Source organism: Limnohabitans sp. 2KL-1 (assembly GCF_003063435.1).
GTDB lineage: Bacteria > Pseudomonadota > Gammaproteobacteria > Burkholderiales > Burkholderiaceae_C > Limnohabitans_A.
This window is the reverse complement of record NZ_NESL01000005.1, coordinates 1-111,240: the sequence shown is the minus strand read 5'-3', so window position 1 is coordinate 111,240 and position 111,240 is coordinate 1. Positions and strand designations below refer to the sequence as shown.

107 protein-coding genes, 3 tRNA genes, 2 pseudogenes and 2 riboswitches (1 of these 114 only partly in view) are annotated in these 111,240 nt (G+C 57.9%); of the genes and pseudogenes, 68 read left to right on the top strand and 44 right to left on the bottom strand.

The genetic code is table 11. The features are described 5' to 3' along the window. The 5 genes from gcvT to B9Z47_RS12415 form a co-directional block, all read right to left on the bottom strand. On the bottom strand, positions 1–308 hold the beginning of the coding sequence (gene gcvT / locus B9Z47_RS12435) for a glycine cleavage system aminomethyltransferase GcvT (RefSeq protein WP_199226396.1). 877 nt of this gene lie to the left of the window's left edge; the window shows 308 of its 1,185 coding nt (coding positions 1–308); the start codon lies at positions 306–308; the stop codon falls past the left edge of the window. Positions 309–317: 9 nt separating this feature from the next. Further along, positions 318–450, bottom strand: a riboswitch (glycine riboswitch). Positions 451–461: 11 nt separating this feature from the next. After that, a riboswitch (glycine riboswitch) is annotated at positions 462–579 on the bottom strand. A 9-nt stretch (positions 580–588) separates the two neighbouring features. Beyond that, the gene (locus B9Z47_RS12430; RefSeq protein ID WP_108331559.1) at positions 589–1,866 is read right to left on the bottom strand and encodes a TRAP transporter large permease; all 1,278 of its coding nucleotides are present in this window, start codon (positions 1,864–1,866) and stop codon (positions 589–591) included. After that, on the bottom strand, positions 1,863–2,357 hold the full coding sequence (locus B9Z47_RS12425; RefSeq protein ID WP_108331558.1) for a TRAP transporter small permease: 495 nt from the start codon (positions 2,355–2,357) through the stop codon (positions 1,863–1,865). Before B9Z47_RS12425 ends, B9Z47_RS12430 begins: the two co-directional genes overlap by 4 nt. A 74-nt stretch (positions 2,358–2,431) precedes the next feature. Beyond that, a complete protein-coding gene (locus tag B9Z47_RS12420; protein ID WP_108331557.1) occupies positions 2,432–3,403 on the bottom strand; it encodes a TRAP transporter substrate-binding protein in 972 nt (323 codons plus the stop codon). Positions 3,404–3,642: 239 nt separating this feature from the next. Further along, positions 3,643–5,334 (bottom strand): electron transfer flavoprotein-ubiquinone oxidoreductase, encoded by a 1,692-nt coding sequence (locus tag B9Z47_RS12415; protein ID WP_108331556.1) that lies wholly within the window; start codon positions 5,332–5,334, stop codon positions 3,643–3,645. 168 nt (positions 5,335–5,502) lie between these two features. On the opposite strand from B9Z47_RS12415, the gene B9Z47_RS12410 reads away from it, so the two are divergent. After that, a complete protein-coding gene (locus tag B9Z47_RS12410) occupies positions 5,503–6,285 on the top strand; it encodes an SDR family oxidoreductase (protein WP_108331555.1) in 783 nt (260 codons plus the stop codon). A 10-nt stretch (positions 6,286–6,295) separates the two neighbouring features. Further along, positions 6,296–6,718, top strand: a complete 423-nt coding sequence (locus tag B9Z47_RS12405; protein ID WP_108331554.1) for a thioesterase family protein — start codon at positions 6,296–6,298, stop codon at positions 6,716–6,718. 6 nt (positions 6,719–6,724) lie between these two features. Here B9Z47_RS12405 and B9Z47_RS12400 read toward each other — a convergent pair whose 3' ends face one another. Then, complete coding sequence (locus B9Z47_RS12400) at positions 6,725–7,621, bottom strand: metal-dependent hydrolase (RefSeq protein WP_108331553.1); 897 nt, start codon at positions 7,619–7,621, stop codon at positions 6,725–6,727. 100 nt (positions 7,622–7,721) lie between these two features. Here B9Z47_RS12400 and B9Z47_RS12395 point away from each other — a divergent pair, with 100 nt between their 5' ends. Then, positions 7,722–8,408, top strand: coding sequence for a TetR/AcrR family transcriptional regulator (locus B9Z47_RS12395; protein WP_233253788.1), 687 nt, complete (start codon positions 7,722–7,724; stop codon positions 8,406–8,408). Between the two features lie 10 nt (positions 8,409–8,418). Here B9Z47_RS12395 and B9Z47_RS12390 read toward each other — a convergent pair whose 3' ends face one another. Beyond that, positions 8,419–9,015: a peroxidase-related enzyme gene (locus B9Z47_RS12390; RefSeq protein WP_108331552.1), complete on the bottom strand. Its 597-nt coding sequence runs from the start codon at positions 9,013–9,015 to the stop codon at positions 8,419–8,421. Between the two features lie 91 nt (positions 9,016–9,106). Between B9Z47_RS12390 and B9Z47_RS12385 the strand changes: the two genes are divergently transcribed. Further along, the gene (locus B9Z47_RS12385) at positions 9,107–9,538 is read left to right on the top strand and encodes a carboxymuconolactone decarboxylase family protein (protein ID WP_108331551.1); all 432 of its coding nucleotides are present in this window, start codon (positions 9,107–9,109) and stop codon (positions 9,536–9,538) included. Between the two features lie 134 nt (positions 9,539–9,672). Here B9Z47_RS12385 and dinD read toward each other — a convergent pair whose 3' ends face one another. Both dinD and B9Z47_RS12375 read right to left on the bottom strand, forming a co-directional pair. Then, entirely contained in the window at positions 9,673–10,515 is an 843-nt protein-coding gene (dinD, locus tag B9Z47_RS12380) for a DNA damage-inducible protein D (RefSeq protein ID WP_108331550.1), read from the bottom strand. Between the two features lie 95 nt (positions 10,516–10,610). Continuing rightward, entirely contained in the window at positions 10,611–11,171 is a 561-nt protein-coding gene (locus B9Z47_RS12375) for a PAS and helix-turn-helix domain-containing protein (protein ID WP_108331549.1), read from the bottom strand. A gap of 86 nt (positions 11,172–11,257) precedes the next feature. Here B9Z47_RS12375 and B9Z47_RS12370 point away from each other — a divergent pair, with 86 nt between their 5' ends. Together B9Z47_RS12370 and B9Z47_RS12365 are read left to right on the top strand one after the other, a co-directional pair. Further along, entirely contained in the window at positions 11,258–11,965 is a 708-nt protein-coding gene (locus B9Z47_RS12370) for a CoA transferase subunit A (protein WP_108331548.1), read from the top strand. 1 nt (position 11,966) lies between these two features. Beyond that, positions 11,967–12,608 carry a CoA transferase subunit B gene (locus tag B9Z47_RS12365; RefSeq protein ID WP_108331547.1) on the top strand — a complete coding sequence of 214 codons (642 nt, stop codon included), beginning with the start codon at positions 11,967–11,969 and terminating at the stop codon, positions 12,606–12,608. A gap of 314 nt (positions 12,609–12,922) precedes the next feature. Here B9Z47_RS12365 and B9Z47_RS12360 read toward each other — a convergent pair whose 3' ends face one another. From B9Z47_RS12360 to B9Z47_RS12350, 3 genes are all read right to left on the bottom strand, one after another. Further along, a complete protein-coding gene (locus B9Z47_RS12360; RefSeq protein WP_108331546.1) occupies positions 12,923–13,744 on the bottom strand; it encodes a plasmid replication/partition related protein in 822 nt (273 codons plus the stop codon). A gap of 65 nt (positions 13,745–13,809) precedes the next feature. Then, a tRNA-Gly gene (locus B9Z47_RS12355) sits at positions 13,810–13,883 on the bottom strand. Between the two features lie 13 nt (positions 13,884–13,896). Continuing rightward, positions 13,897–15,387 (bottom strand): NAD-dependent succinate-semialdehyde dehydrogenase, encoded by a 1,491-nt coding sequence (locus B9Z47_RS12350; RefSeq protein ID WP_108331545.1) that lies wholly within the window; start codon positions 15,385–15,387, stop codon positions 13,897–13,899. Between the two features lie 192 nt (positions 15,388–15,579). Here B9Z47_RS12350 and alaS point away from each other — a divergent pair, with 192 nt between their 5' ends. Beyond that, positions 15,580–18,297, top strand: a complete 2,718-nt coding sequence (alaS, locus tag B9Z47_RS12345) for an alanine--tRNA ligase (protein WP_108331544.1) — start codon at positions 15,580–15,582, stop codon at positions 18,295–18,297. Between the two features lie 216 nt (positions 18,298–18,513). On the opposite strand, the gene B9Z47_RS12340 is transcribed toward alaS, so the two are convergent. The 7 genes and pseudogenes from B9Z47_RS12340 to B9Z47_RS12310 form a co-directional block, all read right to left on the bottom strand. Beyond that, the gene (locus B9Z47_RS12340) at positions 18,514–19,428 is read right to left on the bottom strand and encodes a pseudouridine synthase (RefSeq protein ID WP_108331543.1); all 915 of its coding nucleotides are present in this window, start codon (positions 19,426–19,428) and stop codon (positions 18,514–18,516) included. Position 19,429: 1 nt separating this feature from the next. Continuing rightward, a complete protein-coding gene (gene trmB, locus B9Z47_RS12335) occupies positions 19,430–20,170 on the bottom strand; it encodes a tRNA (guanosine(46)-N7)-methyltransferase TrmB (protein WP_108331542.1) in 741 nt (246 codons plus the stop codon). 65 nt (positions 20,171–20,235) lie between these two features. Next, positions 20,236–20,703 carry a PIN domain-containing protein gene (locus B9Z47_RS12330; protein WP_108331541.1) on the bottom strand — a complete coding sequence of 156 codons (468 nt, stop codon included), beginning with the start codon at positions 20,701–20,703 and terminating at the stop codon, positions 20,236–20,238. Further along, the gene (locus tag B9Z47_RS12325; protein WP_108331540.1) at positions 20,690–20,917 is read right to left on the bottom strand and encodes a DUF6364 family protein; all 228 of its coding nucleotides are present in this window, start codon (positions 20,915–20,917) and stop codon (positions 20,690–20,692) included. Before B9Z47_RS12325 ends, B9Z47_RS12330 begins: the two co-directional genes overlap by 14 nt. A 98-nt stretch (positions 20,918–21,015) precedes the next feature. Beyond that, complete coding sequence (gluQRS, locus tag B9Z47_RS12320) at positions 21,016–21,927, bottom strand: tRNA glutamyl-Q(34) synthetase GluQRS (RefSeq protein ID WP_199226386.1); 912 nt, start codon at positions 21,925–21,927, stop codon at positions 21,016–21,018. 6 nt (positions 21,928–21,933) lie between these two features. Then, positions 21,934–22,980: an NAD(P)/FAD-dependent oxidoreductase gene (locus B9Z47_RS12315; protein ID WP_108331539.1), complete on the bottom strand. Its 1,047-nt coding sequence runs from the start codon at positions 22,978–22,980 to the stop codon at positions 21,934–21,936. 77 nt (positions 22,981–23,057) lie between these two features. Further along, positions 23,058–23,998, bottom strand: a pseudogene (locus B9Z47_RS12310) (LysR family transcriptional regulator). Positions 23,999–24,129: 131 nt separating this feature from the next. Here B9Z47_RS12310 and B9Z47_RS12305 point away from each other — a divergent pair. The 4 genes from B9Z47_RS12305 to dnaE all read left to right on the top strand — a co-directional run bounded on the left by B9Z47_RS12305 (position 24,130) and on the right by dnaE (position 29,959). Then, on the top strand, positions 24,130–24,843 hold the full coding sequence (locus tag B9Z47_RS12305; protein ID WP_108331623.1) for a pirin family protein: 714 nt from the start codon (positions 24,130–24,132) through the stop codon (positions 24,841–24,843). Positions 24,844–24,941: 98 nt separating this feature from the next. Then, on the top strand, positions 24,942–25,475 hold the full coding sequence (locus tag B9Z47_RS12300) for a flavodoxin family protein (protein ID WP_108331538.1): 534 nt from the start codon (positions 24,942–24,944) through the stop codon (positions 25,473–25,475). A gap of 122 nt (positions 25,476–25,597) precedes the next feature. Then, on the top strand, positions 25,598–26,293 hold the full coding sequence (locus B9Z47_RS12295; protein WP_108331537.1) for a DUF599 domain-containing protein: 696 nt from the start codon (positions 25,598–25,600) through the stop codon (positions 26,291–26,293). 138 nt (positions 26,294–26,431) lie between these two features. After that, positions 26,432–29,959, top strand: a complete 3,528-nt coding sequence (gene dnaE / locus B9Z47_RS12290; protein ID WP_108331536.1) for a DNA polymerase III subunit alpha — start codon at positions 26,432–26,434, stop codon at positions 29,957–29,959. A gap of 90 nt (positions 29,960–30,049) precedes the next feature. Here the strand turns inward: dnaE and tolA are convergent, their stop codons facing one another. From tolA to B9Z47_RS12245, 9 genes are read right to left on the bottom strand one after another with little or no spacing between them, the layout of a single operon-like run. Then, entirely contained in the window at positions 30,050–31,018 is a 969-nt protein-coding gene (gene tolA / locus B9Z47_RS12285; RefSeq protein ID WP_108331535.1) for a cell envelope integrity protein TolA, read from the bottom strand. Positions 31,019–31,028: 10 nt separating this feature from the next. Next, a complete protein-coding gene (locus B9Z47_RS12280; RefSeq protein ID WP_108331534.1) occupies positions 31,029–31,448 on the bottom strand; it encodes a biopolymer transporter ExbD in 420 nt (139 codons plus the stop codon). Between the two features lie 11 nt (positions 31,449–31,459). After that, on the bottom strand, positions 31,460–32,167 hold the full coding sequence (tolQ, locus tag B9Z47_RS12275; RefSeq protein ID WP_108331533.1) for a protein TolQ: 708 nt from the start codon (positions 32,165–32,167) through the stop codon (positions 31,460–31,462). Further along, positions 32,164–32,604, bottom strand: coding sequence for a YbgC/FadM family acyl-CoA thioesterase (locus B9Z47_RS12270; RefSeq protein WP_108331532.1), 441 nt, complete (start codon positions 32,602–32,604; stop codon positions 32,164–32,166). The genes tolQ and B9Z47_RS12270 overlap by 4 nt, the downstream gene beginning before the upstream one ends. After that, positions 32,601–33,788, bottom strand: coding sequence for a pyridoxal phosphate-dependent aminotransferase (locus tag B9Z47_RS12265; RefSeq protein WP_108331531.1), 1,188 nt, complete (start codon positions 33,786–33,788; stop codon positions 32,601–32,603). Before B9Z47_RS12265 ends, B9Z47_RS12270 begins: the two co-directional genes overlap by 4 nt. 16 nt (positions 33,789–33,804) lie before the next feature. Further along, a complete protein-coding gene (gene nusB, locus B9Z47_RS12260; RefSeq protein ID WP_108331530.1) occupies positions 33,805–34,329 on the bottom strand; it encodes a transcription antitermination factor NusB in 525 nt (174 codons plus the stop codon). Continuing rightward, the gene (gene ribH / locus B9Z47_RS12255) at positions 34,329–34,835 is read right to left on the bottom strand and encodes a 6,7-dimethyl-8-ribityllumazine synthase (RefSeq protein WP_108331529.1); all 507 of its coding nucleotides are present in this window, start codon (positions 34,833–34,835) and stop codon (positions 34,329–34,331) included. Before ribH ends, nusB begins: the two co-directional genes overlap by 1 nt. A gap of 2 nt (positions 34,836–34,837) precedes the next feature. Continuing rightward, the gene (gene ribBA / locus B9Z47_RS12250; protein WP_108331528.1) at positions 34,838–35,965 is read right to left on the bottom strand and encodes a bifunctional 3,4-dihydroxy-2-butanone-4-phosphate synthase/GTP cyclohydrolase II; all 1,128 of its coding nucleotides are present in this window, start codon (positions 35,963–35,965) and stop codon (positions 34,838–34,840) included. Beyond that, positions 35,962–36,600, bottom strand: a complete 639-nt coding sequence (locus B9Z47_RS12245) for a riboflavin synthase (RefSeq protein WP_108331527.1) — start codon at positions 36,598–36,600, stop codon at positions 35,962–35,964. The genes ribBA and B9Z47_RS12245 overlap by 4 nt, the downstream gene beginning before the upstream one ends. 211 nt (positions 36,601–36,811) lie before the next feature. Here B9Z47_RS12245 and phaR point away from each other — a divergent pair, with 211 nt between their 5' ends. Continuing rightward, positions 36,812–37,363 carry a polyhydroxyalkanoate synthesis repressor PhaR gene (phaR, locus tag B9Z47_RS12240; protein WP_108331622.1) on the top strand — a complete coding sequence of 184 codons (552 nt, stop codon included), beginning with the start codon at positions 36,812–36,814 and terminating at the stop codon, positions 37,361–37,363. Between the two features lie 57 nt (positions 37,364–37,420). Beyond that, entirely contained in the window at positions 37,421–38,818 is a 1,398-nt protein-coding gene (gene rimO / locus B9Z47_RS12235) for a 30S ribosomal protein S12 methylthiotransferase RimO (RefSeq protein WP_108331526.1), read from the top strand. A 171-nt stretch (positions 38,819–38,989) separates the two neighbouring features. Here the strand turns inward: rimO and B9Z47_RS12230 are convergent. Both B9Z47_RS12230 and B9Z47_RS12225 read right to left on the bottom strand, forming a co-directional pair. After that, positions 38,990–39,074 (bottom strand) — tRNA-Leu (locus tag B9Z47_RS12230). 154 nt (positions 39,075–39,228) lie between these two features. Next, positions 39,229–39,313 (bottom strand) — tRNA-Leu (locus tag B9Z47_RS12225). A 51-nt stretch (positions 39,314–39,364) separates the two neighbouring features. Here B9Z47_RS12225 and rnr point away from each other — a divergent pair. Beyond that, positions 39,365–41,608 (top strand): ribonuclease R, encoded by a 2,244-nt coding sequence (gene rnr / locus B9Z47_RS12220; RefSeq protein WP_108331525.1) that lies wholly within the window; start codon positions 39,365–39,367, stop codon positions 41,606–41,608. Positions 41,609–41,641: 33 nt separating this feature from the next. Here rnr and B9Z47_RS12215 read toward each other — a convergent pair whose 3' ends face one another. Together B9Z47_RS12215 and B9Z47_RS12210 are read right to left on the bottom strand one after the other, a co-directional pair. After that, the gene (locus B9Z47_RS12215; protein ID WP_108331524.1) at positions 41,642–43,144 is read right to left on the bottom strand and encodes an NAD(P)H-hydrate dehydratase; all 1,503 of its coding nucleotides are present in this window, start codon (positions 43,142–43,144) and stop codon (positions 41,642–41,644) included. A gap of 4 nt (positions 43,145–43,148) precedes the next feature. Next, on the bottom strand, positions 43,149–44,504 hold the full coding sequence (locus tag B9Z47_RS12210) for an amidase (protein ID WP_108331523.1): 1,356 nt from the start codon (positions 44,502–44,504) through the stop codon (positions 43,149–43,151). A 223-nt stretch (positions 44,505–44,727) separates the two neighbouring features. Here B9Z47_RS12210 and rpsB point away from each other — a divergent pair, with 223 nt between their 5' ends. The 18 genes from rpsB to greA all read left to right on the top strand — a co-directional run bounded on the left by rpsB (position 44,728) and on the right by greA (position 63,708). Then, complete coding sequence (gene rpsB / locus B9Z47_RS12205; protein WP_108331522.1) at positions 44,728–45,477, top strand: 30S ribosomal protein S2; 750 nt, start codon at positions 44,728–44,730, stop codon at positions 45,475–45,477. A 78-nt stretch (positions 45,478–45,555) separates the two neighbouring features. Further along, positions 45,556–46,449: a translation elongation factor Ts gene (tsf, locus tag B9Z47_RS12200; protein ID WP_108331521.1), complete on the top strand. Its 894-nt coding sequence runs from the start codon at positions 45,556–45,558 to the stop codon at positions 46,447–46,449. A 62-nt stretch (positions 46,450–46,511) separates the two neighbouring features. Next, complete coding sequence (gene pyrH / locus B9Z47_RS12195; protein WP_108331520.1) at positions 46,512–47,234, top strand: UMP kinase; 723 nt, start codon at positions 46,512–46,514, stop codon at positions 47,232–47,234. A gap of 24 nt (positions 47,235–47,258) precedes the next feature. Then, positions 47,259–47,819, top strand: coding sequence for a ribosome recycling factor (gene frr / locus B9Z47_RS12190; RefSeq protein ID WP_108331519.1), 561 nt, complete (start codon positions 47,259–47,261; stop codon positions 47,817–47,819). 73 nt (positions 47,820–47,892) lie between these two features. Continuing rightward, on the top strand, positions 47,893–48,741 hold the full coding sequence (locus B9Z47_RS12185; RefSeq protein WP_108331621.1) for a phosphatidate cytidylyltransferase: 849 nt from the start codon (positions 47,893–47,895) through the stop codon (positions 48,739–48,741). Between the two features lie 16 nt (positions 48,742–48,757). Next, positions 48,758–49,951 (top strand): 1-deoxy-D-xylulose-5-phosphate reductoisomerase, encoded by a 1,194-nt coding sequence (locus B9Z47_RS12180; protein ID WP_108331518.1) that lies wholly within the window; start codon positions 48,758–48,760, stop codon positions 49,949–49,951. A 211-nt stretch (positions 49,952–50,162) separates the two neighbouring features. Continuing rightward, positions 50,163–52,481, top strand: coding sequence for an outer membrane protein assembly factor BamA (gene bamA / locus B9Z47_RS12175; protein WP_108331517.1), 2,319 nt, complete (start codon positions 50,163–50,165; stop codon positions 52,479–52,481). A 26-nt stretch (positions 52,482–52,507) separates the two neighbouring features. Continuing rightward, on the top strand, positions 52,508–52,999 hold the full coding sequence (locus B9Z47_RS12170; protein ID WP_369912239.1) for an OmpH family outer membrane protein: 492 nt from the start codon (positions 52,508–52,510) through the stop codon (positions 52,997–52,999). A gap of 23 nt (positions 53,000–53,022) precedes the next feature. Then, positions 53,023–54,009, top strand: a complete 987-nt coding sequence (lpxD, locus tag B9Z47_RS12165; protein WP_108331620.1) for a UDP-3-O-(3-hydroxymyristoyl)glucosamine N-acyltransferase — start codon at positions 53,023–53,025, stop codon at positions 54,007–54,009. 2 nt (positions 54,010–54,011) lie between these two features. Next, positions 54,012–54,458 (top strand): 3-hydroxyacyl-ACP dehydratase FabZ, encoded by a 447-nt coding sequence (gene fabZ, locus B9Z47_RS12160; protein ID WP_108331619.1) that lies wholly within the window; start codon positions 54,012–54,014, stop codon positions 54,456–54,458. Positions 54,459–54,463: 5 nt separating this feature from the next. Next, on the top strand, positions 54,464–55,258 hold the full coding sequence (gene lpxA, locus B9Z47_RS12155) for an acyl-ACP--UDP-N-acetylglucosamine O-acyltransferase (protein ID WP_108331515.1): 795 nt from the start codon (positions 54,464–54,466) through the stop codon (positions 55,256–55,258). A gap of 56 nt (positions 55,259–55,314) precedes the next feature. After that, on the top strand, positions 55,315–56,433 hold the full coding sequence (gene lpxB, locus B9Z47_RS12150; protein ID WP_108331618.1) for a lipid-A-disaccharide synthase: 1,119 nt from the start codon (positions 55,315–55,317) through the stop codon (positions 56,431–56,433). Then, on the top strand, positions 56,405–57,022 hold the full coding sequence (gene rnhB, locus B9Z47_RS12145; protein WP_108331514.1) for a ribonuclease HII: 618 nt from the start codon (positions 56,405–56,407) through the stop codon (positions 57,020–57,022). The genes lpxB and rnhB overlap by 29 nt, the downstream gene beginning before the upstream one ends. Continuing rightward, positions 57,019–57,792, top strand: a complete 774-nt coding sequence (locus tag B9Z47_RS12140; RefSeq protein ID WP_108331513.1) for an RNA methyltransferase — start codon at positions 57,019–57,021, stop codon at positions 57,790–57,792. The genes rnhB and B9Z47_RS12140 overlap by 4 nt, the downstream gene beginning before the upstream one ends. Positions 57,793–57,982: 190 nt before the next feature. Beyond that, a complete protein-coding gene (gene carA, locus B9Z47_RS12135) occupies positions 57,983–59,149 on the top strand; it encodes a glutamine-hydrolyzing carbamoyl-phosphate synthase small subunit (RefSeq protein WP_199226382.1) in 1,167 nt (388 codons plus the stop codon). Next, positions 59,146–59,808, top strand: coding sequence for a leucine efflux protein LeuE (leuE, locus tag B9Z47_RS12130; RefSeq protein ID WP_108331512.1), 663 nt, complete (start codon positions 59,146–59,148; stop codon positions 59,806–59,808). Before carA ends, leuE begins: the two co-directional genes overlap by 4 nt. Positions 59,809–59,850: 42 nt before the next feature. Then, positions 59,851–63,129: a carbamoyl-phosphate synthase large subunit gene (gene carB, locus B9Z47_RS12125; protein WP_108331511.1), complete on the top strand. Its 3,279-nt coding sequence runs from the start codon at positions 59,851–59,853 to the stop codon at positions 63,127–63,129. Positions 63,130–63,231: 102 nt separating this feature from the next. Continuing rightward, the gene (gene greA / locus B9Z47_RS12120) at positions 63,232–63,708 is read left to right on the top strand and encodes a transcription elongation factor GreA (protein WP_108331510.1); all 477 of its coding nucleotides are present in this window, start codon (positions 63,232–63,234) and stop codon (positions 63,706–63,708) included. Between the two features lie 65 nt (positions 63,709–63,773). Here the strand turns inward: greA and B9Z47_RS12115 are convergent, their stop codons facing one another. Beyond that, on the bottom strand, positions 63,774–64,247 hold the full coding sequence (locus tag B9Z47_RS12115) for a YhbY family RNA-binding protein (RefSeq protein ID WP_108331509.1): 474 nt from the start codon (positions 64,245–64,247) through the stop codon (positions 63,774–63,776). 31 nt (positions 64,248–64,278) lie between these two features. On the opposite strand from B9Z47_RS12115, the gene B9Z47_RS12110 reads away from it, so the two are divergent. The 4 genes from B9Z47_RS12110 to glmM all read left to right on the top strand — a co-directional run bounded on the left by B9Z47_RS12110 (position 64,279) and on the right by glmM (position 69,391). After that, positions 64,279–64,941, top strand: a complete 663-nt coding sequence (locus tag B9Z47_RS12110) for an RlmE family RNA methyltransferase (RefSeq protein ID WP_108331508.1) — start codon at positions 64,279–64,281, stop codon at positions 64,939–64,941. Positions 64,942–65,047: 106 nt separating this feature from the next. Beyond that, on the top strand, positions 65,048–66,964 hold the full coding sequence (gene ftsH, locus B9Z47_RS12105) for an ATP-dependent zinc metalloprotease FtsH (RefSeq protein WP_108331507.1): 1,917 nt from the start codon (positions 65,048–65,050) through the stop codon (positions 66,962–66,964). Positions 66,965–67,060: 96 nt separating this feature from the next. Continuing rightward, positions 67,061–67,927 (top strand): dihydropteroate synthase, encoded by an 867-nt coding sequence (gene folP, locus B9Z47_RS12100; RefSeq protein ID WP_108331506.1) that lies wholly within the window; start codon positions 67,061–67,063, stop codon positions 67,925–67,927. A gap of 135 nt (positions 67,928–68,062) precedes the next feature. Next, positions 68,063–69,391: a phosphoglucosamine mutase gene (gene glmM / locus B9Z47_RS12095; RefSeq protein WP_108331505.1), complete on the top strand. Its 1,329-nt coding sequence runs from the start codon at positions 68,063–68,065 to the stop codon at positions 69,389–69,391. 77 nt (positions 69,392–69,468) lie between these two features. Here glmM and B9Z47_RS12090 read toward each other — a convergent pair whose 3' ends face one another. After that, positions 69,469–70,290: a pyruvate, water dikinase regulatory protein gene (locus tag B9Z47_RS12090; protein WP_108331616.1), complete on the bottom strand. Its 822-nt coding sequence runs from the start codon at positions 70,288–70,290 to the stop codon at positions 69,469–69,471. A 144-nt stretch (positions 70,291–70,434) separates the two neighbouring features. Here B9Z47_RS12090 and ppsA point away from each other — a divergent pair, with 144 nt between their 5' ends. The 7 genes from ppsA (at position 70,435) to dnaB (ending at position 78,076) form a co-directional block, all read left to right on the top strand. Further along, complete coding sequence (gene ppsA, locus B9Z47_RS12085; protein ID WP_108331504.1) at positions 70,435–72,825, top strand: phosphoenolpyruvate synthase; 2,391 nt, start codon at positions 70,435–70,437, stop codon at positions 72,823–72,825. Between the two features lie 18 nt (positions 72,826–72,843). Beyond that, positions 72,844–74,922: a VC_2705 family sodium/solute symporter gene (locus tag B9Z47_RS12080; RefSeq protein WP_108331503.1), complete on the top strand. Its 2,079-nt coding sequence runs from the start codon at positions 72,844–72,846 to the stop codon at positions 74,920–74,922. A gap of 135 nt (positions 74,923–75,057) precedes the next feature. Continuing rightward, a complete protein-coding gene (gene rpsF / locus B9Z47_RS12075; protein ID WP_108331502.1) occupies positions 75,058–75,423 on the top strand; it encodes a 30S ribosomal protein S6 in 366 nt (121 codons plus the stop codon). A gap of 17 nt (positions 75,424–75,440) precedes the next feature. Continuing rightward, positions 75,441–75,728 carry a primosomal replication protein N gene (gene priB / locus B9Z47_RS12070; protein ID WP_108331501.1) on the top strand — a complete coding sequence of 96 codons (288 nt, stop codon included), beginning with the start codon at positions 75,441–75,443 and terminating at the stop codon, positions 75,726–75,728. Positions 75,729–75,742: 14 nt separating this feature from the next. Beyond that, on the top strand, positions 75,743–76,024 hold the full coding sequence (gene rpsR / locus B9Z47_RS12065) for a 30S ribosomal protein S18 (protein ID WP_019427495.1): 282 nt from the start codon (positions 75,743–75,745) through the stop codon (positions 76,022–76,024). An 11-nt stretch (positions 76,025–76,035) separates the two neighbouring features. Beyond that, entirely contained in the window at positions 76,036–76,488 is a 453-nt protein-coding gene (gene rplI / locus B9Z47_RS12060; RefSeq protein WP_108331500.1) for a 50S ribosomal protein L9, read from the top strand. A gap of 169 nt (positions 76,489–76,657) precedes the next feature. Further along, positions 76,658–78,076, top strand: a complete 1,419-nt coding sequence (dnaB, locus tag B9Z47_RS12055) for a replicative DNA helicase (protein WP_108331499.1) — start codon at positions 76,658–76,660, stop codon at positions 78,074–78,076. A 17-nt stretch (positions 78,077–78,093) separates the two neighbouring features. Here dnaB and B9Z47_RS12050 read toward each other — a convergent pair whose 3' ends face one another. The 3 genes from B9Z47_RS12050 to B9Z47_RS12040 all read right to left on the bottom strand — a co-directional run bounded on the left by B9Z47_RS12050 (position 78,094) and on the right by B9Z47_RS12040 (position 80,953). Continuing rightward, on the bottom strand, positions 78,094–79,773 hold the full coding sequence (locus B9Z47_RS12050) for a PhoH family protein (protein ID WP_108331498.1): 1,680 nt from the start codon (positions 79,771–79,773) through the stop codon (positions 78,094–78,096). Between the two features lie 156 nt (positions 79,774–79,929). Next, a complete protein-coding gene (locus tag B9Z47_RS12045) occupies positions 79,930–80,415 on the bottom strand; it encodes a peroxiredoxin (RefSeq protein ID WP_108331497.1) in 486 nt (161 codons plus the stop codon). Between the two features lie 160 nt (positions 80,416–80,575). Next, a complete protein-coding gene (locus B9Z47_RS12040; protein WP_108331496.1) occupies positions 80,576–80,953 on the bottom strand; it encodes an Mth938-like domain-containing protein in 378 nt (125 codons plus the stop codon). Between the two features lie 122 nt (positions 80,954–81,075). On the opposite strand from B9Z47_RS12040, the gene B9Z47_RS12035 reads away from it, so the two are divergent. Genes B9Z47_RS12035 through B9Z47_RS12010 form a run of 6 tightly spaced genes read left to right on the top strand, consistent with a single transcriptional unit; the run spans position 81,076 to position 87,143 of the window. Continuing rightward, positions 81,076–82,317: a pyridoxal phosphate-dependent aminotransferase gene (locus tag B9Z47_RS12035; RefSeq protein WP_108331495.1), complete on the top strand. Its 1,242-nt coding sequence runs from the start codon at positions 81,076–81,078 to the stop codon at positions 82,315–82,317. Positions 82,318–82,368: 51 nt separating this feature from the next. Beyond that, positions 82,369–83,691 carry a homoserine dehydrogenase gene (locus B9Z47_RS12030; protein ID WP_108331494.1) on the top strand — a complete coding sequence of 441 codons (1,323 nt, stop codon included), beginning with the start codon at positions 82,369–82,371 and terminating at the stop codon, positions 83,689–83,691. After that, positions 83,691–85,136: a threonine synthase gene (gene thrC / locus B9Z47_RS12025; protein WP_108331493.1), complete on the top strand. Its 1,446-nt coding sequence runs from the start codon at positions 83,691–83,693 to the stop codon at positions 85,134–85,136. The genes B9Z47_RS12030 and thrC overlap by 1 nt, the downstream gene beginning before the upstream one ends. 6 nt (positions 85,137–85,142) lie before the next feature. Next, on the top strand, positions 85,143–86,402 hold the full coding sequence (gene glp, locus B9Z47_RS12020; protein ID WP_108331492.1) for a gephyrin-like molybdotransferase Glp: 1,260 nt from the start codon (positions 85,143–85,145) through the stop codon (positions 86,400–86,402). Next, positions 86,399–86,650 (top strand): molybdopterin converting factor subunit 1, encoded by a 252-nt coding sequence (moaD, locus tag B9Z47_RS12015; RefSeq protein WP_108331491.1) that lies wholly within the window; start codon positions 86,399–86,401, stop codon positions 86,648–86,650. Before glp ends, moaD begins: the two co-directional genes overlap by 4 nt. A 4-nt stretch (positions 86,651–86,654) precedes the next feature. Continuing rightward, complete coding sequence (locus B9Z47_RS12010) at positions 86,655–87,143, top strand: molybdenum cofactor biosynthesis protein MoaE (protein ID WP_199226381.1); 489 nt, start codon at positions 86,655–86,657, stop codon at positions 87,141–87,143. A gap of 37 nt (positions 87,144–87,180) precedes the next feature. Here B9Z47_RS12010 and B9Z47_RS12005 read toward each other — a convergent pair whose 3' ends face one another. After that, positions 87,181–87,732, bottom strand: a complete 552-nt coding sequence (locus B9Z47_RS12005; RefSeq protein ID WP_108331489.1) for a hypothetical protein — start codon at positions 87,730–87,732, stop codon at positions 87,181–87,183. 87 nt (positions 87,733–87,819) lie between these two features. Here B9Z47_RS12005 and clpB point away from each other — a divergent pair, with 87 nt between their 5' ends. The 3 genes from clpB to B9Z47_RS11990 all read left to right on the top strand — a co-directional run bounded on the left by clpB (position 87,820) and on the right by B9Z47_RS11990 (position 93,561). Then, positions 87,820–90,426: an ATP-dependent chaperone ClpB gene (gene clpB, locus B9Z47_RS12000; protein WP_108331488.1), complete on the top strand. Its 2,607-nt coding sequence runs from the start codon at positions 87,820–87,822 to the stop codon at positions 90,424–90,426. Positions 90,427–90,588: 162 nt separating this feature from the next. Continuing rightward, positions 90,589–91,809, top strand: coding sequence for an MFS transporter (locus tag B9Z47_RS11995; RefSeq protein ID WP_233253787.1), 1,221 nt, complete (start codon positions 90,589–90,591; stop codon positions 91,807–91,809). Positions 91,810–91,860: 51 nt separating this feature from the next. Next, positions 91,861–93,561, top strand: coding sequence for a thiamine pyrophosphate-binding protein (locus B9Z47_RS11990; protein WP_108331487.1), 1,701 nt, complete (start codon positions 91,861–91,863; stop codon positions 93,559–93,561). Between the two features lie 88 nt (positions 93,562–93,649). Here the strand turns inward: B9Z47_RS11990 and B9Z47_RS11985 are convergent, their stop codons facing one another. Both B9Z47_RS11985 and B9Z47_RS18420 read right to left on the bottom strand, forming a co-directional pair. Continuing rightward, positions 93,650–94,051: an SWIB/MDM2 domain-containing protein gene (locus tag B9Z47_RS11985; RefSeq protein ID WP_108331486.1), complete on the bottom strand. Its 402-nt coding sequence runs from the start codon at positions 94,049–94,051 to the stop codon at positions 93,650–93,652. A 51-nt stretch (positions 94,052–94,102) separates the two neighbouring features. Then, positions 94,103–94,399: a hypothetical protein gene (locus B9Z47_RS18420; protein ID WP_146185797.1), complete on the bottom strand. Its 297-nt coding sequence runs from the start codon at positions 94,397–94,399 to the stop codon at positions 94,103–94,105. Positions 94,400–94,646: 247 nt separating this feature from the next. Between B9Z47_RS18420 and aceA the strand changes: the two genes are divergently transcribed. From aceA to B9Z47_RS18410, 4 genes are all read left to right on the top strand, one after another. Further along, entirely contained in the window at positions 94,647–95,978 is a 1,332-nt protein-coding gene (gene aceA / locus B9Z47_RS11980; protein WP_108331485.1) for an isocitrate lyase, read from the top strand. A 332-nt stretch (positions 95,979–96,310) separates the two neighbouring features. Next, positions 96,311–96,757: a hypothetical protein gene (locus B9Z47_RS18415; RefSeq protein WP_146185796.1), complete on the top strand. Its 447-nt coding sequence runs from the start codon at positions 96,311–96,313 to the stop codon at positions 96,755–96,757. Between the two features lie 33 nt (positions 96,758–96,790). Beyond that, on the top strand, positions 96,791–97,204 hold the full coding sequence (locus B9Z47_RS11970) for a hypothetical protein (RefSeq protein ID WP_108331483.1): 414 nt from the start codon (positions 96,791–96,793) through the stop codon (positions 97,202–97,204). 73 nt (positions 97,205–97,277) lie between these two features. Beyond that, the gene (locus B9Z47_RS18410) at positions 97,278–97,853 is read left to right on the top strand and encodes a hypothetical protein (RefSeq protein WP_146185795.1); all 576 of its coding nucleotides are present in this window, start codon (positions 97,278–97,280) and stop codon (positions 97,851–97,853) included. A gap of 185 nt (positions 97,854–98,038) precedes the next feature. On the opposite strand, the gene B9Z47_RS11965 is transcribed toward B9Z47_RS18410, so the two are convergent. Further along, positions 98,039–98,371 (bottom strand): helix-turn-helix domain-containing protein, encoded by a 333-nt coding sequence (locus tag B9Z47_RS11965; RefSeq protein WP_233253786.1) that lies wholly within the window; start codon positions 98,369–98,371, stop codon positions 98,039–98,041. Between the two features lie 94 nt (positions 98,372–98,465). Here B9Z47_RS11965 and B9Z47_RS18405 point away from each other — a divergent pair, with 94 nt between their 5' ends. From B9Z47_RS18405 to B9Z47_RS11945, 5 genes are all read left to right on the top strand, one after another. Then, entirely contained in the window at positions 98,466–99,005 is a 540-nt protein-coding gene (locus B9Z47_RS18405) for a hypothetical protein (protein ID WP_146185794.1), read from the top strand. Positions 99,006–99,016: 11 nt separating this feature from the next. After that, complete coding sequence (locus B9Z47_RS18400; RefSeq protein ID WP_146185793.1) at positions 99,017–99,340, top strand: hypothetical protein; 324 nt, start codon at positions 99,017–99,019, stop codon at positions 99,338–99,340. 79 nt (positions 99,341–99,419) lie between these two features. Further along, positions 99,420–99,884 (top strand): hypothetical protein, encoded by a 465-nt coding sequence (locus B9Z47_RS11955; RefSeq protein WP_108331481.1) that lies wholly within the window; start codon positions 99,420–99,422, stop codon positions 99,882–99,884. Then, the gene (locus B9Z47_RS11950) at positions 99,881–100,069 is read left to right on the top strand and encodes a hypothetical protein (RefSeq protein WP_108331480.1); all 189 of its coding nucleotides are present in this window, start codon (positions 99,881–99,883) and stop codon (positions 100,067–100,069) included. Before B9Z47_RS11955 ends, B9Z47_RS11950 begins: the two co-directional genes overlap by 4 nt. Before the next feature lie 83 nt (positions 100,070–100,152). After that, positions 100,153–100,605, top strand: a complete 453-nt coding sequence (locus B9Z47_RS11945; protein ID WP_146185792.1) for a hypothetical protein — start codon at positions 100,153–100,155, stop codon at positions 100,603–100,605. Here B9Z47_RS11945 and B9Z47_RS18980 read toward each other — a convergent pair. Then, positions 100,580–100,753, bottom strand: coding sequence for a hypothetical protein (locus tag B9Z47_RS18980; protein WP_233253785.1), 174 nt, complete (start codon positions 100,751–100,753; stop codon positions 100,580–100,582). The genes B9Z47_RS11945 and B9Z47_RS18980 overlap by 26 nt on opposite strands. A 40-nt stretch (positions 100,754–100,793) precedes the next feature. On the opposite strand from B9Z47_RS18980, the gene B9Z47_RS18585 reads away from it, so the two are divergent. Then, on the top strand, positions 100,794–100,946 hold the full coding sequence (locus B9Z47_RS18585) for a hypothetical protein (RefSeq protein WP_158271676.1): 153 nt from the start codon (positions 100,794–100,796) through the stop codon (positions 100,944–100,946). A gap of 237 nt (positions 100,947–101,183) precedes the next feature. Further along, positions 101,184–101,597 (top strand): antirestriction protein, encoded by a 414-nt coding sequence (locus B9Z47_RS11940; protein WP_108331478.1) that lies wholly within the window; start codon positions 101,184–101,186, stop codon positions 101,595–101,597. On the opposite strand, the gene B9Z47_RS18975 is transcribed toward B9Z47_RS11940, so the two are convergent. Next, on the bottom strand, positions 101,582–101,725 hold the full coding sequence (locus B9Z47_RS18975; protein WP_233253784.1) for a hypothetical protein: 144 nt from the start codon (positions 101,723–101,725) through the stop codon (positions 101,582–101,584). The genes B9Z47_RS11940 and B9Z47_RS18975 overlap by 16 nt on opposite strands. A gap of 585 nt (positions 101,726–102,310) precedes the next feature. Here B9Z47_RS18975 and B9Z47_RS18395 point away from each other — a divergent pair. From B9Z47_RS18395 to B9Z47_RS11915, 4 genes and pseudogenes are all read left to right on the top strand, one after another. Next, positions 102,311–104,362, top strand: a complete 2,052-nt coding sequence (locus B9Z47_RS18395; protein ID WP_146185791.1) for a hypothetical protein — start codon at positions 102,311–102,313, stop codon at positions 104,360–104,362. Positions 104,363–104,659: 297 nt separating this feature from the next. Next, the gene (locus B9Z47_RS11925; RefSeq protein WP_108331475.1) at positions 104,660–105,847 is read left to right on the top strand and encodes a site-specific integrase; all 1,188 of its coding nucleotides are present in this window, start codon (positions 104,660–104,662) and stop codon (positions 105,845–105,847) included. Positions 105,848–106,077: 230 nt separating this feature from the next. Continuing rightward, positions 106,078–106,308 (top strand): annotated as a pseudogene (locus tag B9Z47_RS11920) (isocitrate lyase); the annotation flags it as partial. A gap of 169 nt (positions 106,309–106,477) precedes the next feature. Continuing rightward, positions 106,478–107,356 carry a delta-class carbonic anhydrase gene (locus B9Z47_RS11915; RefSeq protein ID WP_108331474.1) on the top strand — a complete coding sequence of 293 codons (879 nt, stop codon included), beginning with the start codon at positions 106,478–106,480 and terminating at the stop codon, positions 107,354–107,356. Positions 107,357–107,694: 338 nt separating this feature from the next. Here B9Z47_RS11915 and B9Z47_RS11910 read toward each other — a convergent pair whose 3' ends face one another. After that, complete coding sequence (locus B9Z47_RS11910; protein WP_108331473.1) at positions 107,695–108,216, bottom strand: hypothetical protein; 522 nt, start codon at positions 108,214–108,216, stop codon at positions 107,695–107,697. A 108-nt stretch (positions 108,217–108,324) separates the two neighbouring features. Between B9Z47_RS11910 and B9Z47_RS11905 the strand changes: the two genes are divergently transcribed. Then, the gene (locus tag B9Z47_RS11905) at positions 108,325–110,733 is read left to right on the top strand and encodes a YgiQ family radical SAM protein (RefSeq protein ID WP_108331472.1); all 2,409 of its coding nucleotides are present in this window, start codon (positions 108,325–108,327) and stop codon (positions 110,731–110,733) included. Positions 110,734–111,240 lie beyond the last annotated feature (507 nt).

Genomic DNA, 111,240 nt, shown 5'->3' with positions numbered 1-111,240 from the left:
TGTTTGTTCACGCCCAGCCCCATCACGTCCACCGGCATCAGGCTTTCAAAGGCGGCAGCGGCATCCGGCCCGCTCAGGCACAACTGGCCCATGTGCGAGACGTCGAACAGGCCAGCGGCGTTGCGGGTGTGGTGGTGCTCGGCGACCAGGCCCATTCCGGGTCCTTGGTATTGCACCGGCATGCTGTAGCCCGCAAAAGGCACCATGCGGGCGCCCAGCTCGATGTGCAGGGCGTTCAAAGGGGTGGTGAGCAAGTCGGCAGCAGCGGTCACACAGATCTCCAAGGGCAATGAAAAACCACAGCACATGCTGTGGCGCTTGCCCTCGCTGTCCGCTTTACCTGAGAGATTCGCCGGGACCATTCAGCCCAAAAGCCAAAAGTTCTGCGGGTTGCTCCTTCGGTGGATGCCGTGGCCCGATGGCCCGGCACCTCTCTCCAGTGAGGTAACGCCTTGATGAAAAGCGTTTTGTCAGTCCTTTTGCCTGAGCGTTCAGCAGTTTTTCAAACCGCCTGCGCCTTCGGCGGCCTGACTTGTTTCACAAGGGAAGACAAGTCAGGCGCTCTCCTGACAGGGGTGGATTCTAGCTTTATTTGGCGTACACCAGATCCCGCAAGGTCAGCGACAGGGCAGGCACATAGCTCACCACCATCAGACAGACCAGAATCACCAGCACGAAGGGGATCAAATCCTTGATCATCCGATCGAGCGATATGCGCGCTACCGTACAGGCCGCGAACAGGTTCACACCGAAAGGCGGTGTGATCATGCCCAGCGCCAGATTGACCACCATGATCAGGCCAAAGTGAACCGGGTCGATGCCAAAGTGCACCGCCACCGGGGCCAGGATGGGCGCCAACACGATGATGGCGGCGCTGGTTTCAATGAACATGCCGATCAGGAACAAAGCCGCATTCACACCCAACAGGAAGTAGGCAGGCGACTTGAGCACATCTTGCAGCCAGTGACCAATCGCTTCAGGCACGCCAGCACGCGTGATCAGGAAGGCGAACAAACCTGCGTTGGCAATGATGAACATGATCACCGCGCTCGACAACACCGATTTGCGCATGATCACGGCCAGGTCTTTCAGCTTGATCTCGCGGTAAATCAAGGTGCCAACGATCAAGGCGTAAAACACAGCGACAGCAGACGCTTCGGTGGGGGTGAACACCCCGCCGTAGATGCCACCCAAAATGATCACGGGCATCATCAGCGCCCAACCGGCTTGCCAAGAGGCCTTGCCAAAGCTCAGACGTCCTTCGCCGTCGTTTTTGCCCCAGCCCTTGTATTTGCAATACACCCAGACCCAGAACATCAAGGCCGCGCCGATGAAGAGACCAGGTCCAAAACCGGCAATGAACAATTCGCCAATAGAGACTTCGGCACTGACGCCGTACAAGATCATGGGAATCGAAGGCGGGATGATCACGCCCAACTCGGCCGATGTGGCTTGCAAAGAAGCCGCATAGGTGGTGGGGTAGCCGTGCTTGATGAGCGCGGGGATCAAGATGGTGCCGATGGCAAACGTGGTGGCCACCGACGAGCCCGAGACGGCAGCAAAAATCATGCAGGTCAGCACGCAGGTCATGGGCAAGCCGCCTTGTACGCCGCCCACAATGCTCTTGGCAAACTCCACCAGGCGGCGCGAGATGCCGCCCGTTTCCATGATGTTGCCCGCCAAGATAAAGAAAGGGATGGCGGCCAGCGGGAACTTGTTGATCGAATTGAACATCTCCTTGACGGAGATGAGCATGTTGGCGTTGCCGATTTGAATGCCGACGATGGCCGACAAACCGATAGAAACAGCCACCGAGATGGTGAGTGCAAAGCACAGCACCATGGTGCAAAGCATGACGACGCTCATTGTGCGGTCTCCAATTCAAGGCGCTGGGGATCGAGCCAATTGCCGATGATGCTGATCACGCTGAAACACGCACCCACTGGCAAAGCCATGTAAGCCCAAAACATGGACACATCTTCCAAGCCAATCATGGACTGGACCTTGCCGCGGTTGGCGTAGTCCCAGCCCCACCAAATGATGATGCACACCAAGGTGAGTGCGGCCAAAGCCACGGCAGTGTCCAGGATTTTTTTCATGCGTGGGCCGCTCCAGCGGTACAGCACGTCCACGCTGACCATCGCGCCTTGACGAAAAGCCATGGGGATGCCCATGAACACCATCCAGATCAAGCTGAACCGGATAAGGACCTCGGTCCATTCAACAGGAACTTCCAGCACGAAGCGGGTGAAAATTTGCAGCATGCCCAAACAGGCCGCCAAGGCCAACATCAAGCAGGCTACAAGCATGGAAAAAGCGGTGGTCCACTTTTCAATGCTCAGATAGAGCGAGCGCATAAAAAATCCTTCACGACAAAATCAAAAAGCGCCCGCCAATCCAGGATTGAGCGGGCGCTTTCATGAGCTTCAAATCACTTGAAGTTGCGGATGCGGTCCAAGTTGGCTTTGCCGAATTGCTTTTCAAACTCCGCCATGGCGGGGCCCATGGTGGCCAAGAACTTGGACTTGTCCACGTTCTCGATGATGTTCATGCCTTTTTTACGCAGCTCAGCCACGCCGTTGGCATCGTCTTTGTCCACGCGTGCACGGTTGGCTTTGACAGCTTCTTTGGCCGAGTCGAGGAAGATTTGCTTGTCGGCAGCGCTGAGTTTGTCGAATGAACCCTTGTTCATCAGGATCACCACGGGCGAATAAACGTGGCCTGTGAGTGTCAGGTGCTTTTGCACTTGGTCAAAGTTGGATGCCATGATCACCGACAGTGGGTTTTCTTGACCGTCCACAGTGCCTTGTTGCAAAGCGGTGAACACTTCAGGGAACGCCATGGGGGTGGTCACAATGCCCAAGCTCTTATAGGCCGCGACGTGCACCGGGTTTTCCATGGTGCGCATCTTCAGGCCCTTCAGATCGCCCGGCTCATTCACCGCACGCTTGCTGTTGGTCATGTGGCGCACGCCGTTTTCACCCCAAGCCAAAGCCTTGAAGCCTTTGGCGTCGAACTTGGTCAGCAACTCTTGGCCAATGGGGCCGTCCAGCACGGCGCGAGCGTGTGCTTTGTCACGGAACAAGAAGGGCACGTCCAGGATGCGCGACTCGGGCACAAAGTTGGGCACAGGGCCGGTGGATGTGGTGGCCAGTTCTTGGGTACCCAGTTGCACGGATTCGATGGACTCGCGCTCGCCGCCCAAGGAACCGGAGTAGAAGTTCTGGATCTTGATGCGACCGTTGGTGCGCTTTTCAACTTCTTTGGCCAAAGTGTCAATGGCTTCACCCTGGTGGGAGTTCTGGCCGACAGAGATGCTGTTGCGCATGGTGACTTGCGCAGAGGCTGTGGCCAGGACACCGATGGCCAAACTCAGGCCCAACATCAGTTTGCTCAATTTCATTCGAAAGCTCCTCGTGGATCAATGGACGACAACAGGTTGCGGATCAACTTGTCATACAAGTTTCATTATGGGGTGCTCGCAAGCGGGTTCGACTACGGGTTTTCGCGGGGGTGGTGATACCTTGGTGACGCTGTGTGGGAGGGGTGCCCTCGCCGCGAAAGTGGTCTTGCACAGCACAGCCGATGCTTGCACCCAAAAAAAGAGGCCCTGCAGGGCCTCTCAAAGTGTATGCACAGGACTTACATGCCCGTGTAGTTCGGTCCACCACCGCCTTCGGGCGTGACCCAGACGATGTTTTGCGTCGGGTCCTTGATGTCGCAGGTCTTGCAGTGCACGCAGTTTTGCGCGTTGATCTGCAATCGGTCGCTGTTGTCTTCGTTCTTGACGAACTCGTATACCCCAGCTGGACAGTAGCGCGATTCGGGGCCTGCGTACTTGGCCAGGTTGATGCCCACGGGCACCGAAGCGTCTTTGAGCGTCAGGTGGGCAGGCTGGTTTTCTTCGTGGTTGGTGTTGCTGATGAACACGCTGGACAGGCGATCAAAGGTCAGCTTGCCGTCCGGTTTCGGGTACTCGATCTTCTCGCACTCGGCCGCAGGCTTGAGGTAAGTGTGGTCGGCCTTGTCGCGGCGCAGCGTCCACGGAATGTGGCCGCGCAGCACAAACTGCTCAAAGCCGTTCATCAGCGTGGCGACCGTGAGGCCCTTTTTGAACCAGCTCTTGAAGTTGCGCGACTTGTTCAGCTCGGTGTGCAGCCAGCTGGCTTCGAAGGCCTCGGGGTAGGCGCTCAGCTCGTCGTGTTGGCGACCTGCCACCACCGCGTCGTAGGCAGCTTCAGCGGCCAGCATGCCGGTCTTGATGGCGGCGTGGCTGCCCTTGATGCGGCTCACGTTCAGATAACCGGCGTCACAACCGACCAGTGCGCCGCCCGGGAACACGGTCTTGGGCAGGCTCATCAGGCCGCCTGCGGTGATGGCACGGGCACCGTAGCCGATGCGCTTGGCATTGACTTCGCCTTGGTCGTTGGTGAAGTACCACTGGATGTTGTTGTGGGTTTTCCAGCGCTGGAACTCTTCAAACGGGCTGAGCCAGGGGTTGGCGTAGTCCAGACCCACCACGTAGCCAATGGCGATCTTGTTGTCTTCCATGTGGTACATGAAAGCGCCGCCGTAGGTGTCGTTGTTCATGGGCCAGCCGGCGGTGTGCATCACAAAACCGGGGGTGTGGCGTGAGGGGTCGATTTCCCAGACTTCCTTGATGCCGATGCCATAGGTCTGCGGATCGCGGCCTTCGTCCAACTTGTACTTGGCGATCAACTGCTTGCCCAGATGGCCGCGTGCGCCTTCGGCGAACACGGTGTATTTGCCGTGCAGCTCCATGCCGAGCTGGAAGTTCTCGGTCGGCTCGCCGTCTTTGCCGATGCCCATATTGCCGGTGGCCACGCCTTTGACGCTGCCATCTTCGTTGTAGAGCACTTCGGCGGCGGTGAAGCCGGGGAAGATTTCCACGCCCAGGTTTTCAGCCTGCTGGCCAAGCCAGCGGGTGAAATTGCTCAGGCTGATGATGTAGTTGCCGTGGTTTTGGGCGCACTCGGGCAAGAAGATGCCGGGGGTGCGGGTCGCGCCGGTCTCGCTCAAAAAGCTCCAGGCGTCATCGGTCACGGGCTGGTTGAGGGGGGCACCGCGTTCTTTCCAGTCGGGGAAGAGTTCGGTCAGGGCCTTGGGGTCCATGATGGCGCCGCTCAGGATGTGGGCGCCGGGCTCGCCGCCTTTTTCCAGCACGACGACCGATACGTCGGTGCCTTTTTCAGCGGCCAGTTGTTTGAGGCGGATGGCCGTGGACAGGCCAGCGGGGCCGCCACCGACCACGACCACGTCGTAGGGCATGGATTCGCGGGGGCCGTAGGTGCTGAGGATTTCTTCGGGGCTCATGACAGTCTCTTTGAGGATAGTTGCGGATGCGGTGCCCGGGCGCACGGCTTGTCGGGCGTGTGACTCATTTTATGCATCTTGGGGGCTGTTCCCCCGCACAATGGCGTCAGCCGTTAATGGCATTAGCCGTTTGTAGCAACGGACGCGAAACCCCTGGAAGGATTTGTCATGGCTTATGAAATCGATTTGTCGGGCCGCGTGGCCCTGGTCACCGGCGCATCAGGCGGCCTGGGCGCGCAATTTGCCAAAACCCTGGCTGCCGCCGGTGCCGGCGTGGTGTTGGCCAGCCGCCGGATTGAAAAGCTCAAGGGCCTGCGGGCCGAGATCGAAGCCGCAGGCGGTGACGCCCATGTGGTCGAGATGGACGTGACCGACCGCCACAGCATTGCGGCGGCTGTGGCTCACGCCGAAACCGAGATGGGCAGCATCGACATTTTGGTGAACAACTCGGGCGTGAGCACCACCCAGCGCATCCAGGACGTGACCGAAGAAGATTACGACTTCATCATGAACACCAATGTGCGCGGCGCATTTTTTGTGGCGCAAGAGGTGGGCAAGCGCATGCTGGCGCGGGCCAAAGGCGCAGCGCCGGGCAGTTTCACGGGCGGGCGCATCATCAACATCGCGTCGATGGCGGGCCTGAAGGTGTTGCCGCAGATCGGCGTGTACTGCATGAGCAAAGCCGCTGTGATCCAGATGACCAAGGCTTTTGCGGTGGAGTGGGGGCGTTTTGGCATCAACGTGAACGCGATTTGCCCCGGCTACATCGACACCGAAATCAACCACCACCACTGGCAGACCGAGCAGGGCCAAAAGCTCATCAGCATGCTGCCGCGCAAACGCGTGGGCCAGCCGCAAGACCTGGATGCCTTGCTGATGCTGCTGGCCAGTGACCAGAGCCACTTCATCAATGGCGCGGTGGTCTCGGCCGACGACGGCTTTGCGGTGTGAGGGGCAAGCCATGAAACTGGAACTGCCTGAGCGCAAGAATCTGGTGAATGAACTGGTCATCCCCATCCGCTGGGGCGACATGGACGCCATGGGCCACGTCAACAACACGGTGTACTTCCGCTATCTGGAGACCACCCGCATCGACTGGTTCGACAAGATCGGCTTTGTGCCGAACCCGCAAGGTGAGGGGCCGGTGATCGCGAACGCGTTTTGCAACTTTTACAAACAGTTTGAATACCCGGGTGACATCCTGGCCAAGATGTATGTGAGCGATCCGGGCCGCACGACGTTTGAAAGCTGGTGCACGCTGGAGCGCACCGACCAGCCTGGCGTGGTGTTTGCCGCAGGCGGCGCAACCACCATCTGGGTGGATTTCCCCAAGCAAAAAGCCGTGACACTGCCCGACTGGGTGCGGGCCTTGGTCAGCGACTGAGGTTTTTTATGCGGCGGATTGTGCTGGGGTGCCCACCGCACGCCACTGGTCGGCGTGGTTTTGCAGCCAGTCTTGCGACAGGGTAGGGCTGCCCACCTGCATGGGGTGAAAGTCGCGGCGGGTGTAGGCCCAGATGGGCTTGGCCACGCGCCAGACCATGCCGTGGCGACCAAACAAAAATTTGGACGCCGACCACCAGGTCGAGGGCTTGAACAGCGTCTTGTCATGCCAGAGGTTGTTGACCGTCTGGCGGAACACGTCGGTGCTGAACTGCACCGTCACGTACCAGAACCAGCGCATGCGCCAGGTGTGGTTGCCGCCCAGGCGTTGGTAAATGTCAAAGGCCACGCATTTGTGCTCGGACTCTTCGGCCGAGTGCCAGCGCCACAAGGTCTTGAGAGGTTCTTCGGCCCCGGCAAACCAGTCACCGGGCTGGTCGATGCGCTCCAGTGTCAGGTCGCCAAAAATCGAGGTGTAGTGTTCAAACGCAGCGGTGATGGCCAGTTCGTGCAGGTGGCCTTTGGCGCTTTTGCTGAAGAACTCCTCGCGTCCTTTTTGCAGGCGTCGCTCGGCGCGTGGGCCCCAATGGTTCACCAGGCCCTGCTTTTCCAGGTGGGCGTTGTACAGGCTGTGCAGGTGGCGGTGTGTCGCCTCCTGGCCGATGAAGCCTTTGGCAATCTGCTTGAGCTCGGCGTTTTCCGGCGTGTCGGGAAGGTGTTTGGCACCTGCCTTGACCGCATCGATGAAGGACTGCTCCCCCACCGGAAAGCTCATGGACAAGGCATTGGCGTAAGCGGTCAAAAATGCATCGCCGCCGTTCCAGTGGCGTGAAAAGCCTTGGCTCAAGTCCACACTCAAACGGCGCACAGTCAACTCGGTCGGGGCGGCAGGGTGGGGGCTCATGGTGTGTCTTTTCGGCAGATGGGTCAGAATATGAGCATTGTTCAGGTTTTGCAAAGACCTTGCAACTCGCTATCTGCTCACATTTTTCCCAAGGTCGTTCATGCCCTCTTCCAAACCCGCCGGCAAGCCGCAAGCCCCGTCCAGCCTGCGTCGTCAGCCTTCGCAGGCGAGGGCGCAGCAAACCATGCAGACCTTGTTCAAAGCCGCTGCTCAGATTTTGGACAAGGAAGGCGAGGGCGGTTTGACCACCAACAAGGTGGCTGCAGCGGCCGGTTTTTCGATTGGCACGCTGTACCAATACTTTCCGAGCAAAGAGGTGCTGGTGCGTGCCATGGCCGCACGCGGGCAAGCTTTGGTTCTGCAACAACTGGAGGGCTACCTGAGCGAGTTGGAAACCCGCGCCGATGTGCAGCAAATGGATGGCCGCGAGTTGCTGGGCAAAGCCATCCACATCCTGCTGCAGGGTTTTGCCAAAGGCAAAGGCTTGAGCCAAACCCTGATCCGCCTGGGCTGGACGCTGGAAAAACCAGACGAAACCGCCAACGCTGTGCGCCAGGTGGCCGACCGGTTGGCCGTGTTTTTTGAACGCATCGCTCACCCGGCGCTGCAAACGCCCAGCACAGCCCAAATGTTTGTGTTGACCCGTTCGGTGATTGGCACGCTGCGCAGCGCCAGCTTGGAAAAATCACCTTTGCTTGGCAGCCCTGCGTTCGAAGACACACTGACCCAAATGGCTTGGGCCTTGCTGGCCAGAGCCGAATCTGACGCCCGGGCAGGCCGGGCTTGACATCGGGTCGTCAGGGCGCTGGTTTGGCCTTGGGCGCACGGCCCATCAGGTAAAACTCGGGATTGGGCATCATGCCGCTGAAGCTGGCCATGCGGTTACTCAGGCCAAAGAAGGCGGTGATGGCCGCGATGTCCCAGATGTCTTCGTCGTTGAAGCCGTGGGCGTGCAGGGCGGCAAAGTCGGCGTCTTCCACTTGATCAGAGTGCTGGCAGACCTTCATCGCGAAGTCGAGCATGGCGCGCTGGCGCGGGCTGATGTCGGCCTTACGGTGGTTGATGGCCACTTGATCGGCCACCAGCGGCTTTTTCTCGTAAATGCGCAGGATGGCGCCATGCGCCACCACGCAGTACAGGCAGTGGTTGGCCGCGCTGGTGGTGGTCACGATCATCTCGCGCTCGCCCTTGGTCAGGCCACTTTCACGCCCCACCGACTCGGGCACCATCAGGGCATCGTGGTATGCAAAAAACGCACGCCACTCGGCCGGCCGGCGGGCAAAGGCCAAAAACACATTCGGCACAAAACCGGCTTTTTCTTGTACCTCCAGCACTTTGGCTTTGATGTCGTCTGGCAAGTCATTGATTTCAGGGGCAGGGTAGCGGGGGCTCATGCGGGTCCTTGGTTGCGTCTTGCCCGCGAAGGCGGGCATCCATGTAGGGGCTGGACACCGATTATGCTGACGACCATTTCAGGAGCCTGTCATGTCCAACACACCCAAACCCACACCCTCGCCTGCGCAACAAGCCCGCGCCGAGCGCCCTGACGATGCCGCCTTTCAGGCCGGTATCGACACCCGCACCCAGGTCATGGGGGCTGAATTTGTGGACCGCGCCTTTGGCAACGCCACCGATTACACCTTGCCCATGCAGGAATTCATCACCCGCAACGCTTGGGGCAATGTGTGGCAACGCCCGGGTCTGGACTTGAAAACCCGCAGTTTGGTCACCGTGGCCATGCTCACCGCTTTGGGCAAACAACACGAGCTCAAAGGCCATGTGCGCGGGGCACTCCACAACGGTGCCACGCCCGAGGAGTTGCGCGAAGTCATGCTGCACGCCACGGTGTATTGCGGATTCCCCACCGCCATCGATGCGTTCCGGACGGTGGCGGAGGTGGTGGAGGGGGCAAAGTGATGTCGACGGGTGCCTTAATTCGCTATGAATTGGCTTCGCCTGAGGCGGGTACGACCGTCGCTGTCACGGTCATTGACATGTTGGGCGAGGAGCGAGTGGTGGCGCTGACGTCGTGAGCGGCTTCAGCGGGCTGATCAGTTGTCCAGTGTGTCAGGCTTGTTCAGCGCTTTTTTGTCTGCTGACTGCACGCGGCGCTCCACTTTTTTGACATCTTCTTCAGGTGGCAAACTTTCAGGACGGATACCTCGTTCCAGCAATGTGTTGCGCACGGCTTGGTTGTTGGTGATGTGTTCTGTGGAGATTTCGCCCTCGCTGCCCATTTTGTGCTGGCGCGCGTTGAAGATGGTGATCTCGGTCGCGAAGTCTTTGGCTTTGAGCAAGATGGTGGGGGCGAAGTCGGCCAGCGGGCGGCTGTCGGGTACTTTCCACTGCGACTTCATGGCCTGGGTGCTTTTACCAAACAGGGCGTGGTCGCCTTTGCTGCGGATCAGAGCAAAGTCCTGGGTTCCTCCGGTTTGCTCAAAGATGACTTGCGAGAGTTCTTTTTCAGTTTCGGTGAGTTTCCTGCGTGCTTGAATGCGTTCGGCTTCAAGCATCCGTTGCTCAATCAGCTCTGCTTTGCGGGTTTGGACCGCAAAGTAGGTTTGGGCAAAGGCAATCTCCGGTTTGCGCGGGTCACCGTTCTGAGCGATGAGGTAGCACGCATAGCGGGTGAGCATGATGTCGTCGATGTCGCGCTGGCTACCCGAGCCCAGATCGACCATTTTCCTGACGTCAGGAAAATGGTTGACGGTTTCATTGCCGGAGACTTCACAGGCTGTTTTGGCTTTGTGAACGACATTCAGAAAGTTTTCCCACTTGCTATAGCCCAGCAGGTGCTGAATGTCACGGGCTAACCAATATTCCACACCGTTTTCGGTTTGTTGCGCATGCCCCTCGAACGTGTCGGTGAGGGCCTGAATCTGTTCTTTTTTCATACTCGGATCTCCCTTTGTGTATTCGTCCGAAGACTATTTTTGTGTTCAAAAAATGAATTGAATCGTATGACAAGCGCCCGTCATTCTCAAGACCTTCACCCCCTCACCAATTTTTGAATCAAATCCGCCGCCCCCGATGCCTGGTATTTGCGCATCAGCTTGACGCGGTAAATCTCCACCGTGCGGTGGCTGATGCCCAAGGCCCGGCCGATTTCCTTGCTGGTTTGGCCGTCCATCAAATGGGCGGCGACTTCGCGTTCGCGGGCGGTGAGTTCGGCCTTGACGGGTTTGCGGGCCGACAGGTCTTCAAAGGTCCAGATGCCCGCTTCGTGGGGGGCGTCGCGGTTGAGCGCCCGGCCGGTCACATGGCACCAGAAGGTTTCGCCCTTCAAGCGCCCGTCCACCCGCTTCATCACCCGGTCATCGGCATACACGCCGTTGGCGTTCAGGATGGGCGCGATGCGCTGGCCGGTGCGTTCGTATTCGTCGGCGCTGGGGTAAAGCAGTTGAAAGCTTTGGCCGATGAGCTGTTCCCGGCTCACGCCAAACATCTCGCACACGCGTTGGTTGCAGTCGACGATGGCGCGGTTGCGCGAAAGCACCATGCCGACAGGGGCGAGGTCAAAGGCGAGGCGGTAGTCGATGTCGGTGTGCATGTTTGGCTAAGGGCCACCCTCTACGAAAAACTACGTAGTTGAATACGTAGTATCGTAACGCTTTCATCCTTCTACTGGAGACCGGTGTGAACAAGATTTTTCCTTCCGCAGCCGAAGCCCTCAAGGGCATCGTCGCTGACGGTCAACTCATTGGTGTGGGCGGTTTTGGCCTGTGCGGCATCCCCGAGGCACTGATCGACGCCTTGCGCGACAGCGGTGTGCAGAACCTGACCGCTATTTCGAACAACGCGGGCGTGGACGATTTTGGTCTGGGCAAGCTGCTGCAGACCCGTCAGATCAAGAAAATGATTTCGTCTTATGTGGGTGAGAACAAGGAGTTCGAGCGCCAGTACCTGGCGGGCGAGTTGGCTTTGGAATTCACGCCGCAAGGCACGCTGGCCGAGAAGCTGCGTGCGGGCGGTGCGGGCATCCCGGCCTTCTTCACCAAGACCGGTGTGGGCACTTTGGTGGCCGAAGGCAAAGAGCTGCGCGAGTTTGACGGCGAGACCTATGTGATGGAGCGTTCGCTGGTGCCCGATGTGGCGCTGGTCAAGGCGCATCGTGCCGACAAGTCCGGTAACCTGCAGTTCCGTTACACCTCGCGCAACTTCAACCCGGCGGTGGCCATGGCCGGCAAGATTTGCGTGGTCGAGGTCGAAGAGATCGTGGAAACCGGCGACATGCACCCCGACAGCGTGCACCTGCCCGGTATTTATGTGCACCGCATCGTGCTGAACGCTAAACCGGAAAAGCGCATCGAAAAACGCACGATTACAGAAAAGGCGGGAGTCTGATATGAGCTGGAGTCAAGACCAAATGGCCGCCCGTGCGGCCCACGAACTGGAAGACGGTTTTTATGTGAACCTGGGCATCGGCATCCCCACGCTGGTGGCCAACTTTGTGCCGGCTGACAAAGAAGTCTGGCTGCAAAGCGAAAACGGCATGCTGGGCATTGGCCCTTTCCCGACCGAAGACGAGGTCGATGCCGACCTGATCAACGCGGGCAAGCAGACGGTGACGACCATCAAGGGCTCGTCGATTTTTGGCAGCGAGCAGTCGTTTGCCATGATCCGTGGCGGCAAGATCAACCTGTCCATCCTGGGCGCGATGCAGGTCAGCGAGAAGGGCGATCTGGCCAACTGGATGATCCCCGGCAAGATGGTCAAGGGCATGGGCGGCGCGATGGACCTGGTGGCGGGCGTCAAGCGCGTGATCATCCTGATGGAGCACGTGGCCAAAAAGAAAGACGGCACCGAAGACCTGAAGATTTTGCCCAGCTGCACACTGCCATTGACCGGCGTGGGCGTGGTGGACCGCATCATCACCGACCTGGCCGTGATGGACGTGACCGACGCGGGCCTCAAAGTGGTGGAGCTGGCACCGGGTGTGACGCCCGAGTTGCTGCAAAGCAAGACAGGCGTGAAACTGATTTTCTGATCAGTTGCCGCGTTCATGACAAAAGGCCCTGCGGGGCCTTTTGTCATGTTGTGACCATTGCACGCTTTGGGGTCGCCCTGTGTGAGGCGCTCACCGGTCGGGCACATACTCGCTTCGCTCGCCAAATCGCCCGATCCGGTGAGCACCCCACACAGGGCTGGTTGGGGCCTGACCGATCCAGGATGGATGCTGTCGGTCTTTGTGGGTTGCGCGCCTTCAGGTCCGAAACTCCGGTGCACCAGCGCCTCTTGAAAATCTCGATTCGCGAAAGTATGGCCGTCGGCCCGTGAAGGCCCGACCTACGGATCACGCATTCAGGCGCTTAACTGCGCCTGCAACTGCGCCACCTGTGCACGCAGCGCCTGGTTTTCTGACGTCAAGGCGGCAACCCGCTCCTGCAAGGCTTGCAGGTCAGTCGGTGTTCCTTCGGCGCTGTCCGATTCGCCAGAGGGCTTGGCGTCTTTCGGCGTTTTGCGGTGGACATCGCGCACACGCTTGGCCGCTTGCTTGAGTTCGTCTTTGCCGCCCAAAGCGGCACTTTTTTGCTCTTCAGCGGGCAAACTGGCCACTGCGGCAGCCGCGTTGATGGAGATGACGCCAGACTTCACTGCCGCCACCAGTTCGGGCGCGGCTTGTTTCTGGATTTTTTCGATGTGCAGCACCTGGCTGTTGCTCAGGCGTGCCACCTTGGCAATGTCGGCGCGGCTTTTAAGTGGGTTGGACTCTGGCACAGCGCCGTTTTGGGCCGTGTGGCCTGGTTCGACGGGCGCGGCGGCGTCCGCCGAAGCGGTCGCGGCGATGGTTTGCGCGCGCCGCTCGGCCAGAATTTCTCTCTTGCGCAAGGCCAGCACGCCGCGCTGGAAGTCGGACACGCTGCGCCGTCCCAAGTGCTGGTCAATCATCCACAGGTGCACATCTTCCATGGATTGGAAACGCGTGTTTTGCACCGTCTGAAAGGGCAGGCCATGTTTTTGGCAAATGCCATAGCGGTTGTGCCCGTCCACCAGCACATCGCCCCACAGCACCAGGGCGTCGCGGCAGCCCTCGGCCAGGATGCTGCGCTCCAGCGCCGCGTGTTCGTCGGGGGTGAGTGGGTCGATGTAGGCTTTGAGGTCTTCGTTGACGGTGATGTTCATGGATGGGGCGGGGTAGAAATGCCGAAGGCCCCTTGCGGGGCCTTCATGAAACTAGAAACAAAATTTGGAGCGGGCGAAGGGAATCGAACCCTCGTTATTTGCTTGGGAAGCAAAAGTCCTACCATTAAACGACGCCCGCGAAGCCCTGTAGTTTACTTCAGGATATCGCCCATGCAGAGGTATTTGATCTCGACATAGTCATCGATGCCGTGGTGCGAGCCTTCGCGGCCCAGGCCGGACTGTTTGACGCCGCCAAAAGGCACATGCTCAGTGGCCAAAATGCCCACGTTGATGCCGACCATGCCGTATTCCAGCGCCTCGCTGACCCGGAAAATGCGGCCGACGTCGCGGCTGTAAAAGTAGCTGGCCAGGCCAAACTCGGTGTTGTTGGCGGCGTCGATGGCTTCTTGCTCGGTCTTGAACTTGAAGACGGGCGCAAACGGGCCGAAGGTCTCTTCTTTGGCGCACAGCATGTCCGGGGTCGCGTCTGCCACCACCGTGGGTTCAAAGAACTGGCCCGAGCCCATGCCGATCAAGCGCTTGCCGCCGACCAACACACGGCCGCCTTTGGCCAGGGCATCGTCTACGTGGCGCTGCACTTTGGTCAGCGCCGCTTCCTCGATCAGGGGGCCCTGGTTCACGCCGTCTTCAAAGCCATTGCCCACTTTGGCGGTCTGCACTTTGGCCGCAAATTTGCGGACGAACTCGTCGTACACACCTTCTTGCACATAAAAGCGGTTGGAGCACACGCAGGTCTGACCGGCATTGCGGTATTTGCTGGCAAAAGCGCCTTCGACGGCGCTGTCGATGTCGGCGTCTTCAAACACGATGAAGGGGGCGTTGCCGCCCAACTCCAGCGACATTTTTTTCACGGTGGGGGCCGATTGCGCCATCAGGATGCGGCCGACCTCGGTGGAGCCGGTGAAGCTGATGTGGCGCACCACATCTGAGGCGCACAGCACTTTGCCCACCGCGATCGAGTTGTCGCTGTCGGCGGTGACCATGTTCAGCACGCCTGCTGGAATGCCCGCACGGATGGCCAGCTCGGCAGCAGCCAGGGCGGTGAGCGGCGTCAGCTCAGCGGGTTTGATGATCACGGGGCAGCCTGCGGCCAAAGCCGGTGCCACTTTGCGGGTGATCATGGCCAATGGAAAGTTCCAGGGCGTGATGGCCGCGCACACGCCAATGGGCTGCTTGAGTACCAGCAAGCGGCGGTTGTTGTCGAACTGGGGCAGGGTCTCGCCGTTGATGCGCTTGGCTTCTTCTGCAAACCACTCGACAAAGCTGGCACCGTAGGCCACTTCGCCTTTGGCTTCGGGCAGGGGCTTGCCTTGCTCAGCGGTCATGATGCGGCCCAGATCGTCCTGGTTGGCCATGAGCAAGTCGTACCACTTGCGCAAAATGATGCTTCGCTCTTTGGCGGTTTTGGCTTTCCATGCGGGCCAGGCGGCGTTGGCGGCAGCGATGGCTGCTTCGGCGTCTGCGGGCCCCAGATTGGCCACGCTGGTCAGCACCGCACCAGTGGCCGGGTCAGTGATGTCAAAGCGGCTGCTGCCTGCCACCCATTGGCCGTTGATCAGGGCGTCGGTCTTGAGCAGGCTGGGGTCCTGGAGCTGAGCGAGGGGCGATGTGTGTGCGTTCATGAGGGTGTCTCTGCTTTATTTAACTTGTTAAGTAAATTGTGCCATGCCTTGAAGCTTAACCCAGACACCCAGCTGTTTCTGTCGCAAAGACAACGCGGCCGTGTTGACTTGGGCACCCGCCCGCAGGGCCACCGCCGAGGTGGTCGGGCGCAAACTTATAATGGCCGGTTGCACTAGAAAGCAGTCAAGACCATGAGCCAACCCACTTTTTCCGTTGCCGACATCCGCAAGACCTTCCTGGACTTTTTCGAGTCCAAGGGCCACACCGTGGTGGCGTCCAGCCCCTTGGTGCCGGGCAATGACCCGACCCTGATGTTCACCAACTCGGGCATGGTCCAGTTCAAGGACGTGTTTTTGGGGTCGGACAAGCGCTCTTATGTGCGCGCCGCGTCCGTGCAGGCTTGCTTGCGTGCGGGTGGCAAGCACAATGACCTGGAAAACGTGGGCTACACCGCCCGCCACCACACCTTTTTCGAGATGCTGGGCAACTGGTCGTTTGGCGACTATTTCAAGCGCGAGTCGCTGCAATGGGCCTGGGAGCTGTTGACCGAGGTCTACAAACTGCCCGCCGACAAGCTCTACGCCACGGTCTATATGGAAGACGACGAGGCCTATGGCATTTGGGAGGGCATTTTTGTCAAAGCCGGTTGGACGCCTGAGCGCATCAAGGTAGAAAACCGCATCATCCGCATCGGCGACAACAAGGGCGGCCGCTACAAGTCCGACAACTTCTGGATGATGGCCGACACGGGCCCTTGCGGCCCTTGCTCCGAAATCTTTTACGACCACGGCGCGCACATCCCCGGCGGCCCACCCGGCAGCCCCGATGAAGACGGCGACCGTTTCATCGAAATCTGGAACAACGTGTTCATGCAGTTCAACATGGACGAGACCGGTGCCGTCACGCCGCTGCCCGCGCCTTGTGTGGACACGGGCATGGGCCTGGAGCGCTTGGCGGCCATCTTGCAGCACGTTCACAGCAACTACGAAATCGACATTTTTGACGCGCTGATCAAGGCCGCGTCGCGCGAAACCGGCTGCACCGATCTGAACAACAAGTCGCTGCGCGTGATCGCCGACCACATCCGTGCCACCGCGTTCTTGGTGAGTGACGGCGTGGTGCCCAGCAACGAAGGCCGAGGCTACGTGCAGCGCCGCATCGTGCGCCGCGCCATTCGCCATGGTTATTTGCTGGGCCAAAAAACCCCGTTCTTCCACAAGCTGGTGCCCGACTTGGTCAAGCTCATGGGCGCGGCTTACCCCAACATGGCCGATCAGGCCGACCGCATTGCCGACATCTTGCGCATTGAAGAAGAGCGCTTCTTCGAGACCCTGCAAAGCGGCATGCAGATTCTTGAGAGTGAAATTGCCTTTCTTGAAGGTAAACACCACCGCCATAGTCCTAATTCTTTATTGACAATAGATTCATCACCGGGGTCTGCTTTTGTCAAACTTTCTGGACAACTGGCCTTCAAACTGCATGACACCTACGGCTTCCCGCTCGACCTGTCGGCCGATGTGTGCCGTGAGCGTGGCCTGAGCGTGGACGAAGCCGGTTTCGCCACCGCCATGGAAAAGCAAAAAGCCCAGGCCCGCGCTGCTGGCAAGTTCAAGATGGACAAGGCGCTGGATTACACCGGCGAAGGCAACGACTTTGTGGGCTACGACGACCTGACGGCCAACGCCAAAGTGCTGGCTTTGTATGCTGACGGCAACGCCGTGACCGAGCTGAAAGCTGGCCAATCAGGCGTGGTGGTGTTGGACACGACCCCGTTCTACGCCGAGTCGGGCGGCCAAGTGGGCGACCAGGGCATGATCCACAACGCGGGCGGCCAGTTCAATGTGGCCGACACCCTCAAGATCAAGGCCGATGTGTTTGGCCACCATGGCGAAATCAAATCCGGCAGCCTGAAAGTGGGCGACATGGTGCAAGCCCATGTGGACTTGGGCCTGCGCGCCGCCACCGTGCGCAACCACTCCGCCACTCACCTGATGCACAAAGCTCTGCGCGAAGTGCTGGGCAGCCACGTGCAGCAAAAGGGCAGCTTGGTCAATGCCGAGCGCACGCGTTTTGACTTTGCGCACAACGCGCCCGTGACCGACGCGGAAATCCGCGAGATCGAAGCCAAGGTCAATGCTGAAATTTTGGCCAACGCCGCGGCGCAGGCCCGCGTGATGGACATCGAAAGCGCCCAAAAGACGGGTGCGATGATGTTGTTTGGCGAGAAGTATGGCGAGACCGTGCGTGTTTTGGACATTGGTTCCAGCCGCGAGTTGTGCGGCGGCACCCACGTCAAAGCGACGGGCGACATTGGTTTGTTCAAGATCGTCAGCGAAGGCGGCGTGGCCGCTGGCGTGCGCCGCATCGAGGCCGTCACCGGCGCGAATGCTTTGGCTTATCTGCAGTCGCTCGAAGACACTGTGACGCAAGCCGCAGGCGCGCTCAAGGCCCAACCTGCCGAGCTGAACAACCGCATCGCCCAGGTGCTGGACCAGGTCAAGGCGCTCGAAAAAGAACTGGCTGCCGCCAAAGGCAAGCTCGCTTCGGCCCAGGGTGACGAGTTGATGACCCAGGCCGTAGACGTCAAGGGCATCAAGCTCTTGGTGGCCAAGCTCGAAGGCGCCGACGCCAAGACCTTGCGCGACACCGTGGAGAAGCTCAAAGACAAGATGAAAACGGCTGTGATCGTCTTGACCGCTGTGGACGGTGAGAAGGTGCAGATCGTCGCTGGCGTGACTGCCGACACCGTGGGCAAAGTCAAAGCCGGTGAGCTGGCCAACTTTGTGGCGGGTCAGGTGGGCGGCAAAGGCGGCGGCAAGCCCGACGTGGCCATGGCCGGAGGCACCAACGCCGCGGCTTTGCCGGCCGCGATGGCCAGCGTGCAAGCCTGGGTGGCTGAGCGGGTTTGAGCATCTAGCAACAGCGCTTCTGCGGCATGGCTGGACCAAGGTTCAGTTGATGACCCGGTGGCGGTGTGGCGGTTCAGAAGATGGACTCCGGGACAAGCGCGGGGAGACAAAGTCTTCGTGGCAAGGGTGACAAAGCCCTCAAGCTTGGCTGTCAAAACGCTCAGGTCAGGGGTGACAAAAAATTTGGGGGCAACCCCAGTCCTGCCAAAGCCTGTCTCACAGCAGCAGTTGCTGGCGGCTTTCAAACACACGGTCTTGGCCCGTGAGCGGGTCGGTGAACTGCACCGAGTGGGCCAGCAGCTGCAAGGGCTGCTGAAAGTTTTCGGGCTCATTCGGCCCCCGCAGCACGGTGGGGTAAAACTGGTCCCCCTCAATCGGAATGCCCATGGCCATCATGTGCACCCGCAACTGATGGCGTTTGCCTGAGACCGGCTCCAGCTGGTACAGCGCACGGTCACCCTGGGTGCGCAGCAGGGCAATGCGGGTTTCGCTGTTGGGCTCACCTGGCACTTCGCGCATCTTGAAAAAATACACCGGGTCTTCGGCCAGTCGGCTGGTGTGCACACGGGGCAGGGCCAGCTCGGGGCGTTGCTGGGCCACGGCGTGGTAAGTCTTGTGAATGGTGTGGTCGCGAAACAGGGCGTGGTAGGCATCGCGTTCGTGCAGGCGCTTGCCAAACAGCACCAGCCCAGCCGTTTCGCGGTCAATGCGGTGCAGGGGGACCAGGTCGGCATAACCGGTCAGTCGCTTGAGTTGCACCAGCAGGCATTGCTGCACATAGGGGCCAGACGGCGTCACGGGCATGAAATGAGGCTTGTCGGCCACCAGCAGATGATCGTCTTCGAACACCACCGCCGCTTGCCTGGGCAGTTGCGGCTCGTCGGCCACGTTGCGGTAATAAAAAAAGCGCTGCCCGGCCAGGCACGGTTGATCGGCTTGGGCGCATTGCCCGCTTTCTTGCAGCACCAGACCTTGGCGCAGACGCTCGGCCCATTCGCTGCGCGAGATGCCGGGCATGCGCTGTGCCAAAAAGTCGAGCAGATTGGGCCAATGGCCCGCCGGAACGGCCACCACGCTGGCGCTCACGCCCTCGCGCATGGGCATTTGGGCCACGCGTCCCGAGCGAGTCATGTCAGACCCGGCGGAACACCAAGTCCCACACGCCGTGGCCCAGTTTCAGGCCTCGGTTTTCAAACTTGGTGAGCGGCCGGTAGTCGGGCTTGGCGGCAAAACCGTCGGCTGCATCGCTGGTGTTGACGAGCAAGGCCTCGGCGCGGAGCACTGCCATCATTTGCTCGGAATAGGGCTGCCAATCGGTGGCCAGGTGCAGGTAGCCGCCGGGCTTGATGTGCCGGGCCAGGCGCTGGATGAAGGGCGACTGGATCAGGCGGCGCTTGTGGTGGCGGCTTTTGTGCCAAGGGTCCGGAAAGAAGATGTGCACGCCGTCCAGACTGTTCTCGCCCAGCATGTTGTCCATCACCTCGATCGCGTCGTGTTGCACGATGCGGATGTTGGCGATGCTTTCTTCACCGCATCGCTTGAGCAGGGCACCCACACCGGGCTCATGCACCTCACAGCACAAAAAGTTGTCATCCGGACGCACCTGCGCGATTTTGGCGGTGGCGTCCCCCATGCCAAAGCCGATTTCCAGAATCAGGGGGGCGCTGCGCCCAAAGCTGGCCTGCACGTCCAGGCGTTCGGCGCTGTAAGGCACGAGGAATTTCGGGCCGAACTGCTCAAACGCCCGCGTTTGGCCTGGTCCCATGCGCCCGGCCCGCAGCACATAGGTCTTGATGGTGCGCATGAAGGGGGCGTCGGTGGCTTCAGGGGCGTCGGATACCGGGGTGGTCGAGGTGTCTTCGGGCGTCGTCATGGGTGTGCAGGGTGTGTGTGCGAAGCCTGCGATTATCGCGGGTCCGGCTGTGGCTTGAAGCGGGTTCAGACCGAAGTGAAGGGATTGACCAGTTTCACCCCGGCCAGCACTTCGCCGGTGCCCATGTCTTCGGTGATCAACACCGAGCACCCCGCAATGTGGGCGCTGGCCACGATCAGGGCGTTCCAGTAGCTCAGGGCATGTTTTTGGTGAAGATCCAAGGCCATGTCAATGGTGTCAGGGGTCACGGCAGCCAAGTCCAGCTGCCGGTAGCAATGCAGTTGCTCGCGGATGTGCGTGTGGGACAGGCCCAGCTTGCGCAGGCCGACCTGGATGTACTCGTTCAAGACCTGGGTGGACAGCACGCCCAGCCGTTCAAAGCGCAAGTGGCGCAGCAGGTCGATGGCGATGCGCTGCTTGCGGGGCTCGTCGGTGCTGTCTGCATAGACCAGCACGTTGGTGTCGATGAAGCAGCGGGCCTTGGGCAGGGCCAGCAGTTGGCCCCAAGGCGGTGTGGGCTCAGCCGCGATCATGCAGGGCGTCCCGGTCAAATTTCCAGCCCTGCAAGCGACCGCCGCCGCTCAGGCAGCGCTGCTCCCAGGCTTGCCATTCGGCGGTTTGACGTTCCTGCCCTGCCAGTTGTTCCAGGTAGTCGCGCACGGCCTGGTTCAGGCTTTTGCCCATTTTTCGGGCGGCTTCACGGGCAGATTCTGCGATGCGTTCGTCAACCGACAAAGTGATGTTCATGGTGGACCTCCCTCAGGGTGCATGGTGGGTGTGCAACATCAAACTGCACTTTCGCACATATTATGTGCGAATTGGGGCTTTGGCGCAAATGAATGCCCTCATGGGGGAGACTTGGCCCTCAGCTGCTCGGTCCAAAGCGCCAAGGCTTGCGCAGTGTTGAGGTGCGTGTGCACCGCAGCCAGCCCAAGCACCTGCGCCGCAGTGTTCAGTGCGGCCAAGACGGCTTGTGGGGTTTGCAAATCCAGCGCCATGGCGCCGTTTTGTTTGCTCAGCTTTTCTCCATTGGCACCCATCACCAGGGGGGTGTGCAGGTACTGGGGTGTGGGCAGGCCCAAGGCGCGTTGCAGCAGGATTTGCCGCGCTGTGTTGTCGGCCAGATCCTGACCGCGCACCACATGGGTGACGCCTTGTGCCGCGTCGTCCACCACAACGGCCAGCTGGTAAGCCCACAGGCCATCGGCGCGGCGCAGCACAAAGTCACCCACTTCCTGACTCACGTTTTGCTGTTGCGGCCCAAGGCGTCGGTCGCGCCAATGCGTGATGGCAGGCAGGCCCAGTGCGGCTTGAACGGCCTGCACATTGAGTCGCCAGGCGCGGGCGGGTTTGCCGTTCAGGCCATTTCGGCAGGTGCCGGGGTAAATGGCGGCGCTGTGCCGGGCCACAGCTTGGGCCGATTCAATCTCTTTGCGCGAGCAGCCGCAGGGGTAGGCCCAGCCTTGGTCCACCAGGGTTTGCAAGGCGGCAGCGTAGTGCGCGCCGCGCTGGCTTTGCCACAGCACGGGTCCATCGGGCAGCAGGCCACAGATGGCCAGTTGCTGCAAGATGGCCTGATCGATGCCCGGTATGCAGCGTGGTGTGTCCACGTCTTCAATGCGCACGAGCCACTGGCCGCCCCACTGGCCGCCGTTTGTGCGGGCATCCAGCCAGCTGGCCAGCGCCGCGACCAGCGAGCCGGCATGCAAAAGGCCGGTTGGCGAGGGCGCAAACCGGCCTGTGTAGCCCACGACCATGCTGAATCAGCGTTTTTTGAGCACCGCCAAAGCCAGCTCCAGGCCTGAGACAAAAGCGTCTTCAACCCGGTGGCCCAGGCACCAGTCGCCGCACAGGCCAATGCCCTGGTCCTTGAACCACAGGTGGCTTTCGCCCAGTGGCTGCGCGGTTTTGGCGTACAGCCAACGGTGCACCTCGGCATGGGCAGGTGTGACGCGGATGCCGGTGATCTCGGCAAAGGCCTTGATCAGCTTGCCGGTGATGCGCTCGGGGGTGTCATTGACGTGCTCGGCAGACCACGGGGCGCTGGCCTGCACGGTCCAGCGCTCAATGCGTTCACGTCCGGGCTTGGACGACTCGCGGGCCATCCAGGCGATGCGGTGGTGTGTGCTGCGGGCCGCGTTCCACTGCGGGCCCAGCGTAATGAGGCCCGGTTGCACGGCTTGCGGGTAGGCCAGCATCAAGGTCCAGCAGGGGTCGACGCGCACATGGTTCAAAAGTTCGGCCTGCGCACTCAGGGCCGAAGCACTCAACAGCGTTGCGGCTTGGGCGGGCGGGATGGCCAATATGACTTTGTCAAAACCGGCGTAAATGTGCTGACCGCCGTCTTCGCTTTCGGTGTGCAATTGCCAGCCGTTTTTCTTCAAGGGATCGGCCGTGATCTGTGTCACGCGGGTTTGCAGCTGCACATTGCCGTCTTCCACCAGGGGCGCAGCCCAGGCTTTGACCAGACCGTTCATGCCAGGGGTGGCCACCCAGTGACGCTCGCCGCCGGGCAGGCCGGCTTCGATCACGCGGCCATTTGGGTCGAGCACGCGCACGGCATTGGCGCTCCAGGGTTTGCACACGCCCGGGGCAGTGCCAATGGCCAGCTCAAAACGGGGATCGCGCACGGTGAAGTACTGCGCACCGTGGTCAAAGCTGCCAAACGCGCTGGCGCGTGTGGCCATGCGGCCTCCCAAGCCTCGGCTTTTCTCGAAGAGCGTGACGTTGTGTCCGGCTTGGCGCAAGGTGCGTGCGCAAGTGACGCCGGCCATGCCGACGCCGATGATGGCGATGTGTTGTGTGCTCATGGATTCACTTTAGCCGAGAAACACCCCCTTCGGCAGCCCGGGTGGGTTATCCCCGATGCCTATTTGTGCAGCCTCGCTCACACGCTGTGCATGGGTTGCAGCAGCGCTTGCCGCGTGGGGGGGCGCTCCAGCTGAGCCAACCACCACCGCAGGGCTTGTCCAGCGGGCGCTTGCGGACTGTCGCGCCAGGCGTAATGGCAGGTGCTGTTGCGCGGGTGAATGACTTGTTTGTTCACCAACATACCGCTGTCGATGTAGGGCCTGGCCAGTGATTCGGGCAAAAATCCGCCACCCAGGCCGCGCAGCTGGGCTTCCAGCTTGCTTTGCATGTCGGGCACGGTGAACACGTCTTGCCCGCCTTGCAGGCCGATGGTCAGGCCCGTACCCCGGCTGACCGAATCGGCCACGGCCACGGCGCGGTGTTGGGCCAATGTGGCATCGCTCAGCGGCTCGGGGGCCTGTGCCAGCGGGTGGTGCGAGGCCACGGCATACACAAACGGAAGGGGCCCCCCATGATGACGTGGCGGATGTCGGACGACAGGCCGGGCACCGGCACCACGCCCAGCGCCAGATCGGCCTGGCCCGAGGTGAGGGCGGCCAGCGTGCCCGAGAGGGTTTCGTAGCGCAGCCGCAGCCGGGTGGGCGCGCCCAGCGCCAGAAAGCTGGCACACAAGTCCATCACCACGCTGCGCGAGACGATGCTGTCCACCGCCACGGTGAACACGGCCTCCCAGCCGGTGGCCACGCGGCGCACCCGGTTGGCCACGGCATCCATGTCGTCGAGCAAGCGGCTGGCTTCGCGCAGCAGTTCCTGGCCTGCGGCCGTGGGGCGGGCCTGGCGTGCGCTGCGGTCAAACAACAGCACATCGAGCGCGTCTTCGAGCTGGCGCACCCGGTAGGTCAGCGCGCTGGGCACCAGATTCAAAGCGCGGGCGGCGGCGGCAAAGCTGCCTTTTTGGTCAATGGTTTGCAGCATGAGCAGGGTTTCGGGCGTCAGCCAGTCGCGTGGGGTTTGCATGGTAGGCCTCATATCATTCAATCATTTTGAATGATGACAGCAAATGAGGGCAACGATGCGAACCAGGGTGATGGTTAAAGTTCAGCCATGGTTTGTGGCCTGTGCCGCCAACCGCTGACAAGGAGAAAACCATGCTCACCCTGCGCAAATCTGCCGAACGCGGCTATGCCGACCACGGCTGGCTGAAGTCGTTTCACAGCTTTTCTTTTGCCAATTATTTCGATCAGGCCCACATGGGATGGGGCAATCTGCGGGTCATCAACGAAGACCGCATCGCACCGGGCACCGGTTTTGGCACGCACGGTCACCGCGACATGGAAATCATCAGCTATGTGCTGTCGGGCAATTTGGCCCACCAGGACAGCATGGGCAATGTCAAGGGCATTCCCCCCGGCGATGTGCAACGCATGAGCGCGGGCAGCGGGGTGCGCCACAGCGAGTTCAACCACGCGCAAGGTCAAGAAACCCACTTTTTGCAAATATGGATCGAGCCCAATGTGACCGGCATTGACCCCGGTTACGAGCAAAAAACCGTGCCGCAAAGCGCTAAGCGCGGTCAGTTGGCCCTGGTGGCAGCGCCCGAAGCGGCACCTGATGGGGCAGCGCACACCGTCACAATCCACGCCGACGCCCGCATTTATGCCGGTTTGCTGGATGGCGCTGAAACTGCCACCCTGGCCCTGAACCCCGAGCGCAAGGCGTATGTGTTTCTGGTGCGCGGTGCTTTGCAGGTCAACGGCCAAACCCTCGCAGCGGGCGATGCGGCCATGTTGCAAGCCGAAACCGCTCTGACGCTGGCGCACGGGCAAGATGCCGAAGTGCTGGTGTTTGACCTGGCGGCCTGATGCTCATGGCCGGGGCGTTCGACGTTTTTTGTGATTCTCGCGACAGCGGGAACCTCTTTTTTCCCTCAACCTTCTGACTTTTTTCAAGGAGCTTTCTCATGGCTAAAACTGTTGTTGTTTTCCATTCCGGCTACGGCCACACCCAGCGCGTGGCCCAGTTCGTGGCACAAGGCGCAAATGCCCAATCTGTCACCATCGACGCTGACGGTAACATCACCGAGGCCGATTGGGCAGCGCTGGACGCCGCCGACGCCATCATCTTTGGCTCGCCCACTTACATGGGCATGGCTTCGTGGCAGTTCAAGAAGTTTGCCGATGCCACCTCCAAGCGCTGGTTCACCAGCGCCTGGAAAGACAAGGTTGCAGGCGGTTTCACCATTTCGGCCAGCCCCAGCGGCGACAAGTTGTCGACCATTCAGTACTTCATCACCTTGGCCATGCAAAACGGCATGATCTGGGTGGGGCAGCCCGCCATGAACGACGGCACCATCAACCGCATCGGCTCCAACTCCGGCCTGATGGCCCAGGTTGGACCGACCAGCCCGGCCGAAGACATCCCTCAGGGCGACCTGGACACCGCCAAAGCCTACGGTGAGCGCGTGGCCGCTGTGGCTGCCAAGCTGCGCGGCTGATTTTGATGGGGGTGGGCCCCACGCCCATCTTCAGCCAGGACGATGGCCAGCGTCCTGGCTTTTTTCATTGGGATTTGTCTGCGTTCAACCGAGGCAGGCACTCCACTTGCTAGGATCGGGGCATGAAAATCATCACCATGCTGCCTTGGGCCGATTGGCTGGCGCTTGTTTCTTTTTTTGCCATGTGGGTGGGTTACGCTTGGTTGGCCAAAGTGCGCGGCCTGCGAGACCAAAGCCTGATCGCCACCACCAACCGCTACCGCCAACTGTGGATGATGCAGGCCACGGCCCGTGATCCACGCATGCTGGACGGGTTGATCACGCAAAACCTGTCGCAAACGCCGGCGTTTTTTTCTTCAACCAGCATCATCATCATCGGCGGTTTGTTTGCCCTGTTGGGGACCACCGACAAGGCGGCCGAACTGGTGCGTGAGATCCCGTTCGCGCAGCCTACGCCCATGCTGGTGTTTGAGTTCAAAATTCTGGTGCTGGTGGGCATCTTCGTGTATGCCTTCTTCCGCTTTTCCTGGTCCATGCGCCAATACACCTTTGTCGCCTTGGTCATCGGCGCGATGCCCCCGCCTCAGGAATTCACCGATCAGCGGTTTGACCGGCAGCACTTCGCAGAGCGTGCCGGTAACCTGGTGAGCGCTGCGGCGGAGACCTTCAACGATGGTTTGCGGGCGTATTACTTTTCGTTTGCTGCCATGGCTTGGTTCTTTTCTCCCTTGGCTTTGCTGCTGGGCACGGCCTTGGTGGTGCTGATCCTGTATGGGCGCGAGTTTCGCTCGGATGTGTTGCAGGTGCTGCGCGACTGACAGGCTGCCCGGGCCCCGCAGCCATGGGGCACCAGCAGCACCTGGCGGGCCGAAAGCGGTGCTTCAAATCGCGGCCTGAGCGTCAAAACACCCGCCCATTGGACGGTTTCAGTCCCTCTCGCCTTCTACAATGGGGCCATGTTCGTTCACCTTCGCCTCCATACCGAATTCTCCGTTGTTGACTCCACTTGCCGCATTGACGAGGTGGTTAAAACCGCTGCCAAAAATGGTCAACCCGCATTGGCGGTCACGGATCTCAACAACCTGTTTGGCGCGGTGAAGTTTTACAAAGAAGGCCGAGGCAAAGGCGTCAAGCCTATTTTGGGCGCTGAAATCAATCTGGAAGGTCTGGGCGGCGACGTCGGGGTCATGAGCCGTGTCAGCCTTTTGGTGCAAAGCCACCAAGGTTATCTGAACATTTGCGAGTTGCTGGCCAGGGCCTGGACGAAAAACGTGTCCAAAGGCGTCGCCGTCGTCAAACTCGCCTGGCTCAAAGAGCTTTCCGAGGGCTTGATTTTGTTGTCGGGTGCCCAGGCCGGTCCGGTTGGGCAGGCCATCGTTCAGGGCGACAAGGACAAAGCCGCCGATGTAGCCCTGCAGTTGGGCTCGATTTTTCCGCACCGTTTCTATCTCGAGCTGCAACGCGCAGGCCGTCCGGAAGACGAGCCGCAGGTGGCTGGCGCGGTGGCACTGGCCGCGCGTTTGCATTTACCGGTGGTGGCCACGCATCCGGTGCAGTTCCTGACGCCCGACGACTATGAAGCACACGAAGCCCGCGTCTGCATTTCCGAAGGCGAAATCCTGGCCAATCCGCGCCGGGTGCGCCGCTTCAGCCGTGAGCAGTATTTCAAGTCGGCCGAGCAGATGTGCGCGCTGTTTGCCGATGTGCCCAGTGCCATTGCCAACACCCTGGAAATCGCCAAACGCTGCAACCTGACCCTGGTGCTGGGCAAGCCGCAGCTGCCCAATTTCCCGATCCCGCCGGTCAATGGCGTGGTGATGTCGGTAGACGACTATTTCCGGCACGTCTCGTTTGAAGGCCTGGAGGTGCGCCTGGCGCACCTGTACCCCGATGTGGCCAAACGCGATGTCGAGCGCCCGCGCTATGTGGAGCGCCTGGAGTTTGAGCTGGGCACCATTTTGAAAATGGGTTTCCCGGGCTACTTCCTGATCGTGGGTGACTTCATCCAGTGGGCCAAGGCCAATGGCTGCCCGGTCGGGCCGGGACGGGGTTCGGGTGCCGGCTCGCTGGTGGCCTACGCGCTCAAAATCACCGACCTGGACCCGCTGCAATACAGCCTGCTGTTCGAGCGTTTTTTGAACCCCGAGCGGGTGTCGATGCCCGACTTCGATATCGACTTTTGCCAGGGCAACCGCGACCGGGTGATCGATTATGTGAAGGACAAATACGGCCGCGACGCGGTCAGCCAGATCGCCACCTTCGGCACCATGGCCGCGCGTGCGGCCATCCGTGACGTGGGCCGTGTGCTGGACATGAGCTACATGTTTTGCGACGGCATCAGCAAGCTGATCCCCAACAAGCCGGGCATGTCGGTCACGCTGCAATACCCGCCGGCCACGCCCAAAGAGGGCGACAAAAACAACTACGCGATCGCCATGGAGCCGATCCTGGCCGAGCGCATCGAGCGCGAAGAGGATGTGAAGACCCTGATCGAGCTGGCGCAAAAGCTCGAAGGCATGACGCGCAACATCGGCATGCACGCCGGGGGCGTGTTGATCGCGCCGGGGAAGCTGACCGACTTTTGCCCGCTTTACCAGCAGCCGGGCAGTGAATCGGCAGTCAGCCAGTACGACAAGGACGACGTGGAGGCCGCAGGCCTGGTGAAGTTCGACTTCTTGGGCCTGGCCACGCTGACGATTCTGGAGATCGCCCGCGAATTCATCATGAAGCGGCACAAAGGCCAGGAGAACTTCGCCTTTGAAAACATCCCGCTGGACGACACGCCGACTTACAAGTTGTTTTCGGACGGCAAGACCGAGGCCGTGTTCCAGTTTGAAAGCCGTGGCATGCAGGGCATGCTGCGCGACGCCCGCCCGAGCCGCCTGGAAGACCTGATCGCGCTGAACGCGCTGTACCGCCCGGGGCCTATGGACCTGATCCCCAGCTTTGTGGCGCGCAAGCACGGGCGCGAAGAGGTGGAATACCCGCACCCTGCGGTGGCCGAGATGCTGTCGGAGACCTACGGCATCATGGTTTACCAAGAGCAGGTGATGCAGACGGCGCAGATTCTGGGCGGCTACTCGCTCGGTGGTGCCGACTTGCTGCGCCGTGCCATGGGCAAGAAAAAGGCCGAAGAGATGGCCGAGCACCGCGAGAAGTTCCGCGCAGGCGCTTTGGCCACCCACGGCATCCCGCAGGACAAGGCCGACGAGGTCTTTGACCTGATGGAAAAATTTGCGGGTTACGGCTTCAACAAGTCGCACGCTGCGGCTTACTCTTTGCTGGCGTACCACACCGGCTGGCTCAAGGTGCACTACACCGCCGAGTTCTTTTGCGCCAACATGACGGTGGAAATGGACGACACCGACAAGCTCAAGGTGCTTTATGAAGACGCCTTGAAGTTCGGCATCCGTTTTGATCCGCCGGATGTGAACCGGGGCACCCACCGCTTTGAGCCGGTGACCGACAAGATCATTCGTTATGGCTTGGGGGCCGTCAAGGGCACGGGCCAGCAGGCGATCGAGGCGATCGTGGCAGCCCGCAACGAAGGGGGCCCTTTCACCAGCCTGTTTGATTTCGCCGTGCGCGTGGACCGCACCCGCATCAACAAACGCACGGTGGACGCGCTCATCAAGGCCGGGGCTTTTGACTCGCTGCACATGAACCGCGCCGCCTTGTCAGCCAGCATCGACAAGGCCTTTGAATTTGCCGCAGCCACCGTGGCCAATGCCAACCAAGGGGGCCTGTTTGACATGCTGGGCGACGACTCGCACGGCTCCAGCACGCAAGAGCCCGATCTGGTGGAGGTCATGCCTTGGGGCATCAAAGAACGCTTGCTGCTGGAAAAAACCGCTGTGGGCTTCTTCCTGTCTGGCCATTTGTTTGACGCGGTGGAGCGAGAAGTGCGCCAGTTTGCGCGCCGCAAAATCGACGACCTGATCGACAGCCGCGAGCCGCAGCTGATGGCGGGCATCGTGAGCGACTTGCGCATCATCAACGGCCAACGTGGCAAGGTCGCGATTTTCAAGCTCGACGACAAATCGGGCGTGATGGAAGCCACCGCCGACGAAGCCCTGATCAACTCGGCCAAGCATTTGCTGAAAGACGACGAACTGATCATTGTCACGGCCAAGATGCAGGCCGACCGTTTCTCGGGCGGTTTCCGCTTGAAGATGGAACAAATCATGGACTTGGGCGCTGCCCGGTGCCGTTATGGCAAGTACCTGCGCGTGGCGGTGAACGGCCGCGCGCCCGACATTGCCCGCATCGTCAAGGAGTTCCCTGCGCAACGCGAGCAGACGGAGCAAGGTGATCTGGTGCGCGGCTTGCCCGTGCGCTTGGTGCTGGAGCGGCGCACCGAGGCGCTGGCTGCCCGCGCCGAGTTGGCGCTGGGCGAGGCCGCACAGTTCTTCCCCTCGGACGCGGCCCTGGCCAGCTGGATGGCACAGGCCGATCAGGGGCAGGCTCGTATCGTCTACGAGTGATGCCGACCCAGCCGCTCAGACCACTTGCCTTTGGTGCGTCAGCCCCTCCAGACCCCATGGTCTGAGGCGGCTTTTCAGGGGGGGCTCCATTCAGTCCAGTGGCCTGAAGCCCAACACAATCAAGGGCGGTACTCGGCCATCGGTGTCCTTGGGCAGGATTTCGGTTTTGTCTATGGCGCGCAGAACCGCATCGTCCCAGGTTTTGTTACCGCTCGATTGAACGATGCGCCGACTCTGGATAGTGCCGTCCGGGGCGACCCGTACCTCCACCTCTGCACGGACATTGCCCACCACGTCACCGGGGTAGGTGATGTTGGGCTTGATGCGGCCAATCAGGCGGCCTGCATAGCTGGCCGATGGGCCTGATGATTTAAGTGCAGCACCGCTGGCGTTGGGGCCGCCAGACGCCCCGGCCATGCCTTGCATCCGCTGCAGGTTTTCCTTGCGCAGGGCGTCGGCCTGGGCATCGTCGGCTTTGGCCTGGGCTGCTTTTTGACTTTGTTCCTGCTTGCGCTTTTTTTCGTCCAGCTCAGCCTTGGCTTTTTCGGTGGCTTTTTTCTTCTCAAGCGCTTTTTCGGCCAGTTCTTTTTTCTCTTTGGCCGCAGCTTGCTTGTCGGCTTTTTCCTGAGCTTCTTTTTTCTGCTTTTCGAGTGCCTTGCGTTGGAGTTCTGCCGCTTTTTGCTCTTCTTTTTTCTTGTCTTGCTGCTTTTTCTTTTCGAGTGCGATTTGGGCGTCAAGACGCTCTTGCGCCAGATCGGGTGCAGGCGGTGGCGGTGGGGTGGGTTTGACAGGTTTGACTGGTTTGGGTTCAGGTGCCGGTTGCGGTTCGGGCTGCGGCACCGGTGGCGGTTCTTGTCGCCTTGGGGCTGCGGCTTGCGGGATGGCCGACCACAGCTCGGCTTCGGCTTGCACGGTCTGCGGTTGTGTTTTCCAGGCCGTGGCCAAGCCCAAAGCCATGAACAGCACCAAGTGCGCGAGGCCCGCAATCAGCCAGGCACGCTGCTGCCCCGGCGGGGCTGGCGGGGCAAACTCCAGATGCGGGGCTGACTTGGCGTTCAAACCCGATCCTTCAGGGAGCCAGCTGAACCGACAGGCCCACACGGGCAATGCCTGAACGTTGCAGGCTGTCCATGACCTTGACCACGGTTTCGTATTTCACACTTCGGTCGGCACTGATGACCACGGCGGTGTTGGCCTGCTCACCCACCAGACGCTTGACGCTGGCGGCCACGGTGCTCAGGCTGGCACGATCGGTTTTGCCCTCGCTCACCAGCTCCAGCCGCTCGTCCTTCTGAATCACCACTTGAACGACTTTGTCGGGCTGTTTGGCCGCCTTGCCCACGCTGGGCAGGTCGACCATGCTGGGGGTGATCATGGGGGCGGTGACCATGAAAATGATCAACAGCACCAGCATCACGTCGATGAAGGGCACCATGTTGATTTCGGCGATGGTGCGCCGACCGCGTCCCCGAGATGAAGTGGCAGGCATAGAGCGCTCCTTCAATGGCCCGAGGCGGAGCCGCTGGCGGCACCCGTTGCGCCCAGGCTGCGCTGCAAGATGTTGGAGAACTCTTCAATGAAGGTCTCCAGCTTGATGGCGATGCGGTCCACATCGTGCGAAAACCGGTTGTAGGCGAGCACCGCAGGGATGGCTGCAAACAGGCCAATGGCGGTGGCCACCAGCGCTTCGGCAATGCCGGGGGCCACGGTGGCCAGGGTCACTTGCTGCAAGCTGGCGAGGCCCGTGAAGGCGTGCATGATGCCCCACACGGTGCCAAACAAACCCACATAGGGCGAGATGGAGCCGACCGAGGCCAGGAAGGCCAGTTGCGATTCGGCCACGTCCATTTCACGCTGGAAGCTGGCGCGCATGGCACGGCGTGCGCCGTCGAGCAGGGTGCCGGCATCGCTGATGCGGCGTTCGCGCAGTTTTTGGTACTCGCGCATGCCGCTGGCAAAAATGCGTTCCATGGGGCCGGAGATTTTGGCGTTCTGGCTGGCCGCGTTGAACAGCTCGTTGAGGCTGGTGCCGGACCAAAATACCCGCTCAAACTCATCGTTCAGATTTTTGATGCGCTTGATGGCACCGAGTTTGCGCACGATGGCGGCCCAGCTGGCCACCGAGATGCCCAGCAAAATGAGCACCACCAGCTGGACCACAAAGCTGGCGTGCAGCAGCAGCGAGATGATGGACATGTCTTGGTTCATTTCAGGGCTTCCAGAACGGCGACCGGAATGCGGCCGGGTTTCAATGTGGTGCTGTTGACCCAGCCCAGGCGGATGGTGCCTTCGGCCAGCAGTCGGTCGGTTGTTGGGGTTTGGCCCGCTGTGCGCAGGTAGGCACGCTGGGCAATGGTCAGGCTGGCTTTGCCGCCGCTTTGCAGCTCGGCGGTCACGACCAGCGTGTCGTCCAGGCGGGCAGGGGAGTGGTATTTGACGGCGGTTTCACTCACCACAAACATGCCGCCCGATTCGTCGCGCAACGCCTGCTGCCCAAAGCCGAGAGTCCGCAACCATTCGGTGCGGGCCCGCTCAAAGAACTTGAGGTAGTTGGCATAAAACACGATGCCGCCCGCGTCGGTGTCTTCCCAATAGATGCGGATGGGGTGTTCAAAAATGCTGGGGCTCAGGTTGCTGCTGTTCATGGCTGCAACCAGGCTTTCAGGCGGGCGATGGCGGTTTGCAGCTCGGCCATCGAGTTGGCGGTGGAAAAGCGCACAAAGCGGGCCGTCTGGTCGGTGCCAAAGTCGCGTCCGGGCGTGATGGCCACATGGGCGTGTTCCAGCGCGGCAAAGGCAAAGTCCCAGCTGTCTTTGAGGCCCAGCTTTTGGCAGGCGGCGCTGCAGTCGGCCCAGGCGTAAAACGCGCCATCCGGGGCCACGGGCACGTTCAGGCCCAGCGCGTTCAGGGCCGGGATGAAGTAGTCGCGCCGGGCTTTGAACTCGGCGCGGCGGCGTTCGTATTCGGCCAGGCTATCGGGTTCAAAGCAGGCCAGTGCCGCCTGTTGCGCCACGGTGCTGGCGCAAATGAACAGGTTTTGTGCCAGGCGCTCCAGCACGGGTGTGAGTTGCTCGGGCACCACCAGCCAGCCCAGGCGCCAGCCGGTCATGTTGAAGTATTTGCTGAAGCTGTTGATGCTGATGACATCGTCACCCAAAGCCAAGGCGCTTTGGCCGAACTGGTCGTCGTGGCTCAGGCCCAGGTAGATTTCGTCGATCAGGGTAATGCCGCCACGGCTGCGCACAACGTCAAGAATGCGGGCCAGCTCGGCCGGATCAATCGATGTGCCCGTGGGGTTGGAGGGCGAAGCCAGCAAAACGCCACGGGTTTTGGCGCCCCAGGCTGCGGCCACTTTGGCGGCGCTCAATTGAAAACGCTCTTCGGCCGTGGTCGGCACCAGCACGGCAGTGCCTTCTGCCGCGCTCACAAAGTGCCGGTTGCAGGGGTAGCTCGGGTCGGGCATGAGGATTTCATCGCCCCGGTCGATGAGCGCAAGACAAGCCAGTTGCAGCGCCGCCGATGCACCCGCCGTGACCACAATGCGGCTGGCAGGCACTTGCACGCCAAAGCGCTGCGCGTACCAGCCGCTGATGGCTTGGCGCAGGGCGTCCAGGCCCAGCGCGGGGGTGTATTGGGTTTGGCCGGATGCGATGATGGCCTGCGCGGCTTGTTGCACCCGGGGCGGGGCGGTGAAGTCGGGTTCGCCGATGTTCAAAAACACCACGGGTCGGTCGGTGTGCGCGACCTGGCGGGCTTTTTGCGAAGCGGCTTTGGCCACTTCCATGACCCAAAATGGCTCGATGCGCTCGGCGCGCTCTGAGATGCGCATGGCGCTCAACACACCTTCATTTGGCGCGACCGGACTGGCGGTCGGCTTGCACTTCGGCGCTGCGCAGCTCGGGGGCCAGGCCACCCAGTACGGCGTTCACATACTTGTGGCCGTCGGTGCCGCCAAAGTCCTTGGCCAGCTCGATGCACTCGTTCAGCACCACGCGCCACGGCACGTCCAGGCAGTGTTGCATTTCATAAACGCCGATCCACATGATGGCCCGCTCAATGGGCGAAATTTCGGCAAAGCTGCGGTCGAGTTTGGGTCCAATCAAGGCGTCCAGCGCCTGCGCTTGTTCGGTGCAGCCGTAGAGCAGGGCGTCGTAATGGGCCGAGTCGGCTTTGTGAAAGCCCGATAAATCACGGGTGAAGACATCGATGTCTGACGCTTCATTGCGCCCCACGATGTGCTGGTACAGCGCTTGCAAGGCAAATTCGCGCGAGCGGCTGCGGGCGGGTTTTGCCGATGATTTGCGCGTACCGGCTGCTGCAGGCTTGGCACTCTCGGTGGATGAGCCCGTTGTGCTGGATTCGTCGGTCATCACGCAGTCTCTTCGTCATCGAGTTCGTCGGCCAGCTCGGCCATGTCTGCGGCCAGGTCGTCCATGATGCAGGCCATCTCAACCGCCACACGCGCAGCGTCGCGGCCTTTTTCGGTCTGGCGCACGATGGCTTGCTCCAGGTTTTCTGTGGTCAAAATCGCATTGGCGATCGGCAGGTTGTAGTCGAGTGCCACGCGGCTCACGCCTGCGCCTGATTCGTTGGCCACCAGCTCGAAGTGGTAGGTTTCGCCACGGATGATGCAGCCCAGCGCGATCAGCGCGTCGTATTCAGCGCGCTCGGCCATGGCTTGCAGGGCCACGGGCACTTCCAGAGCGCCGGGCACCATGACGTGGTCGATGCTGGTCACGCCCAGGGCTTGCAGCTCTTCGATGCAGGCCTTGGCCAGGGCGTTGGTGATGTCTTCGTTGAAGCGGGCTTGCACGATGCCGATGTGCAGAAATTGGCCGTCGAGTTCTTCGGCTTGACCTTTGTTGGCTTCGAGCATGTTTATTCCTTGGGGATGTAAGCGGTGATTTCGAGGCCGTAGCCGGTCATGCTGGGCATGCGGCGCGGGTTGCCCATGAGGCGCATTTTGTGCACGCCGCATTCGCGCAAAATTTGCGCGCCCACGCCGTAGGTGCGCAGGTCCATCTTGCCGCGCTCGGGCGCTTGCGCCGAGCGGGCGCGGCCTTCAAACTGGGCCAGCAATTGGTTGGCTGACTCGCCGCAGTTGAGCAGCACGGCCACGCCGCAGCCTTGGGTATTGATGTATTGCAAGCTGGTGTCCAGGCTCCAGGAGTGCATGGAACGGTTGACTTCCAGCGCATCCAGCACCGACAGTGGCTCGTGCACGCGCACAGCCACTTCGGCATCCGCTGACCATTGGCCTTTGACCAAGGCCAGGTGCACGGTTTGGCTGGGTTGGTCTCGAAACGCGTGGGCTGTGAATTCGCCGTGCGCAGTTAGCAGTGTGCGGCTGCCAATGCGCTCGACCAACGATTCGTTGCGGCTGCGGTATTGGATCAGGTCGGCGATGGTGCCGATTTTGAGGCCGTGTTCGGCCGCGAAGATCTGCAGATCGGGCAGACGGGCCATGGTGCCGTCGTCTTTCATGATCTCGCAGATCACGGACGAGGCGCTGCAACCGGCCATGGCGGCCAGATCGCAACCGGCTTCGGTGTGGCCAGCGCGCATGAGCACGCCGCCGTCCACCGCTTGCAGGGGGAAGATGTGACCGGGCTGGACCAGGTCGGTCGGCACGGCATTTTTGGCCACGGCCACTTGCACGGTTTTGGCGCGGTCGGCAGCTGAGATGCCGGTGGTCACGCCTTCGGCCGCCTCAATGGACACGGTGAAGGCGGTGCTGTAGACGGTGCCGTTGCGGGCGGCCATGGGGGGGAGCTTCAAGAATTCGCAGCGCTCACGGGTGAGCGTCAGGCAAATCAGGCCCCGGCCAAAGCGGGCCATGAAGTTGATGGCTTCGGGCGTGACGTGGTCAGACGCCAGCACCAGATCGCCTTCGTTTTCGCGGTCTTCTTCGTCGACCAGGATCACGATGCGACCGGCTTTCATCTCGGCCACGATCTCTTCAACGGGCGAGATCGCCACGGGGGTCAGTTGCGCGGGGGCGTTCATGGCTTGTCCTGTTGTGTGGTGTCCAGGCTGAGCATGCGCTCAACATAGCGGGCCACGGTGTCGATTTCGAGGTTGACCCGGCTGCCAGCTTTGAGGCTGCCGAGGGCGGTGTTGTCCACGGTGTGCGGGATCAGGTTGATGCTGATCTCGCAGCCATCGACCAGATCGGCCACCTTGTTCACCGTCAGGCTCACGCCGTTGACGGTGATCGAGCCTTTGTAGGCGAGGTATTTGGCCAAGGCATGCGGCGCCAAAATGCGCAGCTCCCAACTTTCACCGATTTGCTCAAAATGGCTGATTTGGCCCACGCCGTCGACGTGGCCGGAGACAATGTGCCCGCCCAGTCGGTCGTTGGCGCGCAGCGCTTTTTCGAGGTTGACGGTGCCTTGTTGGTCCAAGCCGCTGGTTTTGTCCAACGATTCGGCCGAGATGTCTATGGTGAACTGTCGGCTCTCGGGGCTGAAGGTGGTGACGGTCATGCAAGCGCCGTTGAGGGCGATGCTGTCGCCCAGGCCCACATCGTCAAGGTACCCGGCCGGGGCCTCGATGGTGAGGCGCTTGCCGTGTTGTAAAGAGCGACCCAGGTCGTGAATGGCGACGATTCGCCCCACGCCGGTGATGATTCCGGTGAACATAGCTGTGTATTTTCGCAGGTAATGAGGGTTAATCGGGGGACTTGCCAAAAAAAGCGTTGACGGGCACCTCCATGCACCATGCAGGCCCATCAGGGTAAACCAAGGCGCGCGCAGACTGACGGTGTGCCTAGAATGTTGCATTGCAACAGATTTCTCAATTTCAGTCTGTCACCAGGAGTTCTCATTGCCGGTCAAGCCCTCAGCCAAGTCGATCAAGTCAGTTCAAGATGCCGGTTCGGCCAAACTTGGCACGCTTCGGACGATCAAAAAATATCCCAACAGGCGCTTGTACGACACGCAAACCTCCGCCTATGTCACGCTGGCTGAAATCAAGAAACTGGTCATGGCCGCTTCTCCATTGGTGGTTCTGGACGCCAAAACGGGGGACGATTTGACGCGGTCGATTTTGCTGCAGATCATTCTTGAAGAGGAATCCGCGGGGGTGCCGATGTTCAGCGAGGCGGTCTTGTCCAACATCATCCGCTTTTACGGTCATGCCATGCAGGGGCACATGGGGTCTTACTTGGAGAGCCATGTTCAGTCTTTTATGGACTGGCAAAACAAGTTAGGTGAGTCCAGTCCCGCTTTGAGCCCCGAGGTCTGGGCGCAGTTCATGCAGTGGCAGACGCCGCTGATGCAAAACATGTTTTCCGGGCTGGCCAATCCTTCCCAAAATGTCATGGCTCAGATGCAGGAACAGATGCAAAAGCAAATCCAGAAGAACACGGAGCAGATGCTGGGCGTTCTGGGTTTGCGGTCCTGAAGGAGGCTTCATGCCCTTTTGTCACAAGGCAGTGGTTTTTGCGGGGACAATGCGAGGATGAGTGAAATGATTGCAACTGCACCCCTTCCCACCCCCAAAGTGGGTTTTGTCAGCCTGGGCTGCCCCAAGGCGCTGACCGATTCCGAACTGATCCTGACGCAACTGAGCGCAGAGGGTTACCAAACTTCCAAAACTTTTGAAGGCGCTGACCTGGTCATCGTCAACACCTGCGGCTTCATTGACGAGGCCATCAAGGAAAGTCTGGACACGATTGCCGAGGCCCTGAGCGAGAACGGCAAAGTGATCGTGACTGGCTGCCTGGGGGCCAAAACAGGCGAGGGCGGTGGCAACATGGTGCTGGAAATGCACCCCAGTGTGCTGGCCGTGACCGGCCCGCACGCCACCCAGGAGGTGATGGACGCGGTGCACACCCACTTGCCCAAGCCCCACGACCCGTTTCTGGATCTGGTGCCCGGCGGTTTTGGTGAGGCGGGCCTCAAGCTCACCCCGCGCCACTATGCCTATTTGAAGATCAGCGAAGGCTGCAACCACCGCTGTACGTTTTGCATCATCCCGTCCATGCGCGGCGACTTGGTCTCGCGTCCGATTGGCGATGTGCTGAAAGAGGCCAAGGCTTTGTTTGAGGGCGGCGTGAAAGAGCTGTTGGTCATCAGCCAGGACACCTCGGCCTATGGCGTGGATGTGAAATACCGCACGGGTTTTTGGGATGGCAAGCCGGTCAAGACCCGCATGCTGGAGCTGGTGCAGACGCTGGGCGAGATGGCCCGCGAGCACGACGCCTGGGTGCGTTTGCACTACGTTTACCCCTATCCGAGTGTGGACGACATCATTCCCTTGATGGCGCAGGGCTTGGTGTTGCCGTATCTGGATGTGCCTTTTCAGCACAGTCACCCCGATGTGCTCAAGCGCATGAAGCGTCCGGCCAGTGGTGAGAAAAATCTGGAGCGCATCCAGCGCTGGCGCGAGCTGTGCCCCGAGCTGGTCATCCGCAGCACCTTCATCGCCGGTTTCCCGGGTGAGACCGAAGAAGAATTTGAGCACTTGCTGGGCTTTTTGCGCGAAGCGCAAATTGACCGGGCAGGTTGCTTTGCCTACAGCCCTGTTAAAGGTGCCACGGCCAACGAGTTGCCGGGCATGTTGCCTGAGGCGCTGCGCGAGGAGCGCCGTGCCCGTTTCATGGCGGTGGCTGAAGAGGTGTCGATTGCCCGTTTGCACCAGCGTGTGGGTTCAACCTTGCAGGTATTGGTCGACAGTGCACCAGCCATGGGCCGGCGCGGCGGGGTTGGGCGCAGCTTTGGTGATGCCCCTGAGATCGATGGTGTGGTGCGTTTGTCGCCTCCGGAGAAGCTCAGCAAAACCCTCAAAGTGGGTGAGTTCACGCGTGCGCGCATCGTGCGCGTAGAAGGCCACGATTTGGTGGGGGTGCCTGTTTGAAGGTGTCTGGTACGACGCCGAGCAGCCTTCGGGCTGCCCTGCGATGCCTTGTGGTTTCGGATTTGGATGCGCCGACTTTGGGCTTCACGAATGGTGTTACCGGCAACAAAAAAGCCGTTGATGTGCAATCAACGGCTTATCGTTTTTTTAACTTATCTGATTCGATAAGCTTGGTGCCCAGAAGAGGACTCGAACCTCCACGATGTTACTCGCTAGTACCTGAAACTAGTGCGTCTACCAATTCCGCCATCTGGGCGCCTCAGGGTGAAATGAATTATAGGGGGTTCAAGTCGCTTCTTTGGGCGCGCTGGAAGAAATGTTCAAAATTTTTGCCATGGTCCAAATGCGCCATAAGAAAAAAGCCGATGACTTGCAGTCATCGGCTTTTTGTTCTTCTTATTTGTTTAAGATGGTGCCCAGAAGAGGACTCGAACCTCCACGATGTTACTCGCTAGTACCTGAAACTAGTGCGTCTACCAATTCCGCCATCTGGGCATCTCAGGAATCCAAGGATTGTATATTAAAAAATTAGCTCCAACCAGCGGGATGCTGGACGAAATCGAAGGCCAGGTGCAAGGTCACCGCGATGGCCATGGCTTTCTGATTCGCGAAGACGGCGAGTCGGACATTTACCTGTCGCCCAACGAGATGCGTGCTGTGCTGCACAAGGACCGCGTCAAGGTGCGCATCGTGCGCCAGGACCGCAAGGGCCGACCCGAGGGCCGCATTGTTGAGATTGTCGAGCGCCCTGAGCAGCCCATCATCGGTCGCTTGCTGCACGAGGGAGGTTTGTGGCTGGTGGCACCCGAAGACAAGCGTTACGGCCAGGACGTGATGATTCCCAAAGGGGCGACCGGTACGGCCAAGCCTGGTCAGGTGGTGGTGGTCGAGTTGACCGAGCCGCCTGCCTTGTTTGGACAGCCGGTGGGCCGTGTGAAAGAAGTTCTGGGCGAAATTGATGATCCGGGCATGGAGATCGAGATTGCCGTGCGCAAATACAGCGTGCCGCACGAGTTCTCGGCCGATTGCATTGACCAGGCCAAAGGCCTGCCCGACAAGGTGCTGGCCAAGGACCGCAAGGACCGGGTCGATTTGCGCGATGTGCCCTTGGTCACGATTGACGGTGAAGACGCCCGCGACTTTGACGACGCCGTGTATTGCGAACCGGCCAAGGTCGGCCGTGGCAAGGGTTGGCGTTTGCTGGTGGCGATCGCCGACGTGAGCCACTATGTGCAAACCGGCAGCGCGATTGACATTGATGCCTACGACCGGGCCACCAGCGTGTACTTTCCGCGCCGCGTGATCCCCATGCTGCCCGAAAAGCTGTCCAACGGCCTGTGCTCGCTCAACCCCGATGTGGACCGTTTGTGCATGGTGTGCGACATGCTGGTCAATGCCAAGGGCGATGTGCACGCCTATCAGTTTTACCCGGCGGTGATGCACAGTCATGCGCGCTTCACCTACACCGAGGTGGCGGCGATCTTGGCCAACACCCGTGGGCCGGAGGCGGCCAAACGCAAGGAGCGTGTGACCGACCTGATGAATTTGCAGGACGTGTACAAAGCCTTGCTGGCTTCGCGTGCGGTGCGCGGCGCTGTGGATTTTGAAACCACCGAAACGCAAATCGTGTGCGATGAGAGCGGACGGATTGAAAAGATCGTGCCGCGTGTGCGCAACGAAGCGCACCGATTGATTGAAGAAGCCATGCTGGCGGCCAACGTCTGCAGCGCTGACTTCATCCAGCAGGGCAAGCACCCCGGCTTGTTCCGGGTGCACGAAGGCCCCACGGCCGAGAAGAAAGACATCCTGCGCAATTACCTCAAGGCGCTGGGTCTGGGCATGAGCATTAGCGACGAGCCGCACACCAGCGAGTTCCAGAAAATCGCGCTCGCGACCAAGGACCGCCCGGACGCGCAGCAGATCCACACCATGCTGCTGCGCTCGATGCAGCAGGCCATTTACACCCCGGTTAACAGCGGGCACTTTGGTTTGGCCTATGAGGCCTACACCCATTTCACCAGCCCGATCCGGCGCTACCCGGATTTGCTGGTGCACCGGGTCATCAAGGCGATTTTGTTGGACCGTAAATACACTTTGCCCAGCTTGCCCGTGCCGGGCGAGGCGCATGCCAAGCTGAGCAAACGGCTGGAGAAAAGCCGCGCGGCCAAGGGCGATGCGCCCGAGTCGTCTGCACCACGCGTGCGCATGTCGGCCGCCGATCAGCGCGCCTGGGAGGCCGCGGGTCTGCACTGCAGCGCCAACGAACGCCGGGCCGACGAGGCCAGCCGCGATGTGGAAGCCTGGCTCAAGTGCAAGTACATGCGCGAGCATTTGGGCGAGGAATACAGCGGCGTGGTGTCTGCGGCCACCAGCTTCGGCATCTTTGTGACCTTGGACACTTTGTATGTGGAAGGGCTGGTGCACATCACCGAGCTGGGGGGGGAGTATTTCCGCTTCGACGAGTTGCGCCAGGAGTTGCGAGGCGAGCGCACGGGCATCCGGTACGCCATTGGCAGCCGGGTACAGGTGCAGGTCAGCCGGGTGGACCTGGACGGGCGCAAGATCGACTTCCGGCTGGTGACAGCAGGTGACGATTTGGTGCCGCGTGCGATGCGCGACAAAGGCGTGTCGGCACCGACTGAAGGCGGGCGAGACAAAAAGCGGGGCGTTCAAGACCGTCGCCTGGCCGATGCAGAACGCAATCGCCCGCCCATTCAGGCCCTCAAGGCTTCGGTGAAAAAAGCGGCCGCCAAGAAAAAGGGTGCCAGAACCACCAAGCCCCGGCGCTGAGGCGGTTCAGGCCAGGCTCTGTGTTGAGGCCCTTCAGACCAGGCGCTGAGCCAGTCGGCTGGCGGTGAGGGCTTCGCCTGGTGGCCAGGCGTCGGCCACTTGGCCGTGCTGCGCCACCGCTGCGCAGGCCGACTCGAAGGCGGCCTCGAAAGTGTTTTGGCCTTGCGCCATGCGGGTGGCCACGAGTCCGGCCAGCACATCGCCCGTGCCGCCGATGGCCAGTCGGCCGTTGCCCGTGATGTTGATGCGTGGGGTGAGTCCGGGCGCGGCGATCACGGTGCCCGAACCCTTCAGGACTACGCTGCATTGGAAACGCTCGGCCAATTCTTGCGCTGCTTTCAAGCGTTCGTTTTGCACCTGGGCCGTGCTGCAGCCCAGCAGCCGGGCAGCCTCCAGCGGATGGGGTGTGATCACGGTGGATTGTCTTGAGCCCCGTTGGCGCAGTGCGTTTTGCAGTGCGCTGTCGTTCGCCACGGCGTTGAGCCCATCGGCGTCCAGCACCAGACAGGCGCTGCGCTGCAGCACCTCGGGCAAGACTGCCTCCACAGCGGTGCCGCCGCCGCAGCCACACACCACATGCAGTTTTTCCAGCTCAAGCCGCTTGAATTCGCGTTGCATCACGTCAGGCGGTGCGCTGTCGCTGGCTTGGCCGGACAGCAGGCTCAAGATGACGCGCCCGGCACCTGCGTGCAAGGCGGCTGTGGCCGCCAAAACGGCTGCGCCGCGCATGTCCATGCCGTGTAGGGCCATGCCCTCGCCACCGATCACCGCCACATCGCCGTGGCTGCCTTTGTGGCTGGCGTGGGGCTTGCGTGTTGCTGCGTAGGGCGCATTGAGCCAAGCCAGTGGCGGCATACGGTGCTGGTTGGCTTGGTAGCCCAGGTTTTCGAGCCAGATCTGGCCACTGGCATCGCGCCCATGCCCCATGAGCAGACCGGGCTGCACCGCGATGAGGCTCAAGGTGTGGTCTGCCCGCACGGCCAAGGTGTGGCCGGTTTCAAAACCCAGCCACTGGCCCGATTGCGGGTTCAGCCCGGTGGGCACGTCAATCGCCAGAATCGGTGCCAAGCCATCTTGCATGGCCTGCACGCAGGCCTGCAAGTCAGCGCTCAAAGGCCGCGAGGCACCGATGCCCAGCAGGGCGTCGATGCACAGGTCCTGTGCGTCCATTTGCTGCAGCCATTCGCTGGGCATGCCGGATTCAATGCGTACGCCCGCTTGTTGCGCCCGTTGTAATGCCGCTTGGGCATCTGTCGGGCTGAGTCCAGTTGAGCTCATCAAGCTGACCAGTACTTCTTTGCCCCATTGGTGCAGGTGCAAAGCGGCCTCAAGACCGTCGCCGCCGTTGTTGCCCGGGCCTGCGGCGACCCAGATGCGCCGGGCATGCGGCGCCACGGCCAGTGCCAGCCGGGCGCAGGCCCACCCCGCGCTTTGCATCAGCGGCGTGGGGCTGAGGGTCTGGAGCGCAGGTTCGAGCTGCCGCACCTGCGCTGCCCCCAGGATAGGCCGGGCGTGTGAGCGGCTCAGGAAGTGCATGGTTTCAGTGCTGTTGCAACAAGGGTTCGAGCAGTAAGGCCAGCTGCAAAATGGTGTCGTCGTGCATGGCCGCGTGCCAGGCCATCAAGCCCACGGGTAGCTCACCCGTCGCGTGGCAAGGCAGGGAGATGCCGCAGCCGTCAAGTGTGTTCACGGCGCTGGTGTTGCGCAGCAACAAGCCGTTGACCTGGAAGAACTCGGCATCGCGCTCGGTCCCCGGGGCCACGGCACTGATTGTCGGCGCGGTGATGGGGGTGGTGGGCGAGAGCACAGCGTCGTAACCCACCAGCGCTTTTTCGACGCGGCGAATCCATTGCTGGCGGGCCTGCACCAAATCCATGTATTCATGTGCTTTCATGCCAGATCCGCGCATCAGGCGCTGCAGGACGCGGGGGTCGTAATGGTCACTGTCCCGCTCCAGCCATTCACGGTGCCAAGCAAAGCCCTCGGCCGGGCTGAAGCCGCCCGTGCTCATCATGGGGGCCAACTCGTTCAGCTCGCTCAGATGGATCTCGTCGATGCGTGCCCCGGCAGAGCGCAGCGTATTCAGGCTGCGCTCAAAAGCCCGCGACACCGTGGCGTCCATGTTATCTTGCATCAGGCTGCTGACGACCGCCAAGCGGTAGCCCGACAGGGGGCGCTGCGCCTTGGGCACGTGTCTGGCCGACAGCACTTCGTGGGCCAAAATCGCGTCGCGCACCGTGCGTGTCATGGCGCAAACGGTGTCGAGGGTGGTGGACAGGGGCAGGGTGCCTGTGGTGGGCACCAGGCGGGCGGTGTTTTTAAAGCCCACGATGCCGTTCAAGGCGGCGGGCACCCGGATGGAGCCGCCCGTGTCCGAGCCCAGACCGATGAAGGCGGCACCCGTGGCCACCGACACGGCTGCGCCCGAGCTGGATCCACCAGGCACATAGGGCTGCCCGGGGGTACCGACGGGCTGGTCATAAAGGCCGTCCCAGGCGGCAGGTGTGCCATGGTGGGGGTTGGTGCCCACGCCCGAAAAGGCAAACTCAACCATGTTCGTGCGCCCGACCAGGCCCGCGCCTGCAGCCCGCAAACGCGCCACGGCTGCACAATCTGCGGCCGCAGGGGGCTGATTTTTCAGAACGACCGAGCCGGCCTGGGTGATTTGCCCTTGAACGTCAAACAGGTCTTTGATGGATACCGCGAGGCCAGCGAGCGGGGTTTGGGCCGCTTGGGGCTGGTTGGCTGTTTGTTGCAGCGCCACGGGCGTCAGTTGCATGAAGACATGCTTGCAAGCGGGGCTTTGTGCCACGGCCAGACAAGCTTCTGCGACGGCCTGGGGATTCGTGGACCCAGTCCGGATGGTTTGCCGGGTGGCGATCAGGTCAGCTTTCATGCAAGAGGGCGCTTTCAGGTGGGTCAGGATGCTATAATCCTAAGGCTTTGCAGAGCTCGGGCGCTGTCTTTTGAGTGTCATGTCAAACATGATGCCCAAGCAGTGACCGAAATTCGGCAAAGTACATCCGCGAACCCGTCCCGTCAAGGTGTTGCGCTCCCTGTTTTGCAGGCTGTGCGCGATCAGTGGATCGGGTTTTAGACCTAACCTTTGGAGTATTTTTATGTCCGTTACCATGCGCGAAATGCTGGAAGCCGGTGTCCACTTCGGTCACCAAACCCGCTTCTGGAACCCCAAGATGGCCCCGTTCATCTTTGGTCACCGCAACAAAATTCACATCATCAACCTGGAAAAATCGCTGCCGATGTTCCAGGACGCGATCAAGTTCGCCAAGCAGCTGTCTGCCAACCGCGGCACCATTTTGATGGTGGGCACCAAGCGTCAGGCCCGTGAGCTGGTGGCTGCAGAAGCCCAGCGCGCTGGTGTGCCTTTCGTCGACCAGCGCTGGTTGGGCGGCATGTTGACCAACTTCAAAACCGTCAAGACCTCGATCAAGCGTCTGAAGGACATGAAGGCTCAGCAAGAAGTCGGCCTCGAAAGCCTGAGCAAAAAAGAACAGCTGATGTTCAAGCGCGAGATGGAAAAGCTCGAAAAAGACATCGGTGGCATCCAGGACATGGCGGCTTTGCCTGACGCAATTTTCGTGATCGACGTCGGCTACCACAAGATTGCCATTTCGGAAGCCAAGAAGCTGGGCATCCCATTGATCGGTGTGGTGGACTCCAACCACTCGCCCGAAGGTATCGACTACATCATCCCCGGCAACGACGACTCGGCCAAGGCCGTGGCTTTGTACGCCCGTGGCATCGCTGACGCGATCATCGAAGGCCGTGCTAATGCGGTCAACGACGTGGTCAAGGCCGTGACCGAAGGCGCTGACGAATTCGTCGAAGAAGCCAACGCTTCTGCCTGAGTTCCCAAGACTCGATGAAAGGGGCTTCGTGGCCCCTTTTTTTTAATCTGACTTTTAGACTGAATACGGAGAAATCAAATGGCTGCAATTACCGCAAGCATGGTCGCTGAACTGCGCGCAAAAACCGACGCCCCCATGATGGAGTGCAAAAAAGCCCTGACCGAAGCCGAAGGCGACATGGCCAAGGCGGAAGAGCTGCTGCGCGTCAAGCTGGGCACCAAGGCTGGCAAGGCCGCCTCGCGCGTGACCGCCGAAGGCGTCGTGACCAGCTTTGTCAATGGCACCACAGGCGCCATGATCGAAGTCAACTGCGAAACCGACTTCGTGACCAAGAACGACAGCTTCTTGGCATTGGCCAACGCCGCTGCCAAGTTGGTGGCCGAACACAACCCTGCCGACATCGCTGCATTGGGCGAATTGCCTTACAGCCAGGACGGCTTTGGCCCCACTTTGGAAGAAGTGCGCAAGGGCCTGATCGGCAAGATCGGTGAGAACATGAGCTTTCGCCGCTTCAAGCGCGCAGCCGGTGGTGCCAAGATCGCCAATTACCTGCACGGCACCCGCATCGGTGTGTTGGTCGAGTTTGACGGTGACGAAACCGCTGCCAAAGATGTGGCCATGCACGTTGCCGCCATGAAGCCTGTGTCTTTGACCAGCGCCGAAGTGCCAGCCGAGTTGATTGAAAAAGAGCGCTCGGTCGCTGCCGCCAAGGCCGCTGAGTCGGGCAAGCCTGCCGACATCGTGACCAAAATGGTTGAAGGTTCTGTTCAGAAGTACCTGAAAGAAGTGTCTTTGTTCAACCAGTCCTTCGTCAAGAATGACAAGCAGACCGTCGAGCAAATGCTCAAGGCCGCTGGCACCACCGTCAAGGCTTTCACCTTGTACGTGGTCGGCGAAGGCATTGAGAAGAAAGTCGACGACTTCGCGGCTGAAGTGGCCGCGCAAGTGGCTGCCGCTCAAGGCGCAGCCTGAGTCCATTGCCCTGCTGCGTTGTCACCTCATCATCGTCCACATTGATATTCAAGGAGCCCATCATGTCTTCAGCCAAGCCAGCCTTTAAGCGCATTTTGCTCAAGCTGTCAGGCGAAGCCCTGATGGGGGACGATGCCTTTGGCATCAACCGCGCCACGATCGTTCGCATGGCCGAAGAAATCGCTGAAGTGACCCGCTTGGGTGTACAGGTGGCGGTGGTGATTGGCGGTGGCAACATCTTCAGGGGGGTGGCTGGTGGCTCTGTCGGTATGGACCGCGCCACCGCCGACTACATGGGCATGTTGGCCACCGTGATGAACTCTTTGGCCTTGGCCGACGCCATGGACAAAGCCGGTTTGACGGCACGTGTCATGTCGGCGATTGGCATTGACCAGGTGGTTGAGCCTTATGTTCGCCCGAAGGCTTTGCAATACCTCGAAGAGGGCAAAGTGGTGGTGTTTGCTGCGGGCACCGGCAACCCATTCTTCACCACCGACACGGCCGCCGCTTTGCGGGGCGCTGAAATTGGTGCCGAGATGGTCTTGAAGGCCACCAAGGTGGACGGGGTTTATTCTGCCGATCCCAAAAAAGACCCTTTGGCCACCCGTTACAGTGAAATCAGCTTCGATGAAGCCATTTCGCGCAACCTGGGCATCATGGATGCCACGGCTTTTGCCTTGTGCCGCGACCAGAAGCTGCCGATCAAGGTGTTTTCGATCATCAAGAACGGTGCTTTCAAGCGCGTGGTTCTGGGCGAAGACGAAGGCACCCTGGTTTATGCTTGAGACTGTTCTGACGAGGAGAACCCCATGACGATTGCAGACATCAAAAAAACAACCGAAACCAAAATGGAGCAATCCATGGCGGCTTTCAAAAACAATTTGACCAAGATTCGCACCGGGCGTGCCAATCCAGCCCTGCTTGACACGATCCATGTCGATTACTACGGCTCCATGGTGCCTTTGTCGCAAGTGGCCAACGTGTCCTTGATGGACTCGCGCACGATCAGCGTGCAGCCTTGGGAAAAAGGCATGGGTGCCAAGATCGAAAAGGCCATCCGTGAGAGCGAATTGGGTCTGAACCCCGCTTCCATGGGCGATTTGATTCGTGTGCCGATGCCCCCTATGAGCGAAGAGCGTCGCAAGGAAATGACCAAGCTGGCCCGCACTGAAGGTGAGAATGGCAAGATCGCGATCCGCAACCTGCGCCGTGATGCCAACGAATCGGTGAAGAAGCTGGTCAAGGACAAGGAAGCGTCCGAGGACGATCAAAAGCGTGCCGAGGCCGACATCCAGAAACTGACCGACAAGCGCATGACCGAGATCGATCAGTTGGTGACTTCCAAAGAACAAGAGATCATGGCGGTTTGAGTTTGAATCCCGCGCCGTGGCTTTGCACGGCCTGACTGGCCGCCCATTGGCGGCCTTTTTTTCTGGAGAATCCGTGCTCAAACAACGCGTTATCACCGCCCTGGTTTTGTTGGCCTTGCTGCTGCCAGCTTTGTTTGCGGCCAATCCTTTGCCCTTCATGCTTTTTACTGTGGTTTTGATTGCTGCAGCGGCCTGGGAGTGGGGGCGTCTCAATGGCGTGGGCGCAGTTCAGGCTTGGCTGGGTGCTTTGGTGTGTGCGGCGGCCTGTGCCATTGCAGCGCAAGCAGGCTGGGTGCAATCCACGCCGCCGCAGTTGTGGCTGGTGGCGGGGGCCATGTGGGTTTTGCTTGGGGCCTGGATGATTCAGCGTGGTGTGTCTGGCTGGCTGCTTTGGCCCCGCATTGTGCGCTGGTGGGTCGGTTTGTTTTTGCTGGTTTTGGCTTGGCTGGCTCTGGCGCAGGCCCACCAGCGAGGCGTTAACTTCTTGTTGTCGGTGCTTGTGTTGGTGTGGGCTGCCGATGTATTTGCTTATTTCTTTGGCCGTGCGCTCGGTGGACGATGGGTGGCTGTCAAACTCGCCGCTGCCATCAGCCCAGGCAAGAGTTGGGAAGGCGTTTTTGGTGGCATGCTGGGTGTCTTTTTGGTGGCCTGGGGCTGGTCTGCTTATGACCAAAGCGCTGGGGTTCTTGTGCCCAGTTTTTACACGCTGTTGCTGGCCAAAGGATGGTGGGTGGCGATTCCAGCTTTGTTGTTCATGTCAGCCATGAGCGTTGTCGGTGATTTGGTCGAATCCTTGGTCAAGCGCAGTGCCGGCATGAAAGACAGTTCGGGATTGCTGCCGGGTCATGGCGGCGTGCTTGACCGTGTGGACGCCTTGCTGCCCACATTGCCTTTGGCCATGATGCTCGTGGCCTGGATTTGAATTGGAGAATTCGCGCATGAGCCAAGTACAGTGCATCACCATTTTGGGATCGACCGGATCGATTGGCGCGAGCACGCTCGATGTGCTCAGTCGCCATCCCGGGCAATACCGCATCCATGCTCTGACCGCATCCAGCCAAGTGGATTTGATGCTGGCTCAGTGTGCCCGGTTTCAGCCTGAGGTGGCCGTGATGGTGCAGGAGTCGGCTGGCAGGCTGTTGGCGGACAGGGTTGCGGCCGAGGGTTTGGCGGTGCAGGTGCGTTGGGGCGCAGCTGCTTTGGACGAAGTCGCTTCGGCCCCCCAGGTGGACGCCGTGATGGCGGCCATCGTGGGGGCTGCTGGTTTGTCGCCCTGCATCGCTGCAGCCCGAGCGGGCAAGCGGTTGATGTTGGCCAACAAAGAAGCCTTGGTGGTGGGTGGCGAGGTTTTCATGCGCGCCGTGCGTGAGGGCGGGGCCTTGTTGTTGCCGATCGACAGCGAGCATTCGGCCATTTTTCAATCTTTGCCTGAAGATCCTTCGAGTTGGCAGCGGCGTGTGCAAAAGATCATCCTGACGGCCTCCGGGGGGCCGTTTCGTAGCCGCGATCCGCACACGCTCAGGGATGTGACGCCCGAGCAGGCCTGTGCCCATCCCAATTGGGTCATGGGACGCAAAATTTCTGTAGATTCGGCCACCATGATGAACAAGGCTTTGGAAGTGATTGAGGCCAGTTACTTGTTCGGCATGTCTGCGGAGCAGCTGGAGGTGGTGATTCACCCACAAAGCACCATCCATTCCATGGTGCAGTACCGCGACCATTCAGTGGTGGCGCAGCTGGGCACACCTGACATGCGTGTACCGATTGCCTACGGTCTCAGCTGGCCTGAGCGCATTGAGTCGGGTGCTGCTGCGCTGGACTTTCACGCACTGGCCGCCATGACTTTTGAGGCCATGGATGAGCCGGCGCATTTGCTGCGTTTTCCTGGCTTGAGCCTGGCTTGGGAAACCTTGCGGGGCGCGCCGGGCAGCTGTGCCATCCTGAATGCTGCCAATGAGGTTGCGGTAGATGCGTTTTTGAATAAGCGCATCCGTTTCGACCAGATTCACGAGCTCAATCGGGCCACGCTTGACAGCATGGTTTGCGCAGCGCCGATGTGTCTGGATGATTTGTTGGCGCTGGACGCATACAGTCGCCAGAAAGCCGAACAAAACTTGTCCCGCATGTCATAAAAATACAGGCGGTCATCAAGGGCAGAACAAGGCAGTCGGCCCCGTCACCTGATGTATTATCTTTGGATGCTTGAGCCCGTTTGCCGTGACAAGCAGGCCTACCTGACAGGATGGACGTACATGCCTTGCTGGCTGTTGCGAACGTTTCGGCGGGATTTCAAAGCTGGATTTTCAACCCTGAAAATGGCTTTAGTTTTTGAACGTTTGCACCATGATTTTTCCTGATATTCGCACGACCATTGTTCCTTCTGCCCTGAAGGTCTTGGCATGCGCCATGCTGAGTCTGCCCGCTTGGGCGGTGAATCCTTTCACCGTGCGTGACATTCGTGTGGAGGGTTTGCAGCGCATCGAGCCTGGTACGGTGTTTGCCTCATTGCCACTTCGTGTCGGTGACCAATATTCGGACGACAAAGGGGCCGCGGCCATTCGTGCGTTGTTCGCACTTGGCCTGTTCAAGGATGTGCGACTGGAAACCCAAGGCGATGTTCTGGTGGTGGTGGTCGAGGAGCGGCCCTCTGTCGCATCGGTTGAGTTCATCGGGCTCAAGGAGTTTGACAAGGACGTGCTCGTCAAAGCCTTGAAGGATGTGGGCTTGTCCGAGGGCCGTCCTTATGACAAGTCGCTGGCCGACAAAGCCGAGCAAGAACTCAAACGTCAATACATCAGCCGCAGCCTTTATGGTGCGCAGGTGCTGTCCACCGCCACACCGGTTGATCGCAACCGTGTGAATTTGACATTCACCATCACCGAGGGGGGGCCAGCCAAAATTGGTCAGATCGACATTGTGGGCAACAAGGCCTTCACTGACGAAACGCTTCGTGACCAGTTCAATCTGGACACCGGTGGCTGGATGAGCTGGTACACGAAATCTGACCGCTACGCCCGCACGAAACTCAACGCTGATCTGGAAGCCTTGCGGTCCTTTTATTTGTCAAGGGGTTTTCTGGAGTTCCGCATTGACTCCACGCAAGTGGCTATGTCGCCCAACAAACAAGAAATGGCGATCACCATTAACATCACAGAAGGTGAGCGTTTTGTCATCTCTGGGGTCAGGCTTGAAGGTAATTACTTGGACCGTGCCGATGAGTTCAAGGCCTTGATCAAGATGCAGGTGGGTAAGCCCTACAACGCCGAAACTGTGGCCGAAACCACGAAGGCTTTCACCGACTATTTCGGGAAATTTGGTTTTGCATTCGCACGGGTGGAGGCCAAGCCTGAAATTGACCGTCAAAGCAACCGTGTCCAGTTCGTCTTGCAAGCAGACCCTTCACGCCGGGCTTATGTGCGACGCATTCAGGTGGCAGGCAACAACCGCACTCGGGATGAAGTCATTCGTCGCGAGTTCCGGCAACTCGAGGCGGCTTGGTACGACGGTGACAAAATCCGTCTGTCTCGTGATCGTGTGGATCGACTGGGTTATTTCACCGACGTCAATGTCGAAACGGTGGAGGTGCCCGGTGCACCTGATCAGGTGGACTTGTTGTTCACGGTTGCCGAAAAACCAACTGGCAGTATCTCGCTGGGCGCCGGTTTCTCGTCCGCAGAAAAAGTGGCTTTGAGTTTTGGTATTCGCCAGGAAAATGCTTTTGGATCGGGCAATTACCTGGCGGTTGAGGTCAATACCAGCAAGTTCAACCGCAATCTGGTCTTGAGCACCACGGATCCTTATTTCACGCAGAACGGCATTTCCAGAACCGTCGATGTGTTTCACAGAACTTCTCGGCCTTACTTGGGCGATGTCAACGCTTACAGTTTGATCAACTCGGGTGCCGGTCTGCGGTTTGGGGTGCCCGTCACCGAGTCGGATACGGTCTTCATGGGTATCAATGCAGAGCAAACCGAGATTCGTGAAGGCACCGGGTTGCCGGACGCGTATCGGAAATACGCCGAGAAATTTGGCTCTACCAGTTCAGCGTTGCCATTCACTTTGGGTTGGGCCAGAGATCAGCGCGACAGCGCTTTGGTTCCGACCAAAGGTGCCCTGCAGCGCATCAATGCCGATGTCAGCCTGGCCGGTGATGTCCGCTATGCGCGAGCGAGCTACCAGTTTCAGCAGTATTTTCCGCTCAGCAAAAAGTACACATTGGCATTCAACGCCGATGTGGGTTGGGGGCAGGGTCTCAACGGCCAGGACTATCCGTTGTTTAAACACTTTTACGTGGGCGGCCTGGGCAGTGTTCGAGGTTTCGAGCAGTCCACCCTGGGTCCTTCAGAGGTCACCAATTCAACCAGTGCAGTCCCCGTTTATTTGGGGGGACCCAAGAAATTGGTGTTCAACGCGGAATTCATCACGCCGTTTCCTGGGGCTGGCAACGACAAAACACTTCGGCTCTTTGGATTCACCGATGCAGGTCGTGCTTTTGGGCAGGATGAAACGGTGTCTTTCGGCGATTTGCGAGTCTCCGCTGGTGTGGGTTTGAGCTGGATATCACCAATGGGCCCCTTGCGTTTTTCCTATGCCACACCGATTCGCAAGCAGACTGGCGATAAAATCCAGCGACTTCAATTCCAAATCGGAACATCCTTCTAATGAACTCGTTTCGCCAAAATTTTTCCATGGTTGTGCTGGCTGCAGCCGCCACTCTGACTTGCGTTGCTCAGGCTCAGGATTTCAAGATGGGCTTTGTTAACACGGAGCGCATTTTCCGAGAGGCCGCAACCGCCAAACAAGCGCAGGCCAAGCTGGAGCAGGAATTTTCCCGGCGTGAAAAAGAGTTGGTGGAAACCGGCAACAATCTCAAGCAAGCCTCTGAGAAATTTGAACGCGAAGCGCCTACGCTGGCTGAGTCTCAGCGCACGGCCCGCCAAAAACAACTGATCGAGCAAGACCGCGAATTTCAGCGCAAGCGCCGGGAATTTCAGGAAGACCTCAATGCCCGTAAAAACGAAGAGCAGCAAATCGTGGTCGAGCGTGCCAACCGTGCGGTCAAACAAGTGGCCGAATCCGAGAAATACGATGTGATTTTTCAAGAGGCTGTTTATGTCAACGCCAAGCACGACATCACCGAAAAAGTCATCAAGGCGCTCAACGCCTCTGCTGGCAAATAACCGGTTCTGACCGGTTGGTCACCGTGGCGCTCACGCTGGGCTTCATTGTTGAACGGTTAGGTGGGCGTTTGCACGGGAACCCTGATTTGAGCATTCAGGGCTTGGCACCATTGCAAACGGCTCAGTCGGATCAGATCAGTTTTCTGAGCCATCCCCGATACCAAAACCAGTTGGCGGCCAGTTTGGCCAGTTGCGTGATCGTGTCGCCTGCATTTGAGGCTGCTGTTACCGCCAAAACTGCTGCCATCTTGACCGAAGATCCTTACCTGTATTTCGCTCGATTGACCCGCTTGTGGAAGCAGTCGCACAGCCGAACAGCCGGCCCAAGCATCCACCCTACAGCGGTGATCGACCCTGATGCGGTCATCGCTGATGGCGCGGTGGTCGGCCCTTTGTGTGTGATTGAGCGAGGTGCCAAAGTAGGCCCTGGTACTGTGCTCAAGTCGCGTGTGACCTTGGCTGAGGATTGCACGGTGGGCGCACGCTGCATCCTGCATCCGGGAGTGGTGGTCGGGGCGGATGGTTTTGGCTTTGCCTTGCACGATGGAAAGTGGGAAAAAATTGAGCAGTTGGGCGCTGTGCGGATCGGCGACGATGTGGAAATTGGTGCCAACACCTGCATTGACCGTGGTGCGCTCGACGATACCGTGATTGAAGACGGGGTCAAACTGGACAATTTGATCCAGATTGGCCACAACGTGCACATCGGCGCCCACACGGCCATGGCCGGTTGCGCCGGTGTGGCGGGCAGTGCGCGCATTGGTGCTCACTGTACTGTCGGTGGTGGCGCGGTGGTCCTGGGGCATTTGACTTTGGCCGACCATGTTCATATCTCGGCAGCTTCTGTGGTGACGCGCTCTGTCTTGAAGCCTGGTCATTACACCGGGATGTTCCCGCTGGACAGCAATGTCAATTGGGAAAAGAACGCTGCCAGCCTGAAACAGCTTTCCCGATTGCGCGAGCGCATAAAGGCGCTGGAAATCGATATCCAAAATAACAAGGAAACATGACCATGATGGACATTCACCAAATTCTCAAACAGCTGCCCCATCGCTATCCCATCTTGCTGGTGGACCGTGTGCTGGAACTCGAGAAAGGCGTGCGAATCAAGGCTCTGAAAAATGTGTCCATCAATGAGCCCCATTTTCTGGGACATTTTCCGCATCGTCCGGTGATGCCTGGAGTGCTGATGCTGGAGGCTTTGGCGCAGGCGGCAGCTCTGCTGGCTTTCGACACGCTGGGAACAACCCCTGATGACCAGACGGTTTACTACTTTGCCGGCATTGATGGCGCACGTTTCAAGCGTCCAGTGGAGCCGGGTGATCAGTTGATTCTGGAAGTCGAACTTGACCGCATGAAGGCGGGTATCTTCAAATTCAAGGCGCGTGCCAAAGTCGGCGATGAGATCGCGACCGAGGCAGAACTGATGTGCACCATGCGGAAAATTCCTCAGGCTTGAGCGTCATGAGCAAGATCCATCCTACAGCCATCATCAGTCCGGGGGCTGAACTCGATCACTCGGTGACGGTCGGACCTTATTCGTTGATCGGGCCGCATGTGCGCATCGGTGCAGGGACCACTGTGGCCAGCCATTGCGTCATCGAGGGGCACACCACCATTGGTCGTGACAACCGGATTTTTCAATTCAGTTCCTTGGGTGCGGTGCCGCAGGACAAGAAATACAACAACGAGCCTTGCCAATTGGTGATCGGGGATCGCAACACGATCCGGGAGTTTTGCACTTTCAACATCGGCTCGCCCGGTGATCGGGCTGTGACATCGGTGGGCAACGACAACTGGATCATGGCTTATGTGCACTTGGCGCACGACTGCCAGGTGGGCAACCACACGATTTTTGCCAACAACACCCAACTGGCCGGACATGTGGTGGTCGATGACTGGGTGATCTTGGGCGGCTTCACGGTGGTGCACCAGTTTTGCCGCATCGGAGCGCACAGCTTCACCGCCATGAATTCCTTGTTGTTTGCCGATCTGCCGCCCTTCGTCATGGCGCAGGGCCAGCCTGCCCAGGCGCGCTCGATGAACTTTGAGGGCCTGCGTCGCCGAGGGTTTTCGCCAGAGCGCATCGCCGCGGTCAAGGCCATGCACAAAGCACTTTACCGCGACGGTTTGTCTTTGGCCGATGCCATGTCCTGCATTGCGGCATTGAGCGAGAAAACGCCTGATGCTGCTGAAGATGTGAAGATGATGCTCGAATTTTTGGCCAAGGCATCGCCACAGCGCGGAATCGTGCGTTGAACTCTGACGCTTTGCCCGACATGCAGCAAGCCCCTTCGGGGGCTTTGTCCTTTGCCATGGTGGCTGGCGAGGCCTCAGGTGATTTGCTGGCCGGGTTGCTGATTCAGGGGCTTCAGTCCCGATGGCCGCAAGCCCGGGGGCATGGCATCGGGGGGCCTCGCATGACCGCGCTCGGTTTTGATGCCTGGTGGCCCCATGAGCGCTTGGCCGTTCGGGGTTATGTGGAGGTGCTGCGGCATTACCGCGGCATTGTGGCCATTCGGGAGCAGCTCAAGCAGCGCTTGCTGGCCAAGCCACCTGATGTGTTCATCGGTGTGGATGCGCCAGATTTCAACCTCGATCTCGAAACCCATTTGAAGGCAGCGGGTATCCCGACCGTCCATTTTGTCTGTCCTTCCATCTGGGCGTGGCGGCCTGAGCGCATCGAAAAAATCCGGCGCAGCGTGGACCACATGCTGTGCATTTTCCCGTTCGAGCCAGAGTTGCTGGCGCGAGCGGGCATTGACGCCACTTATGTCGGTCACCCATTGGCCCAGACCATCCCCATGACCCCCGACCGTCAGGCAGCGAGGGCACTTTTGGGTCTGGATTCTGAACGTCCCGTGGTGGCTTTGTTGCCCGGCAGCCGTCGTTCGGAAATTGAACACCTGACGCCCCGGTTTATTCGGGCCGCACAGCTGATGCGGCGTCAAAACCCATCGCTGCAGTTTGTGTTGCCCGCCATCCCTGGTTTGCTGCCTCAGGTGCAAAATTTGGTGGACACTGCAGGGGCCTTGTCTGGCTTGCATTTGCTCAAGGGGCAGTCACATCAGGCTTTGGCCGCATGCGATGTGACCTTGATCGCCAGCGGTACCGCCACTCTGGAAGCGGCCTTGTTCAAGCGCCCCATGGTGATTGGGTACCACATGAATTGGATCAGTTGGCAAATCATGAGGCGTCAAAAGCTGCAGCCTTGGGTGGGTTTGCCCAACATTCTTTGTGAAGATTTCGTGGTCCCAGAGTTTCTGCAGGATCAGTGCACGCCCGAGGCTTTGGCGAAAGCCACGTTGGCTTGGTTGTCACAACCCGATCGGGCCGATGCTTTACAGTCCCGTTTTCAAGCGCTGCATCTGATGTTGCAGCGAGATACAGCCAAATTGTCCACGCATGCCCTCGAAAAAGTCCTTGAGGCCTGAGCAGGCCCCACTCAATTTTGGTGTCTCTGGCCTCGCCGCAGGCGTAGATGAGGCTGGGCGAGGTCCTTTGGCTGGCCCGGTCGTCGCTGCTGCCGTGATCCTGGACGATTTGAACCCCATTTCAGGTCTGAACGATTCCAAAAAATTAACGGCCAAACGTCGCGAGCGCTTGTTTGACGACATCAGGGCGCGAGCCTTGTGTTTTTCCATCGCGCAAGCCACGGTGGAAGAAATTGACCAACTCAATATTTTGCAAGCCACGATGCTGGCCATGAAGCGTGCCGTAGAGGGTTTGCGCCTCAGACCTCAAATCGTGCTGGTGGATGGCAATCGCTTGCCTGCGTTGGACATCCGCGCCGAGGCGATTGTTCAAGGTGATGCTTTGGTGGCGGCCATTTCTGCTGCGTCCATTTTGGCCAAGGTGCACCGAGATCGCCTGTGTAATCTGATGCATGAGCGTTATCCCGTGTATGGTTTTGATCAGCACAAAGGCTATGGCACGGCGCAACATTTGGCTGCTTTGCAAGCACATGGCCCGGCTGATTGTCATCGCAAGACGTTTGCGCCGGTGGCCAGGAGTCTGCGATGAACCTGATTACTTCCCGCGATAACCCGCTCATCAAGGCTTTGCGTCGGCTGATTCAAGACAGTACAGGCTACCGTAAGGCCGGGCAGTTCTGGCTGGAAGGCGATCATTTGTGCCGTGCAGCGGTTGAGCGGGGTGTTCTGCCTCTTCATGCGGTGATGACCGAGTCCTTCTGGGCAGAGCAGGGTGCGCAATGGGGCCATCTGAGCGATCAAGTGATCCTTATGCCTGATGCCTTGTTTTCAAGCTTGAGTGGTTTGGAGTCGCCTGCCCGCATGGGTTTTGTGGTTGCATTGCCCGCGCAAAGTGCCTTGTTGTCTGACGCATCGACGGTGGTGCTGGATCGTTTGCAAGATGCGGGCAATGTGGGCGCTATTTTGCGCTGTGCTTCGGCATTTGGTTACCGACAAGTCTTGGCCATCAAAGGAACGGCTGCATTGTGGTCGCCCAAAGTCCTCAGGGCGGGAATGGGGGCGCATTTCGGCTTGCATTTGGTTGAGTCGGTCAGCCAGAGCGATGTTTCATTGCTGCAAGTCCCGGTGTTGACCACGAGCTCTCATGAGGGACCTTTTCTGCACGAGTTGTTGCGCCGCGGTGATTTGCCGTCACGGTGTGCCTGGGTCTTCGGTCATGAAGGGCAGGGCGTGAGTGCAAGTTTGATGGCGCTGTCGCAGCAAAAAGTCAGAATCGCCCAGCCCGGCGGTGAGGAGTCGCTGAACGTTGCCACGGCGGCTGCCATTTGTTTGCATGCCAGTTCAACGGCGGTCATTTGAGGGCTTGCCCCGCCCGTTTTGAGGACTTTGTGTCAGGGTTTTCGAGCAGTCCTCAGCTATAATGGGAGGCTTTCCCGCATCAACCCGTACGCCACAGCCCATCCCAGGTCCATTCCTCGAACAAGCAGCCAAAAAGAGATCGCATCTCTGATGAGCGCTGAGGCGTACCCGAACTATTCCGGAGAACCCAGTGCTTTTGTCTCTTCAGGGAACCTTCCCGCCCGCCATCTTGGCGCTCGCAGACGGCACGGTCTTTATCGGCAACTCGATTGGAGCCACCGGCTCCACAGTCGGCGAAGTGGTGTTCAACACCTCGCTCACCGGCTACCAGGAAATCCTCACCGACCCCAGCTACTGCCAGCAGATCGTCACCCTGACGTATCCGCACATCGGTAACTACGGCGTCAACGCGGAAGACATCGAAGCTGACAAAGTCCATGCTGCAGGCTTGATCATCAAAGACTTGCCTTTGGTCGCAAGCAACTTCCGCTCTAGCCAAACCTTGTCTGGCTACTTGTCGGATGCAGGGACCGTGGCCATTGCCAACATCGACACCCGTCAACTCACACGCTTATTGCGCACAAAGGGTGCGCAAAACGGTGCCATTGTGGGTTTGGCCAAAGGCCAAGAAGTCACTCAAGCGGTGATCGACCAAGCGGTGGCTGCTGCCAAAGGCGCACCTGACATGGCTGGCCTTGATTTGGCGCAAAAAGTGACGGTGTCCAAGTCGTATGAATGGACGCAAACTGAATGGGCATTGGGCGAAGGCTACGGCAACTTGACAGCGCCCAAGTTCCATGTGGTCGCGTATGACTTCGGTGTCAAGAAAAACATCTTGCGCATGTTGGCTGAGCGCGGTTGCAAAGTCACTGTGGTCCCTGCGAAGACACCCGCAGCCGAAGTGCTCCAACACAAACCCGATGGCATCTTTTTGTCCAATGGCCCTGGCGATCCACAGCCTTGTGATTACGCGATTGCAGCGGCGGCCGAGTTGATTGAAACCGGCATCCCGACATTCGGCATTTGCCTGGGTCATCAGATCATGGCCTTGGCCAGTGGCGCCAAGACCTTCAAGATGAAGTTCGGCCACCATGGTGCGAACCACCCTGTGAAAGACCTCGACTCGGGTCGCGTGTCCATCACCAGCCAAAACCACGGTTTTGCGGTGGACGAAAAATCTTTGCCCGCCAACTTGCGTGCCACCCACGTGTCTTTGTTTGACGGCACTTTGCAGGGTTTGGCCCGCACCGACAAGCCTGCGTTTTGCTTCCAGGGTCATCCTGAGGCATCGCCAGGCCCGCACGACATCGCTTACCTCTTTGACCGCTTCATCCAGTTGATGGCGAGCAAGTCATGAGTTTTTACGGCGTCACCGATATTTGGACATACGTGCTGGGCGCGCTGGGCATCATTTTGCTGCCAGGCCCCAATTCGTTGTTCGTGTTGTCGGTGGCCACGGCCCGTGGTGTTAAAGCGGGCTACCAGGGTGCCTTGGGTGTTTTTGTGGGCGATACCATTTTGTTGGCGCTGACCGCCTTGGGCGCGGCCAGCTTGCTGCGCGCCCACCCGGCATTGTTCATGGTGGTGAAGTATGCCGGTGCGGCTTATTTGGCCTTGGTGGGCCTGAATCTGATTCGTTCTGCATTCCGTGCGTGGCATGCCACAGACGCGAGTTTGCCGAAGACCCCCACGGCCGAAAGTCCGGCGCATTTGGCCAGTCCGTTCAAGCGGGCCCTGGCGATCAGCTTGCTCAATCCCAAGGCCATTTTGTTTTTGTTGTCGTTCTTTGTTCAATTCATCGAACCAACTTATGAAACACCCGCAGTGCCATTTTTGATACTGAGCGTCATTGTCATGACGTTCAGTGCTGTTTATTTGTCTGCCCTGATTTTTGCCGGTGTTCGATTGGCTCAGGCTTTCCGCCAGCGTCAGCGCCTGTCGGCCGGTCTGTCCAGCTGCGTGGGTGGACTGTTTGTGTGGTTTGGCGCCAAGCTGGCCACCGCAAGCCTCAACTGAAGCACAGACTGCACTGTTAAAGAAATATACAAGTACCGAAACATGCCAAAACGTACAGACCTCAAAAGTATCCTCATCATTGGCGCAGGCCCGATCATCATTGGTCAGGCCTGCGAGTTTGACTACTCCGGCGTGCAGGCTTGCAAAGCACTGCGCGAAGAGGGTTACAAAGTCATCCTGATCAACAGCAACCCCGCCACGATCATGACCGACCCGGCCACGGCCGACGTCACTTACATCGAGCCCATCACTTGGCAGACGGTCGAGAAGATCATCGCCAAAGAGCGCCCCGATGCGATCTTGCCCACCATGGGCGGCCAGACTGCGCTGAACTGCGCTTTGGACCTGTGGCACAACGGCGTGCTTGAAAAATACAAAGTCGAACTGATCGGTGCCACGCCAGAAGCCATCGACAAAGCCGAAGACCGCCTGAAGTTCAAAGACGCCATGACCAAAATCGGTCTGGGATCGGCCCGCTCCGGCATCGCCCACAGCATGGAAGAAGCTTGGGATGTGCAAAAGACATTGGGTTTCCCCACCGTCATCCGCCCCAGCTTCACGTTGGGTGGTACGGGCGGCGGCATTGCCTACAACCCTGAAGAATTTGAAGTCATTTGCAAACGCGGTCTGGAGGCATCGCCTACCACCGAGTTGTTGATTGAAGAGTCCTTGCTCGGCTGGAAAGAGTACGAGATGGAAGTGGTGCGCGACAAGGCGGACAACTGCATCATCATCTGCTCGATCGAAAACTTGGACCCCATGGGTGTGCACACTGGTGACTCCATCACCGTGGCACCGGCACAAACCTTGACCGACAAGGAATACCAAATCCTGCGCAACGCCTCTTTGGCTGTGTTGCGCGAGATCGGTGTGGACACGGGCGGCTCGAACGTGCAGTTCTCCATCAACCCCAAAGATGGCCGCATGGTCGTCATCGAGATGAACCCCCGCGTGTCCCGCTCATCGGCTTTGGCGTCCAAAGCCACGGGTTTCCCGATTGCGAAAGTCGCGGCCAAGCTGGCTGTGGGCTACACGCTCGACGAGCTGCGCAACGAAATCACAGGCGGTGCAACGCCCGCGTCGTTCGAGCCTTCGATCGACTACGTGGTCACCAAGATTCCACGTTTTGCTTTTGAGAAATTCCCGACCGCCGACAGCCGCTTGACCACCCAGATGAAATCGGTGGGCGAGGTGATGGCCATGGGCCGCACCTTCCAGGAGTCCTTTCAGAAAGCCCTGCGCGGTCTGGAAGTGGGCGTGGACGGCATGAACGAAAAAACCCAGGACCGCGAAGTGCTCGAGAAAGAACTGGGTGAGCCTGGCCCCGAGCGCATCTGGTACGTGGGTGATGCATTCGCCATGGGCCTGAGCGTGGACGAGGTGTTTGCCTTGACCAAAATCGACCCTTGGTTCCTGGTGCAGATCGAAGAGATCGTGAAAATCGAGCTGGAACTTGAAACCACCACGCTGGAGGCGATCACTGCCGAAGAGCTGCGTGCGCTCAAGAAGAAAGGCTTCTCGGACCGCCGCCTGGCCAAGCTGCTCAAAACGACTGAGCATGTGGTGCGCGCACGCCGCCATGCCCTGAACATTCGCCCTGTGTACAAACGCGTGGACACCTGTGCGGCCGAGTTCTCGACCGACACCGCGTACATGTACTCATGTTACGAAGGTAATGGCAACACCTTCGGCGTGGGCGACGCCGAGTGCGAAGCCGAACCGACCACCAACAAGAAGATCATGGTGCTCGGTGGCGGCCCGAACCGCATTGGTCAGGGCATCGAGTTCGATTACTGCTGCGTGCACGCGGCTCTCGCCATGCGCGAAGACGGCTATGAAACCATCATGGTCAACTGCAACCCCGAGACCGTGTCGACCGATTACGACACCTCGGACCGCTTGTACTTCGAGCCTGTCACCTTGGAAGACGTGCTCGAAATCGTCGACAAGGAAAAGCCTACCGGCGTCATTGTTCAATACGGCGGTCAAACGCCTTTGAAGTTGGCTTTGGACTTGGAAGCGGCCGGCGTGCCCATCATCGGCACCAGCCCAGACATGATCGACGCGGCCGAAGATCGCGAGCGTTTCCAGAAGTTGTTGCAAGCCTTGGGCCTGCGTCAGCCACCCAACGCCACAGCCCGCACCGAGCCCGAAGCGCTGGAAAAAGCAGCCGCCTTGGGCTACCCGCTGGTCGTGCGCCCCAGCTACGTGCTGGGTGGCCGTGCCATGGAAATCGTGCACGAGCAACGTGACTTGGAGCGCTACATGCGCGAAGCGGTCAAGGTGTCGCACGATTCACCTGTGTTGTTGGACCGTTTCCTGAACGACGCCATCGAGTGCGATGTGGACTGTCTGCGCGACCCCGAAGGCAAAACCTTCATCGGTGGCGTGATGGAACACATTGAACAGGCGGGTGTGCACAGCGGTGACTCGGCTTGCTCCTTGCCGCCGTACTCTTTGTCTGCTGAAACCGTGACCGAACTCAAGCGCCAATCGGCCGCCATGGCCGGTGCTCTGAACGTGGTGGGTCTGATGAACGTGCAGTTCGCCATCCAGCACGTCGACGGCAAAGACGTGATTTACGTGCTGGAAGTGAACCCACGCGCTTCACGCACCGTGCCTTATGTTTCCAAAGCCACGGGCATCCAGTTGGCCAAGGTGGCAGCGCGCTGCATGGCGGGCCAGACGCTGGCATCGCAAGGCATCACCCAAGAAGTCACGCCACCTTATTTCAGCGTGAAAGAAGCGGTGTTCCCCTTCGTGAAGTTCCCGGGTGTGGACACGATCCTCGGCCCCGAGATGAAGTCGACCGGAGAAGTGATGGGGGTGGGCAAGACCTTTGGTGAAGCCTTTGTGAAGAGCCAGTTGGGCGCAGGCACCAAGCTGCCACGCCCAACCAAGGCCGACGGCACGCCATCGGGCAAGGTGTTCATTTCGGTCAAAAACAATGACAAGCCGCGTGCCATTGAGGTGGCTCGCCAGTTGGTCGCACAAGGCTTTGCTTTGATTGCCACCAAAGGCACTGCCCATGCGATCAATGCTGCTGGTGTAGCTTGTGCCACGGTGAACAAGGTGACCGAAGGTCGCCCCCACATCGTGGACATGATCAAGAACAACGAAGTCGTGCTGGTGATCAACACGGTCGAAGAGCGCCGCAATGCGATTGCCGATTCACGTCACATCCGTACCTCAGCCTTGCTCAACCGTGTCACGACTTTCACCACCATCGCAGGCGCGGAAGCGGCTGTGGAAGGCATGAAGTACATGGATCAGCTGGGTGTGATTTCCATCCAGGAAATGCACGCGCAATTGATGGCCTGAAACCTTGCCCCTCGCCCTGCACCCTTGCTTGGGTGCAAGGCATAATGCAGACAATGACCGCCGAGTCTCAACACTCGGCGGTTTGCTTTTGGAGAACTGAACATGTCAACCATCCCGATCACCAAACGTGGTGCTGAAAAACTCAAGGACGAGTTGCACCGCCTCAAAACGGTGGACCGCCCTGGCGTGATCCAGGCCATTGCCGAAGCGCGCGCCCAGGGGGACCTGAGCGAGAACGCCGAATACGATGCAGCCAAAGACCGTCAAGGCTTCATCGAAGGTCGGATTCAAGAAATCGAGGGCAAGTTGTCGGCCGCCCAGATCATCGATCCGGCGACGGTGGATGCGGGTGGTCGTGTGGTGTTTGGCACCACCGTCGAGCTGGAAGACGAGAGCTCGGGCGAGGCCGTGACCTATCAGATCGTGGGCGAGGACGAAGCCGATTTGAAGCTGGGCCTGGTCAATATCAGCAGCCCAATTGCACGCGCCTTGATTGGCAAGGAAGAGGGCGATGTGGCCGAAGTGCAGGCTCCGGGCGGTGTGCGCCGTTACGAGATTGTGGGCGTGTCTTACGTTTGAAAAATAAAGGCCGTTGTGAAACGGCCTTTATGGGCGCTATCTGCCCGATTCGGGCAGAAATGCATTCAGTCGTGGCGGCCTTTTTTGACCGACTTTTGCTTGGGCTTGGCCCGTTTGATTTGGCCGCCAGCGGCCAGTCGCTGGTTGCCCAGTACGCGAACGGTTTTGACTTCAGGACGCTGACCGCCGCGTGAGCTGTACTTGAGGATCTTGAAGTCGCGTGGGCCGGCTTTACGGTCTTCGTCAACCTCTTTGATTTTTTCCGGCTGTGGGCGCCAGAGGATCAGCAGTTTGCCGATGTGCTGGATGGGCGCTGCGTTGAGTTGGTCGGCCAGTTGGGCGAACATGGCTTCACGTGCGGCACGGTCATCGCCCAGTACGCGGATCTTGATCAGGCCATGCGCGTTCAGGGCGGCTTCGGTTTCCTTGACGACGGCAGGAGTCAGGCCATCGCCGCCGATCATGACGACCGGATCGAGGTGGTGGGCATCGGCGCGAAAAACTTTGCGCTCGGCAGGTGTGAGTTGTATTTGGGGCATCCCCGTATTATCCCCGCAAGGACGCAAAAGAATGAAAGTCAAAACCAAAAGTAAAAAGGTCAACAAAGCGTGGTTGAACGACCACGTCAACGACACCTATGTGAAACTGGCCCTGAAAGAGGGTTACCGGGCGAGGGCGGCTTACAAACTCAAGGAAATCGATGAAACCCTGGGCTTGATCCGTCCAGGCGATCTGGTGGTGGACCTGGGCTCGGCCCCGGGTGCCTGGAGCCAATACCTGCGCCGCCGTTTGTCGCCAGACGGCGCGGCGGTGGGTGAGCTCAATGGCCGCATCATCGCGCTGGACATCTTGCCCATGGCCCCAGTGGAAGGAGTGCACTTCATCCAGGGTGATTTCCGTGAGAACGAAGTCGCTGCCTTGCTGGAGGCTGCTTTGGAGGGACGCCAGGCCGATGTGGTGGTCTCTGACATGGCCCCTAATCTGTCGGGCATCGAGTCTTCGGACGCCGCGCGGGTCCAGCATTTGATCGAGTTGGCGGTGGAGTTCGCCCAAAACCACATGAAGCCGCAGGGTGCTTTGGTGGTCAAGGTGTTTCACGGCAGTGGTTACAGCCAGATCGTCAAGATGTTCAAGGAGACGTTCAAGGTGGTCAAGCCGATCAAGCCCAAATCTTCCCGGGACAAGTCCTCGGAGACTTTTTTGGTGGGCATGGGCCTGATTCACGGCGTTTGATGTCGTAATTCCTGCCTTTTAGAGGGCCAAAACACCCTCCGGGTGCCATCAGCGCCCTCTACAGGCCTAGAATGAGAACAGTCTTTTTTTTCGATTGGAGCCCCTCTTGAATAACCCTTGGTTTTCCAAAATTGCCGTGTGGATGGTGATTGCCATGGTGCTGTTCACCTTGTTCAAGCAATTTGACAACCGTGGTGTCGCAGGTGCGAACGCCATTGGCTATTCAGATTTCCTCGAAGAGGTTCGCGGTAACCGGATCAAGAGCGCCACCATTTCCGAGAGCCCCGGCGGCACTGAAATTCTGGCCATCACCAACGACGACCGCCGCATCAAAACGACCGCCACTTACCTCGACCGCGGTCTGGTGGGTGACCTGATCAACAGTGGTGTGAAGTTCGACGTCAAGCCCCGCGAGGAGGGCTCGCTGCTCATGACCTTGCTGGTCAGTTGGGGGCCGATGCTGCTGTTGATCGGCGTCTGGGTGTACTTCATGCGCCAGATGCAAGGCGGCGGCAAAGGCGGTGCCTTCAGTTTTGGCAAGTCCAAGGCCCGCATGCTGGACGAAAACAACAACCAGGTCACCTTTGCGGACGTGGCTGGTTGCGATGAAGCCAAGGAGGAAGTCAAGGAAGTTGTCGATTTCCTGAAAGACCCCCAGAAGTTTCAAAAGCTCGGCGGCCGCATTCCCCGTGGTTTGCTGCTGGTGGGCCCTCCGGGTACCGGTAAAACCCTGTTGGCCAAAGGCATTGCAGGCGAAGCCAAGGTCCCGTTTTTCAGCATCTCGGGCTCCGACTTTGTGGAAATGTTTGTCGGCGTGGGCGCGGCCCGTGTCCGCGACATGTTTGAAAACGCCAAAAAGAACGCGCCTTGCATCATCTTCATTGACGAAATCGATGCCGTCGGTCGCCAGCGCGGTGCCGGTTTGGGCGGTGGCAACGATGAGCGCGAGCAAACACTCAACCAGATGCTGGTAGAGATGGACGGTTTTGAGACCAACCTGGGTGTGATCGTGGTGGCGGCCACCAACCGCCCTGACATTCTGGACGCTGCCTTGTTGCGCCCCGGTCGTTTTGACCGTCAGGTGTATGTGACGTTGCCCGACATCCGTGGCCGTGAGCAGATCCTGAACGTGCACATGCGCAAGGTGCCGATTGGTCAGGACGTGAATGCCGGCGTGATCGCTCGTGGCACACCTGGCATGAGTGGCGCTGATTTGGCCAACCTGTGCAACGAAGCCGCCTTGATGGCAGCACGTCGAAACGCCCGTGTGGTCGAGATGGTGGACTTCGAAAAGGCCAAGGACAAAATCCTCATGGGTCCTGAGCGCAAGAGCATGGTCATGCCCGAGCATGAGCGTCGCAACACGGCTTACCACGAAGCGGGCCACGCCTTGATTGGCAAGTTGCTGCCCAAGTGCGATCCCGTGCACAAGGTCACCATCATCCCCCGTGGCCGCGCCTTGGGCGTGACCATGAGCCTGCCCGAGCAAGACCGCTACAGCTACGACAAAGAATTCATGCTGAACCAGATCAGCATGTTGTTCGGTGGTCGTATTGCCGAAGAGGTGTTCATGCACCAGATGACCACTGGCGCCAGCAACGACTTTGAGCGTGCGACCTCGATTGCCCGCGACATGGTGATGCGTTATGGCATGACCGACGCGCTGGGTCCGATGGTCTATGCCGAAAACGAAGGCGAAGTGTTCCTGGGCCGCTCGGTCACCAAGACCACCAACATGAGCGAGTCCACCATGCAAAAGGTGGATATGGAAGTGCGCCGCATCATCGACGAGCAGTACAAACTGGCCCGTCGCCTGATCGAGGAGCACAGTGCCCAGATGCACGCCATGGCCAAAGCCTTGCTGGAGTGGGAAACCATCGACAAGGACCAGATCGACGACATCATGGCCGGGCGCGATCCTTTGCCACCCAAGGACTGGACGCCTCGCACCCCTCCATCCGGTGGCGGTAACGGTGGCGGAACCTCTTCGGTTCAGCCTGAGCCAGCCACTACGGCCGCTTGATTTTTCAAGATCTGCGCAAAAACAGCGGGGCCCTCGGGCCCCGTTTCTCTTGGAATCACCCCGATGTACGCCTTCCAAACCCGCCCAAGAACAGCCATGCGCTGGCAAACCACCCGCTTTGATCTGGACCTGTCTCAGCCCAAAGTCATGGGCATTGTCAATCTCACGCCCGATTCGTTTTCGGACGGCGGACAACATGCCGAGACCACACAAGCCTTGCGCCACGCAGAGCAGCTGTTGCGAGATGGGGCTGACATTCTCGATATTGGTGCCGAATCCACCCGTCCCGGTGCTGTGGTGGTGCCCTTGGACCAGGAGTTGGCGCGGCTGGGTCCTTTTTTGCGTGAAGCGGTTCGCTGGCAGGTGCCGATTTCGGTGGACACTTACAAACCCGAAGTGATGCAGGCTGTTCTTGATGCGGGCGTGGACATCATCAATGACATCTGGGCCTTGCGCCAGCCGGGTGCCCTGCAGGCGGTGGCGGGCCACCCGAAGTGTGGGGTGTGTTTGATGCACATGCACCGTGATCCCCAAACCATGCAGATCGAGACCATGGCGGGCGATGTGCTGACTGAGGTGGAACGCTTTTTGGACCAGCGTGTGAGCCTGTTGTTGGGCTTGGGGGTGTCTGGGGCCCGCCTGATGCTGGATCCCGGCATCGGTTTTGGCAAAACCGTGGCCCAGAATTTTCAGCTGCTGGCCAGACAGGCCGATTTTTTGAGCTTGGGGTACCCTGTGTTGGCGGGTTGGTCCAGAAAATCGGCATTGGGGGCTGCGCTCACCCAGGATGGGCGAGTGCCAGAACCTGCGCAACGACAAGTGGCCAGTGTGGCGGCGGCCTTGTTGGCGGTGGAGCGGGGAGCTTCAGTGGTTCGGGTGCACGATGTGCAGGAGACGGTGCAGGCCCTCAAGGTTTGGTCCGCCATGCGGCAGCAGGACAATGAACATGACCTCTCCAATTGAGGGGAAGTGGACAAGTTCTGAAATTCGAGGGGCCTTGACAATCCGTGGGGAGGCGTACGCTCTCTTGAGGAGCGTCGTCCAAGTTGGGTGTACGACTAAAATTCACAGACTTGTCAGCAATCATTAGGAATCTTCATGGCGCGTCAATATTTCGGTACAGACGGTATCCGTGGCACAGTGGGGCAACGCCCCATCACGCCCGACTTCATTTTGCATCTGGCGCATGCCGTAGGTCGAGTTTTGAAGGCTCAGGACGCACATCCCACGGTGTTGATCGGAAAAGACACCCGTATTTCCGGCTACATGCTGGAAAGTGCATTGGAGTCGGGCTTCAACTCCGCAGGCGTGGATGTCGTGTTGCTGGGCCCGGTCCCTACGCCTGCCGTGGCTTACTTGACCCGAGCACAACGCGCTTCTTTGGGCGTGGTCATCAGCGCGAGCCACAACCCTTTTGCCGACAATGGCATCAAGTTTTTCAGTGCGCAAGGTAAAAAACTGTCGGACGCTTGGGAAGAGACGGTGGAGGCGACCTTGCTGCAAGACCCTGTCTGGGTGGACTCTGCCGCTTTGGGTAAAACCCGCCGGCTGGACGATGCGGCAGGCCGTTACATCGAATTTTGCAAGAGTACTTTCTCCAACGATCTGACCCTGAAGGGGCTGAAGATTGTGGTGGATGCCGCTCATGGCGCGGCCTACCAAATCGCCCCCAAGGTTTTTCATGAACTGGGTGCCGAGGTGATCGCCATCGGCTGCTCGCCCGACGGCCTGAACATCAACAAAGGCGTGGGTGCAACCCACCCGGAGGCGTTGGTACAGGCGGTCAAGGATCACCGGGCCGATTACGGCATTGCCTTGGATGGCGATGCCGACCGGTTGCAGTTCGTGGACGCCACGGGGCGACTCTTCAATGGCGATGAACTCTTGTACCTGATGGTGACCGACCGTTTGGCCCGTGACGAAGCTGTGCCCGGTGCGGTGGGCACCCTGATGACCAATCTGGCGGTGGAGGTTGCCCTCAAGCAACGGGGTGTGCAATTTGTGCGTGCCAAAGTGGGTGATCGTTATGTGCTGGAGGTCTTGCACGACAAAGGCTGGTTGCTCGGTGGTGAGGGCTCTGGTCACTTGCTCGCCTTGGACAAGCACACCACCGGTGATGGCTTGGTCAGTGCCTTGCAGGTGCTTCAAGCCTGTGTGGGCAGTGGCAAGACCATGGCGCAGTTGCTGGACGGCATCACGCTGTTTCCGCAAGTTCTGATCAATGTTCGCCTGTCCCCCGGCTTTGATTGGCAAGGCCATCAGCCGTTATGGGAGGCCACGCGGACGGCAGAAGCCGAGCTGGGCGATTCGGGCCGTGTGCTCATTCGCGCCAGTGGCACCGAGCCCTTGGTTCGTGTCATGGTTGAGGCGCGTGACGCAACTCAAGCGCAAGAATGCGCCCAGCGCATTGCGGCCACTTTGACTTGATGGGCTCTTGACACCGGCGAGGTCCGGCCTGGGGGTTTGGACGGCCGCCCGGCTGAACACCATGTCAGCGCCAAGGCTCAGTAAATCAGCCGTTCCGGTTTGATTTCCTGCAGGATGGTGGTCGCGATCTCTTCGATCGATTTGGTCGTGGTGGACAGCCAGCGGATGCCTGAGCGGCGCATCATGGCTTCAGCTTCCGAGACCTCCATCCGGCAGTTTTCAAGGCTGGCGTAACGCGAGTTGGGTCTGCGCTCTGCGCGAATTTCGGCCAGGCGGTCGGGATGAATGCTCAGGCCGAAGATTTTTTGGCGGTGTGGCATCAGTGCCGGCGGCAGCTGTTTGCGCTCAAAGTCTTCCGGAATGAGCGGGTAATTGGCCGCTTTGAGGCCATGTTGCATGGCCAGGTACAGGCTGGTCGGGGTTTTGCCGCTGCGGCTCACGCCCACCAAAATCACATCGGCCGATTCCAGATCCCGGTTGGACTGGCCATCGTCGTGGGCCAGCGAGAAGTTGATGGCTTCGATCCGGTCGTGGTATTCCTTGCTTTTGCTCACGTCCGAAAAGCGGCCCACCCGGTGGTGCGACTTGATGCCCAGCTCGTTTTCCAGCGGGTTCACGAAGGTGCCGAACATGTCCAGCAGCATGCCCTGGCAGTGCTCTTGCAGGACCTTGAGGACGTCCATGTTCACCAAGGTGGTGAAGACGATGGGTTTGGTGCCTTCGGTGTCGGCCGTGTGGTTGATTTGTCGAACCGCTTGGTGCGCTTTGTCGATGGTGTCGGTGAAGGGCAGTCGCACATGCCGCGTTTTCATGTCGAACTGCGCCAGGATGGCGTTGCCAAAAGTCTCGGCGGTGATGCCAGTGCCGTCAGACACGAAAAAAACAGTGCGTTTGGACATGCGTGCAAAAATTTCAAAGGGCAGGGGCAGCAAGCCCCCTAAAATGATTCGATTATCCATGGCCCCCGGTCGGCGCGCGAACCACAAGAACAACACAGCCCTTGACCTGCCCCATGGCACCTGGTTTTAACTTTGGAGCTTTGCATGTCTGATCTTTTCAGTGAGACCGCCCTGGTCGTCCCCTTTGAACAATTGCGCATGACCGACGTTGAGTCGGTCGGTGGCAAAAACGCCAGCCTGGGGGAGATGATTTCCCAGCTGCCATCGGGTGTGCGGGTGCCCACGGGCTTTGCCACCACCGCCCATGCGTTTCGCCAGTTCTTGGCTTTTGGCGGTCTGACCGAACGCATCAACGCCCGACTGGACGCCCTGGACACGGAAGATGTGCGCGCCTTGGCCGCCGCAGGTGCCGAGATCCGCGCCATGGTCGAAGCCCAGCCTTTTCCGGCCGATCTGGAAAAAGCCATTCGTGAAGAATTTGTGCGCCTGCAGGGCAGCAACCCCGAGGCTTCGTTTGCAGTGCGTTCTTCGGCCACGGCCGAAGATTTGCCTGACGCTTCCTTTGCCGGTCAGCAGGAGACTTTTCTGAACGTGGTCGGCATCGACGACGTGCTGCACAAAATGAAAGAGGTGTTTGCCTCGCTCTACAACGACCGGGCCATCAGCTATCGCGTGCACAAGGGCTTTGCCCACGCGGACGTGGCCTTGTCGGCGGGGGTCCAGCGCATGGTGCGCTCCGATCTGGGCGCGGCAGGCGTCATGTTCACCATCGACACCGAGTCGGGTTTTGAAGACGTGGTGTTCATTACCTCCAGCTACGGCCTGGGCGAGACGGTGGTGCAGGGCGCTGTGAACCCAGACGAGTTTTATGTGCACAAGCCCATGCTGGCTGCTGGCAAGCGCAGCGTGATCCGCCGCAACCTGGGCTCCAAGCTGATCGAGATGGTGTTTGCCACGCCGCAAGAAAAAGCCGCGTCAGGCAAGCTGGTCAAAACCACGGATGTGCCCACCGAACTGCGCAACCGTTACAGCCTGACCGATGACGAAGTCGAGCAACTGGCCCGCTACGCGGTGGTGATCGAGCAGCATTACGGCCGCCCCATGGACATCGAGTGGGGCAAAGACGGCACTGACGGCTTGCTCTACATCTTGCAAGCACGCCCTGAGACTGTGAAAAGTCAGGCCAAAGGCACGCCAGAGCTGCGTTACAAACTCAAGGGCAAGAGCGCCATCCTGGCCGAGGGTCGGGCGATTGGCCAAAAGATCGGCACGGGGCCTGTGCGTTTGGTCCACAACATCAGCGAGATGGACAAGGTCCAGCCCGGTGACGTGTTGGTGACCGACATGACCGACCCGAACTGGGAACCCGTGATGAAGCGCGCCAGCGCCATTGTCACGAACCGCGGTGGGCGCACTTGTCACGCCGCCATCATTGCCCGCGAATTGGGCATTCCGGCCGTGGTGGGTTGCGGCAACGCCACCGAGCAATTGACCGAAGGCACGCTGGTCACCGTCAGCTGCGCCGAGGGCGATACCGGTCACATTTACGACGGCTTGCTGGAAACCGAAATCAGCGAAATCCAGCGCGGCGTATTGCCCGAGATCAAGACCAAAATCATGATGAACGTGGGCAACCCCCAGCTGGCCTTTGACTTTGCCCAGCTGCCCAATGCCGGCGTGGGTCTGGCCCGTCTGGAGTTCATCATCAACAACAACATCGGCGTGCACCCCAAGGCCATCCTGGATTACCCCGCCATCGACGCCGACCTGAAAAAAGCCGTGGAATCGGTGGCCCGTGGCCATGCGTCTCCTCGTGCGTTTTACGTCGACAAGGTGGCCGAAGGCGTGGCCAGCATTGCCGCCGCTTTCTGGCCCAAGCCGGTCATCGTGCGTTTGTCCGACTTCAAGAGCAACGAATACCGCAAGCTCATTGGTGGCAGCCGTTACGAGCCGGAAGAAGAAAACCCGATGCTGGGTTTCCGGGGCGCAGCCCGTTACATCAGTGAAGATTTTGGTGAAGCGTTTGCCATGGAGTGCGAAGCCCTCAAGCGGGTGCGTGGCGAAATGGGGCTGACCAACGTTCAGATCATGGTGCCCTTTGTGCGCACACTGGGTCAGGCCGAGAAGGTCACCCAACTGCTGGCCACGCAAGGTTTGCGTCGCGGCGAAAACGACCTCAAAGTCATCATGATGTGCGAAGTGCCCAGCAACGCCATCCTGGCGGAGCAGTTCCTTGAATTTTTTGATGGCTTCTCGATCGGCTCGAACGACCTGACCCAGCTGACTTTGGGTCTGGACCGTGACTCTGGCATGGAGTTGCTCGCCAGGGATTTCGACGAACGTGATCCAGCGGTGACGGCCTTGATTTCGCAGGCCATCAAAGCCTGCCTGGCGCAGGGCAAGTACATCGGCATTTGCGGTCAAGGCCCTTCAGACCATCCCGACTTCGCGCATTGGCTGATGGACCAAGGCATCAGTTCGATCTCATTGAACCCGGATACGGTGATCGAGACCTGGACCAATTTGGGTCGTTGAGTCGGGTCAGGCCAAGCGATGACGAAGCCAGGGGACGTGGATATTTCTACCGCTTACCGCTGGCGGCTTCATCGCAACTTCCTGATTTACATCCTCATTTTGCTCAGCTTGATGGGGGCCATGGCCTGGGCTGAGCAATGGGGTTTGTCGCGCAATCTGATCGGGCCCATATTTTTGTTCAGCACGGTCATGATCTATGCCTTGATTGGCATCTCGGGCCGAACCAGTGACGAAGACGAGTATTACGTAGCAGGTCGCCGCATCCCCGCCATGTACAACGGCATGGCCACAGCAGCCGATTGGATGAGTGCTGCGTCCTTCATCAGTCTGGCGGGCGCGCTGTACTTGCAAGGTTTTTCGGGCAGCGGTCAGCAACCGGGCGGGCTGGCTTATGTCATGGGGTGGACAGGGGGCTTTTGCCTGGTGGCCTTGCTGATTGCGCCGCATTTACGGGCCATGAAACTGTACACCTTGCCCGATTATTTTGATCGCCGTTATGGTGGGCAATGGCCCAGACTGATCGCCGCTGTGGCTTCGGTTTTATGTTCATTCACCTACGTGGTGGCACAGATTTACGGGATCGGTTTGATCGCCTCTCGTTTGACGGGTGTCCAGTTCGAGATCGGTATTTTGCTCGGATTGGGTGGCGTGTTGCTGTGCTCATTTTTGGGCGGCATGCGGGCCATCACTTGGACTCAGGTGGCGCAATACATCATGCTACTGCTGGCTTTTTTGATCCCTGTTTCCTGGTTGGCCTACAAGCAGTTGGGCTCGCCTGTGGCACCTTTGGTGTATGGCCATCAGCTGTCGCGCATCGCCGAAATTGAAAAGCGTTTGATGGACGATCCTGGCGAAGTTCAAGTGCGCCAAGAGTATGCCCGCAGGGCCAAGTTGTACGCGACGCGTTTGCAAAACGTGGAGGAGTCGATTGTTGAACTGCGTTTGGAGCTGGAGGAGAAAATCCGCAGTCTCAAAGCGAAGGGCGCTGATTTTGCGACGATTGCACAGGTGCGCAGAGCTTTATTGGCCGTGCCCCGGGATCCTTTTGAAGCGCGTGAGCAATGGTCAAAAGCCATGCAAGATAATTTGGAAAAATCGCGTGCTTTGGGGGGCATGCCTGCCCATTCGCAATCTTTCACCGGCGATCCAGATGGCGATGCCGCTGAATCCAGATTGTTTTCGGAGTCGCGTCTGAATTTCCTGGCCCTTGTTTTTTGCCTCATGGTGGGGACGGCCGGTTTGCCCCATTTGCTGACCCGTTTCTACACATCCCCATCGGTTGCGGAAACACGTACTTCAGTGGCTTGGTCCTTGTTTTTTATCGGTTTACTGTATCTCAGCGTGCCAGCATTGGCCGTGATGGTGAAGTTTGAGGTGTTGAATAACTTGGTAGGGCGAAGCTTTGACGACCTGCCTTCGTGGATGGCCCAGTGGGCCAGACTTGATTCTGGTTTGCTCGCATTTTCGGATGTCAACGGCGACGGTATTTTGCAACTGGGCGAGTTGAAATTAGGTGCCGACATGATCATGTTGGCAACCCCGGAACTCGGAGGCATGCCCTTTGTGGTGTCGGGGCTGGTTGCGGCAGGAGGTTTGGCCGCAGCCTTGTCGACGGCCGACGGTTTGCTGTTGACCATCAGCAATGCCTTGGTGCGTGATATGGCGCCCAAGGATGGCCCAGGTCCCAGGTCGGCAGAGGGGCGGGTCATTTTGTCCAAATTTGCCTTGCTGGCCGTTGCCATGCTGGCGGCCGTTGTGGCGGCCTTCAAACCTGCTGAAATTCTGGCGCTGGTGTCAGCATCATTTTCTCTGGCGGCTGCCGCATTTTTTCCGGGCATGGTTTTGGGAATGCTTTGGCCACGTGTCCAGCGCTTGGCTGTGGTCATGGGCATGTTGTCGGGTTTGGGGGTCACGCTTTATTACTTGTTTGTCAATGCACCTTCTTTCAGGCATTTTTGGGGTCTTGACCCCTATGGGGGTCTGTGGTTCGGTATTCAGCCGCTTTCGGCGGGCGTGTTTGGTGTTCCTGCAGGCTTTGCTGTGATCGTGTTGGTTACTTGCTTGACCCCTTCGCGGCAGATGCATGAACAGCGTTGACCTGCTCTTTGAAGGTAACAAGTGAATTCGTTGGCTTGTGAAATCAAGCTATAATAGTAGGCTTCGCCTTGCTGCACCCCGACAGACGCTGGGGGCAGCTATTCCAACCATTTGGGTTAACCTCAAGGAGTCTCAATGCGTCATTACGAAATCATTTTGCTGATCCATCCCGATCAGTCCGAACAAGTTCCAGCCATGCTGGAGCGTTACAAAGGCATGATCACTGCCGGCGGTGGCCAAATCCACCGTGTCGAAGACTGGGGCCGCCGTCAATTGGCATACCAGATCAACAAGTTGGGCAAAGCCCACTACCTGTGCGTGAACATTGAAGCCGACCAAGCTGTCATGGCTGAACTGGAGCACGCCTTCAAGTTCAACGATGCTGTTTTGCGTCACCTGACTGTGCTCAAGAAAAAAGCCGACACCGCTCCTTCATCCATGATGAAGACCGTTGAGCGCGAAGAAGCCCGCAAGTCACAACAAGCCGAATTCGCCGCTTGACACGTGCCTGTTGAGGAGTGAACTGCACAGAACTGACCGCCTGTATTGCCGAGCAAGCCGCTCTGCGATACACCCCCGCCGGTTTGCCCGCTCTGGATTTGATTCTGGAGCATGCCTCTGAAGTACAAGAGGCAGGACAAGCCCGCAAAGTCCAGCTCAAGCTTCGTGCCTTGGCCTTCGGGTCACTGGCTGAAACGCTGGTCAAACAAGCGGTAGGCAGCGTCTGGACGTTCAAAGGCTTTTTGGCCACCCCTCGACAAGGCAAAAGTGTCGTGTTGCACATTCAAGAGTTTCAGCAAGATTAATTTCAGGAGGCCCCATGGCCACGTTCAAAAAATTCAACAAAGACAAGCGCCCCAAGCGCAACACCCAGTCACTGCTGTTCAAGCGCAAGCGCTTTTGCCGCTTCACTGTGACCGGCGTCGAAGAAATCGACTACAAAGATGTGGACACATTGCGTGACTTCATCGCCGAAAACGGCAAGATCATCCCTGCGCGCCTGACTGGCACCCGTGCCATTTTCCAGCGTCAGCTCAACACCGCCATCAAGCGCGCACGCTTTTTGGCCATGTTGCCCTACACCGACCAGCACAAAGTCTAAGGAGTCCAACCATGCAAATCATCCTGCTCGAAAAGGTTGTGAACCTGGGTAATCTGGGCGATATCGTCAAAGTCAAAGACGGCTACGCTCGCAACTTCCTGATCCCACAAGGCCGTGCACGCCGCGCCACCGAAACCAACAAGGCCGAGTTCGAAGCCCGCCGCGTTGAACTCGAAAAAGCGGCTGCCGCCAAGTTGGCCGAAGCCCAAGCCCAAGGCGAGAAATTGTCTGGCCTGGTCGTCAAGTTGTCGCAAAAAGCTGGCGTCGATGGCCGTTTGTTTGGTTCCGTGACCAACCATGACATCGCCGAAGAGCTGAACAAGCAAGGCTACAAGTTGGTCAAATCCCAGATCCGTATGCCTCATGGCCCCATCAAAACCGTGAGCGAGTCCACAGTGTCTGTGGCTTTGCACACTGATGTGGTGGTGGACGTGACGGTGACGGTGCTCGGCGAAACAGCCTGATCACTGCTGAGTTCTGAAGAAAGCCGCCGGGCCTTGCGTCTGGCGGCTTTTTCATTTTTGGCCGTTATTCGTACAGCATTTTTCACCGGATGCTCAGAGCTTATCCACAGGTTTATCCCGGCTCCAATCCGTTTTTGCGACTACCATGACCTTTTGACGCCATCCATCCATGTCCGCCGTTTTTGCCTCCCCATTGAACACATTTCCCTCCGATTTTTCCGGCGACAGCCAGGTGGCCAAGCTCCGCGTGCCCCCGCACTCGATTGAAGCAGAGTCCAGTGTGCTCGGTGGCCTTTTGCTGGACAACGGCGCTTGGGATCGTGTCGGAGATTTGCTGGTTGATGGTGATTTTTATCGCCACGAGCACAAACTCATTTACGCCGCCATCGGTGCCCTGATCAACGCCTCCAAGCCTGCCGATGTCATCACGGTCAATGAGCAATTGCAAAACCAGGGCAAAGCTGAAGAAATGGGTGGGCTGGGTTACCTGAATTCGCTGGCGCAATACGTGCCCAGTGCCAGCAATATCCGCCGCTACGCAGAGATCGTGCGTGAGCGGTCCATTTTGCGCAAACTGGTCTCTGCCAGTGACGAGATCGCGACCAACGCCTTCAACCCTCAGGGCAAGGCGATTGACCGCATCCTGGACGAAGCCGAGCAAAAGATCTTCAACATTGGTGAAGAAGGCTCGCGCATGAAGCAGGGCTTCCAGTCGATGGACACGCTGGTGGTTGAACTGCTTGACCGCGTGCAGGAGATGGCCGACAACCCCAACGACATCACGGGGGTGCCCACGGGCTTTTACGACCTGGACCGCATGACGTCAGGCCTGCAGCCGGGGGACATGGTTGTTTTGGCTGCGCGTCCGTCCATGGGTAAAACGGCTTTTGCAATCAACATTGCAGAGCACGTGGCCTTGAACGAGGGTTTGCCGGTGGCGGTGTTCTCCATGGAAATGGGTGCATCCCAGCTGGCGGTTCGTGTGGTGGGCTCGATTGGTCGCATCGACCAGGGTCATTTGCGCACAGGCAAGCTCAGTGACGACGAGTGGCCACGACTGACTGAAGCGATTGAAAAACTGCGCACGGTGTCCTTGCACATCGATGAAACGCCAGGCCTCACACCTTCTGAATTGCGGGCCAATGCCCGCCGCTTGGCTCGCCAGTGCGGCAAGCTGGGGTTGATTGTGGTGGACTATTTGCAGTTGATGAGTGGCTCGGGCGGCTCTGGGGGGGACAACCGGGCCACCGAGTTGGGCGAGATTTCTCGGGGCCTGAAAATGCTGGCCAAGGAATTGCAGTGCCCGGTGATTGCCTTGTCGCAGCTGAACCGAAGCGTTGAGCAACGCACCGACAAGCGGCCCATGATGAGCGACTTGCGAGAGTCCGGCGCCATTGAGCAGGATGCCGACATCATCATGTTCATTTACCGCGATGACTATTACAACAAGGATTCCAAAGATCCGGGCGTGGCCGAGATCATCATTGGCAAGCAGCGTAACGGCCCGACAGGCACGGTCCGGCTGACCTTCCTGAAGAACCTGACCCGTTTTGAAAGCCTGGCCTCAGGCCTCAGCGACGATTACTGAGACCCGAGGACGGGTTTTTAAAGCGCCTCGCTGGCAAAGTCGGCCAGACGCGAACGCTCGCCACGCGCTAGGGTGATGTGGCCGCCATGGGCCCAGCCCTTGAAGCGGTCCACCGCATACGTGAGGCCCGACGAGCCTTCGGTCAGGTAGGGCGTGTCGATCTGGGCCAGGTTGCCCATGCAGATGATCTTGGTGCCCGGGCCTGCTCGGGTGATCAGCGTTTTCATTTGCTTGGGCGTCAAGTTCTGGGCCTCGTCGATGATCACGTACTTGTTCATGAAGGTGCGACCTCGCATGAAGTTCATGCTCTTGATCTTGATGCGGCTCTTGATCAGCTCGTTGGTCGCAGCGCGGCCCCATTCACCGGCATTGCCGCCTTCGCCCTTGGCCAGGAACTCCAGATTGTCATCGAGTGCACCCATCCATGGGCCCATTTTTTCTTCTTCAGTGCCCGGTAAAAAGCCAATGTCTTCGCCCACGCTGACGGTGGCACGGGTCATGATGATTTCGGTATAACGGCGGTCATCCAGCACCTGGGTCAGGCCAGCAGCCAGTGCCATCAATGTCTTTCCAGTGCCGGCAGTGCCCGCCAGAGTCACAAAGTCGATGTCCGGGTCGGTCAGCAAGTTCATTGCGAAATTTTGTTCACGGTTGCGTGTGGTGACGCCCCAGACCGCATTTTTCTGATGGGTGAAATCTTTCAGGGTGCGGAGTACGGCCGTTTTGCCGCGAATCTCGGACACTCGGGCGTACAAACTGGGCTCGCCAGGGGACTCGAAATACACAAACTGATTCATGAACAGGCTTGGCACGATAGGGCCGCTGATTCTGTAGAAGGTGTGTGTGCCTTGCTGCCAACTTTCCACAGTTTTGCCATGCCGAATCCAGAAGTCCGTGGGCAGTGCCAATGAGCCCGGGTAAAGCAGATCCCCGTCTTCCAGCGTCTTGTCGTTTTGATAGTCTTCGGCCTGCAGGCCCAAAGCGCGTGCTTTCACGCGCATGTTGATGTCTTTTGAAACCAGCACCACTTCTCGTGGCGCATGCATCTGGCCCAAGGCTTTGACCACCCCCAGAATCTGGTTGTCGGCCTTGCCTTGCGGCAAAGCCAAGGGCAGACTCAAGTCCAGTGCCTGGGTCTGGAAAAACAACTGCCCCAGTGCATCCGTGTAACCTGTGGTGTTCAAAGGCGAGCCTTTGTTCAGATCGGAGCCTTGTGCAGAGGCCAAGGCATCGAGCGAGCGACTGGCTTGTCGTGCGTTGCGAGCCACTTCGGTCATGCCTTTTTTGTGCCCGTCGAGTTCTTCCAGCACGATCATGGGCAGAAAGACATCGTGCTCTTCAAAGCGAAAAAGACTCATCGGGTCGTGCATGAGCACGTTGGTGTCAAGCACGAAGAGTTTGCTGGGTCCATTGCGCCGTTTGGCGCGCACGGTCGGTGTTGTTGGTGCTGGGGATGGTACTGAAGTTGCGGGCATTTGCTCAGCGAGGTCAGGCGCAGCATGTGGCGCTTGCGCCTTGCGGCTGCGCGTGTTTCGCTTGGGAGCGGTGGCGCGAGCCAGAGGCTCGGTGGGGGCTGCAGCCAGGACTTTGGTTTCAACCTGCACCAACTCAGGCGCACTGCTTTCAGTGCTGCTTTGCTCGAATGCTTTGTGGGTCAAGCGGCTGGCGCGTTGTGTGGGGGCGGGTGGCAGTGGCATGAACTTAAGCCTCGTGAGGGATGAAAATGCGGACGCCAAAAAATAAAAAGCCGCCAGGAGACCCGGGCGGCTTTTCTGATGAGGCGGTAGGGGGGCTGAAATTCAGCGGCATGAAATCATTATGCACGAGCCGCAAGACACAACCGGCCTTGAACGTCAGGCCACGGCAGCGGCTTTATTCAGGTCTTTCACGGCTTGCAAAACTTCTTCAACGTGGCCCGGGACTTTCAGCCCGCGCCACTCTTGTTTGAGGGTACCGTCTGGGCCAATGAGGAAGGTACTGCGCTCGATTCCCTTGACCTTTTTGCCGTACATGATTTTGTTTTTGACCACACCAAACATGTGGCACATTTTTTCTTCGGTGTCGGCAATCAACTCGAAAGGCAGTTCAAGTTTGGCCTTGAAATCGTCATGTGATTTCATGTTGTCGCGGGATACGCCCAAGACCAACGCGCCGGCTTTCACGAAATCTTTGTATTTGTCACGAAATTGCATGGCCTCAGTGGTGCAACCAGGGGTGTTGTCCTTGGGATAGAAAAACAGGACAACGGTTTGGCCCACATGAGAGATGTTCGAAACTTTCAGGCCGCTGGTGGCGTTGGCTTCAAATTCGGGGAGGGGTTTGTTCAGAACGATCGCCATGGAACTTTATCTCGCTTGACTGGTTGAGCGATTGAAGCCGGTGCCCGGCGTCAGTTTCGCTAAAGGCTGTGAGCCTCGACAACCCAATATTTTACTCTGAAGCAGGCCCCCCATTGGCTCACACCGAAAGGCCAGTGGTGGTTATATGAAAATGAATTCTTTAGGACTCCATCAAAAGCAGCGCCACCACTTTGCGTCCTTCGCTGGCCAGGATGTTGTAAGTGCGGCATGCCGCACTCGTGTCCATGGTTTCTACCCCGATGCCTTGGCTGATCAGGGCTTGCAGCCACTGAGGTTTGGCGAACCTGAGTTTTTGTCCACTGCCAAAGAGAACCAATTCGGCCCCATGGGTGGCAAGAAAGCTGAAGTCATCCGCGCACAGCGACTCGAACGGACCCGCAGCCCAAGGGGCCGGCGGTGTGCCGGGCAGGCTGCTGACCATCAGCGATTGCGAGTGTCGTTCGCCGTTGACTTCAATCCAGCCTTGACCGTATGCACTGATGGTGGGCGCGCTTGATTTGTCGGGCTGAAGTTTCATGGGCTACAAAAATAGGTTGAATCAGGATTAGAGACTGCACTCTGGTCAGGCGCGGCGATTTGGCTTGCGAAATGTGGTCAAATTATAGGTTTTCCCTTATCCACACCGCCTTTGGAGTCACTTTGAAGACCATTCAGAAATCTGCCAAGCTCGCTAACGTTTGCTACGACATCCGGGGGCCCATCATGGACCGAGCGCGCCAGATGGAAGAAGACGGCCACAAGATCATCAAGCTGAACATTGGCAATCTGGCAGTTTTCGGTTTTGATGCGCCCGAAGAAATTCAGCAGGACATGATCCGCAACCTGCCCAATTCGGCGGGTTACTCTGACAGCAAAGGCATTTTTGCCGCGCGCAAGGCTGTGATGCATGAGACCCAAAAGCAGGGCATTTTGGGTGTCACGCTGGACGATATTTATCTCGGCAACGGGGCCAGTGAGCTGATCGTGATGGCCACCAATGCGCTGTTGGACAATGGCGATGAGCTGTTGTTGCCTGCACCCGACTACCCCTTGTGGACGGCTGCGGCCAGTTTGTCGGGTGGCACGCCGGTGCATTACTTCTGCGAAGAATCCAATGGCTGGATGCCCGATCTGGCCGACATCAGGGCCAAGGTCACACCGCGCACCAAAGGCATTGTGGTGATCAACCCGAACAACCCGACTGGCGCGTTGTATTCCGATGAGTTGCTCAAGGGCATCGTGGCGATCGCGCGTGAACACGGGCTGGTGATCTTCGCGGATGAGGTCTATGACAAGGTGCTATACGACGGCGTCAAACACACACCTTTGGCCAGTCTGTCAGAGGATGTGCTGACGCTGACGTTCAACTCCTTGTCCAAGAGTTACAGGTCCTGCGGCTACCGCGCCGGTTGGATGGTGATCTCAGGCGACAAGAAAATGGCACGGGACTACATCGAAGGCCTGAACATGTTGTCCAACATGCGTTTGTGCGCCAACGTTCCCGGTCAATGGGCCATCCAGACCGCGTTGGGCGGCCACCAGAGCATCAATGAATTGGTGGGTGAAGGCGGGCGCTTGCGCAAACAGCGTGACCTCGCGCACCAGTTGATCACGGCCATCCCTGGGGTCAGCTGTGTCAAGCCGCAGGCGGCCCTTTACATGTTCCCCAAGTTGGACCCTCAGATTTACCCGATCAAGGACGATCAGGATTTTTTCCTGCAATTGCTGGAAGAAACCAAAGTCATGCTCGTCCAGGGCACCGGCTTCAATTGGCCTGAGTCGGATCATTTCCGGATTGTTTTCCTGCCGCACGAAGACGATTTGCGCGAGGCAATTTCACGTGTGGCACGCTTTCTGGACGGCGCACGCAAGCGCTTTGGAACCGACAAGCTGGTGGCCTGATTTTTTGAAGAACAGCCTGGACATGCCGGGCGCAACGTTAAAGAGAAGTGAATGAAACCGATCAAAGTGGGCCTGTTGGGCATTGGGACTGTGGGCAGTGGCACTTTCAATGTGCTCAAGCGCAACCAAGAGGAAATCCAGCGCCGGGCTGGTCGCGGCATCGAAATTGCCATGGTGGCAGACCTGGATGTGGCGCGCGCCAAAGCCGTGGTGGGGGATGGCGTGGAGGTGGTGCCCGATGCCCGAGCTGTGATTGCCAATCCGGAGATTGACATCGTCATCGAGTTGATTGGCGGCTATGGCATAGCCAAGGCGTTGGTGCTGGAAGCCATTGCCGCAGGCAAGCATGTGGTGACCGCCAACAAGGCTTTGCTCGCCGTGCACGGTACTGAAATTTTTGCTGCTGCACAGGCCAAAGGCGTGATGGTGGCCTTTGAGGCCGCTGTGGCCGGTGGCATTCCGATCATCAAGGCGCTGCGCGAAGGCCTGACCGCCAACAGCATCCAGTGGGTGGCAGGCATCATCAACGGCACGACCAACTTCATCTTGTCCGAGATGCGCGACAAAGGGCTGGACTTTGGCGTGGTGCTCAAGGAGGCCCAGCGCCTGGGTTACGCCGAGGCCGATCCGACCTTTGACATCGAAGGGGTGGACGCGGCGCACAAAGTGACCTTGATGAGCGCGATCGCCTTTGGTATTCCCGTGCAGTTTGACAAAGCCTATGTCGAGGGCATCACGAAGCTGGGTGCGGCCGACATCAAATACGCCGAGCAACTCGGTTACCGCATCAAGCTCTTGGGCATCACCAAACGCACCGCGCAAGGCATTGAGTTGCGTGTGCACCCCAGCCTGGTCCCCACCCAGCGCCTGATCGCCAATGTCGAGGGCGCCATGAACGCTGTGATGGTGCAAGGTGACGCCGTGGGCACCACCTTGTATTACGGCAAGGGCGCGGGCTCCGAGCCGACAGCCAGCGCGGTGATCGCCGATCTGGTGGACATCACCCGTTTGCACACCGCCGATCCGCTCAACCGCGTGCCACATCTGGCCTTCCAGCCCGACGCGATGAGCAGCCTCAGCGTGTTGCCGATGTCCGAGGTGGTGACCAGTTACTATCTGCGCTTGCGCGTGGCCGATCAGGCCGGTGTGCTGGCCAAGCTCACGGGTTTGTTGGCCGAGGCGGGCATCAGCATCGATGCCGTGCTGCAGCGCGAAGCCGACCAAGTCAGCCAAGCCGGAGAAAACCAGACGGATGTGATCATCCTCACGCATGACACGCGCGAAGGCACCTTGAACGATGTGCTGGCGCAAATGCAAGCCTTGCCCACCGTGATGGCACCGATTGTGCGGATCCGCAAAGAAGAGTTGAACTGATGCGCTACCTGTCCACCCGTGGTCACGCTGACCGCAAACAATTTTGTGAAATCCTCCTGGAAGGCTTGGCCCCCGATGGTGGCCTGTACCTGCCCGAAAACTATCCCCAGTTGGACAGTGCAGCACTGACACGTCTGCGTGGTGTCTGGCAAAGCCAAGGCTATGCGGCTTTGGCTTTTGAGATTTTGTCGCTCTACATTGACGACATTCCAACGGCTGACCTGCAAGCCTTGTGCGCCAAAACCTACACCGAGCAGGTGTTTGGCACGCCGCACATCGTGCCGCTCAAGCCACTCCAAGCTGCCGGTGCAGCCAAGCCTGAGCTGTACCTGCAAGCCCTGTCCAATGGACCGACCCTGGCCTTCAAGGACATGGCCATGCAGTTGCTGGGGAACTTGTTTGAATACGAGTTGGCCAGGCGCGGCGAAGAGCTCAATATTCTGGGGGCGACATCGGGCGACACCGGCAGTGCGGCCGAATACGCCATGCGCGGCAAGAAAGGCGTGCGCGTGTTCATGACCAGCCCGAACGGCCGCATGAGTCCTTTTCAGCAAGCCCAGATGTTCAGTTTGCTGGACGACAACATCCACAACATCGCGGTGGACGGCGTGTTTGACGACTGCCAGGACATCGTCAAGGCCGTGTCGAATGACCTCGATTTCAAGCGACGCTACAAAATTGGCACGGTCAATTCGATCAACTGGGCCCGTTTGCTCGCGCAGGTGGTGTACTACTTTGCAGGGTATTTCCAGGCCACGCAAAGCAACGACCAGAAGGTCAGCTTCACCGTGCCCAGCGGCAACTTCGGCAACGTTTGCGCAGGCCATGTGGCCCGCATGATGGGTTTGCCCATCGATCGTCTGGTGGTGGCCACCAACGAAAACGATGTGCTCGACGAGTTCTTCCGTTCGGGTGTGTACCGCGTGCGCGGCACGGCCGACACGCACGAGACCTCCAGCCCCTCAATGGACATCTCCAAAGCCAGCAACTTTGAGCGCTTCGTGTTCGATTTGCTTGAGCGGGACGGCCCCCAAACCAAAGCCATTTTTGGCGAAGGCCTGAGCCGCCTGGGTTTCTTCGATTTGTCCGGCGATGCACGCTTTGCCAAGGCCGCAACGGTGTATGGCTTTGAAAGCGGCCGCAGCACCCACGCCGACCGCATTCGGACCATTCAGCAAGTGTTTACCCGCTACGGCGTGATGATCGACACCCACACCGCCGATGGTGTGAAAGTGGCCCGGGAGCATCTGAATCCGCAGGTGACTATGATCGTGCTGGAAACTGCCTTGCCCATCAAGTTCGCCGCGACGATCGTGGAAGCCTTGGGTCGCCAGCCTGAGCGTCCTGCGCAGTTCGATGGCATTGAAGCTTTGCCCAAGCGTGTACAGGTCATGAAAGCCGATGCCGATTTGGTCAAAGCCTACATCACCCAGCATTGCGACTGATACGCCATGGTCACCAATGCACCCCGTTCACCCTTGATGTCTCTAGACGATGCCTTGGCCGCATTGCTGACGCGCATCACCCCATTGACTGATTCGGAGTCGGTCGCGACCTTCGAGGCCGATGGCCGCATCCTGGCCGAAGATCTGGTGTCCGCCTTGCAGGTGCCTGCTTTTGACAATTCGTCCATGGATGGCTACGCGGTGCGCTGTGCCGACTTGTTGCAGCCGGGTGCCACATTGCGTGTCAGTCAGCGCATCGCAGCGGGGCATCACGGGCAGCCCTTGGCTGCCGGACAAGCTGCACGCATCTTCACCGGAGCACCAGTGCCGCAGGGCGCCGATGCCATCGTGATGCAGGAACAGGCTGAGCCTGTGCCGGGAGAGACCGATGCCGTGCGTTTTGGCGTCGTGCCTGAGCCGGGTCAGTGGATTCGGCGCAGTGGCGAAGACATTCGCCAGGGCCAGACTGCCTTGCAGCGTGGTCAGAAGCTGGGTCCGGCTGAACTGGGTCTGGCTGCAAGCCTGGGCTTGTCGCACCTGCCGGTGCTGCGCCGTCCCCAGGTGGCCCTGTTTTCGACCGGAGACGAACTGGTCATGCCGGGTGACGTGGCCCCCGCAGACATGCCGCCCGGCAGCATCTACAACTCGAACCGTTTTTTCTTGCGCAGTTTGTTGCAGCGTTTGGGTTGCGAGGTGAGCGATCTGGGCATCGTGCCCGATCGGCGCGATGCCACCGTGGCCGCGCTCAAAACCGCTGCGGACCACCATGACCTGATCCTGACCAGTGGCGGGGTGTCTGTCGGCGAAGAAGACCACATCAAACCTGCCGTGCAGTCCTTGGGAGAGTTGGCCCTTTGGCAAATTGCCATGAAGCCTGGCAAGCCCTTCGCCTATGGTCAAGTCCGTCGCCAGACGGTCCCGGGTGTGGCGCATTTTGTGGGTTTACCGGGTAACCCGGTGTCCAGTTACCTGACTTTTTTGCTGTTGGTCAGGCCCTTGCTGTTGAAGCTGCAAGCCATGGTACCGACGGCACCGCCATGTCTGCGTTTGCCAGCGCACTTTGATTGGCCCAAGGGCGACAAGCGACGAGAATTTTTGCGTGTACGCCGCAACGCGCAAGGTGGCCTGGACCTGTTTCCCAACCAGAGTTCGGGCGTACTGACCTCGGTGGTGTGGGCCGACGGGGTGGTGGACAATCCGGCAGGGCAAACCATTGCCCCGGGTCAAATGGTCGATTTCTGGCCTTTTTCGGAGTGGTTGGCATGAAAGTGCAAGTGCGCTATTTCGCATCCCTGCGTGAATCCATTGGTTTGTCGCATGAAACGGTGGAGACCCAAGTCAGCGACCTGCTCGCTTTGCGTGGCGAATTGATGGGGCGCGGTGCCCACTACCGCGATTGCCTTGCGCCTGAGCGCCCGGTGCGCATGGCGCTTAACCAACAGATGGTGCAAGACAATGCGCCCCTGACGGAGGGCTGTGAAGTGGGTTTTTTTCCACCGGTCACGGGCGGTTGATGTGATGGCAGCCCGTGTCAGCATTCAGAACCATGACTTTGACGTGTCGCAGGAATTGGCGGCACTCAAGGGCCAAGACCTGCGCGTGGGTGCTGTGTGCAGCTTTGTGGGTACGGTGCGCGACACCCGTGCGCTGACCGGTCAGGCGCATGACGAAGTTCAGGCCATGGAGTTGGAGCACTACCCCGGCATGACTGAAAAGTCGATCGAGGCCATGATCGATGAAGCCCATCAGCGGTTTGATTTTTACGCCGCCCGTGTGGTGCATCGGGTGGGGCGTTTGCTGCCCGCCGACCAAATTGTTTTTGTGGCCGTGACGTCGGCGCACCGGGGCGAGAGCTTCAAAGCCTGCGAGTTCCTGATGGATTACCTGAAGACGCAGGCACCGTTCTGGAAAAAAGAGCAAACACCGCAAGGCGCGTACTGGGTCGATGCCCGCGTGTCGGACGATGCCGCCCTGGCGCGCTGGGGCATCCAGGCGTCCAACGCCTGAGCCGCATGGGCCCCCTGTAGGCTACCGCCTGCAGGTCTCAGTGGGCGTAGCGCGGTGGCTCCTGCGGCATCACCGGGCTGGCTTCGCTCGGTACAGATGATTGCCCTGCAGACCCCCATTGGGCTTTTTCGCAGGCTTGTTGAATCAGGTGCACCATGCCATGCACGAGACTCACTTGAAGGTGCAACTGGCAAGACTTGGCTTGAGCGGGGTCGGACTTGTCTTCAAAAGCAATTTGCAGCGCGCCGGAGGGCTTCACGGTCAAATGGGCATCGGTGATGAGCAGGGGTTCTGCCCCCAACGGCCATTGCGTCGCCCGGCTCTCGAACGGCGTCGCAAAATCGGCTTGTTTTAAAAATGCATCGCGTTTGAGCTCAGTCAGCAGGTGTTGAGACGACACATCGGTGGCGGCCACTCCGGGCTGTGCCGCCTCAAGGCGCACCGCAGATTGCTCGATCGCGGGCATCAAGCGCAGCGTCATGCGGCGCGTCAGCCAGAAACGGAATTCCTGCAGATCCTGAGTATTGAGGCGCAACAACAAGCGGTCTTGACGTTCGTCGTGGTGCACAGACAGTTGGTGGATGTTCATGTTTTGATTTTAGGCAATAGGCCCGCACGGTGTGACCCTTGAAAATGTCATTTTCAGCACAAGTTGTTTGGCATTGGAGATCTACACATGCGAATTGACAAACTCACCACCAAATTCCAGGAAGCCCTGTCCGACGCCCAGTCTCTGGCTCTTGGGAAAGACCATGCCTACATCGAACCGGTGCACGTGTTGGCGACCATGCTCAAGCAGGACGATGGGCCCAAAGCCATTTTGCTGCGTGCGGGCGTTCAGGTGCCGGCTTTGCTTTCGGCCGCCGAAGCGGCCGTGTCCCGCTTGCCCCAGGTGACGGGACAAGACCAGGTGCAGGTGGGCCCTGATCTGGTCAAGCTCTTGCAAGCGGCCGAAAAAGAAGCCATCAAGCGTGGCGACGCCTTCATCGCAGGGGAGTTGTTTTTGCTCGCACTGACCGAGAGCAAAACAGAAGCAGGGCGCATGGCCAAAGAGCATGGTTTGAACCGGAAAAATCTTGAAAGCGCCATTGAGGCCGTGCGCGGCGGACAGTCCGTGGGCAGCGCCGATGCAGAAGGGCAACGCGAAGCGCTCAAGAAATACTGCATTGACCTGACGGAGCGAGCCCGTATCGGCAAGCTTGACCCGGTCATTGGCCGCGATGACGAGATACGCCGCGCCATCCAGGTCCTGCAGCGCAGAACCAAAAACAACCCGGTGCTGATCGGTGAGCCCGGTGTCGGCAAAACCGCGATCGTTGAGGGCTTGGCCCAGCGCATTGTGGCCGGCGAGGTGCCTGATTCACTCAAGGGCAAGCGCGTCTTGTCGCTCGACATGGCGGCTTTGCTGGCAGGTGCCAAGTTCCGCGGCGAGTTTGAAGAACGGCTGAAAACCGTGCTCAATGAGTTGGCCAAAGACGAAGGCCAGACCATTGTGTTCATCGACGAATTGCACACCATGGTGGGGGCCGGCAAGGCCGAGGGTGCCATGGATGCGGGCAACATGCTCAAGCCTGCACTGGCCCGGGGTGAGCTCCATTGCGTGGGCGCGACCACCTTGGACGAGTACCGAAAATACATCGAGAAAGACGCCGCTTTGGAGCGCCGTTTCCAGAAGATCATGGTCAATGAACCGACTGTGGAGGCGACCATTGCCATCTTGCGGGGTCTGCAGGAAAAGTACGAAATTCACCACGGCGTGGACATCACCGACCCGGCCATCGTGGCCGCTGCCGAATTGAGCCACCGCTACATCACCGACCGCTTCTTGCCCGACAAAGCGATTGACCTGATCGATGAGGCCGCAGCCAAGATCAAGATCGAAATCGATTCCAAGCCCGAGGTCATGGACAAGCTGGACCGCCGTTTGATCCAGTTGCAAATTGAGCGGGAGGCTGTGCGCAAGGAGCACGATGAAGCATCTCAAAAACGCTTTGCCTTGATCGAGGAAGAGATTGTCAAACTCAAAAAAGAAGCGGCCGACCTCGAAGAAATCTGGCGTGCTGAAAAATCGCAGGCCCAAGGCGGCCAGCAGGTCCGTGAACAGATTGACCAGCTCAAGCAGCAAATTGAAGAGTTGACCCGCAAGGGCGATTTCAACAAAGTGGCCGAGCTGCAATACGGCAAGCTGCCTGCGCTGGAAAAAACGCTCAAAGAAGTTCAGGCCAAGGAAGCTGCGCCCGGCGAGAAGCCGGTTCATCGGCTCTTGCGCACCCAGGTGGGGGCTGAAGAAATTGCCGAGGTGGTGTCTCGCGCCACCGGCATTCCGGTCTCGAAAATGATGCAGGGTGAGCGTGAAAAACTGCTGCAGATGGAAGACAAGCTGCACCAGCGTGTGGTGGGTCAGGACGAGGCCATTGCGGCTGTGGCCAACGCCATTCGCCGTTCGCGCTCGGGCCTGTCGGACCCGAATCGCCCGACCGGTTCCTTTTTGTTTCTGGGGCCGACCGGCGTGGGCAAGACCGAGCTGTGCAAAGCACTGGCCGGGTTCTTGTTTGACAGCGAGGAACACCTGATTCGCATGGACATGAGCGAGTTCATGGAGAAACACTCCGTGGCCCGCCTGATCGGTGCGCCTCCGGGTTATGTGGGCTACGAGGAGGGTGGTTACCTGACCGAAGCCGTGCGCCGCAAGCCTTACAGCGTGCTCTTGCTGGACGAAGTTGAAAAGGCTCACCCGGATGTTTTCAACATCTTGCTGCAGGTGCTTGACGATGGCCGGCTGACCGATGGTCAGGGGCGCACCGTCGACTTCAAGAACACGGTCATCGTGATGACCTCCAATCTGGGCTCGCACCTGATCCAGTCGATGGTGGGCCAACCTGCCGAAGACATCAAGGACGCGGTGTGGGACGAACTCAAGACCCATTTCCGTCCTGAGTTCTTGAACCGGATCGACGAGACCGTGGTGTTCCACGGACTGGACGCCGCGCACATTGCTGCGATTGCCGAGATCCAGCTGCAGGTGTTGCAGACGCGCTTGGCCCGCATGGACCTGAGCTTGAAGGTCAGCCCGGCCGCTTTGTCCGAATTGGCCAAGGTCGGCTTTGACCCGGTGTTTGGTGCTCGGCCGCTCAAGCGGGCGATCCAGCAGCGCTTGGAGAACCCCTTGTCCAAACTGTTGCTGGAAGGCCGCTTTCCGCCCAAGTGCACCATCGAAGTGGCGGTGGACCCTGTGCGCCACCCGGGCCAATTCGAGTTCAAAGTGGTTGAACACGCGGCTTGATGCACCGCGCGGACACAGCGAGGGCTTGGGCGCTTCCTTGCGCGCCCTCGCTGTGATGACCTGGTTTGCGACGGCTGTATCAAGGCTACACTGCGGTTTTTGCAGCGTCGCCAAGCCTTTCATTTCCTGAAAAGTCAGCCCGTTGCAGCCTGGCAGGTGTTTATGCAATCGGTGAATTCTGGCGCTGCCCTTCTGGTGCCTTGGCGGGACGATGCCCGTGTGATGGCATTGGTCGGCTTGGGCCATGCCGGCTCGCATTTTTCGCATTTGCTTTTGCCCTTGATGTTCCCGGTGTTCATCCAGGAGTTTGGCTGGCGTTATGCCGAGTTGGGCATGCTGAGCACCTTGTTCTTTGTGGTTTCGGGCACTGGGCAAGCCGTTGCGGGCTTCCTGGTCGACCGATGGGGGGCCAGACCGGTCTTGTTCACATCGATGGTGCTCTTCATCCTGGCTTGCCTGTGCGCTTACCGTGCCCAGAGTTACGGTGAACTCATGGCGGTGGCCTTGCTGGCGGGGCTTGGCAATGCGCCTTTTCATCCGGTCAATTTCACGATTTTGAATCAGCGCGTGTCGTCCCCCAGGCTGGGCTATGCCTTCAGCGCTCACGGTTTGTCGGGCAACTTGGGGTGGGCCATGGCACCCGCATTTTTCATCCTTTGTTCGGCTTGGTGGGGCTGGCGTCACGCATTTTTGGCGGCGGCGGCTTTGTACGCACTGATCCTGGTGGTTTTGGTGCTGAACCGGGACAGCGTGAAGACCACGCCAGCGGCGGTGGACAAAAGCCGTCCAGGCCAAAGCAACGGCCTGGCCCTGGTGCGGATGCCCGTGGTCTGGTGGTGTTTCATGTTTTTTCTGTTGTCGACGGTCACGTTGGCTGTGGTGCAAAATTTTGCAGTGCCCATCCTCAAAGCCCTGCATGGCGTGAGTCTGGAGGTGGCCTCCATCACACTCACGGCCTATATGTTGTTCGGCGCACTGGGTATGTTGGTGGGCGGTTTTCTGGCCGCACGTTTTGCGCATGCCAGTGATCGCCTGGTCGCCGCATGCATGAGCACGGCGGCATTGCTGATGGCCTTGTGTGCAAGTGGCGTGTTGGGTGACCAGTTCACGCTGTGGGTGCTGGCTGCAACAGGTTTTGCTGTCGGCGTGGGCGGCCCCAGCCGAGACTTGATGATCAAAAAAGCCACCCCCAAAGGGGCGACGGGCCGGGTTTATGGCTTGGTTTATTCGGGCCTCGATGTCGGCTTTGCCTTGTCCCCCTTGGTGTTTGGTTATTTCATGGACCAAGGTTGGTATGCCACGACCCTGTTGGGGGCTGCACTCGTGTTGCTGCTCAGCGCTGTCGTGGCACGCGGTGTTGGCGCGCGCAGTGCGCCGGTCTGATTTTTCACCGTGGCGACATCGGCTTTGACCTGCCTTGTGCAAAATGGGCCAATGACTACCAAAATAGCGGGCCACTTGCTAGTTGAATGCCTCTTGGCCCAAGGCGTTACCCATGCGTTCGGAGTGCCAGGTGAAAGTTATCTGGCCGTGCTGGACGGATTTCACCTGCACCGTGAACACATCCATTTTGTGATTTGCCGACAGGAAGGCGGTGCGGCTTTCATGGCGGAAGCGCAGGGCAAACTGACAGGCCGCCCTGGCATTTGCTTTGTGACACGCGGCCCCGGTGCCACCAACGCGTCCATTGGCGTGCACACGGCTTTTCAGGACTCCACCCCGATGGTGCTGTTTGTGGGGGATGTGGCCAGCGATACGCGCGACCGGGAGGCCTTTCAGGAAATGGACTACACCCATTTTTTTGGCCCTTCAACCAAGGGCATGGCCAAGCGTGTGGAGCGAGTGGATGACCCTGAGCGCTTGCCCGAATATGTGGCCCGTGCTTTTGCCACGGCCATGAATGGCCGGCCAGGCCCTGTGGTTTTGGTGTTGCCTGAGGACATGCTGACCCGGCCGGTCAAGGCGCAGGCCCTGAGTCGAGTGGAGCCTGTTCAGACTTGGGGTGACCCCGGGTCATTGAGCACACTGCGAACCATGCTGCTGGCGGCTTCCAGGCCCTTGGTCATTGCAGGAGGAGGGGGCTGGACGCCACCAGCAGCGCAGGCCTTGCAGCGCTTTGCCGAAAACTGGCAATTACCGGTCACCAACGCTTTCCGCTTTCAGGACACTTTTGACAATCATCATCCGCAATATGCCGGTGATGTGGGCATCGGGATTGCTCCGGCATTGGCCGCACGCGTCAGGGATGCCGACCTGATCTTGGCCATAGGCCCACGTTTGGGCGAAATGACCACCGGCGGCTACACGTTGCTGCAGGCACCCAAAACACGCCAGACATTGGTCCATGTTCATGCCAGTGCGGAAGAGTTGAACCGCGTATACCAGGCTGATTTGGCGATTCAGGCGACCATGAATGCGGCTGCCCATGCACTGGAGGGCTTGACTGCACCGGATGCGGTGCCATGGTCTGAGTGGACCCGATCGGCACATTCAGCGTATCTGGACAACCTGAAGCCGCAAAGCTTGCCCGGCGACATAGACATGCCGGCCATCGTGGCCACCGTTCAAAAGCATTTGCCCGCAGATGCGGTGCTGACCAATGGTGCGGGCAACTTTGCGAGCTGGATGCACCGCTTTTACAGACATCACGGCTTGGTGAAAGGCCACAAAACCCAATTGGCCCCGACCGTGGGCGCCATGGGTTACGGTGTTCCTGCGGGCATTGCGGCCAATTTGCTGACAGGGCGTTTGGCGTTCACCATTGCTGGCGATGGTGACTTCCTCATGAATGGGCAGGAACTGGCCACGGCCGTACAGCACGGCGGTAAAAGCATCATCGTGCTTTTGAACAATGGCATGTACGGCACCATCCGCATGCATCAGGAACGAGAATACCCGCAACATGTGACCGGCTCACAACTGCAAAACCCTGATTTTGCGGCGCTCGCTCAGGCTTATGGCTATGCGGGCGTGCGCATCCACCGCACTCAAGAGTTTGAGCCCGTCTTGATCGCCGCACTCCAGCGTGAGCAAGGTACGCTGATCGAAGTGATGCTCGACCCCGAACTGATCACAACCCGTGCAACCCTGAGCACCATCACCCAGGCGGCATTGGACAAACAAGCCCAAAGTTGATGTTGGACGGGTGCCTGATGGGCACCCTTGCTGAGACGCAGACATGAAAAAACCCGCCAAGGCGGGTTTTTTCATGTGCGGCTTTGAATTACTTCAGGTGCTTGCCAATCAGGCCAGCCATTTCGAACATGGTCACTTGCGCTTTGCCAAACACAGCTTTGAGCTTGTCGTCGGCATTGATGGCGCGGCGGTTGACGCTGTCTTGCAAGTTGTGCTTCTTGATGTAGACCCACATTTTGCTCACAACCTCGGTGCGAGGCAGAGGGGCGGCACCCACCACAGCGGCCAAAGCCGGGCTGGGTGTCAGGGCCTTCATGAATGCGGCATTGGGTGTACGCTTGGCTGCAGGGGCAGCTTTCTTGGCCGGTGCTTTGGCCGCTACTTTCTTAGCAGGTGCAGCAGCTTTTGGAGCTGGAGCAGCTTTTTTGGCCGGTGCTGCTTTTTTAGCTGGAGCAGCTTTGGTGGCCGGGGTTTTTTTCGCAGTTGCCATGATGAAAATTCCTTTGGTCGGAAGTTGATTCGCCGCTGAGAAACAGTTTGTTTACAGCTGTCTTGATGCTACTGGAGAAAGTGTCACTTTCCAAGCATAAAAATCATTTTTCTCTAGGTGTTGTTGCTGATTTGGCTCTGATATTGGGCTTTTTGCAGTCCTGACATCTTGGCGTTGGGCGGTGTGGGTTCTGCTCGCAGAGCTGGTGTTCAGATCGAATGTGTTGCCGGCTTTTTGTGACCCCGTGACAGGTCTGGCTTTGCATGTCATGCGGGCATTCTTGGGGTCTTTGACGCCGGGTTGCGGTGTTGAGCCATTGACAAATATTTTCTTTTTTTCACACTGCATGCGTCTTGTTTTGTATTGTGAAATAGAAAAGGATTTTGTTCAGTTCGATCGTGTCAAATCATGACTTTGTTTTTTGCATTGAGAAATGATGTTCGTAAGTTATTGATTTTAAACAGTTAAAAATATGTCTTGTATAAGACATAAGATAGAAGATAAGTCTTGTACAAGAGTTAGAATAGATGCAACGACATGGCAGAAATCGCTGCCTTGATCGCCAGATTTTCAACTTGACCCAAGGAGCATTGACATGCCAGCCAACCTCAACCAACAACTGAGCCGTGAACAGCAAATCGCCGCACTCGAAAAAGACTGGGCGACCAACCCACGCTGGAAAGGCGTCAAGCGCGGCTATTCCGCAGCCGACGTCGTGCGTCTGCGCGGCAGCATGCCCATCGAGCACACCTTGGCCAAGCGCGGCGCAGAAAAGCTGTGGGACAAAATTAACGGTGGCGCCAAAAAAGGCTACGTCAATGCTTTCGGTGCCATCAGCGCCGGTCAAGCCATGCAGCAAGCCAAAGCCGGCCTGGAAGCCGTGTACCTGTCGGGCTGGCAAGTTGCCGCCGACGGCAACACATCCGAGACCATGTACCCCGACCAGTCGCTGTACGCGTACGACTCGGTGCCCACCATGGTGCGCCGCATCAACAACACCTTCAAACGCGCGGACGAAATCCAGTGGGGCCGTGGCATCGAGCCAGGTTCCAAGGACTTCATCGACTACTTCTTGCCCATCGTGGCCGATGCAGAAGCCGGTTTCGGTGGCGTGCTCAACGCTTTCGAGCTGATGAAGAACATGATTGCCTCCGGCGCAGCTGGCGTGCACTTCGAAGACCAACTGGCTGCTGTTAAAAAGTGCGGCCACATGGGCGGCAAAGTCCTGGTGCCGACACAAGAAGCTTGCGAGAAATTGATCTCTGCACGTTTCGCAGCCGACGTGATGGGCGTGTCCACCATCGTGTTGGCCCGCACCGATGCCGAAGCCGCCAACCTGATCACCTCTGACCACGACGCCAACGACAAGCCTTTCCTGACTGGCGAGCGCACACAAGAAGGCTTCTACCGCGTCAAGAACGGTCTGGAGCAAGCCATCAGCCGTGGCGTGGCTTACGCCCCCTACGCCGACTTGGTGTGGTGCGAAACTGGCGTGCCAGACATTGGCTTTGCCCGCGAATTCGCGCAAGCTGTGCACGCTGCTTGCCCCGGCAAGCTGCTGTCGTACAACTGCTCGCCTTCGTTCAACTGGAAGAAAAACCTCAACGACAGCCAGATCGCATCCTTCCAGGACGACCTGTCTGCGCTGGGCTACAAGTACCAGTTCATCACGCTGGCCGGTATCCACATCAACTGGTTCAACACCTTCCAGTTCGCCCACGCCTATGCACGCGGCGAAGGCATGAAGCACTACACCGAAATGGTGCAAGAGCCTGAGTTCGCAGCACGCGACAAGGGTTACACCTTCGTGTCGCACCAGCAAGAAGTCGGCGCAGGCTACTTTGACGACGTGACCACTGTGATTCAGGGCGGTTCGTCTTCTGTGAAAGCCTTGACTGGTTCGACTGAAGAAGAGCAGTTCCACTGATCAACTAACCACTTGGGCGCCCTTGATGGGTGCCTGGTGGGGTTGTAAAGCCATCTGAGGTGAGAGCCTTGGGTGGCTTTTTTGTTGGTGATTTGGTGGAATGCCGTCAGTGAGTTGGTGGTCGGTGGGTAATTTTTAATCGATGTAGCATTGACCTATGAGCGAATGAGCATCTACACTTAGATAAAGGTTATGAAGACAATAGTGAAGATGATTGAAAATGCACACCCAAGTTTTCACATAAGAATGCATATCCAATTTATGAATATGCTTTAATAAGATTTGTTATTTGAAATAATTGGCAGCAAAAAAATTATAAAGGCGAATTTTGTATGAAAAGACTATTGATATTTATTTCTGTTTTTGCACTCATGGGTTGTGAAACAGCAAGTGAGCAAAGACAAGTTGTTTGGAAACATATTCTTGATGGGAATTGCACTAGTGCGGAAAGCTACGCCATGCAAAATTATACAGGTGAATATTTGTACTGGTGGTATGGAACTATTCAGCAGCATTGTAGAAAAAATAGAAGCAAAGCTATTGAGTATTTTAAGGCAGGAGCGAGAGCGAATTCTGAATATAGTAATCTGTCAGTTAAAGCATTGATTGAACTTGGTGAAAAACCGCCTGAGCCTACAACAAGGTACATAACAGTGCCTGTACAGCGACAACCACAACCTCAACCTCAACAAATAATTATTCAACAGCAACCAATGAATAATCCAAATGCTTGTATTCAAGATGGTGGTGGAATTTATTGTCCTAACTATAGAAGGTAGTATTAAATTTATCTTTAATTTCAAAGCTGCACAATGAATTTTAATCAATTGAAAAATATTTTAAGTAAAGTTGGTAGTAATGGCTCCACACTTAAAATCTATATATCTGAAATTCAGAAAAACAAAGTTAATCTTTGGAATTTTGAGCATCTTGAAATAAAAATTGAGGATGCCGGAGCACAGAACAGTAATTATTCATTTAAATCTTATGCGAAGCGTGCTGGTGATTGGGTTTTGTTGAATGAGCAATATCATTTTGACTCGCCCGAAGCTGCATTTGCAGAAGTCACTAAGCAAGTTCTGCAAGTTATAAGTAACGATGAAATAAGAACTATTATTGCAATTAAAAAGTTTCATAAAGACTCTTTAGTTGAGTATTGTTATTGGAATTTTGACGAAAACAGATGGAAAAATATGACCAGAGAAGAGTGGATTTCAATTGGGTAATATTCAACCTTATTTAACAGATTGCTAAGCTAAGTTAAACTGTAATGGGTCTTATCAGTGAAAAAAGGATCGTATGGGAATGGCTTTGGCGATATTTTTCGTAATTTGTATTGTTCTTATCGCTATCAATCAAAATAGTGAAGAGTCTGCAGCGATCAAAAGTGAAACTCAAAAACTCCCTGAAGGAGCTTTTATATCATTTGAAAAAAAATTATCTGGTCGCTCGAGAAAAGGTGTTGTAACCTATTACAGTCACTTTGTAAGAGCTGCTTATAAGTGCCCTGATGGAACATCATTACAGCAAGAATTCCCATTCGATCATCACGATCATCTAAAAAAAGCTTCGGCGTGGGGCCGAGCTCATGAATGGGTGATTGCCACCCATAGCACGGTCACTGCAAATTTCCTCCCTGAGGTTACGTCTGGTGGGCGATTTGAGCCAGGAGTTACGACATTGGATCAGCTGATAGAGAGGCTGGGTAAACCAGAAACTACTACAGGCACTTCGGATGGCCACATTGCGGTGGTATGGTCTAGACCCAAAGCTAGTTTGGATGCTACCCATACAAATGGGGTAACAATTATTTTCGATAATGAATCGAGAATGATTCGAATAGTCAAGAGAAATGAAATGGGTTCTGAGCTTTGAAGTTGCCAGCATCAAGCGCCCCTCTGTGGGGACCTGGTGTACGGTGTAAAACCATATGGTCTAAATGCATGGGTCAACTTAATGACATGGCTCTGCTGAGACTACAGATCGGCAGTGAGGTCGAGATTCGTGCTCGAGTGGATAGTTCGGACTGCCTTGCAGCAGAGTTGGTTCGTTGACCAGACTCAGACGTCTGCAATGTGGGCCATCAGCACGTCCACTTTTTGTCTTCGTGTCTGGCTTGGGATCTTGTGCAAGGCCAGCAATAGGTCGGCAATGTCCTGTTCTTCGCAGTACATGTAGGGCGGAGGAACATCCAGAACAGTAGCCAGCAGCTTGACAGTGGCAAATGGCGGTTCGTGCACGCCAAGTTCATATCGACTGATCCGTGCCCTGGCACTGGACTCGTCAAGGCCGATAGCCACCCCTACCTTTTCCTGAGCAAATCCCAAAGCTTCACGACGTTCGCGCATGCGGCGACCGACGATGGAGATTTGATGTTTTTTGTCTTCTTGCACGTCACGAGTTTCGTGACAGTAGTCATAATTGTCGTCACGAAAGTCGTGACACTGGGTGTTGTGCTCATGGAGCGGGTAACGAAAGGAGCATGAAATGTGGATTTGTATGAAATGTACTGAAAAAATTGAAGATCAATTTGATGCATGTTGGAGCTGTGGAAAAGAAAAAAGCGGTCTTGGCTTTAACGGTAAAAAACAAAAAAGTACATTGGGACAGAAGAGTGGCAACCTAAAATCAAAGTCGATCCCTAAAGATATTAAAAATGAGCTGTCAGATCAGCATCAAGAAAAAAATCCTGCCATAACCATTTGTAAAGATTGTGGAGGTATGGTTAGTAAGAAGGCCGAAGTTTGTCCTTCCTGTGGTGCAAAACGAGGACAAGGTAAGAAATTTTTTGCAGAGTTGTTTGGAGGTATTGTTTCCCTGATTATTCTCGGGGTAATCGCTCTGGTATTCATTGGAATGTTTTCTGGCGGGACACAGAAAACTGAAGATGAACTGAAAAAAGAGTTGATCGATAGATGCAACGAGGTGGCCAAGTCAGCTCCACAGGGGGTGGATAAAAAATCATTTTCTACAAGCTGTATTCAAGGTGGATTGGTCCAATTGAAAAATCAAGGGCAAATAAAATAGAAGGAGGTGATGTGCGAAAAAATGGAAACGCCAAAAAACATTTTCAAGAAACGCGACAGCAGTATAGATCTATTGAATTAACCAGAGATGTTTATTCATCTATCAGGGAGGCGAACAGGCTGCTTAGAAAATACAAAGCTTTGGAGCGTGGCGTATCCTGGGATGAAAACCCATCAGGCTGGGCATGGGTTCGATTGAAGTTGGTTGAATTGATGGAGTACCTTGGTTTTGAACTACTGCTGATGTTCAGAAAGGTGCTGTTCGGTCTTGCTGTTTTGGTTGGTTGGGTTTTGGTGTTGGGATTTTTGATTATCTGGTTAAGGGACTTTAAATAAAAATTTGGTAACTTTGGGTGGCCCGTACTGAAGCGATTCAGGGTGGGCTTTTTCATTTTTTAAATGAAAGAAAAAAAATATGCAGATATTGAGAACGGCAGAGGCCGTACAGCATTATTTCGAGAACAAGATTGATGCTGAAGTTGGCAGATTGGTTGTAGAGCGCATGGAAGAACTGACCGACGAAGACTTCAGCATGGAGGACTTGGTGGTATTAGTGATCCTCGAATCCGGTGACGGCATCGAGCAACTGCAGGACCAACTGAACATGCGCGTGATAACCGATCTGGGAAGTCCTTTGTGGGAAGTGATTGAGGAACACAGCACCTGTTACGAGCTGGTGTTCGTGCTGTCCTCATCGGGCTACGGAACCTTGGTCTTTGCGTCTAAGGCAGAAGCTGCCCCGGACATCTTGGCTTTATGCCAGGAGCATGCCTACCGAAGTCCCCCGGACGTACCACCCGGCGCAATCGACGCATCTGTCGACAACGACACCGCCCACCGAGGCGGTTTTTTATTGCCTGTTCAGAAAGGTAACCAATGAAACCAGTCTATGAGCTTGTGGCCGCCATGGTGGCATGCCTGACGTATGACCTGTATGAACTGTTTCAGGAGCGTGCAGCCATTCGCCATTACGACGGTGGCCAGAGTCGTGAATTGGCCGAAGCCATGGCCGTTTTGGATGTGATTCACCTGAACCGCAAGCAGACCTGCAATTGCTGGCAATGAAAGGCACTGCGGGAAACGAAGCATCTTATTTGAAAGCAACCCCCGCGCCATGTGCGCACAACCCTTTGAAAGGAAAAAAAACCATGGAAATTGAAAATGAAGTCACCGAGGCTGAACTGTCTCCCATCGAAACCATTCACACGGGTGAATGTCAGTCCTTGTCAGGTCAATCCAGTTTGACCTATGCCATTGGCAGAAATCCCGAAGACCAGTCATTGCATTTGCGCATAGTTGCCAATTCAGGCGGCGGGATGTTCTGCGATGAATGGGCCAGCGGTGTGGATATTGACGACTTGGTGCAATCCCACCTTGTTTTGATCTCACGCTCGATGTGCGAACTGCATGCCGGGCGAAGCATCAATACAGGTGGTTTTGTTTTGGCCATTCTCAAGCATTTGGGCTTGGTCCGCGTGAATGCAGAAAACAGTCGTCATCACGAAATGGTCCCCGACACCACCTTTGAGCGGGTGGCAATGGATGCCATGGATCAAGCCGATAAACGAAAGACCATCAAATCAAAGAAAGCCAATATTTGAAAACTGAATCTATTAATGCTGCTTTGATAGCCGCCGGACTGCTGGGTTTGTGGTTTCCATCGACCAGATTGATGTCCATTGGCGCATTTTCCGCCCTCTGTTTTTTGTATCCATCGCTGGTGGTCATTGTCATTTTTGTCGTGGCCATCTCTTTTTATTTCAAAGTCCGTAACCACAGGAACTAAACCATGAATTACCACGAAATTATTTCCACCGCCATGCAACGTGCCCTCGATTGGGATGACATCCCCGATGATCTGTTTCCACTTGTGATCGTCTCGGAAGTGGCCCACCTGAGCGCCAACGACTCGGACACCATGGGCGGCGCGACCTGGCACTGAGCAGGGGAGCCAGACCCAGCCCCGAACCGGCCCGCATGCGGCCAACCTGCCCACCCCTCGGGCAACCCCCGGCCCCCAGCGGCCAACGCCACCGGCACCACCCGGCCCCGGCTTGAATCCCCTCCTTCGGTCTGACCCCAAAAGCACACAACAGTATCTGCAACAGCAGAGGTCTTGGTGCGCCTGGCGTTGATTGGGGGAGGGGTTCTTTATCACCCTATTTTTTTGGATTGAATCATGACAACAAACATCATCACAAACACCATAGTCCCTGAGTCTGATCGTATGGCCATTGTTGACCGTCTCTTTGGCCTTGCCTACGTGCTCAAGCTGGAACCTGCAGTATTCAGCATTGCTGAGGCTTTGTCGGAAGAATACACAGGAGGCTTCTGGGAGTTCCATGAACTCACAAACGGTGGCTTTTACGTGGCGCCGCGCTTTGACACAGAGTTCACCCTAAGCTGCGAGAACGGCTTTCAAGGCAAAGTATCCCCAGATGCTTTCGGGATCACTGTTTGTCTTTACGCCTACAGCGAGTTGTCCTTTGGCGAAGATCGATTGGCGCAGGTCTGTGCAGAGCACTACCACCTGCTGCGCGAATATGCATCCCAACATCCCGAGGCCAAGCTGATCTATCAAGCCATCGACTGATATTTCTCTTGGGCATGCGATGCGGCCCAGTCGTTCACCTCTCTTTTGGATTGTCGATGCCGAAAATCTGATGCTCCAAATCTGCTGACGGTGCCGTCGGTGGTGACGCAAAAGTTGGCGGCGGTCATGGGCGGTAGCTCGGGTCGTCGGCAGCGACAGCAGCGTCGCCAGTTTTGAGTCCGCCAAATTTTTCTGCGCTCGGGCTGGATCGGCGTTTACGGTTTCATTGGGCGAGGCTGCAGCTCGATGTGCCCCCATGATGAACGTCTTGAAATTCGTCGATGAGGTTCATCCTTGGGGGCATTCTCTCTGCCAGAGAAATGGCCGAAAGCTATTTCTGCTGTCCTTCAGATGTGCGCGATTGCAATGACCCAAGAGCCGCCACCAATCTTGCCGGATGCATCAAGTTGCAAATTGCTGTACGATTTAAATTGTGCCGATTAAAGGGCACTCAGATAAGTTTTTTTAGTTATTGCTTTTTTTATAGACAAGCTCTAAGCCTGTCACCTCTACCCCAAGGTCATGTGGGGATTCTTTTGAAAATTTGTGGCGGCATTTTTGTGCGGTGGCTATCGGTCCGCAGCTGTTGTCGTCATCCGTCCTTTTGTTTGTTCTTTACTTCCAAGTGGAAACGATAGTGCTTGTTGGCGCTTCTCGTCACGCCATAGGCATGGTCATCAACAACGACGATCTATTTTTCAAAGGTATTTTTAATGCTACCCATACCTATCCCAGGGCATTCTCAGCCGGATGTTCAACCTAAAGCCAATCCAGAAGAGCAAGTCGCTCAACCTGATGTGACCAGCATCCAGCCACCTGAGTCAAATTTGGTGGATTCTGTTTTGCTGGATTTTGATGATGCAACGACGGCGGAGTCAGCGCAACTTCACGAATCTGCCGACGGTGCTGACGGTGCTGCCGCTTCAGATGTTGTAAACGAGCCTCTTGATGCTGACGATCCTGTTGCAGCGGAGGAAGCCGAAAACGTTACACCTCCTGCCACAGCCCCTGCTACACCTCCTGTCACAGTCCTTGTCATACCTACAGTCACTTCGCCGGTCACACCACCAGTCGCAGCGCCAGTTGCACCACTCACCATCAATTTGCCAGCAAGTGCTGTTCATGTTCCCTTGGCCAATGGGCAAAGTGCATCAAAGTCAGTGATTGTTCAGTCAAGTGAAGAACCCTCAAGATTGGGTCCATTGACTGATGCATCCCTACAATTTTTGAAGAACAAAAAATCTGGGCGTAACTTCGTTGCTTGGAAAACCAAAGGTGTGCCATACCTCACCGCGATAGGTTCACCTGATTTCAATTCAATGGTCAGGGCTTTTTATCGCCAAAAGAACCGTACCCTTAAACAACGTGAATTTAATGAAATTGTTGAGGAGCTCAATTCGATTGCCGATGAAGAAGGTCGCGAAGTTGACCTGTATGTTCGGGTGGCTCCGGCCAAGGGCAAAGGCATCAACATTGACTTGTGTGATGAATACGGCAGGTACGTTCATATTGACGAAACTGGACCATCGATTTGTGAGCCCAGATCGGATGTCTTGTTCTTGCGGACTGCACATTCGCGTCCATTGCCGACACCTGATTTCAAGGGAAATTACGTAAGCCTTGCGGAATTTGTCAACTTGCCATCAACTGAGTTCCACCTGTTGTGTGGGTTGATGAGTTACACCATTGCTCACCCTAAAGTTGATTCAACGAACTATGTCTTTGCCGTGTTGAAGGGTACTCAAGGCAGTGGCAAAACTCAAGCATCCAAGACCATCCAGAAGTTAATTGATCCATCAGCAACAGGCGCACAGACGCTGCCTAGCTCTGATCGTGAATTGGCCATCTTGTCTCAAAACAGCCACCTCATGGTGTTTGACAACATGCGCGATCTGAGCAACAAAATGAGCGATGCTTTGTGCATTGCCGCCACCGGAGGTGCGGTGGGTGGTCGCCAACTCTACACTGATGATGGTCAGAAAAATTTGTATCTGCACAGCGCTATCTTGCTCAATGGGATACATCCGTTCATGGGGCAAACAGATTTCGCGGACAGGTGTTGCGTGTTTGAGCTGCAGCAGTTCAGACCAGGCCAGCGCAAAGATCCGGCCGAAATGCAGGCTGACTTTGACCGTTTGTACCCCGAGATTTTGGGTGGCTTCTACCAGTTGATCGCAGACATCTTTAGGGTGTTGCCCAATGCCACTCCAACAAATCCTGGACGCATGATCGGGTTTTGCAAATGGCTCGCCGCCATGGAGCAGGTCATCAACTTGCCAGAAGGCTCGCTTCAAGATGCGTATCGTTCCGGCCAGCAAGACATGCAGCTGGAGTCCTTGCTTGACAACCCACTTGCGGCTGCAATTTTGGACTTCGCGGAGCGTATGAAGGAAAGCTCTTTGACATTGAGCCCATCAGACCTATACAACCGCCTCAGCCTTTTGGCTCAGTTTACAAACAACCGCTCTGCGGCGTGGCCAAGCTCTGCTGCATCGATGTCAAAACGGCTTCATGGATTGCAGGCACCGTTGCTGTCGCAGGGCATCTTGATTGAATGGACTCGTGGCAAAGATCGTTTCATCACTTTGCGCAAAGTTGGCGATCCTGTCCAGGCCCCCGCCCCGGAGGTTGAAAAAAATGCCGAGGCCGAGCGTCCTGTCGGTGCTGACGATGCCGTCGCCAGCGGTGACCCCGTCGGCGGCGACAACACCGTCGGCAGCGTCGGCAGGATCGACATACACACAAACACCATCTCCTCGTTTTGAGGGGCTGGGGCCAGCGGCCCAATGAGGGCACCCATCCGTCAGGTGGACCCTTATTTTGAAATCCAGCAAGTCCACGTCACGCATCGACTTTCGCGTCGAAGTGGCAGTTTGGGACTGTGTTTTCGGGCCATCTGACCACAAAGCTTGATCGTGTTCCATGTCCATGGTCATTGCCTCTCGTCATCGAGCCTTTATCCGGCACGGCTGCTGTCAGTTGTGCCTTTTTTTTCCACCAATCGTTGTGCCATCAATTTCGATGTGCATATCACTCAAAAAATTTGTAATAGGAAATCACAAATGCCCGTCGTCCAAATGACAAGCTCGTTTTGCCAAGCCGCTGTTTGCATCCAAGGCCGTTCAAAAACGGATTACTACGATGTTGCCGTTTCTGGCTTCATCCTCACCGTGTCTGCTTCTGGCTCCAAGGTGTTTTCGCTTCGCTATCGCGACAAGTATGGCAAGCAACGCCAGCACAAGATTGGCAATGCAAAGGTCGTTACATTTGAAAAAGCTCGCCAAGCCGCAAAACAACTGGCCTCAAAGGTGTCTCTTGGTGACAGTCCTGTTGATGAAAAACAGGCCTTGAAAAAAGTGCCCACCTTGGCTGAATTCATTGCCGATACATATCTGCCACACATCCATCAAACCCGAAGGAATTTCCAATCGACCATCAGCTTTTTGAATCATCACATCTTGCCCAGTTTCGGCTCCAAGCATCTCGACGAAATCACGTCGGACATGATCGAGGAAGCACATCTGAATTTGAAAGCAAAGGGGTATGCCTTGGCCATGGCCAACAAGCTGCCTGTTTTGTTCAAGATCATGTTCAACTTGGCCAAGAAGAAGGGTGTTCATGGTGCCAGCTCCAACCCAGCTCTCGGTGTTCAATTGTTCGTCACCAACAATGCCAAGGAGCGGTATCTCACTCAATCGGAAACAGAGCGGCTTCTTATGGCCATGGAGCAGAGTGATAACAAGCAATTGAAATACATTGTTCCGTTGATGCTCATGTTTGGGTGCCGCAAAAGGGAGCTGCTGGATGCACAGTGGAATGACTTTGATTTGGTTCGTCGCAATTGGCACATCCCCATGTCCAAAAACGGCAAGCCACGAAACATTCCGATATCGTTGAAGGCGTTAGAGTTGCTTGAAAAGTTGCCCCGTTGGCCTGGATGTACCTACGTGGTCCCCAATCCTTCAACAAAGAAGCCGTTTGCGAATCTGTTTCACAGCTGGGACAAAGCTCGGAAACGGGCAGGATTGGGCGATGTTCGCGTACACGATCTCCGGCACACCTTTGCAAGCAATCTGGTCAATTCTGGGCAGTCAATCTATGTGGTCAGCAAGTTGCTTGGGCATTCCCAAATCAAGACAACCACAAGGTACAGTCATCTGTCCGATGCAACACTGTTGAGTGCGGTGGATTCTGCGGCCAACGCCATGGACTTCAAGTCACAGGACCGCCACCAAGGTGCTGGGCATTGAAAATCTGACTTCAACCAAGTGCAGCCACACCGCCCATCCGATGCCGGTTTTCGGTGTGGGTGGGTGGTGGCAGAAAAATGGGCATCCCGTTGTTGCCAAAGCACTTTCGGATTGGCAATGTCGAAGTTCCAGTTTTCCACGGGGTGGGCATTCGGTGGGAAGGGCAAAAGTTGGGTGAAAAAAAGAGAAAAAACCCTTTAAAAACATCGACTTGCAAAACTTTGTGCCTGTTCAACACCTTCCAGTTCGCCCACGCCTATGCACGCGGCGAAGGCATGAAGCACTACACCGAAATGGTGCAAGAGCCCGAATTCGCAGCACGCGACAAGGGTTACACCTTCGTGTCGCACCAGCAAGAAGTCGGCGCAGGTTACTTCGACGACGTGACCACCGTGATCCAAGGCGGTTCGTCTTCTGTGAAAGCCTTGACCGGTTCGACCGAAGAAGAGCAGTTCCACTGATCTTTGAGTTGAAGTCAAGCGTCCGAAAAGACGCTTTGATCAAAAGCCATCTGAGGTGAGAGCCTTGGGTGGCTTTTTTATTTATAGCGCGGTTGCTCGCATTTTTTGAATCGTTGAAGGGCGTAAAATTATCGATAAAATCAAAAACAACATTTAAAAAAGGAAATTCATGAAAAATAACTTGTTGCTTTCTGGCATTGCCCTCACCCTGAGCTTGACCGGTATATCGAATGCTGCCGATGTTGGGGGGAAAGCCATTGAAGGTGTTCACAAAGCCGATGCGGCAACGATTGATGCACAGAACGCTGCCTTGACCAGCAGTACAAATGGCAAAGGGTATGGCCCACAGTCACCTCGTGATTTGACACAGGTTAAAGGGTTGAACCCGGTTGTCTTTTTGCCTGCACCAGCATTCAGTCAAATGAACCTTTGCAATATCCATTTTCATGAAAATGCTGAACACAAGGGTGGGGAGTTCACAAAGTTCGCGGGTCATGGTGATGGCCACGGGTACGGTACTGGATACCGTTATTCAGGAAAGTTGAACGCGCGGGAGGCCAAGCCTCTCGACGAAGAAGTCTGCGTGGGCAAACACGGAGGTTTGCAAAGCGGCGATACGATTGAATTGCACTATGTGTTCAGCACGGCACAGGTTAAGCCCGGAGCTACCTTAGCCGCTTGCTTGAATGAGGCGGCGGCGAACCCACAACTTCGTGTTGAAGCGCAGGTATTTGTGTTGGTGAACGATCAAAAAGCTGCCGATTTTCAGCGTCTTACCGAGGTGGGTCAGGTCAATGACTATCACCAACCATTGCATATGCCCAGCAACACTGGCATCCCCATCCGCTATGCGGGTTCTACAACAGGGCCTGCCTACAACGAAAAAGGCTCGCCTTTACAAGTCTCTTGGAGCGTCAGGCCCAAGGTGCTGAAGGTTAATGTGGCTTCTGTGGGGCAGTGGTGCAAAGCCAATGATTTTGCTGAAGACCACGCTCACGGTGTGCGCAATCTGGTGATCGATCCAAAGTTGCTTTCTCGCGTTAAATAAAAACCAAGGGCTATCAAATTGCTGTTGGCCCAAGTACGGCTTTCTTTGACGATGTGACGACTGTGATCCTGGGGTGGGTCTTCTTGCGTGAAAGCTATCACAGGCTCTACCGAAGCGCAGCAGTTCCACTGATCGGTTTCTGCCACTAACCTTGAGCGCCCTTAAATGGGTGCCTGGTGGGTTGAAAAGCCATCTGAGGCAAAGCCTTGGGTGGCTTTTTTCTTGGGTGTGGGAATGGTGCCTGCTGCGCGCAAGTTTTCAACATCAGGCCTTGGCAGTCCGTAGCATTTGCAAACTTCAAGGCGGTTTGAAGACCAAGGATCGATGCATGCGGTGATTCAAGTTCGTGAAACCCGACACCCTACCAGCCGCAATTGCAGCCGCTCAGCCAAAGTGCGGGTCAGATTCTCCAAAGCCAGTGCGTCTTGCGGATCACTGGAAGGTGCTGCCCGGAACAGAGTAAGCACAGGCCCTCGCGTGGGGTGCGTGATGTCGATCTGTCGGTGGTGCGCCAGCAATCCCAGTTCGGGCGTCAGTTGCAAAGTTTTTGGCTGTTTTTGCCGGATCGCTTGCAGATGCTTTGGGTTCATGTCGATCAGCCAACCAGGTTGCGGACGAAGGCGTCGCCAGAACCAGTAGGCCGTGTAAAACGGGAGAACTGGCAGCAACAAAAACCAAAGCTCAGGGACTGGCAGCGTGTTTGTGAAAAGATCGGACAGACTGGCCCGAAACGCCGCTTTGGAGCACCGATCCGCACAGGGCAGGAACCATGTGCCCGAAGTGTCCGCCTCCAGGCGGGCCAGGGCCAGGCGCTGTGCCGTGTGCGTCCACAACGGTTGTTTGTTGGGGTTGGATGTCATGTTGCGGGTCCAAATTTGGGTATTTGTAAACTCATTTTGCTATAGCCATCTGCCTCGCAGGCCTACCCCCAAACCCCTACACTAACGGGTTATCCCGATATCAAGCCCATGAACGCCTTCACCGACGTCTCTTTCTTCCCGCGCGACGCCAAACCGCTGACCAGTTACCGCAAGTACTGGGCACAGCGCTTTGGCACGGCCCCGTTTTTGCCGATGAGTCGCGCCGAAATGACCCAATTGGGCTGGGACAGCTGTGACATCGTGTTGGTCACAGGCGACGCCTATGTGGACCACCCCAGTTTTGGCATGGCCGTGATTGGCCGCATGCTGGAAAACCAGGGTTTTCGGGTCGGCATCATCGCCCAGCCCGACTGGACCAGCGCCGAGGCCTTCAAAGAACTGGGCCAACCTAACCTGTTTTGGGGCGTGACCAGCGGCAACATGGACTCCATGATCAACCGCTACACGGCGGACCGCAAAATTCGCACCGACGACGCTTACACCGCGGGTGATGAGGGCGGCAAGCGGCCGGACCGCGCCGCCATCGTCTACAGCCAGCGCTGCCGCGAAGCCTTCCCCGAAGTGCCCATCGTGCTGGGCGGCATCGAAGGCAGCCTGCGCCGCATCGCGCATTACGACTACTGGTCTGACAAAGTTCGCCGCTCGGTGGTGGTGGACAGCAAGTGCGATTTGCTGCTGTACGGCAACGCCGAGCGGGCGATTGTCGAGATTGCCCACCGCCTGGCCGCCCGCGAGCCCGTAGCCCAGATCACCGACGTGCGCGGCACCGCCTTTGTGCGCCGCGAAACGCCGGAAGGCTGGTTCGAGATCGACTCCACCAGCGTGGACACGCCCGGACACGTTGAGGCGCACATCAACCCGTATTTGATGATTTCGGACCAAGCGCGGGAGCAGGGCGCCACTTGCGCCCGCGAAGAAGAAGCCAAAGAAGTGGCTGATGGCCACAACGCTAAAAACGTTGAAGCTGATTTGTCGGCTGCTGTGGCCCAGGCCCGCACCGTGCAAGCGGCTATTCAGCCCATCACTCAGCCGCTCACCTTTGTGCCCAACCCCGCTTTGCGTGGCAAAGGCACCCACAAAGTCCCGCCCCGCGACAAGAGCGTCATCCGCCTGCCCAGCTACGAGCAGGTCAAGCAAGATGCCGTGCTGTATGCCCACGCCAACCGCGTGCTGCACCTTGAGACCAACCCCGGCAATGCCCGCTGCTTGGTGCAAGCGCACGGCGAAGGCCACACCGCCCGTGACGTGTGGATCACACCACCGCCCATCCCGCTGACCACGGCCGAGATGGACCATGTGTTTGACCTGCCGTATGCCCGCAGCCCGCACCCGCGCTATGCCGACGAAAACGGCAGCCACGACCACGCGACCAAAATCCCCGCCTGGGAAATGATCCGCTTCAGCGTCAACATCATGCGCGGCTGCTTTGGCGGCTGCACTTTTTGCTCCATCACCGAGCACGAAGGCCGCATCATCCAAAGCCGATCCGAAGAATCGGTCATCCGCGAGGTGGAAGACATCCGTGACAAGGTCAAAGGCTTCACCGGCGTCATCTCTGACCTGGGCGGCCCCACTGCCAACATGTACCGCCTGGGCTGCCGCAGCCCCGAAATTGAATCGGCCTGCCGCAAACCCAGCTGCGTGTTCCCCGGCATCTGCCAGAACCTGACCACTGACCACGGCCCCTTGATCAACATGTACCGCCGGGCGCGCAACCTCAAGGGCATCAAGAAGATCCTGATCGGCTCCGGTCTGCGTTACGACTTGGCCGTGCAGTCGCCCGAGTACGTGAAAGAACTGGTGCAGCACCATGTCGGCGGCTACCTGAAGATCGCGCCCGAGCACACCGAGGGCGGCCCGCTGTCCAAGATGATGAAGCCGGGCATTGGCACCTACGACCGCTTCAAGTCGATGTTTGACAAGTACAGCGAAGAAGTGGGCAAAAAACAGTTCCTCATCCCGTACTTCATCGCCGCCCACCCGGGTACCAGCGACGAAGACATGATGAACCTGGCCATCTGGCTCAAAAAGAACGGATTCCGCGCCGACCAGGTGCAGACCTTCTACCCCAGCCCCATGGCCACGGCCACGGCCATGTACCACTCCACCCGCAACCCGTTGCGCAAGATCACCCGCGACAGCGAAAAGGTGGACATCGTCAAAGGCGACAAACGCCGCCGCCTGCACAAAGCGTTTTTGCGCTACCACGACTCGAACAACTGGCCACTGTTGCGCGAGGCGCTCAAGGCCATGGGCCGGGCAGATTTGATTGGCAACGGCAAGCACCACTTGATTCCGAGCTGGCAGCCGCTGGCGGATGGCGGCTACCAAAGCCCGCGCCGCGCGAACAGCACGCAGGCACCCAGCAAAGGGCAGGGCATCGCGCTGGCGGGCAAAGGCAAGCCGTCAACCGGCCTCAAAAAGCCCGGTCAGGCGCCGCGCAAGGGGGCAATGCTGACGCAGCATACGGGGCTGCCGCCGCGGAAGAAGGGATGATATTGAATCAGTGGTTTGTTCGATTCATTGCCATCAATGTCGATGCAGCACCTTAAACGGGGCTTCCGATGGTGTGTTATCTCAGCAGCCTGCTTGATCATCCGATTAGATGTGATTGATCCAGTTCCTCCGCAAGAACACAGCAGGGAGTTTTTGTCACCGCTTAGCGGCCCAGTCTGCAGCATCGACCTGTAACAAATTACTTGATCCTTTGACGACGACGGTCTTGCCAGTAAGAGTGAAACCGTCAAGATTTTGTGCAAACCGCAAATACGCTTTGCTGCCCGCATGAATGTTGATGGTGTGACTAGCTGTTTTACCGTCCTGGAAGCCCAGAAAAAATCCCTTGACCTCTACTGCATGTGTACCTTCGTCAAGGTTTAACGTGAAAGAACAACAACTGCAGACAAGCCTGTGCCTGGCCTCGGCGAAGGCCAGCGCCGTTGACCGCCACGTGTTCTGATCAGATTGGCCTGGTTATGAATTCGTGTTTGACCAACATTTGTA

What these genes read in the sequence shown, in the direction of transcription:
- B9Z47_RS12430 (WP_108331559.1), bottom strand. Translation starts at nt 1,866, where the DNA reads ATGAGCGTCGTCATGCTTTGCACCATGGTGCTGTGCTTTGCACTCACC.
- B9Z47_RS12425 (WP_108331558.1), bottom strand. Translation starts at nt 2,357, where the DNA reads ATGCGCTCGCTCTATCTGAGCATTGAAAAGTGGACCACCGCTTTTTCC.
- B9Z47_RS12420 (WP_108331557.1), bottom strand. Translation starts at nt 3,403, where the DNA reads ATGAAATTGAGCAAACTGATGTTGGGCCTGAGTTTGGCCATCGGTGTC.
- B9Z47_RS12415 (WP_108331556.1), bottom strand. Translation starts at nt 5,334, where the DNA reads ATGAGCCCCGAAGAAATCCTCAGCACCTACGGCCCCCGCGAATCCATG.
- B9Z47_RS12410 (WP_108331555.1), top strand. Translation starts at nt 5,503, where the DNA reads ATGGCTTATGAAATCGATTTGTCGGGCCGCGTGGCCCTGGTCACCGGC.
- B9Z47_RS12405 (WP_108331554.1), top strand. Translation starts at nt 6,296, where the DNA reads ATGAAACTGGAACTGCCTGAGCGCAAGAATCTGGTGAATGAACTGGTC.
- B9Z47_RS12400 (WP_108331553.1), bottom strand. Translation starts at nt 7,621, where the DNA reads ATGAGCCCCCACCCTGCCGCCCCGACCGAGTTGACTGTGCGCCGTTTG.
- B9Z47_RS12395 (WP_233253788.1), top strand. Translation starts at nt 7,722, where the DNA reads ATGCCCTCTTCCAAACCCGCCGGCAAGCCGCAAGCCCCGTCCAGCCTG.
- B9Z47_RS12390 (WP_108331552.1), bottom strand. Translation starts at nt 9,015, where the DNA reads ATGAGCCCCCGCTACCCTGCCCCTGAAATCAATGACTTGCCAGACGAC.
- B9Z47_RS12385 (WP_108331551.1), top strand. Translation starts at nt 9,107, where the DNA reads ATGTCCAACACACCCAAACCCACACCCTCGCCTGCGCAACAAGCCCGC.
- dinD (WP_108331550.1), bottom strand. Translation starts at nt 10,515, where the DNA reads ATGAAAAAAGAACAGATTCAGGCCCTCACCGACACGTTCGAGGGGCAT.
- B9Z47_RS12375 (WP_108331549.1), bottom strand. Translation starts at nt 11,171, where the DNA reads ATGCACACCGACATCGACTACCGCCTCGCCTTTGACCTCGCCCCTGTC.
- B9Z47_RS12365 (WP_108331547.1), top strand. Translation starts at nt 11,967, where the DNA reads ATGAGCTGGAGTCAAGACCAAATGGCCGCCCGTGCGGCCCACGAACTG.
- B9Z47_RS12360 (WP_108331546.1), bottom strand. Translation starts at nt 13,744, where the DNA reads ATGAACATCACCGTCAACGAAGACCTCAAAGCCTACATCGACCCACTC.
- B9Z47_RS12350 (WP_108331545.1), bottom strand. Translation starts at nt 15,387, where the DNA reads ATGAACGCACACACATCGCCCCTCGCTCAGCTCCAGGACCCCAGCCTG.
- alaS (WP_108331544.1), top strand. Translation starts at nt 15,580, where the DNA reads ATGAGCCAACCCACTTTTTCCGTTGCCGACATCCGCAAGACCTTCCTG.
- B9Z47_RS12340 (WP_108331543.1), bottom strand. Translation starts at nt 19,428, where the DNA reads ATGACTCGCTCGGGACGCGTGGCCCAAATGCCCATGCGCGAGGGCGTG.
- trmB (WP_108331542.1), bottom strand. Translation starts at nt 20,170, where the DNA reads ATGACGACGCCCGAAGACACCTCGACCACCCCGGTATCCGACGCCCCT.
- B9Z47_RS12330 (WP_108331541.1), bottom strand. Translation starts at nt 20,703, where the DNA reads ATGATCGCGGCTGAGCCCACACCGCCTTGGGGCCAACTGCTGGCCCTG.
- B9Z47_RS12325 (WP_108331540.1), bottom strand. Translation starts at nt 20,917, where the DNA reads ATGAACATCACTTTGTCGGTTGACGAACGCATCGCAGAATCTGCCCGT.
- gluQRS (WP_199226386.1), bottom strand. Translation starts at nt 21,927, where the DNA reads ATGGTCGTGGGCTACACAGGCCGGTTTGCGCCCTCGCCAACCGGCCTT.
- B9Z47_RS12315 (WP_108331539.1), bottom strand. Translation starts at nt 22,980, where the DNA reads ATGAGCACACAACACATCGCCATCATCGGCGTCGGCATGGCCGGCGTC.
- B9Z47_RS12305 (WP_108331623.1), top strand. Translation starts at nt 24,130, where the DNA reads ATGCTCACCCTGCGCAAATCTGCCGAACGCGGCTATGCCGACCACGGC.
- B9Z47_RS12300 (WP_108331538.1), top strand. Translation starts at nt 24,942, where the DNA reads ATGGCTAAAACTGTTGTTGTTTTCCATTCCGGCTACGGCCACACCCAG.
- B9Z47_RS12295 (WP_108331537.1), top strand. Translation starts at nt 25,598, where the DNA reads ATGAAAATCATCACCATGCTGCCTTGGGCCGATTGGCTGGCGCTTGTT.
- dnaE (WP_108331536.1), top strand. Translation starts at nt 26,432, where the DNA reads ATGTTCGTTCACCTTCGCCTCCATACCGAATTCTCCGTTGTTGACTCC.
- B9Z47_RS12280 (WP_108331534.1), bottom strand. Translation starts at nt 31,448, where the DNA reads ATGCCTGCCACTTCATCTCGGGGACGCGGTCGGCGCACCATCGCCGAA.
- tolQ (WP_108331533.1), bottom strand. Translation starts at nt 32,167, where the DNA reads ATGAACCAAGACATGTCCATCATCTCGCTGCTGCTGCACGCCAGCTTT.
- B9Z47_RS12270 (WP_108331532.1), bottom strand. Translation starts at nt 32,604, where the DNA reads ATGAACAGCAGCAACCTGAGCCCCAGCATTTTTGAACACCCCATCCGC.
- B9Z47_RS12265 (WP_108331531.1), bottom strand. Translation starts at nt 33,788, where the DNA reads ATGCGCATCTCAGAGCGCGCCGAGCGCATCGAGCCATTTTGGGTCATG.
- nusB (WP_108331530.1), bottom strand. Translation starts at nt 34,329, where the DNA reads ATGACCGACGAATCCAGCACAACGGGCTCATCCACCGAGAGTGCCAAG.
- ribH (WP_108331529.1), bottom strand. Translation starts at nt 34,835, where the DNA reads ATGCTCGAAGCCAACAAAGGTCAAGCCGAAGAACTCGACGGCCAATTT.
- ribBA (WP_108331528.1), bottom strand. Translation starts at nt 35,965, where the DNA reads ATGAACGCCCCCGCGCAACTGACCCCCGTGGCGATCTCGCCCGTTGAA.
- B9Z47_RS12245 (WP_108331527.1), bottom strand. Translation starts at nt 36,600, where the DNA reads ATGTTCACCGGAATCATCACCGGCGTGGGGCGAATCGTCGCCATTCAC.
- rimO (WP_108331526.1), top strand. Translation starts at nt 37,421, where the DNA reads ATGAGTGAAATGATTGCAACTGCACCCCTTCCCACCCCCAAAGTGGGT.
- rnr (WP_108331525.1), top strand. Translation starts at nt 39,365, where the DNA reads ATGCTGGACGAAATCGAAGGCCAGGTGCAAGGTCACCGCGATGGCCAT.
- B9Z47_RS12215 (WP_108331524.1), bottom strand. Translation starts at nt 43,144, where the DNA reads ATGCACTTCCTGAGCCGCTCACACGCCCGGCCTATCCTGGGGGCAGCG.
- B9Z47_RS12210 (WP_108331523.1), bottom strand. Translation starts at nt 44,504, where the DNA reads ATGAAAGCTGACCTGATCGCCACCCGGCAAACCATCCGGACTGGGTCC.
- rpsB (WP_108331522.1), top strand. Translation starts at nt 44,728, where the DNA reads ATGTCCGTTACCATGCGCGAAATGCTGGAAGCCGGTGTCCACTTCGGT.
- tsf (WP_108331521.1), top strand. Translation starts at nt 45,556, where the DNA reads ATGGCTGCAATTACCGCAAGCATGGTCGCTGAACTGCGCGCAAAAACC.
- pyrH (WP_108331520.1), top strand. Translation starts at nt 46,512, where the DNA reads ATGTCTTCAGCCAAGCCAGCCTTTAAGCGCATTTTGCTCAAGCTGTCA.
- frr (WP_108331519.1), top strand. Translation starts at nt 47,259, where the DNA reads ATGACGATTGCAGACATCAAAAAAACAACCGAAACCAAAATGGAGCAA.
- B9Z47_RS12180 (WP_108331518.1), top strand. Translation starts at nt 48,758, where the DNA reads ATGAGCCAAGTACAGTGCATCACCATTTTGGGATCGACCGGATCGATT.
- bamA (WP_108331517.1), top strand. Translation starts at nt 50,163, where the DNA reads ATGATTTTTCCTGATATTCGCACGACCATTGTTCCTTCTGCCCTGAAG.
- B9Z47_RS12170 (WP_369912239.1), top strand. Translation starts at nt 52,508, where the DNA reads ATGGTTGTGCTGGCTGCAGCCGCCACTCTGACTTGCGTTGCTCAGGCT.
- fabZ (WP_108331619.1), top strand. Translation starts at nt 54,012, where the DNA reads ATGATGGACATTCACCAAATTCTCAAACAGCTGCCCCATCGCTATCCC.
- lpxA (WP_108331515.1), top strand. Translation starts at nt 54,464, where the DNA reads ATGAGCAAGATCCATCCTACAGCCATCATCAGTCCGGGGGCTGAACTC.
- lpxB (WP_108331618.1), top strand. Translation starts at nt 55,315, where the DNA reads ATGGTGGCTGGCGAGGCCTCAGGTGATTTGCTGGCCGGGTTGCTGATT.
- rnhB (WP_108331514.1), top strand. Translation starts at nt 56,405, where the DNA reads ATGCCCTCGAAAAAGTCCTTGAGGCCTGAGCAGGCCCCACTCAATTTT.
- B9Z47_RS12140 (WP_108331513.1), top strand. Translation starts at nt 57,019, where the DNA reads ATGAACCTGATTACTTCCCGCGATAACCCGCTCATCAAGGCTTTGCGT.
- leuE (WP_108331512.1), top strand. Translation starts at nt 59,146, where the DNA reads ATGAGTTTTTACGGCGTCACCGATATTTGGACATACGTGCTGGGCGCG.
- carB (WP_108331511.1), top strand. Translation starts at nt 59,851, where the DNA reads ATGCCAAAACGTACAGACCTCAAAAGTATCCTCATCATTGGCGCAGGC.
- greA (WP_108331510.1), top strand. Translation starts at nt 63,232, where the DNA reads ATGTCAACCATCCCGATCACCAAACGTGGTGCTGAAAAACTCAAGGAC.
- B9Z47_RS12115 (WP_108331509.1), bottom strand. Translation starts at nt 64,247, where the DNA reads ATGCCCCAAATACAACTCACACCTGCCGAGCGCAAAGTTTTTCGCGCC.
- B9Z47_RS12110 (WP_108331508.1), top strand. Translation starts at nt 64,279, where the DNA reads ATGAAAGTCAAAACCAAAAGTAAAAAGGTCAACAAAGCGTGGTTGAAC.
- folP (WP_108331506.1), top strand. Translation starts at nt 67,061, where the DNA reads ATGCGCTGGCAAACCACCCGCTTTGATCTGGACCTGTCTCAGCCCAAA.
- glmM (WP_108331505.1), top strand. Translation starts at nt 68,063, where the DNA reads ATGGCGCGTCAATATTTCGGTACAGACGGTATCCGTGGCACAGTGGGG.
- B9Z47_RS12090 (WP_108331616.1), bottom strand. Translation starts at nt 70,290, where the DNA reads ATGTCCAAACGCACTGTTTTTTTCGTGTCTGACGGCACTGGCATCACC.
- ppsA (WP_108331504.1), top strand. Translation starts at nt 70,435, where the DNA reads ATGTCTGATCTTTTCAGTGAGACCGCCCTGGTCGTCCCCTTTGAACAA.
- B9Z47_RS12080 (WP_108331503.1), top strand. Translation starts at nt 72,844, where the DNA reads ATGACGAAGCCAGGGGACGTGGATATTTCTACCGCTTACCGCTGGCGG.
- rpsF (WP_108331502.1), top strand. Translation starts at nt 75,058, where the DNA reads ATGCGTCATTACGAAATCATTTTGCTGATCCATCCCGATCAGTCCGAA.
- rpsR (WP_019427495.1), top strand. Translation starts at nt 75,743, where the DNA reads ATGGCCACGTTCAAAAAATTCAACAAAGACAAGCGCCCCAAGCGCAAC.
- rplI (WP_108331500.1), top strand. Translation starts at nt 76,036, where the DNA reads ATGCAAATCATCCTGCTCGAAAAGGTTGTGAACCTGGGTAATCTGGGC.
- dnaB (WP_108331499.1), top strand. Translation starts at nt 76,658, where the DNA reads ATGTCCGCCGTTTTTGCCTCCCCATTGAACACATTTCCCTCCGATTTT.
- B9Z47_RS12050 (WP_108331498.1), bottom strand. Translation starts at nt 79,773, where the DNA reads ATGCCACTGCCACCCGCCCCCACACAACGCGCCAGCCGCTTGACCCAC.
- B9Z47_RS12045 (WP_108331497.1), bottom strand. Translation starts at nt 80,415, where the DNA reads ATGGCGATCGTTCTGAACAAACCCCTCCCCGAATTTGAAGCCAACGCC.
- B9Z47_RS12040 (WP_108331496.1), bottom strand. Translation starts at nt 80,953, where the DNA reads ATGAAACTTCAGCCCGACAAATCAAGCGCGCCCACCATCAGTGCATAC.
- B9Z47_RS12030 (WP_108331494.1), top strand. Translation starts at nt 82,369, where the DNA reads ATGAAACCGATCAAAGTGGGCCTGTTGGGCATTGGGACTGTGGGCAGT.
- thrC (WP_108331493.1), top strand. Translation starts at nt 83,691, where the DNA reads ATGCGCTACCTGTCCACCCGTGGTCACGCTGACCGCAAACAATTTTGT.
- glp (WP_108331492.1), top strand. Translation starts at nt 85,143, where the DNA reads ATGGTCACCAATGCACCCCGTTCACCCTTGATGTCTCTAGACGATGCC.
- moaD (WP_108331491.1), top strand. Translation starts at nt 86,399, where the DNA reads ATGAAAGTGCAAGTGCGCTATTTCGCATCCCTGCGTGAATCCATTGGT.
- B9Z47_RS12010 (WP_199226381.1), top strand. Translation starts at nt 86,655, where the DNA reads ATGGCAGCCCGTGTCAGCATTCAGAACCATGACTTTGACGTGTCGCAG.
- B9Z47_RS12005 (WP_108331489.1), bottom strand. Translation starts at nt 87,732, where the DNA reads ATGAACATCCACCAACTGTCTGTGCACCACGACGAACGTCAAGACCGC.
- clpB (WP_108331488.1), top strand. Translation starts at nt 87,820, where the DNA reads ATGCGAATTGACAAACTCACCACCAAATTCCAGGAAGCCCTGTCCGAC.
- B9Z47_RS11995 (WP_233253787.1), top strand. Translation starts at nt 90,589, where the DNA reads ATGCAATCGGTGAATTCTGGCGCTGCCCTTCTGGTGCCTTGGCGGGAC.
- B9Z47_RS11990 (WP_108331487.1), top strand. Translation starts at nt 91,861, where the DNA reads ATGACTACCAAAATAGCGGGCCACTTGCTAGTTGAATGCCTCTTGGCC.
- B9Z47_RS11985 (WP_108331486.1), bottom strand. Translation starts at nt 94,051, where the DNA reads ATGGCAACTGCGAAAAAAACCCCGGCCACCAAAGCTGCTCCAGCTAAA.
- B9Z47_RS18420 (WP_146185797.1), bottom strand. Translation starts at nt 94,399, where the DNA reads ATGCAGTGTGAAAAAAAGAAAATATTTGTCAATGGCTCAACACCGCAA.
- aceA (WP_108331485.1), top strand. Translation starts at nt 94,647, where the DNA reads ATGCCAGCCAACCTCAACCAACAACTGAGCCGTGAACAGCAAATCGCC.
- B9Z47_RS18415 (WP_146185796.1), top strand. Translation starts at nt 96,311, where the DNA reads ATGAAAAGACTATTGATATTTATTTCTGTTTTTGCACTCATGGGTTGT.
- B9Z47_RS11970 (WP_108331483.1), top strand. Translation starts at nt 96,791, where the DNA reads ATGAATTTTAATCAATTGAAAAATATTTTAAGTAAAGTTGGTAGTAAT.
- B9Z47_RS18410 (WP_146185795.1), top strand. Translation starts at nt 97,278, where the DNA reads ATGGGAATGGCTTTGGCGATATTTTTCGTAATTTGTATTGTTCTTATC.
- B9Z47_RS18405 (WP_146185794.1), top strand. Translation starts at nt 98,466, where the DNA reads ATGTGGATTTGTATGAAATGTACTGAAAAAATTGAAGATCAATTTGAT.
- B9Z47_RS11955 (WP_108331481.1), top strand. Translation starts at nt 99,420, where the DNA reads ATGCAGATATTGAGAACGGCAGAGGCCGTACAGCATTATTTCGAGAAC.
- B9Z47_RS11950 (WP_108331480.1), top strand. Translation starts at nt 99,881, where the DNA reads ATGAAACCAGTCTATGAGCTTGTGGCCGCCATGGTGGCATGCCTGACG.
- B9Z47_RS11945 (WP_146185792.1), top strand. Translation starts at nt 100,153, where the DNA reads ATGGAAATTGAAAATGAAGTCACCGAGGCTGAACTGTCTCCCATCGAA.
- B9Z47_RS18980 (WP_233253785.1), bottom strand. Translation starts at nt 100,753, where the DNA reads ATGGCCACGACAAAAATGACAATGACCACCAGCGATGGATACAAAAAA.
- B9Z47_RS18585 (WP_158271676.1), top strand. Translation starts at nt 100,794, where the DNA reads ATGAATTACCACGAAATTATTTCCACCGCCATGCAACGTGCCCTCGAT.
- B9Z47_RS11940 (WP_108331478.1), top strand. Translation starts at nt 101,184, where the DNA reads ATGACAACAAACATCATCACAAACACCATAGTCCCTGAGTCTGATCGT.
- B9Z47_RS18975 (WP_233253784.1), bottom strand. Translation starts at nt 101,725, where the DNA reads ATGACCGCCGCCAACTTTTGCGTCACCACCGACGGCACCGTCAGCAGA.
- B9Z47_RS18395 (WP_146185791.1), top strand. Translation starts at nt 102,311, where the DNA reads ATGCTACCCATACCTATCCCAGGGCATTCTCAGCCGGATGTTCAACCT.
- B9Z47_RS11925 (WP_108331475.1), top strand. Translation starts at nt 104,660, where the DNA reads ATGCCCGTCGTCCAAATGACAAGCTCGTTTTGCCAAGCCGCTGTTTGC.
- B9Z47_RS11915 (WP_108331474.1), top strand. Translation starts at nt 106,478, where the DNA reads ATGAAAAATAACTTGTTGCTTTCTGGCATTGCCCTCACCCTGAGCTTG.
- B9Z47_RS11910 (WP_108331473.1), bottom strand. Translation starts at nt 108,216, where the DNA reads ATGACATCCAACCCCAACAAACAACCGTTGTGGACGCACACGGCACAG.
- B9Z47_RS11905 (WP_108331472.1), top strand. Translation starts at nt 108,325, where the DNA reads ATGAACGCCTTCACCGACGTCTCTTTCTTCCCGCGCGACGCCAAACCG.